This window comes from Lebetimonas sp. JS032 (assembly GCF_000523315.1).
GTDB lineage: Bacteria > Campylobacterota > Campylobacteria > Campylobacterales > Nautiliaceae > Lebetimonas.
Window position 1 is genome coordinate 1 of sequence record NZ_ATHS01000001.1, and the last position, 115343, is coordinate 115343.

Sequence of the window (115343 nt, forward strand, 5' to 3'; positions counted from 1 at the left end):
ATAAGAAACTCTTTAAAATTTGTCTCTTACAAAGACAGAAAAGAAATTGCAAAGGATTTAAAATCAGTATATCAAGCTGATACTGAGGATTTAGCCATTCAAAATCTTGAATATTTCAATGAAAAATGGGGCAAAAGATACCCTCATATTTATGATTTATGGAAAAGAAACTGGGATGAGCTTGCTACTTTTTTTAAGTATCCAAAAGAACTTAGAAAGCTTATTTATACAACAAATCCAATTGAATCTTTAAATTCTATCATAAAAATCAAAACAGAATTTAAAGGCTCATTCCCTTCAAAAGAAGCAGCTTTTAAAGTCCTTTTTACTTCAACACAGGAGGAAAATGGAAAAACAGTAGGATTAGAAACTGGTCGGAAATTTATCCTCAACTTGTGATATATTTCCAAGATATTTTAGTAAAATACCTTCAAAGTTTTAGTCTTTGGTTTTTATTTACACAGTTAATTTGGCTTAAAAACTCCGCTTTTAAATATACCTGCCCAATTCCATCAACCCTGCATGACACATGGCCCGGCACATCACACATTCTTATGTTTTTTACAACAGTTCCTCTTTTTATAGTTTTTCCAGCACCTTTAACATCCAAATCTTTTATAACCGTTACATTGTCACCGGCTTTTAATTCATTTCCGTTTGCATCTAATATTTTTTCTTCTTTTTTGTTTGCAATTGCCATTTCTTCATCTGTTAAATAAATCATATCAGTTAAATCGCTTCTGCCAAGTGCACTTAAAATTTTGTAGCTTAGTATTTTTACTGCAGGAACTTCACTCCACATGGCTGTATTTAAACAGTTCCAGTGGCTTTCATTAAACTTACCTGATTCAATTTGATTTTTACATGTTTCGCAAAGTAGGGCATATCCGTCATTATTATCACTTTTAAAGACTTCGTATATTGATAAATTATTATCACTTTCACATAATTCGCATTTATTGTTAGCTCTATTAAAGATTTCTTTTTCGTTCATTTATTTCCTTTTTTAAATGAAAGTATAGCAAATTAGAACTAAATTAAATTATTAAACATAATTAAATTTAAAATTATTGTTACTACTAAAGTAAATAGAGTAAAAACATTATTAAAAAGCGTATTTTTATATTCTCCCATTATTTTTTTATTATTAGAAAGCATTAAAATTATTATAAGTAAAATTGGCAATAAAACACCGTCTAAAACCTGTGAATAATAAAGGGCATCAACTACTGATAAAGGTGAAATAACAATAATATCTCCAAAAAGCATAGCACCTAAAAATACAATATAAAATCCTTTTGCGTCACTTACTTTGTAATCCATTCCTTCACGCCATCTGAAAGCATCTGCCACGGCATAAGCAGTAGAACCTGCTAAAACCGGAATGGCAAGAAGTCCTGAGACAATTATACCAATAGAAAATAGGGCAAAAGCATATTTCCCGGCTACCGGTTTTAAAGCTTCAGCTATACTTTGAATTGTATCTATATTGTTATGGCCAAAAAGCATTACTACTCCGCTAATTATCATTGCATACGATAAAAGATTAGAATATATCATTCCAATAATTGTATCTATTGTAGCACTTTTTGCTTGAACGACTGTTTTATGTTCTTCTTTTTCTTCTGCAGCTTGCCAAAATAATAAATAAGGGGAAATTGTAGTTCCTAAAAGCCCAAGTGCTGCTATAATCCAAGCTGTTTTCATTTCAATATGAGGAATAAAAGTATTTAAAAGAACTTCTTTAATGTTTGGATGGGCAATAATAGCATTTATAATATAAACCGATAATATTAAAGTAAAACCAATAAGAACTTTTTTAATAGTTTTATATGAATGATAGATTACAAGATATCCAATAAATGCTGTTATTGGAATAAGAAAATAAAGTTGATTTTTACCCGTGATAATACTCAAAATAGCAGCTAATGCTTCTAAATCTGCTCCTATTGTTAAAATATTAGCAACAGCTAATATCGAAATCATAAATATTGTAACTTTTTTATTATAAAACGCATTTGTAAGTTCAGGTAAACTTTTACCCGTTACAAGAGCAATTCTTACAATTGTATTTTGAACACCAATCATCATAGGAGTTGATAATAAAAGTAGCCATAGCTGAGAAAATCCGGTAGTAGCTCCTACCATCGTATAAGTTACAATTCCCGCAGGATCATCACCTGCGCCTCCTGTAATAATACCAGGGCCTAATTCTTTTATTTTTTCACGATTTTTTGTTATATCTGATTTAATTTTTTCTTTAAAATTTTCAAATTTAGACATATATGTATTTCCTAAATTTTAATTTTTATAAGAATATTAACATAGTTTTGTATATTTGTTTTGTATATTTTAAATTATAATAATAAAAAATTTAGAATAATTAAATATTTGTAGTTTTTATGTGCTTTTATAGAAATAAAAATTTAATTTATTATTTAGTTAACATAATGTATATTCTCTTAAAAATTATTTTACAGCTTAATAAACCTCTGTGCATCTTTAAATGCACTGTTATCATCAGTGTTATTAAAATAAACAAAAGATTCATCTAAAAGTTTTAATTTAATACTTTTTAAAATATCATCAGGATAAGAGCCTACATATTTTCCGCTAAATCCGTGAAATCTTACATAATTAAAATCAGCAGTATACTCAAAAATAAAATCCTGATTAAAATCGTGCCAAACCAAACAAATATTAGCGTTCTTCATAATTTCATATACTTCATCGTTATACCAGGTTTTATTTCTGCATTCTATTGCATATTTTAAATTTTTATCCAAAGCATTTACAAAATTTAACAAAAGTTCTTTTTTATATTTTAAGCTCGGAGGAAGCTGAAAGAGAATCACCCCTAATTTATTTTCCAAAACAGAAACAACATCTAAAAACCCTTTTAATTTATCCGTATTTTTTAATCTTGATGTATGGGTTATTGTTTTATTTGCTTTAATCGAAATTTTAAAATCATTTTTTATTTTATATTTCCAGTTTTTTATTGTTGTAGTTTTAGGAAACCTGTAAAAAGTTGAATTAAGTTCAAGTGAATTAAAAAACTGTTTATAATAATCAAACCATTTAGAAGTTGGAAGCTCAGGGGGATAAAAATCCCCCTGCCAGTTACGGTAAAAATAACCGCTTGTTCCTGTATATACCATTACTTAACCATTATATGTACCAAATGCGGATAAAAAATCAGTATCAAAAGGGCAATAACCTGAAAAATAATAAAAGGAATTACACCTATATATAAATCCTTTGTCTGAATTTTATCCCCGGCTGCCCCTTTCAAATAAAACAGGCTGAATCCGAAAGGCGGTGTTAAAAAGGATGTCTGTAAGTTGACAGCTATAAGCAGTGCAAACCAAAGAGGGTCTATTCCAAACTGTTGAACAATAGGAATTAAGATAGGAATAACAATAAATGTAATTTCAACAAAATCTACAAAAAATCCTAAAATAAAAATAACCAGCATTGTAATTGCGACAAATATATCCGGATTTGAAATGTCCTGGGTAAAAAACTGTGTAATTAAATCCCCTGCCCCGCTTTCGTTAAATACCAATGAAAATGCCCTTGCGCCGATTAATATCATAAATACCATAGCGGTGGTTTTTACTGTTTCAACGCTTGAATATCTCAAAAGTTGCCAATTAAATGTTTTATATACAATTGCCAAAATAATTGAACCAAGAGCACCTATTGCCGCTGATTCCGTAGGTGTTGCAAAACCTGCAAATATGCTTCCCAATACTAAAATAATCAAAATAGAAGGGGCGATTAATGATTTTAGAGCATTAATTATTACTTTTGAATATTTTTCGTCTGTCTCAATGGCCGGAGCAATTTCAGGTTTTATAAAAGCCAGAATTAAAACATATATAATATAAAGTCCGACTATAATTAATCCCGGAATTACGGCCGCTTTAAATAAATCACCCACACTTATCTGCATAACCGCCCCTAAAATAATTAAAACAATGCTTGGAGGAATAATCTGACCAAGAGTACCGCTTGCCGCAATTACACCGCTTGCAAGACGTGGAGAATATCCGTGTCTAATCATTAAAGGAAGTGATATAACCGTCATCATCACGACGCTTGCACCTACAATTCCCGTAGATGCGGCTAAAATTGCACCGACCACGACAATTGCTATTGCAAGCCCTCCCCTTACGGGTCCAAATAATTTTCCAATTGATTCAAGCATATTTTCGGCAATTTTGCTTTTTTCCAAAATAAATCCCATAAAAATAAACAAAGGAACGGCCATAAGTGTAAAATTCTGCATAACACCGTATATTCTATAAGGCAAAAGTCCAAAAACGTCAAGTCCTATGTTTGGATCGATAAATGCAACAAAAATCGCACTTGCGCCAAAAGCAAAAGCAACTGGAATACCGAGCATTAATAAAACAAATGCCGCTGCAAAAAGAATTATACCTGTCATTTTACACCTTTTAATTTATAATATGCTTTTCTAAGTTCGGCTACACATTGTATTATTACCACTAAAAAAGCCCATATTATCGCCGATTTAATAATCCATCTGCAGCAAAGCCCGCCCGGGTCACCTGATTGTTCATGCATAGAATAACTCATTTGAACAAAAGGAATAGCTTCAATCACTATTAAAGTAGATAGGGGGATTACAAAAAAAATAATTGTAATTATTTGAATTACCGCCTTAATTTTTATCGGAAACTTGTCATAAAATATATCTACCCTTACGTGCTTATCTCTAGCTAAAGTATAAGCTATGGAAAAAAGAAATGTTATATCAAACAGATGCCATTCAAGCTCCTGCATAGCAATGCTTCCGCCATGCCACAATTTCCTTGCAATTACATCATAACTTACGATTAGAGCCATCGCTATAAGAGCAATTATAGAAATAATCATAAAAAATTTGCTTAAATTTTCAGCCATTAAATCAATTTTGGGAACAAAAGAAAGAATAATTACAGCTGTTGCTACACCGATAATACTTAAATCGATGTGATTACTTAAATTTAATAAAAAATCCATTTTTTTCCTTTAACTTTTAACTTTTCATTTTTAACTTTTAACTTTTATAGGTATTCGGGCAAATCATTGCTAAAAAGAATTAAATCCCCCGTTTTTGTAACATCAGCCAATATTTTTTCAAGATTATTTTTATCTTTAAGAATTATTTTTTTTATTGTTAAATTTTCACAAAGCGTTTTTCTGTTAGCTTCTCCCGTAATAATTGCAATATCAAAAACCTGATTAATTTTTTTTGCAATTTTTTCATTCATCTCTTTTGTGCCCTCTATAATTCCGGGGGTCACAATAATTTTTCTGCCTTTAAATTCTTTTACCAAATCATATGAGCTCAACATTCCTTCGATATTACCGTTAAAACTGTCATCAATAATAATTTTTCCACTTACTTCTATTTTTTGAAGTCTGTGGGGTACGCTTTCTAATTTTAGCACTTTGTTTTTTATTTTTTCAATATTTTTTATAAAATCCAATGCACAAAAAACAGCAAGTGTTACATTTACGGCATTGAATTCACCTAAAATTTGTGATTTAAAATGATGAAGTTCTCCGTTTATTTCAATATCCCATTCTATTCCATTTAGAGAGGATTTCACATTTTTAATTTTATTTTTTATTACGATTACTTTTTTATTGTTTACTTCTTCGTACGAAAAACCTTTTTTTAATTTTGGGGATTCAAATATTTCAAGTTTTGTTTTTTTAATATTTTCCATTGTTTTAAAATATTCTATATGCTGAGGCCCTATTTTTCCAAGAATCGAATATTCATTTTCCAAAAATGTCACTATCTCTTTAATATCTCCTTTTTCCCTTGCCCCGGCTTCAGCTATATAAATTCCCGTATTTTCAGGCAGATCTCTGTTTATATCTAAAACAATACCTTTTATTGTATTTACACTTCTCGGAGTTTTATAAGTTTTATAATCATTTTTTAATAACTGATATAAAAAATTTTTTATTGAAGTTTTTCCGTAACTCGCAGTTATTGTAATAATTGCCGGATTTATTTTATTTAATTTTTCTTTTGCCTTTCTTTTGTATGCTAAAAAAAGAATATATTCAATCAATTCAGAAAACATTACACTTAATATTAAAACACACAAAACACCGATACCCGGATTTATTTTAAGTTTATATATAAAAAGCAGATTTATTGTTTCAAGCAGCCCTAAAATTAAAAAAAATCTTTTTGCCCTTTTTGTAACATTTAAACCTTTGGTTCTTCTGGTCCATAAAAATACTGCGGGAATTAAACCGAAAAAAAGATATATCCAAAAAAATTTATAAGCTGCAATATAAGTAACAACAGGAACAATAAAATATATCAAATGCCAAAGAGGTTTATGAAAATGAAATATAATTCTTTTAACTTTATAGTTATACCATTGAAGCGTGGTAATTAAATAAAATCCCAAAACATAAGCAGTTATAAAATTAACAATCAATTCAAACATAGATTTCCTTAATATCTGATTTCAAAATCACTAAATTTAATTTCAGGTATTTCCTGATATTCGATATTCTCTACAATAGAATAAGGAGAGCCTTCCTTTAATATTTCTAAAAATTCTTTTAAACTTTTCTCATTTTCAATATTTGCAACTGCTTCAACCATTCCGTCAGGAAGATTTTTCACATATCCTTTAAATCCTCTCTTTCTTGCCCTCTCACTTACAAATTTTCTATACCAGACACCCTGAACCCTGCCTGAAATTAAAAATTTATAAGTCATTTATTTTCCTTTTGCCATTTGTATTTTGTTAATATACTGATAATCAATTATTATTTTTTCTTCCAAAGTTACACTTTTTGCAAGCATTTCCAATTTGTTTTCAAAATTGTCAAACAGATAATTAGCCATACTTCCGGGAATTGGATTTATTTCATTTAAATATATAATTCCGTCTTTCTCAAAAAAGTCACATCTAATCAGTGCGTTTTTAAAGGTGCTGTTGTAAATTTTTGTAAATTTTTCTTTTATTTTTATTTCAAAGTTTTGTTCAATATTACTTAACATAATATTTTTTCTACTGAAATCTAAATATTTTTTTTCAAAATCAAGATATTCTTTTTTTTCAACTTTTTCTATTTTTGAGAATATAAATTCTTCATCTGACAAAAAACCGGCAAGATTATATTCATTAATCCCTTCTATAAACGGCTCTGCTATAATTAAATCATCAAATTCCCTTGCAACATCGAACGCATAATCAAGTTCATTCTGATTTTTTGCAACGCCGACCCCTATGCTGCTGCCAAGTCTTGCCGGTTTTACAATTACAGGAAAATTAAACTTTGTCTTTGGCGAATTTATTATTTCATATTCAATTACTTCGACACCTATTTCTTTAGCATAAGCTTTAGTTAAAACTTTGTTATAACTTATTGCACTTGCCTCAATATTCGGAGATATGGCTTTTATACCAAAGAATTCAAGCATTGCCGGTATTTTCCCGTCTTCACCGTCTCGCCCGTGTACAAGATTAATCACAATATCAAAACTCAATTTTTCTTCTTTTTTCAAAAATCCTTTTTTGTAAAAAAATCCGCCCTTTTTTATTTCCAATTTTTGTGATTTTTTATATTCACCGCTTGCAAAAAACTTACTTTTCATATTTTCTTTTTCTATTAAGTAAAAATCTCTTGTCTGATCTATAAAAACGAATTTTAGATTATTGTTTTTTATTTTCTCTTTCAGTGTTATTGCACTTACAATTGAAATTTCATGTTCAAAACTCTGCCCTCCGAATATAATAAGAAAAGTCATTTATTTTACTCCTTTGCTAAGTCTTTTAAGTCCTTCTTTAATCATTTCTTCCACGCTGCCGCCTTCTATCCCGTTAAGTGCTTTTAAAATATCTTTTTTATTAAAGCCCAAATTTTCAAGGGCTGTTAAAGCCTGATTAAAAACGGGATTTACATTTTCTATTTCAAATTCGCTCATTTCCATTAATATTCTTTTAGCACTCTTAGGGCCTATTCCAGGGACTTTTTTAAGTGCTTCGATATTTTTGGTTGAAATTATATCCATAAAAGTTTCGGGAGTGTAGGTTGAGCAGATTGCAAGAGCTACTTTTGGGCCGACTCCGTTTAATTTTATAAGCCGCTCAAAAAGTTTTTTTTCATTTTTATCTGAAAACCCATATAAGCTGTATTCGTTTTCTTTGATAATTTCAGTAATATAATATATTCCGTCTGATGCATTTGAAAAAGTCAGCATACTGACATTCAGTTCATAAATTACCCCGTTTACTTCCAAAAAAATTTTACCGCCCTCTTTTTCAAAAATCCTGCCCTTAAGAGCCGCTATCATTATTTTCCTTTATTTTTATTTTTACTATTTTTTTTATATTTCCAAAATCTTTAAGTTTAAATCCGCAAACTCCTTCGTTGCCTTTAGTGTCATATGTCAGTTTTATCGGGGGTTCTACAAAATCAAATTCTATTCTGTTATAAGGTGTCCACGGGCTTAAAGAAATAATTTTTGCATATATTATGGCATTTTGTAATTTATCGATTGTTTCTTCCATCTCTTTTATTTCCTGTTTTAATCCCTCGATTTTTTCTTTTAATTCAACCGTTTTTTGTTTAAAAGAATTAAATTCTTTTAATTTTTTTATTATAGCGGGTGAAGTTTTTATACCTTTTGTTTTATTTTGTAAGTATAATTTTTTCAGTTCATCAACAGAACTTTTATTTTCTTTCAAAACCCTTAATCTTTTATTATATACTTCTATATTTATTCTTAAATCCCTTTTTATTTCTTCCAGTTTTTTTTGTAATTTGTCTGTATCAATGTTTTCACCCAATACCTCGGCAGGAGAAATAATTAATTTATTTTCACTTCCTTTTAAAGTATGTATTTTAATCTCTTCCAATGCATAACATTTTAAATGGGAACCCAAAATTTCTATTTCTACTTTTTTAGCAAAAATTTCCCCTCCCACCACCTGGGAAATTACCGCCTTATTGGCTCTTACTATTCCGTTTTCAAGCCTTGTTATTTTTATTTCATCTGCTTCAACATATCCTTTATGAATATTTATTTCACCTTTTTGGGTATAAATTTTACTCTTTTGATGAGTCTGCCCCATTATTTTTAAATCTTTACATTTAATCAATGCGGAATTTCCGACGTTTCCCCTTACAATTAATGTTGTTGTTTCAACCGTGGTGTTGTCCCCTATGGCCTCTTTGAGCGCATCAGATTCTTTTACGTCAATTTTAATATCACTTTCTTTGGCACCTGTAACATCACCTGTTTTTATATTAATCTGTTTTATCTCCATTTCATCTTTTATTATGAACACTCCGGAATCATTATACAAATATCCGTTTTTTAATGCTATAAAAACTATTTTTTCATTATCTTCCTCTTTTTTTATTGTTTTTTGATCATATCCAATACTCGGAATTTCAAAATCTTTAACTTTTTCGGCCAAAATTATTTTTCCCCTGCAGTTTCTGCCGTTTTTACCAGGTTTGGGTTTTTTTATCTCTATTAAAACCTCTCCTTCTTTTACTGGATAAATAAGCTCTTTTTTTACAGCAGTTTCATTCTTTTTATAATGATAAACCACTTCTCCCTGAACAGTGGGAATTTCATCTATCCCTTTACATAACAATATTTCTTCTTCACTTTCCAAAGAACCTATTATCCTTAATTTTGCAACTATTTTTTCAACCGATTCATCCATTTTTTCATCAAACAAATCTATTAATAAAGAGTTTTTTATTTTTTTCTTGTTAAGTTCTTCTCTAAATTTTTCAAACAGAATGTCACTGTATACAATAAGTGATTTTGGCGAAAGAATAAATTTTGCTTCGGTAAATTTTTCATTTATTTCCATTTTCCCTGTTAATTCAAAGTCACTTACTTCATATTTTATTATTTTTATCTCATACACCTGCTTTATCTCGTTTTTTTCATTTCTCAAAAAGTTTTCGTTTTTAAGTAACATTTTTGAATTTTCATCAATTTCTATAAACTCATGGTCGTTTTCTGTTTTTATAAAAGTTTTAACTTCCATTACTTCAAAATCAAGATTTGAAAGAGGAATATTGTATTTGGAGGAAATTTTGGCAAGAGTGTCATTAACATTTTCAGTTCTTACAACCAGAGGCAGGGCTTGTATCTCTTTTTTTTCCACGTTTTCTTTTTTAAAAAAATCAAACAGACCCACATTAAACCTTTTTTGATATAATACCGCTTATGATTAAAGCAATAATTATAAATTTTTTAGGTATTTTCAATTCGAGAATTCTCGGATTTATCAGGGATTTGCTGAGTGCCTCTATACTCGGGGCAAATATGTATTCCGATATCTTTTTTGTCGCTTTCAAATTTCCCAACCTTTTTAGAAGAATTTTTGCCGAAGGAGCCTTCAGCCAAAGTTTTCTGCCGACATTTGCAAAAACTAAAAACAAAGCACGGTTTGCATATGTAATTTTTATCAAGTTTTTTATAATTATACTTATTTTAAGCCTGTTTGTAACTATTTTCAGAGATTTTGTCACCGATATTTTAGCATACGGTTTTAGCAATGAGGCAAAAAAAATAGCTTCCCCTCTTATTGCCGTTAATTTTTGGTATTTGGATTTTATATTTGTAGTAACTTTTCTTGCGAGTTTACTTCAATATAAAAATCATTTTGCGGTTAGTGCTTTTTCAACCGCTCTTCTTAATATTTCGTTGATAGCGGCTTTAATCATTTCAAAAAATCTGCCTAAAAAAGAGATTATCTGGTATTTAAGTTTCGGAGTTTTAATAGGAGGATTTGCCCAGTTAATAGCTCATTTGATAATGGCCAAAAAGAAAAAAATTTTAAGACTGCTTCTTATCGGATGTAAAAGAGAGGAAAAAATTGACATAAGTGAATTCAAAAGACATTTTTTACCTTCTGTATTTGGAAATTCCACCGCACATATTTCAGCATTTTTGGATACATGGCTTGCCACTTTTTTAGTATCCGGAAGTATAAGTTATTTATATTATGCAAACAGACTTTTTCAGCTTCCTTTTGCTCTGTTTGTTATTGCAACTTCAACTGTGTTTTTCCCAAAAATCACTAAACTTTTACATAGTAAAAAAGAGGATAAAGCAATTGCGATGATGAAAAAAATTTTTTGGATTTTACTTTATTTGTTGGTATTGGCAACTGTTGTGGGGATAATGGATTCAAAAGAAATAATAAAAGTCTTGTTTGAAAGAGGTGCATTTACCCATACTGACACTATAATGACGGCAAATGTTTTAATTATGTATTTAATTGGGCTTATTCCTTATGGTATTGGCAAACTGTTTTCAAGCTACATGTATGCAATACATAAACATTTAAAAGCAGCCAAAATATCAGCAGTTGCTTTAGGGGGAAATATAATTTTTTCAATTATTTCAATATTTTCCACTTAAAGTTTACGGCTTAGCTCTTGCAAGTTCATTATCCGGGTTTATTATGCTTTATTTATACATAAAAGAGTTTTCATTTAAACTTTTTTTTAAGTTTTTTGAAAAAAAGTATTTGCTTTATTTGATATTATGCATAATTGCAAGTATAATTACTGCTATAATTTTTAAATAAACTCTTTTGTTAATTTAAGGAGTAAAATGAAAATATTTGATTCGCATATAAAAGATAAAATAGAATTTAAACCGATTAAAGATAATGAAGTCAGAATTTATGTGTGCGGTCCTACCGTATATGATGACGCTCACCTTGGACATGCAAGAAGTTCCATCAGTTTTGACTTACTAAGAAGGACTCTTTTAGCACTTGGATACAAAGTAACTTTTGTAAAAAATTTTACTGATATTGACGATAAAATCATAAATAAAATGAAAGCCACTTCTAAGAGTTTAAAAGAATTAACCGAATATTACATAAATTCTTATTTGAGAGACATGGATGAGCTTAATATACTAAGAGCGGATATAGAGCCAAAAGCGACCGAAACACTTGAAGAAATGTTTGATTTGATTGAAAAGCTTGTAAAAAACGGATGTACCTATACACTTCCTAACGGGGATATATATTTTGATACATCCAAAGACCCCCAATACTGTTCTCTTTCGAACAAATGCCAGGACAGTGAAGAAAATATTCAAAGAATAAAAACCGAAGGCAAAAAAAACCCAAGAGATTTTGCCCTGTGGAAAGCATGCAAAGGAGAAGATGATGTCTGTTTTGATTCTCCTTTCGGTAAAGGAAGACCCGGATGGCATTTGGAATGCTCCGCTATGATTAAAAAACATATTGCTTATCCTGAGGGTGAATATCAGATTGATTTACACGGAGGGGGAGCGGATCTGTTTTTTCCCCATCATGAAAACGAAGAAGCGCAGAGCTGGTGCGCATACAATCAGCATTTGGCAAAATACTGGATGCACAACGGTTTTGTAACAATTAACGGTGAAAAAATGAGCAAATCTCTTGGAAACAGTTTCTTTGTAAAAGACGCCCTAAAGCATTATCCCGGGGAAGTTTTAAGATTTTATTTGATGAGTACTCACTACAGGGCACCTCTTAATTTCTCTGAAGAGGATTTAATTGCCAGCAAAAAAAGACTGGATAAATTATACAGACTTAAAAAAAGGGTTTACGCAATAGTTAAAAAACAAAAAGATGAAGAGTTTGAAAAAAATCTGCTTCTTGCAATGGAGGACGATTTAAATATTTCAAAAGCCCTGGCTGCTATAGACGAATTTGTTAAGCTCTCAAATGAAAAACTGGATAAAAATCCAAAAGATAAAACATTAAAACAAAAAATTATAAGCAATATTGATTTTATTGATAAACTCCTCGGTGTCGGCGGAAGCGATGCTTATAAATATTTTCAAAGTGGCATAGATGAAAATTTAAAAACAAAAATTGAAGAATTAATTCAAAAAAGGGAATCTGCCAGAAAAAACAGAGATTTTACCCTTGCCGATAAAATAAGAGATCAACTAAATAAATTGGATATTCAAATCCAGGATACTCCAAACGGAACTGTCTGGGAAAAAAATTAACAATGGAGAATGGATAATGGAAAATGGAAAATTATTTGATATGATAAAGCCTTTAATTTATAGAACCGACCCGGAATTTGCACATGATGCAGTTGAGGCAATTTTCAAAACTGCAAGACGCTGCCCTCTTTTTTTTAATCCTTTAACAAAAAGAAATTTTATTGATAACCCTGTATTAAATCAAAAAATATGGGATTTGGAATTTAAAAACCCCGTAGGTGTTGCGGCGGGATTTGACAAAAATGCAACTATGGTTTCAGCCTGGCCCGCACTTGGTTTCGGATGGGGAGAAATCGGAGCCGTAACACCTCTGTCGCAGCCTGGCAATGAAAAACCCCGTTCATGGAGGCATGTCGAACATGAGGCGGTTCAAAACGCTTTCGGATTTAACAACGAAGGAGTTGAAGTTATAAAAAAAAGACTCTCAAAGATATATCCTTTTATTTTACCGATAGCGGCAAATATAGGCAAAAATAAAACCACACCTGAAGATAAGGCGATAGAGGATTATAAAATTTTGGTAAAAGAACTTAAAGATGTAGTCGATTTTTTTGTAATCAATATTTCATCTCCAAACACACCAAATTTAAGAAACTTATTAAACGAAGAATTTATAAATAATATTTTTAATGAATTAAAACCGCTTACTAAAAAACCGATTCTTATTAAATTTTCTCCGGATATGGAAGATGCTGATATTGTAAATCTGGCAAACACAAGTGTAGAAGCCGGGGCTGATGGTATAATTGCCACAAACACCACAATAAATTACGATATTATAAATTCCCCTATAAAAAGAGGTGGAATTTCTGGAAAACCGCTGGCAAAAAGAAGTTTTGAGGTTTTAAGAATTATTGCAAACGAAGTTTTTGGAAAAGTACCTATTATCAGTGTGGGAGGCATAGACAGCGCCGAGGAGGCATATAAAAGAATAAGAATGGGGGCAAGTCTTCTTCAGATTTATACGGCAATAATTTACAAAGGCCCCGGAATTGTAAGGGAAATAAATAAAGGATTGATTGAACTTTTGAAAAAAGACGGGTTCAATCATATTTCTGAAGCAACAGGTATAGATATTCCAAAAAAAATTAAAGGATAAAAATGCTTCCAAAATTTTATTCTCATAAATTAAAAAACGATTTGGAAATTATAGCAATACCTTGCAACAAAGGAAGTAATGTAATTACAAGCAATATATTTTATAAAGTCGGAAGCAGAAACGAAGTTTTGGGAAAAACGGGAATAGCCCATATGTTGGAACATATGAATTTTAAATCAAGCAAAAATTTAAAAGAAGGCGAATTTGATAAAATTGTAAAATCCATAGGAGGTGTAGATAACGCTTCGACAGGTTTTGATTATACACATTATTATATTAAAACGTCTTCAAATTATCTTGACAAAACATTTTTCCTTTTCAGTGAAGTCATGCAAAATTTGAATTTAAATGATGATGAATTTCAAAGAGAAAGAAAAGTTGTTTATGAAGAAAGACTCTGGAGGGTCGATAATAATCCGGTGGGATATCTTTATTTCAGACTTTTTAACAATGCATTTGTTTATCATCCGTATCACTGGACACCTATCGGTTTTAAAGAAGATATATTAAGCTGGACAATAGACGATATAAGAGATTTTCATTCAACATATTACCAGCCTAAAAACGCTGTTTTACTTGTTGCGGGAGACATTACACCAAAAAGCGTATTTAAAGAAGCGCAAAAATATTTTTCAAAAATAGAAAATACAAAAGAAATTCCAAGTTTTCATTATAAAGAACCGGAACTTGACGGAGACAAATTTATTGAAATAAAAAGACAAACCGAAGTAAATATCGTAGCCCTTGCTTTTCATATACCTGAATTTAATCATAAAGACCAGATAATTTTAAGTGCATATTCAGAAATATTAAGCGGGGGGAAAAGTGCTGTTTTAAAAGAAAAACTTCAATATAAAAAAGAATTGGTCAGTGAAATATATGCATATAATATGGAGCTGATTGATAAAGGCATATTTTTAACCCTGGCTGTCTGTAACCCTGGGGTTAATCCTCAAAAGGTCGTTAAAGAAATTAAAAAAATTTTATTAAATACAAAACCGACTAAAAAACTCTTAAACAAAATAAAAAACGCCACAAAACTCGATTTTATAACATCTATGGAAAGCAGCGGCGGAATTAGTAATATATTTGGAGATTATTTTGCAAAAGGGGACATCAATCCTCTTCTTAATTATGAAGAAAATATATCCAAATTAAATATTAAAGATTTCGAAGAAATAAAAAAATATTTTGAAAAAGGGGTTAGTGTTATTTTACATTCTTAATTATCAATATATTTATCAACTATAACTCTATTTTTCCCACTCTTTTTTGCCATATACATTAATTTATCTGCTTTTTCTATTAAATTTTTTACAGGCACTCTATTTTTTAATTTTACAAAAAGGCCTCCAATGCTAATTGTTACGTTTATTGTAAAATTTTCAAAATTAATTTCTTTAGAAGCTACAGCTTCTCTAATTTCTTCCAATTTATTTTTTAAAGTATTGATATCTTTTATTGCGGAAAAAACAATAACAAATTCTTCTCCTCCATATCTGAATAAATAATCTGAAAGTCTTATTTTGTTTTTAACAGTATTTGCAACATTTTTTAATACTTCATCACCAGCTAAATGGCCATAAGTATCATTTACTTTTTTAAAATTATCAATATCAATAAAAGCTATTGCAAAGGGTTTTTGTGATACAATAGAGACATCTTCGATACCTAAAATTAAATTTTCCAAACTTGCTCTTGTTAACGTTTTTGTAAGAGGGTCTAATTTTAATTTTTTAATTTCCATTGCAGTTATATTTGTTATCAAAAAAGATAAAAACATTAAAGAATTTTTTATAAATTCGTTATATTTTTCAATTAATAACAAATAATTTTCTTCCTCTTTTAAAACAACTATTTGTTCAATTATTTCATTTAAATCATTTAAAAGTTTTAAAATTTTTTCTTTTTTATATTTTTTATCAATTGTTTCTATTCTGTTTTCAATATTTGCCAAAAAAACTTTTTCCTGGAATTTATTATCACTGTCAGTTAAATAGTTTAAAAAGTTTTCAGTCAAATTTAAAAAATAATTTACATATTTAAAAAGTTCCCTATCACTGTTTTTTAATGTATTTAAAATATAATCACTAAACAAAATTTTTTCTCTGTCAATATAATCTTGCAAATAACTAAGTGCCGAATAATTCCTAAGTAAATTAAAAAAATTGTTTGTTTGTATAAAAAGTTTTTCAATATCACAAAAATCAAATTTATCTCTATTTTTAAAAATATTTTTTAAAAAAGAAAGCTCCAAAAAATTTACATTTTCTAAATATGTATAATAATCTATTCCAAAACGGTCCAGTTTTTTTACGAATGTTTTTATTCTATCTTTTATTTCTTCATTTTTTTCATTTAAAAAAAACTCAAAATTTATTTCTAAATTATTTTTATATTCCTCTATCAAAAGCAAAAAATCTTTATTATTAAAAAATCTTTTAGTGTAATAGTCACTTTTTAATTTTTCAATTAAATTATCATAAGCTTTTTCTAATAATTGATTAAAATAAATTTTTAGATTGTTCTTATCCATATCAGTACTTATAAATAGCTGTTTAACAAAGCACTTCCAACTCTTATCATATTACTGCCCTCTTCTATTGCTATTTCAAAATCACTACTCATTCCCATTGAGCATATTTTTGCTCCGTATGGTTTTAACTGTTCAAATATATTATAAGTCAGTTTAAAACTTTTTCTAATCTCTTTTTTATCATCACTGTGTGCACCTATTGTCATAACACCTTTAAGGTCAATATTTTTTAAATTTTCTTTTATTTTTAAATATGTTTCAATTGCTTTTTCAGGTTCTAATCCGTGTTTTGTGGGTTCACCCGATGAATTAATTTCAAGCAGACACTTAACAGGTTTTTTAGTCCTTTTATCAATAGCCTCTGCCAGGTCATAAGAATTAACTGATTGAATCATAAAAGGGTCAAGTGAGAGTAGTTTGTTTATTTTGTTTTTCTGCAAATTACCTATAAAATGCCATTCAATCGGATAATTCTCAAGGGCTTTTACTTTTTTTTCCATATCCTGAACCCTGTTTTCGCCAAACGCCCTCTGACCTTCGTTATAAAGTTTGAGAAGAGGTTCTAAATTATCGGTATATTTTGTAACGGCAACAATCTGAACGATTAAATGCTCGCTTCTTTTAAGTCTCGCGGCTTCAACTTTTTGTATCAATTCATCCAATGTCATTTTTTTCTCCTTAATGAATTATTCTCATTATATCATTAAATATTCCAATTATCATAAGAGCGCCTAAAACAGCCCAGCCTCCTATTGTGAGTTTTATCATAATTTCTTCGCTTATTTCTTTTTTAAACAAGGCCTCATATAAATTGAACATAATATGACCACCGTCAAGTGCCGGAATAGGCAGCAAATTTAAAACTCCCAGATTCACACTCAAAAGCGCCGTTAAAAACAGAAGGGGAATTATTCCCATATTTGCAACTTTAGCCGTCACATCCACTATTCCTATCGGTCCGCTTATTGTATTTAACCCTATCGCACCGGTTATCAGTTTTTCAATACTTTTGAAAATAAGCCCTGCATCATTTAAAAATTTTTGCCATGCAACAACAGGGGCTTTTATTATAGAATAATGAATTTTTATAATTTTCCCGCTGGGGGAGATTCCTATAATTTTTCTTTTTACAGGTTCGTTAAAAATATTTTTAGTAAAAATTATTTTGGGCTGAATAGTTAACATAATAATTTTACTATTTCTTTTTACTTCCAAATTAACTTTATCACTGTTTTGTATCAACACCGGAATTTCATCCCACGATTTTATTTTTACCCCGTTTACTTCAATAATTTTATCACCTTTTTTCAATACATAAAAAGCCGGTGTGTCTTTCATTACATTTCCAACCACAGGTGCAAGTTTTGGCCATCCTGCAACTGCAACAGACAAATAAATCAAATAAGCAAGCAGAAAATTAAACCCAGGCCCGCCCAAAAGAATTAAAATTCTCTGCCATGGATTTTTAGAAGTGTATGAATCCGGATCATTTGATTTCAAAGCCGGATTTGAATCATCCTGACCTTTCATCTGAACATAACCGCCCAAAGGAACAGCACTTAAACACCAGTTGGTTTCCCCTATTTTTTTACAAATCAGTTTTTTCCCAAATCCTATGGAAAAAACTTCAACTTTTACACCTACTAATTTTGCCATTAAAAAATGACCAAATTCATGAAAAAATATTAAAAAAGATAATATAAGTAAAGCACTAATCATTTTGATTCTTTATATATGCTAAAACATAATCCATTCCGCTGTATAATGTTAATATGACGGCAATCCAAAGCAATAAATTCGCAAAAGGCCAGTTCATAATTAAAAAGCCTATTGCAATCATTTGAAAAACTGTTTTTATTTTTCCAGCAAAACTTGCTTTTACACTCATCCCTTCTTCAACCATAGCAATTCTAAGACCTGTAATAAAAAATTCTCTAAGAAGTATTAAATATATTGCCCAGGAATTTGCCCTGTGTAAAAACAACAAGCCTAAAAAAGCACCCAAAACAAGCATTTTATCGGCAAGAGGGTCTAATATTTCACCAAGTTTGCTGACCGCATTAAAATTTCTTGCAATAAAACCGTCAAAAAAATCGGTTATGGAAGCGACAACAAACAAAAGAGCTGCAAAATAATCAAACCAGCTTGAATCAATTTCACTGAATAAATTTCTGTTTACTAAAAAGAAATACATTAAAAGAGCTAAAAAAACTCTTGAAAAAGCCAGTAAATTCGGGATATGTTTAAATTTTTTTTCCCATCTCAGATTTTTTTGAAAATTTATATTATCTTCCGTAATCAACCTATTTTCCCTCCAAACGTTGTGCCTCCGTCAACAATAACGGTTTCTCCTGTTATCCAGCTTGCCTCATCACTGCATAAGAAATAGACAATTCCGGCCAAATCTTCGGGTGTTCCCATTCTGTTAAGAGGACTTCTTATTTCTACCGCTTTTTTTACCTCTTCATAATTCGGAAATGCCCTAAGAGCATCTGTATCAATCGGTCCGCCGCTAACGGCATTTACTCTTATGCCCCATTCTCCAAGCTCTGCGGCAGCGTATTTTACCATGGTTTCAACCGCCGCTTTGCTCGAACCGTGTCCTGCATAATTGGGGGTATAAACCAAATTTCCGGTTGAACTGAGAGTTATTATACTCCCCCCTCTTTCTTTCATTCTTTTTGCCGCTTCCTGGGCACCGACCACAAAAGCGTTAACAGTTGCAGTAAAAATATTACAAATTCCTTTTGGCTTTAATCTCATAAAAGGTCCGAAACCTCCGACAACCGCCCTTCCGCTGATAATCGCATTTGATACAAAGAAATCCACTCTATCAAAATCTTCATCAATTTCTTTAAATAAATCCTTATATGTCTCAGGTTCAAGTATATTTAATTTATATGCTTTAGCTTTAATTTTATATTTTTCACTCCACTCATTCGCTAAATTCTCTGCAATTTCTTTATTTGAATTGTATGTAAAAGCTATATTTATATTTTCTTTAGCAAACCTTTCGGCAATAGCTTTTCCTATACCCCTTGTTCCTCCACTAATTACTAAAGTTTTTTTATTCAAATCATCTCCTTAACATAATATTTTTACTATAAATACTTTTTAATTACTTCTTTAATTTTTGCCTGTGATTCTTTAGAAGGTGATGTTAAAGGCAGTCTGTATTCAAGAGATGGAATAAGCCCTGCTTCATACATTGCAAATTTTATAGGAATTGGATTACTTTCAATAAATAAAACCTTGTTAAGTTCGTAAAGTTCCTCATTTATTTCTCTGGATTTTTCATATTCATCTTTTAAGGCAAGATGGATAAGTTTTGAAATTTTATCAGGAAGCAAATTTGATGTTACAGATATGCATCCGCTTCCCCCTGTTGCCATAATGGGATAATTTATTGCATCTTCCCCGCTTATTACGCTTATACCTGATTTCGTTTTCAAGGCCACTACATTTTCAATTTTTCCAGTTGCCTCTTTAATTGCCACAATGTTTTCAACATCATTAAACAGTTTTACAGCCGTGTCAACTTCGATATTAGAGCAGGTTCTGCCCGGAACATTATATAAAATCACAGGAATAGAAATACTGTTTGCCAGTTCTTTATAATGCTCATAAAGACCTTTTTGGGTAGGCTTGTTATAATAAGGGGCTACACTCAAAATTGCATCAGCTCCTTTACTTTCAGCAAATTTAGCTAAATCTATCGCTTCATGAGTGGAATTGCTTCCCGCCCCTGCTATTACTTTTGCCCTACCTTTACACACTTCAACCGCTATTTCAATACATCTTTTGTGTTCATCATGTGTTAAAGTGGCACTCTCCCCTGTGGTACCCACAGGTACAACACAGTCTATTCCGTTAACTATCTGCCTTTCAATCAGTTTTGCATAAGTTTCTTCATCAACTTTTCCGTTTTTTAACGGAGTGATTAAAGCAGTCATTGCGCCTTGCATTTTATTCCTTTTTTTTGCAATTATATCAAACTTTATCAATGACTAAATGGTAAAATATATAAGAATAACTACAAAGCTAAAAATATAACAGCTTCAGAGCTTCATTTTGCTAATGCACCGCTCAAATTTTGCTAAAAATTGCAAACGCAAGCGCCCTGACGGGTTGAGTGCAATTTTTTAAACGCAAAATTTTGCTAAATTCCGCTACGCTGTCATATTTTTATTTTTTCGTTATTTAGTCAGTGCCCAAACTTTATTCATATCTTAATGTTTCAAGCACATCGGTTTTACTGGCCTTAAGCGCAGGATAAAATGATGCAAAAAGGACAATTACAAAAGCTCCAAAAATAATCAAATTAAAATCTGTAAAACTGAGATTAATCGGTAATTTACTGACCCCGTAAACATCTGCCGGAAGTTTGATTATATCAAATGTCTTCAAAACCCAAATACCAACTCCTCCTACCAAAGCCCCGCTTATTATACCTATAAGCCCTACAATAAGTCCAAGTCTTAAAAAAACAGCTTTAATCTCTTTTTTTCCGGCACCCAGACTCATCATTAAAGCAATTTCTTTTCTTTTACTCATAATCATCATAAGAAGTGAACTGATAATATTAAGTGAAGCCACAATAATTATAAGCATTAACACTAAAAACAAAGCTCTTTTTTCCATTTTTAAAGCTGCAAAAAAATTCCCATTTTGTTGCCACCAACCTATTATACCGATTCCGGGAGGCAAGATTTTTTTTATTTTCTCTATATCCTTAAAAGGGTTTGGAGAATAAATATGAATGCCACTGTAAAAATTCTGATGTAATATTCTTTTAAGACCTTCTATATTCATATAAGCAATTCCTTTGTCATATGCCACAAGGCCGCTGTTAAAATAAGATATTACTTTAACTTTTTTTATAATCGGAGATATTCCAAAACCCATAGGAGTTATTTTTGAAAAAATCATTATAATTTTTTCACCTTTACTTATACCAAGGTCAGAAAAAAGCCTTTTTCCAAGTACTACATCAAAAAGTCCTGTTTTATCAATTCCATTTATAGCATTTTTAAAAATATAATTAATATTTGCTTCTTTTTTAAAATCCACACCATAAAGAAGCACCCCGTTTAAATTGCTACCGTTTTGAACAACTGCCGATGTTTCGATATATGGGGAATATTTAAACTCAGGAAAGTGTTTTTTTAAAAGTTTTAATGTTGAATCATCAACATTCACTAATGATGAATAAACGGTTATGGGATAATTCATAACTTTCAGTTTTTTTTCAAACTCCCTGTCCATTCCGTTCATAATCCCCATAGCTATCATTAAAGTCGCAACACCTGTTAAAATCCCAAGAAAAGCTAAAATAAAACTTATATATATAAAAGGATGCTTTTTATCAAATCTTAAATATCTTTTAATTATAAAATTAACAAATTTTTTATTCACTTTCTCTCACCACTCACTACTCACCACTCACTACTCACTATTTAAAATCTCGGGCTTTTTCCACAGCAGTCTTTATATTTTTTACCGCTTCCGCAGGGGCAGGGGTCATTTCTTTTTACCTTTTTTTTAGCCTGTTTGGCCTCAAATTCAGCTTTAAGTTTTTTGGTCTCTTCATCTAATTCGTTTAATATTTCATCAACATCTTTTTCTTCCATATTTTCAGGTATTTCAGGTATTTTATTTAAAATATCTTCAACCTTTTTACCTTCCACTGCTTTTATAAATTCTGCGATATCAGGGTCAATTTCAGGCATTTGGTATTCAATTTGAAGATTGTGCAGTAATTTGGAACTTTCAACTTTTATTCTTTGAATTAATTCTTCAAACAAGGTAAAACTCTCTTTTTTATATTCAACAAGAGGATCTTTTTGATTATATCCTCTAAGCCCTATTCCTGTTTTTAATATATCCATCATATATAAATGGTCTCTCCAGCTTTCATCAAGTACCTGAAGTAATACCTGTCTTAAAATCCTTTGCCTGTCTTCTTTGCTTGCTTCTTTAAATTTTTCTTCGAATTTGTTTTGTAGTTTTTCTGTTATATAATTTTTTAATGAATCATAATCTTTATTTTTAAGCTCTTCCAAAGAAAAATCAATTCCCGTATATTCTTTCAAATGAGAAATCAAATTTTCATAATTGATGTCGTCTTCCTGCATTTCCGGAAAAACTTCACTCTCATTTAAAATATATTCTACAAAATCCTCTCTCATTTCTTTTATTTTATTTTCAATATCAAAATTTGTATCAAGTATCTGGTCTCTGAATTTATAAATAACTTTTCTCTGTTCATTTGCGACATCATCATATTTTAAAATGTGCTTTCTTGCTTCAAAATGCATACTTTCAACTTTTTTCTGAGCATTTTCTATGGCACGGGAGACTAATTTGCTGTCAATATGCTCACCTCTCTCAATACCGAGTCTTTCCATAATTCTTTTTATTCTGTCACTTCCGAAAATTCTAAGTAAATCATCTTCAAGTGAAAGATAAAACTGGCTTGCCCCCGGGTCTCCCTGACGTCCTGAACGGCCTCTGAGCTGATTGTCAATTCTTCTGCTTTCATGTCTTTCGGTGCCTATAATATATAATCCTCCGAGTTTTTTCACCTCATCGTCTATTTTGATATCAACTCCCCTACCTGCCATATTTGTAGCAACGGTAACGGCCCCCTTTCTACCTGCCTGTGCAATAATTTCAGCTTCTTTTTCATGATGTTTTGCATTAAGCACAGTATGAGGTATTTTTTCTTTTTTCAAGAGCCTGCTTAAATATTCGCTCTTTTCTACGCTTGTAGTTCCTACAAGTACGGGCTGACCTTTTGTATGAAGTTTTTTTATTGTTTTTACAACGGATTCAAATTTTTCTTCTGCCGTTTTATAAACCAAATCGTTTAAATCTTTTCTGATTACCGGCATATTAGTCGGTATTGAAATAACCTCAAGTCCGTAAATTTCTATAAACTCGGTGGCTTCTGTCTGGGCTGTTCCTGTCATGCCTGCCAGTTTTTCATAAAGCCTGAAATAATTTTGATATGTGGTTTCCGCAAATGTTTGTGATTCTTCCTGTATTTCCACACCCTCTTTTGCTTCAAGAGCCTGATGAAGCCCTTCGCTAAATCTTCTGCCTTCGGCAATTCTTCCTGTAAATTCGTCAACTATTAACACCTCGCCTTTTCTTACAATATAATCTTTTCCGTTTTGAAAAAGATAATTAGCCTTTAGGGCCTGGTCAAGATGATGGGCCAGAATGGCATTCTCAGGAGTATATAAATTTTCCACTCCGAAAAGTCTCTCAGCTTCCCTTATTCCCTCTTCCGTAAGTAATACAACCTTGTCTTTTTCATCAACTTTAAAATGCTTATCTTTTACCATTTTTTTGGCAACCTCGTCTGCTTTTAAATAATCTTCAACCCTTTTATTAGCCGGTCCTGAAATAATAAGAGGGGTTCTTGCCTCATCGATTAAAATGGAATCAACCTCATCCACTATGGCATAAAAATGTCCTCTTTGGACTTTATCGTTTATATCAAAAGCCATATTGTCTCTTAAATAATCAAATCCGAATTCCGAATTGGTGCCGTAAGTAACATCACATTCATAGGCCTTTTTTCTTTCACTTTCCTCCATTCCTGAAATTACAACACCTGTAGTTAATCCGAAAAATGAATAAAGCTCTCCCATCTGGGTGGCGTCCCTTTTTGCCAGATAATCATTTACGGTTACCACATGAACTCCCCTTCCAAGCATTGCATTAAGCACAACGGGAAGAGTGGCCACAAGGGTTTTACCCTCCCCTGTTTTCATTTCGGCAATTCTTCCTTCATGCAATACCATTCCCCCTACAAGCTGCACATCGAAATGTCTCATATTAAGTACTCTTTTACTTGCCTCCCGCACCATTGCAAATACATCATTTAAATATTTATCAAGCACAATATTTTTATCTTCTTTTTCCACCTCTTTTAACGCATTTTCTCTTATTTTATTAAATTCGTTTTTTATTTCTTCATCACTCATCTTTTGATATTTATCTTCTAATGCATTTATATCTTTTACTCTTTTAAAATATTTTTTTAGTTCCCTGTCGTTTTTTGTACCGAATATTTTCCTGAACACATGTTTTACCATTAAAAAAGCCTTTGCAAAGTTTTTTGTTATAATAACATATTCTTAAGTGAAAAGTTAAAAATGAAAAGTGAAAAATTAAAGGTGTTTTTATGAAATACATTTTTATCTCTTTTTTATTAATTTGTAATTTATTTTCCTTAAATTTACCAAAAGAATTTAAAGCCAAATTCACCCAGTATATATATTCTAAAGACAAAAAACTGACTTATAAAGGAATAGTTATACTTAAAAACAATGAAATTTACTGGAAATACACATATCCTAATATTAAAGAGATATGGATTAAAGATAAAGTTTATATTTATGAGCCTGATTTAATGCAGGTTACTATTTCAAAAAAAGCGAAATTAAATCTTTTTAAGATATTAAAAAATGCTAAAAAACTTGATAAAAATTTATATGTTGCAATTAATAACAAAAAAGAGATATATTTTATTTATGATAAAACTCTTAAAAAAGCATGGTATACGGATGATATCGGAAACAAGGTTGAAATTTATTTTAAAAAAACAAATAAAAACATTTCTATTCCACCGCTTAATTTTCCAAAAGATATTGATTTTATTTATCAGAATTAAGAAGCATTATATTCCTAAGCGATTTAATGTAACTTTTGGATAAATGCAGCATATTTATCATTATTGCGTTAATTTCGGCACTTACTTTTGAAGTTTTGGAAATCAGTTTGATTATATCGCTTGCCCTTTTATATGATTTGGCAATCTGGTCATATATATTTTCTATTTCCTCATACACATTTTCCCCGTTTAAATATTTTCTGAATAAAATTGTGGCTTTTAAAATCTGATATCTAATATTTTGTAAAAATTCTTCAAGCCCTTCTTCTTCATAAATTTTTTCAATATCTCCCAGCATATCTTTTATGGATTTTACAGCGGTAGCTAGATACATTGTTTTTTTAAACAGTTTTACAATATTTTCATCCTGATTCAGCTGTGATATAAATTTATAAATTTCCCCTTCTATTTCCCTGATTTCATTATACAGTTTATTAAAATCGACATCAATTAATTCGCTGTTTTCTTCTAAAATTTTATCTATAGACTTATCTGTTTTAGAAGGAGGGACAAATATCGCAAGAAGAGCGAAATTGCTGACTTTTTTGGCAAGCCTGTTTATTTCTTTGTTCAAAGCGTCGAGAGCTAAATTTAAAATATTAATGTCAACTGCATTTATATACTTAACAACACTTCTTTTTTTATCTTTTATTATTTTTTTAAGTAATTTTGAATAAAAATCAATAAAAGGAAACCATATAATTACGCCCAAAACATTAAATAACGTATGAAAAAATGCTATTTTTAAAACATTGTCCAGCCCGTTCGTAAAATAAAGGGTAATTTCAACCAGATATTTAATAAAAATAAAAGCAACCACCCCTACACTTATATTAAATAAAACATGAGCTAAAGCAAGCCTTTTTTTATCTGAATTTCCTTCAATAGAACCTATTACAGCGGTAACAGTAGTACCAATATTCGCACCTATTACAAAAGCGGCTGCCATTTTAAAATCAACCACACCGCTAAAAAGCGCACTCTGGATTATTGCAATAGAAGCAGAACTTGATTGAATAATTCCTGTTATTATAAAACCGACCAGTAAAAAAACAATTAAAGGATAATTCTTAAATTCGTTTATATCAATATTTTTAGAAAAACCCTCCATTGCATCTTTCATAATTTCAAGTCCGTAAAACAAAAGTCCTACAGCAAACACTAAAAGCAAAATTCTTTTTATTTTTTCATTTTCTATCAAAATACTAAATCCGCCAAGACCAATAAAAAAATAAAAAAGAGGTGTTAAATTAACTTCAAATCCAAAAACAGCAACTATCCATGCTGTAAATGTCGTCCCTATATTCGCCCCGAAAATCACTGCAACAGCATTTTCCAGATTAATTAACCCGACACCGATTAAAGAAAGAATTATTAAAGTTATAAAAGACGAGCTTTGAAAAAGAGCTGTAAAAAATATTGAAGAAAAAAACGCTTTTATTTTACCGCCTGTGAGTTTATTAATAATTTCTTTAAAGGATTTTGATGAAAGTTTTCTTAAAATATCTTCAAACAGATATATTCCGAATAAAAAAAGTCCAAGACCTGCCAGAGCCTGAAGCATCAGAAATACTTTAAAAATTTTATATGAATAATTCCATTACTTGCAATTATGCATTTATCTTCAAACATATTATATTCGCTTCCTTTTTCATTACTAACCTTGCCTCCGGCTTCACTTAAAATAATAATCCCTGCACTTACATCCCAGGGCTTCAGATTTGTTTCATAATATCCGTCAAATTTCCCTTCAGCCACATAACATAAATCTAAAGCCGCACTTCCAAATCGTCTAATATCCTGGCATTTTGGCAAAATTTTTGAGAGTTTTTCAATCACCCAGTTTAAATCATCCCTGTTTTCAGCACCCGAATATGGAAAACCTGTTGCAATCAATGCCCTCCCAAAATCACTGAATTTACTGACTTCTATTTTTTTACCGTTTTTATATGCGCCGCCTCCAGCCTCGGCATAAAAAAGTTCATCCAAAACAGGATTATAAACAATACCGAATCTTGGTTTTTTTTCTTCATAAACGCCCACACTTATTGCACAGTGAGGAATTTGATGAAAAAAATTGGTAGTTCCGTCAATCGGATCTATTATTATTGAATTGTTAAACTCTTCTTTTGTCGATTCTTCCGCAATAATGGAATAATTAAATTTTGAAAATTTTTCTTTTAAAAACTCTTCTATTTTTATATCGTAATTTGTAACTAAATCTTTTTTACCTTTTAGACTTACTTCTTTAGCCGAATAAAACCCTTTTTTAAATATCTCTCCCGCCTCTTTTATTATTTGAATAAATTTTTCCATAAGAAACCTTTTTAAGAAATTATACAGTTTTTACTATAAAACTTAAAAATATTACTTATTTTAATTTATTCATTACCAATTTAAAAACCATTGCCATTAAACTGACCCAAAAAAGCCCAAGTCCAATTCCTGCTATTACATCACTTAGATAATGAACATTTAAATAAACTCTTGTAAATGAAATTAACAGAGGATAAATTATACACAAAATAAGCAGTATTTTTTTATTCACTTTATCTTTAAAAATTAAATATAAACTAAAAGCAAGTGCTGTACTTAATGTGGCGTGACCTGATGGGAAAGAATAACCTCCTACTTCTATTAAATAATGCGGGGGCCTCGGTCTTTTTACTATATTTTTAATAATTTCAAATAATACCGCCGCACCTGAAACTGACGAAATAAAGAACAAAGCTTTATAATATAATTTTTTAAAAATTAAAAATAAAACTATTAAAATTATAATCATCGTAACTTCCAAAGGATTATCAAGAGATGTTATAAAAATCATTATTTTATTAAGTAAAGGATTGTAAATTTCATGAATATGTGAACTTATGTAAAAATCCCATTTTGTAATTAATTCCAAATCGGTTACATCTTCAAGCATTTTAAAAAAAAGATAAAGCCCGAAAATGTTTAAAATTAAAAGTTTTGTATCTTCTTTTTGAAAAAATTTTTGATAATGTTTGTAAAATTTATATATAAAATAAGCAATAATTGTGGCGGCTAAAACCCCAAGACCGAAATATTTTCCATAAATTTCAAATATATCGCCTAAGAAATATCCGCCCAAAATAAAAACAGACGCCCAGAAAACTCCTGTTAAAATATTTGCAAGAACAAATTTTTTAAAATTAGCCTTATTTGCACCGGCTAAAAATGGGACAATCCAGCGGGTTATACTGGTAGTCCTTCCTATAAAGAGGGCTTTAATTAAATTATCGTTTATTAAAAATTTTATTTTGTTATATTTTTGGGGTGTAATTTTTAATTTTTTAGCATGACTTTTTATATATTCTTCTCCTAATTTCCTGCCTAAATAAAACCCTATTATATCACCTATAAGCAAGCCTAAAAATGCAGTTAAAATAGCTATTTTTAAATCTACAATCCCTTTGTATGCGAAAATCCCTAAAATAACAGTATAAGTTTCCATTGGAAAAAACATTCCCAAAACCGGCAGGGATTCAATAATTGAACCGACAAATAAAACACTAAGCAGTATTAAATTAACTGTATCTTTTGGGAAAACAGACATGTAATTAAAAAATTGTTCAATAAGCTGATGCAGATTCATTTCTGATTTCCTTTAATTTATTTAAATTGAAATGTGTAAATAAAATTAATTGGATAATATAAACAAAAACACCAAAAAGGGGAATTAAAAATAAAGCAGCCAAAATAAATGATAAAACCAAAATAGAAAATTTATATCTTTTTTTAATAGTAAAATATTCTTTTTTATCAGCTATCATCGCTAGTGAATCATAAAAAAGGGGTTCTTTAATTAAAATTACCCATAAAATAAGATGTACCAACATATTTAATCCAGGTACAAACATTAAAGGCAGTGCAATAATAAACAATATAATAAATATAATATTATATTTTAATGAAACAACAACACTTCCTATAAATCTTCCAAAGCCGTTTGTTTTTAGATGATAATATTTTTCATTTATTCTCTCAACAATTTTATCTGCTATAATACCTGCAATCATAACAGATGTTATAATTAAAAGCTCATAATAAAGCAGTATTCCACCTATTGCTTCAACCAAATTGGCTATAAAATTATTAGTTCCTATAAAAGGAATATGAGAAATTATAAAAAGTATAAAATTATGTATTTGAGTGTGAAACACAAAAAACACAACTCCCCAAAAAAATGCCGCAATAATTATTGGAATAAGCGAAGTTAATAATATTTTTTTATCAAACAAATCTTTTATAGATTTTATAAATATTTCAATCATAAATCTCCTTTGTACCTTATTTTTAAAATATTAATAGTTTATACTGAAATGAAAATGAAATTTTTTTCATTATCATTTCATTGGCTCTATTTATAATAAACAAAAAAAAGGTAAAAAATGAAAAAAGCGCTTTTTGCAATAAGTTCACTTGGACTTGGACATGCAACAAGAACACTTCCTGTTATAAAACATTTTGCAAAAGAGTATAAAATTGATATTATAAGCTATGCAAATGCTTTGAATTTCTTAAAAGAGGAACTAAAAGAATATAATAATATTAATTTTATTGAAATTGAGGATTACCCTCCGCTTGAAAGAGGTGATGGAATTTGTTATTACCTTTATTTAATACAAGATTTGATAAAAACAAATTTAATAATAAAAAAAGAAAACAATTTTGTAAAAACCTCTTCGCAAAATTATGATTTTATTTTCAGTGACGGAAGATACGGAATTTATTCAAAAGAAATACCATCGTTTTTACTTTCTCATCAAATATCATTTGCAGTTGATAATTTTTTTAAATATTTTAAATTTTTAAGTGATATAGGTAATATTTTATATTTCAGGAATTTTAATACAGTTTTTATACCTGATTTTGAAGATATCAAATTTTCATTAGCCGGCAGACTTTCCCACAATTATCTAACCAAATTTTTTAATCATAAATACATAGGTATACTCTCTTCTTATAAAAAAATGGACTTGGAAAAAGACATAGACTATCTGTTTGTTATAAGCGGATATCTGTTAGAGAAAAAAGAACATTTTATATCAAAACTTATTGAAGAAGCTAAAAAACTTGAAGGTAAAAAGGTTTTTGTTTTAGGTGATCTTACAAAAAATGAAATTAGACAAATAAAAGAGCATAATATAACAATTTATCCAAATGTAACTAAAGAACTTAGACTTGAACTTTTCAACAGAGCTAAAAAAATAATTTCAAGAACAGGCTATACAACTATTATGGATTTGGTTGAAATTGAAAAAAAAGCAATTCTGTTTCCTACAAAAAACTCATCCGAACAGGAATATCTGGCCAGATATCATAAACATAAAGGATATTTTGTTATTGGAGATGAAGATAATTTTGATTTAACAGAACTTGACGCACAGACTCAAAACATAAAACCTTTTGATTTTCCATCAAAAACAAAAGAAGCCATTAATTTAATAGATAAAACCGTTAAATCGTATTTTAAAAAAAATTTTTTTTCAATTATTATCCCAGTGCATAATGAAGAAAAATATCTGCCAAAAGTTTTTGAAAAATTATCAGAAATTGAATATGAAAATTACGAAATTATTGCAGTTGAAAACGGCTCAACAGATAACAGCTATAAACTTTTAAAAGAATACGAACAAAAAAATAATAAATTTAAAGTTTATAAAAGCAAAAAAGGCATATCTATTGCAAAAAACGAAGGTTTGAAACATATTTCTCAAAACAGCGATTATGTTATTTTTTTAGACTGCGACACATATTTTGAAAAAGATTTTTTAAATGAGCTTAATAATTTTTTAAATAAAAACAGTAATAAACCTTATTATATAGGAACCACTTCAATAAAACCGTCTGATAGTAATTCAATTTATGATAAATTATGGTTTAAAATTTTTGACATTTTTCATAAATTTACTAAAACTTCATATTCTATTCAAATTGCAAAAAGCGATATTGCTAAAAAAATCGGGTTTGATGAAGAACTTAATTTTTCCGAAGATTTAAAATTTATAAAATATTTATTGATCTACGGTGATTTTTTCTTTGTAAATACAGATAAAGTTTATTCATCAACAAGACGTTTTATAAAAAACGGATATTTTAAAACTGTTTTTGAATGGATTTTACAGGCAGTTATGCCTAAAAGCAAAAAAAGAAATAAAGAATATACAATTTACAGATGAGCGAATTAATAAATCATTTTATAAAAATATTAATTGAATACAAAGAAATAGCGTATTTTATTTTATTTTTCGGTTCTATGCTTGAGACCGTTATAGGTTTTTCGTTTTTTATTTACGGAGAAATTGTTTTTTTAAGCGGCGCAATTTTGGCCGGAATGGGAATACTAAATATCTGGATTGTAACATTTGTTTTATATCTTGGAGGGATAGTTGGAGATAATATAAGCTATTTTTTAGGCAGAAAATATGGAATGCAGTTATACTTTTTAAATATTTTATAAACAAAAAAAATTATAAAAAAGGTCTCAAAATATTTAGGCGTTATGGAGCTTTCAGTGCATTTATAGGAAGGCTTTTAGGACCTCTTTCATGGGTGACGCCTTTTATTTTAGGTGTTTATAAACTTGATTATAAAAAATTTCTTCCTTTTGAAACAGCAGGAGTGATAATAGGTATAGGCCAGTTTATTATAATAGGCTATCTTTTCGGCAGACATTTTGAAAAAATTCTGAGCTTTGTTTCAGGATATTTTATATTTGTTGTTTTTATCTTATTGATTTGTCTGTTATTATTTTATTATTTAAAAAAAATAAAATTTTTTCATAATTTAAAAAAACATAAAAATATTTAATCAAATATTTAACAACACATTCTACAGTTTTTTTAATTATTTCCACAATAATTTATTTTTCTTTTCTCTTTTTTATATTTTTTATTAACCAGCCGCATAAAACACATTACAACCCCCATCCGTATAATACTAAATTACTTAAAAAAATAAAATCTTGCAAAAATCTCGGTACATATTACATTGATAATCCAAAACATATAATACAGCCTATAAATATTATTTTAATCTCTAAATTATCTTTAAGTGAAATTCTAAATCATGACTGGATAAAAAACGATATTTTCGGTCATAATCATATCTCTTTTAGAGAATATATTAATCTTTTAAAAGATAAAGTACCGCCAGTAAGTTCATTATATTTTTTAGGTGTGTCTCAAAATTTTGCTTATCAGTATAAAAGTAATTCACTTTCTAAAAGAGAGCATATAAGATTTTGGATTTTTAAAGATAAAAACAGTTCATTTAAAAAATATTATGCAACAATTTCATTTGATAACGGATATGATTTTACTTTTTATCATTATTTTTTCACTCCTATTCATAAAATATCTAAAAATATCGATAAAAGCAGGGATTTTTTCTATAAATATCTAAAATCAAGAAAAGATTTAAATGTTAGTTGTAAATATATTCAGACAAAATGCAAAATAAAAGAGATAAAAGGCGACAATGAAGCAAGTGAAGAGCAGATGTTTTATACAGACGGTAAAATTTTGGAGTGTAATATAAAATGAAACAGATATTTATCCACGCAGATGACTATGGCAATACAAAACATATATCAGAAGTTATATGTAAATGTATAGATGAGGGGGTATTAAATTCTGTAAGTATTATTGTAAACAGTGATGCATTAGATTATTCACTGCAATTAATTAAAAATAAAAACATCAGAAAAGTGCTTCATCTAAACATCACAGAAGGCAAACAGCTTTCAAAACAAAATTTTCATTATTTAACCGATAACAAAGGATGTTTTTTTAGAAGTTGGCAAAGACTTTTTTTTGAATACTATTTTTTATGGAATGAAGATAAAAGAAAAGCTATAAAAGAGGAGATAAAAGAAGAGTTTAAAAATCAGATAATATTGTATTGTCAAAAGCTAAATACAAAAGATATAAATATTGATTCTCATCAGCATTTTCACACAATCCCTTTTATTACAGATATTTTAATTGAATTAAAAAATGAAATGGATATAAAGATTTTAAATATAAGAGTTCCCAAAAGTGATTTCGTAATATCTATTAGTTCATTTGATGATTTGGTAAAATATTTGGGAATACCTGTTTTTGTATTTTTGTTATTAAATAAATTATCAAACAAAATGATTAAAAAATTTCAAAAAGAAAATATAAAACATAATGATAAATTCGTTAATACCCTGTTTTGTGGAGATATGAAACTGAAAACTATCAAAAAAGAGATAAATAATGCAAAAAATTCCAATAATATAGAAATATTACTTCATCCCGGATATATTTCAGAAGAAGAAGCGAAAGAATTTGAAGAGAATCAGTTCAAAAAATGGTATCTGCATAAAAACAGAAAAAAAGAGAAAAATTTATTGTTGTCTAAAGAGTTACAAATTTTTGTAAATAGCTTTAGATACAATTTATAATTTATTTACTTTTAGAAAATTTTTTACAATTTCTTCACAAATAATTACTCCTTTTTCATCTTTTTTAACGTTTTTTATTACAAAATTTATATTTAATTTATTTTGCAACTATAAAATTTTATAAAAAATTTTTGTTTAAATGATAGCAAAATGAATTTAATTAACAAAAATAATTCATTAAAATTTACCTTTATTAAAACGCTTTTTATACCGGCTTTTACGTTTAATAACTTGCATGCATTTAATTACTCACAAACAATGTCAAAACATTATAAAGTCAAAGATTATGTAGTAGAAAAATTTTTATCGCCTGTTTTAATGGATAAAAGTATTTTAAAAATAAGAACATATTATACAAAAAAAGCTCCTTATTTACATATTCACACTATTTTTGTAAAAGAAAACTTTCATAATTTAGGACTATATAATTGGAATAATAGATTTCATTCTTATATAAATATATTAGATAATAAACCATTAATTCTAAAACCCAAAACAATATACTTGATATCAAAAATTAATTTTACAAATAAAAATGATGACATTCCTGATTTAAGAAATTTTACAACCAAAAAATTAAAAAATTATTTGATTCATTCTAAATTTTTATATCATTCTATATCTTATAAAAATTTTCTTTTTTATAGAAATATAATTAGAAAATTAATCAATGATAGATTAATATACCTAAAAAACAAAGAGTTTATATTTTTGGTAGATAGAGGAATTCAAAAAGCCTTTATTTTTAATTATAACAAAAAATATAATAATATTAGCTATATAGGCTCTTCAAAAGTATCAACAGGAAATCCGAGATTAAACAGCAGAAATGACAGATATTTTCAAACACCCATTATGATTATCAATAGAAAAAAATATCTCAGAGGTGACTGGAAGACAGATAAAACAAATTTTCAAGAATATGGAGCAAAAAATAATAGAATTTTTTATTTGGGAAAACACAATATACCTATAGATGATAATTCGCATATTTTTAGAGAAGTGCATTTGGCAATACATTCTACAAATCCTATAGATACTAAATTATTGGGTCACAAAGCTTCAAGGGGATGTATTAGAATTAGTTCTAATTTGGACAAAATATTAAATAAAAGCGGTATTATTGATGGTAAAAAAGGTAAATATGTAATTGTGATAGATTCTTCATTGAAATTAAAAGATAATATCAAACTGATTAAAAAATTTAGATAATATTTATTTCGTTTCTCTTTGAGAATGATTTATTCATCAAAGAGAAACGATTTTTGAAAATGCTTTTAATGCAGTTATTTGATTTTGCGTCTGCGCCACCACAATATTATCATAACAAAAATAATAATAAAAGGAACACCTATAGCTACAGGTAATATTCTTGATGGGACAACTGTTTTTTTAGGTGCTACATAAAAATGCACAATACTACTTGTTAATGGTTTGTTGCTATCAGGCAAAACAGCTGTAACAAAAAGTCCGTAATGACCTGAATTAATCAAACGAATAGTCCAGTTAGTTTGATATACCCCTTTAATAGGTAAACTGGAGATATGAACAGCCTTTTGTGCAGCCCAATCTTCCAAATCTACAGGATGTTCTTTCCCTTTATCTAAATTTACCAATGATAAATAAAGAACCACACCTTTTAGCTCACTTTTTGAGTTATTTGTAATAGTGGAATAAAATGTTGGTTTATCCCCCATTTGTAATGTTTTAGACAATTTTTCCGCTTTAAAATCAATAGAAACACTTTGAGCATACAGGGAAAATGACATAATTAAAAGAAATAAAATAATTTTTTTCATAATAATCTCTCCTTTTTAGTGGTTTTAACGACAATAACAATAGATACAATTGCATATATTAGAATAATTCCCATTCGGATTGCCTGAACAGAAAATGGTTCACTATCAATAATTACAGAATCTAATATATTTATCGCATCACCAAACGGATTTACATAATCCATAATTTTACCAAGCCCTGCTTTTCTCATTACCGGGGAAATAAGTAACGGAGTAGATGAAATAAGCACTATAGCAAGCATAATCATCAAACTGTTTTTCATACTGTTTATAAATTGAGATATTAAAATAGCAACAGATGTATAAATAATACTAAGCATCCAACCAATAAAAAAAAGATATACAAGTCCAACCACAACATTTTGCCCGCTACTTCCAACAGCTACAAAATATGGTAATCCTATAAAAAACAGTAAAAAGTAAAGAAATGATGAAAAAGCAAGCTTAGAAAGAATAATCTGTTTAGCGTCAATAGGGGTTATTAGTAATGTTTCAAGTGTTCTGCGCTCTCTTTCACCTGCAATAGCATCACTGCCGTAAACGGAAGATATAAGCATCATTAAAGCCAGTACAATTCCGCTTATCATATATAATGCCTGTGCATTGTCTAAAAGACTCAATTCCGTATTGGTAACCAAAAGTATAGAAAAGAGAGACAGTATAACAGATACCGCTAAGAAATAAAAAAGACCCTTTACTGAAAAAAACAGTTCCCCAAACTCTTTTTTAATTAAAGTTTTTGAAAAAGACATCATTTTACACCCCCTGTTACTTTAAAATAAAGATACTCCAAAGAACCTTCCAAAGCAATTGCTTGATTGATTTTTATACCTTTACTTAATAAATTTTTTAAAGCGGTATCAGGAGTAATATTGTTAATTTCACATTCTATCCATGACTCTTTTTTATTTATAAAATGAATATTTTCACTTTCACACTCTTTGGGGTTAAAATCCGCATCCGATATTTCATAACGAAATCTATAGTGCTTCTGTTGTGTGCGCTCATGTAAAGCACCCTCATATTGTAAAACACCATTAGCCAAAATTCCTATACGATTACATAAACGCTCAACATCATCCAATATATGTGTTGAAAGTATAACAGTAGTCTTGTTGTTACAATTAATCTTTAAAAGCAGATTATGAATTTCTCTGCGGCCTTTTGGGTCAAGTCCATTGGTCGGTTCATCAAGAATAAGAAGTTTAGGATTGTTTACTAAAGCCCTGGCAAGCCCCAGCCTTTTACGCATTCCCTGAGAATATTCACCAACAATTTTATTATCTTCAGGATCAAGACCGACACTTTCGAGTAAGCTCTTTATTTTTTGAGTGCTTGTATCAACACCATATAAATCTGCAAAAAACTGAAGATACTCTACATTTTTCATCCAGTTATATGCTTCAAAAAACTCAGGTAATGCATTAATCTCCTTACTTAACTTATGTATATTTTTTTCTAATGTTTCTCCATAAAGAGACACCTCTCCTTTTTCATATGGAAGCAAGCCAAGAATTACTCGAATGAGTGTACTTTTACCTGCTCCGTTTGGTCCAAGAAGACCATAAATTTCACCCTGCTTGATACTCATATTTAAACCTTTTAGAACTTCACTGATTCCGTAAGATTTATGTAAGTTTCTAATATTGATTGCATCCATAATATTTCCTTTTATATTTTAATCCTCAGCCGGTATTACATCCACTTTGCTAACAGTTAAATAAGCAACTACTGCTATGATAATGCTTAAGAATATAGTATTTACAACTCCTGCACTAATACCAAAACCTCCATCTACCGGTGCTTGAATTAATAAATCACCTAATGATGCTCCAACTGGTCTTGTAACTATAAATGCAAGCCAAAATGCTGTAACACCGTCTAACATTTTCATATAAAATAAAATACCAGCCAATACAAAAATACCGCCAAATAACATTAAAGAATTTAAGTAACCAAAATTTAAATGTTCAGATACAGTATCGCCTACAGCAGTTCCAAGTGCAAAAGTTATAAGAACTATAAGCCAGTAAAAAATCTCTCTTCTGTCATTTGTGATTTTATGAATAGAAAGAGTTCCTTCTTCTTTGTACCACAAATAAAATCCTGCCAACATAGCAATAGTAAATACCACATCAAGCGTAATTAAACTAACGCCTAATCCATCAACAAGTAAATCTGAGATTAAAGTCCCTTCAATACTCATCATAACTATCAAAAACCAGTATGCAGGTGCATAATATTTTTTTAATTTCAAATCCCAAATAACAGAACCTATTGTAATAACACCCATTAAAATAGTCGTTCCTACCAGTCCAACACCTAAATCCACATTAACAAAATCAGCAACAGTCTCTCCAACTGTTGTAGATAGTATTTTAACTATCCAGAAAAATACCGTTAAACCGGCAACTCTGTTAATTGTTGTACTTGCATTATTCATTTATTCACTCCTTGATTAGATTATTTTCAATAAAAGTTTACAAGGGTAAAATAAATCAAAAATAAATAATAATTTTTTTCATAAAATTACTGTTACTATAGTGCCTTTATTGAGTTGTGAAACAATTTGAAGATTACCGTCAATTAAATTTAAGAAGTTTTTAACAATAGAAAGCCCGAGTCCATAACCTTCTATTTTTTTATTTCTGCTTTCATCAGTTCTGTAAAATCTTTCTGTTATTTTATCTATTTTATCACCAGGTATTCCAATCCCTTCATCCTTAACAATAAAATATACTTTTTTATTTTTTAAATATAATGAAATGTAAATATTTTTCCCACTTGGAGTATATTTAACAGCATTATCAATAATATTTTTAAAAATAGTTTTAATTAAAAAGCAATTTGTTTCTTTTTCAATTTTTTCAAACTTCAATAATTCAATATTTATATTTTTTCTTTGAGCTGTTGAAGCATATTTTTCTATTACATCAAGTAAAATACTGTTAAAATCGCATATTGAAAATGTTTTTTTTACACTATATTTGTCATATTTTGTTATTAACAATAATTCGTTAATTATCGTTTCAATTTTTTGTATTTCAGTTTGTAATGTTTTTAAAGTATTTTTATAATATTCAATGTTTCTTTCTTTTTTTAACGCTAATTCAATGCTCATATCAATTACAGTTAAAGGAGTTTTAAGCTCATGAGAAACATCGCTATTGAATTTTTCAATTCTTTCAATACCGTTTTTTAATCTTTCTATCATATTATTAAAATTATCAACAAGTTCATCTATTTCTTTACCGTTATTTGAAAAATTTATATAAGAATTCAAATTATTTATATTTATTTTTCTTACTGTTTTATTAATTTGTTTTATAGGATTTAAAATTTTATTTAAAATATTATTTGCTAAAAAAATAAAAAGAATTAATAATAACACTTCAAGAAAAATTAAAATAGAGATAAAGCTTTCCATATTATCATCAAAATTATTCTTAGCAATTAAAATATAACGGTTATCATCTTTTAAAGCATAAAACACATCTTCATGACCATTTGTATGCAGGGCAAAAAAATTTTTTTTATTTTTTATACGAGTTAACAAAATTTTATCTTTTATTTCAAACTTCCCAAATTTATAAATTACTTTATTGTTTTTTACAATTAAAAAAGGATATTTAAATTTTCTGTTTTGATAGTTTTCAGAGTTTTCAATTTTTGATGCTTGTGTATATAATTCATTTTTGATATTTGAAATATTTTTTTGTTTTAAAAGGATATAAAAAGAAATTGTAAATATTGTAAATAATATAAATGAAACTAATCCAAAATACAACAGTATTTTTATTTTTATACTTTTATGTTTCAATTTTATAACCTAAACCTTTTATACTTTTTATAAAATTTTTACCAAGTTTTTTTCTTAAATGGTAAATTATTACAGGTACTAAATTACTTTCATTAATTTTTTCATTATTCCATAAATATTCTTCTATCATCATTTTAGAAACATAAGAGTTTTTTCTTTTTACAAGTAACATTAAAAGTTCGTATTCCTGTGCCGTCAAATCAATAATTGAAGATTTTTTTTTAACAATTTTCTTATCTGTATCAATAACAATATCTTTTATGCTAATAATATTTTGTCCGTTTAAAACCATTCTTCTATAAATAGCTTCTATTCTTGCCTGCAATTCCTGAAGGCTAAAAGGTTTGGGCAAATAATCATCAGCACCTGTTTTCAATCCTTTTATTTTATCTTCAATATCACCTTTTGCCGTAAGCATTATAACGGGTGTTGTAATATTTTTTTCTCTTAATGTTTTTAAAACATCAATACCGCTCTTTTCAGGCAGCATCCAATCTAAAATAATAACATCATATTGATTTAGTATTGCCAAATATTCACCATCTGCTCCATTTTGCGCAATATCAATAATAAAGCCTTCCTCCTTTAAATGTTCTTTTAATAAAGAGAGGATGTTTAAATCATCCTCTACAATTAAAATTTTCATTATTGTTTCCTAATTGTCATTATTGTCATTTCCGTTATCATTTTCACTTTCGTCACTGTTGTTGATATTTTCTTTATTGTCCATTTGATCAGAATCATCAACTTTATCAGAAACAACACTTAGTATTTTACCATTACCTGAGTCCACATATATATCTGTAGTTTTATTATTACTAAAAACTTCTGCTTTATACACTAAGTTTCCATCTATATCCTCAAGCTTAATACCAGTTATTTTACCGTTATGAAAACTGTTTTTAATTTTTTTAGCTACATCTAAAGCACCTATTTTTGCATCTTTTTTTTCACTGATTTCTGAACCTGCAATTTGAATGGAACTTTTTATTACTACATCTTTTCCACCATCATCATTTGTTTCAATGTCTCCCGCCATTGCTACACTTCCAACTAAACCTAATATTACCATACTTTTAACAAAATATGAATTTTTTTTCATGTCAAATCCTTTAATGTTTTTTTTATTGCAGCCAAATTATATATCTTCTAAATAAATCAAAAATAAAAAAATAATTTTTATTTGAGTTTTTCTTATAAACAAGAATCATTTAGCACTAATTTAATAGAATCTTTAAATTTCGTTAAAAAAAACAGAATATGAAGGCTTATTCCATTCAAAGTAGTAGCTTTTAAAATATTTTCCTTCAGTAGAGGAGGTTATTCAAAAATTTAAAAGCCCCAGAGCAAGAAATTATTATAATGAATGCTATTAGTATGAAGTTGATTGTCTGCTTTTAATATCATAAAAACAGACAATCGGAAAGTTTTAGAAATTATAAGTCAAATATAATCTATAGTTTTTAACTGGATTTTTATCATATTCAACATCTTCAAAGTGGAATTTTACTCCAAGACCTTTTAGAACATTTTTAAATTTATATGAAGCAATTAAATCATAAGCATTTAGATCTTTTCCACCGTTTAATGTTCCGTTTGAACCTACCATGTAATCAGTATATCTTCCCAAAAGCATTATTTTTTTAGCAAATTTATATTTTAAATTTAAAGATAAAGCATTTACATCTTTTTGATAATTTTCAAGACCTATGATGTCACCTGCGTATGCCCAATTTGATGAAATACCTACACCTGAGACCATACCTTTGTCCTTATTGGCTATCGTATAGCCTAAACTTGTAATAAAACCATTGTATTTTGTCGCCAATTTAAATCCTAAAAGATCTCCACTTACACTGTTATCATTGTCAACATTACTTGAGCCGTATTGGATTCCTGCAAGCATACCAAGACCGGCTGCTTTAAATTTATATTCAGCTTGAGCAAGAGCTACGGAGATATCACCCATATTATCACCTGTTTTGGCTATGGTTGCATTTTTTATTTTTAAATATTGTCCTGTTAGTTTTAAACCTTTTATAGTTTGATTTTGTACTAATGCAGTCCATATACCATCACCCAAAGTATACTTATATTTTGCTCCGTACATAAAAATCTTTTTATCGAATTTACCTACACCTCCCCCATTTGCACCTTTAAAGTTTGTTCTTGTTAAATATTTATCAACGTAACCGACAAATATTTTAGTTTTCGGCAACTCTTTTGTAGTAGCAGTATAACCTTCAAAAGATTCGTGGATTATTCTTGAACCGTTACCTGCAAGAAGAGGAGTTTGAATAAATTGTCTTCCTATTTTAAGCGAACTTTTTTTATATTTATATTTCAAATAAGCCTCTTCCAAGACAGCTCCCGGACCATAAAGATCTGCCTTATAAAAGTTTTTTGCTTCTGAGCTAGCCCAAGGGGAATCACTGCTTTGAAATCTAAAGCCGGCACTAAATCCATAAAAATCACCAGTTACATAATTTAGCATAACACCAAGACTCAAAATACTTTCTTTACCTTTTGAGCCTTTATCTACATTATAATTTATAGCTTTTAACTGGCCTTTAATTTTTCCATTTTTAAACGCATCACTTAAAGAGTCTCCCGCATTTGCACTCATAGCCAATGTTGCCAAAACCACTAAGCTTAAACTTATATTTTTTAATTTCATTTTTATACTCCTTTTACTTTTTTTATTTTTACTGGAATCGCATGTCTTGCATTTGAACCGCATACAAAGTCGCTTGCAGTTTGCATACCAGCAGTCGGATCTAAAAGACCAATCTTGTTTATGTCTACACCGCTTTTTCTTCTTATTATAGCTTTTATCGTTTTGCCATTTATAACAATATTTTCAGCTCCGCTAGCATCTCTTCCAAGGCCATGTTCAACACCTATGCATCCAGGCATTACCCCATTTCTGTATCTCAGATATCCCTTTACTTTTCCATATTCTGATGCAACTTCTACCAAATCACCAAGATTCAGACCAAACTCTTTGGCAGTTTTTGGATTTAGATCTATATATGTTGTAAATCTTATTTCGGCCAGATTATTGCTGTTTGCATCAGGAGTTGCCAACACATTTGATTTAAAAGAAAAAGCTGTTAACGGATACTTGTCTTTAGGATATATTTCGTCATATGTTTTTCCCCCAACTTGTCTTTGCTTAAAAAATTTGATAGTTCCGCTATATCTTTCACCTGTTAGTGAATTTCTTGTAGTACCAACTGTTTCATTATATATTTGTACAGGTTTTTTATATTGATGAGCGAGAAATTCACCTTTATAACTGTCTTCTACATCTTCATATCTTCCCCCTCTAGCCATCACATATGCTGTTTTTCTCCAGTTTTTTCCACAGATTCTTTTAAGTGAAGGGACATAATCTTCTATACCACTGAGCTTTATATCCTCATCAGTTGCATCTGGTACTGGTGTACCATCCATTGCAATATTTTCAAACGCCCTTAAATATATATCCTCAGCTTTATTTAACGGATACCAGTTACCATCATTTCCTTTTATGGCTTTTTCTCCAAAACCGGGAAGTTTTAACTTTTTACCAAGAGCTATCATAAAGCTAATCATTTCTATTGGTTCCCCGTTTTTAAAAGTAGCTTGTTTTGGCTTTACAACAGGAAACCTCAACGTATTACATTTAGTTAAATAACCATTCCATACATGCACAATTCCCCAAGTCTCATAAAGGACAGAATCCGGCACGATATAATCAGCATATTTGGATGTGTCATTTATAAATGGGTCAACTGCAATAAAAAGAGGAATAGATTTTTTTGGATCAGCTAAAAGCTCTTTCATTTTACTTTCTGAACCACTTGTCCCATATAAAAAGTCAGAACTATTAGTTATTAATACATCCAACTTATAAGGATAACCTTCGGCACTATTATTTAATATATGATGTGAAAGCTGGCTTGTAAATGGAAACCAATTCCCTTTTGCAGGATATGGATTTTCACCTTTGGCTAATTTATTTTTATACTCATTTGTTTTTTCATATGACATTCTTGCTCTATCTATTCTTGTAGCTTTTATATTCGGTTTTCCTTTATATGCAAAAAGATTATATTTTTTACCTATAAAATCTTTATAAGCTCCTCCGCCTGCACTCATTCCGCCTTTATAGTTTAAGCTTCCCACCATTGCACCTAACAACATTACAGCATAAGCTGTATAAAAACCTGTAGTATGCATTGTGCCTCCATGACAGTCAACACTTGCTTTTCTGCCATGAGTAACAAGTTTTTTCGCTACTTCCTGCATAGTTTCTATACTAACTCCGCACTCTTTGGAATACTCTTGCAAACTTAATTCATTTACATTTTCTTTTAACTCATTAAAAGAAGTTCTTACACTGTATGTTTTTCCTTTGTATTCAACACTGCCTTTAAAATCAAGCACTGCCTGAATCACATCATTTGAAGATTTTAAAGTATTGTCAGTTGCATCTAAAACCAAAGGAATTTTGCCATCTTTTAGTATTTTTCCAAACCCATCTTTATCTTGAATTATTAAATGTGCAGCATTTGTCCAGGAAACATCATTCAATGCTTTCATAGCTTTTGCTGAAGGCATAGATAGATATTTTTTATTATACATTTTATTATTTATAATAATTTGTAAAACTCCCATTACAAATGCCAAATCAGTTCCGGGCTTTATAGGTATCCAATGACTTCTTGATCCGGCTGATATCATATCACTATTGCCTTGCATCGGAGATACTATAGTATAGTCTATATTGCCTTCACTTCTAGCACGAGCTAAAAGCTTACCTTGTCTTTTAAAAGGATTGCCTGCTTGCCCCGGAGGTGTTCCAATACTAAGCAGATACTCGGTATTTTCAAAATCAGGCTTTAAATGTGGATATTTTTTAAAATTACCAAGATATGCTGCTTCTCCGGCTCTCATGGATAAACCGCAAGTTGCACCATGACCCGCCCAATTACAGGTACCGAAAGATTTTAAAAATCTATTTACAACTACTTTAAATCTTCCTTCATGAGTAGTGCCAATAAAACATAACCCGTTTGATTTGGGTCCAAATACAGGCTCATCAGGATTGATAGGAGTTTTAATGTCTCTTACATCTTTCAATCCCTTCACATGTCCTTCTCCAAAAAGATTACCACCATTTACTATTTCATCTATAAGTTGCTCAATTTCAATCTCTTTCCATTTGTTTTCACCCCTTTTTCCAACTCTTTTTAAGGGTTTTAAAACTCTAAATTTATCATCTATTTTATCAAAGACTGCATTACCTCTGGCGCATACATTGGATCTATATTTTTCAAATTTACCATTTTGGGACAATATTTCATAACTTTCTTTTATACTTGTATTATACGGTAACCAAGGATCACTTGAGAGAAGATTATAAGGGTTGCCAAAAACTCTGAGTACTTTATCAGTTTTTTTATCTATTTTTACTCTAACACCGCACTGAGTTACACAACCTATACAAGTCGTGGGACAGATTTTAAAATCATCATTAGGCACGAACTGATCATTTACATAACTGTACTCTGGCTTGTAAGAATTTCCATAAATAGGATCTTTTGCTTTTTCACCATCCGTTGACATTGTCACAGCTTGTTTTAAAGTCTTTTTATAGCCCACAATAGAAGCAGAAGCTGCTACAGCAGATGTTCCAATTAAAAAATTTCTTCTTTTTTTATCCATTTTGCACTCCTTTATAACTATCTCTCATTTCTTCATCCCATGGAAAAATCACTGCAAATATTGAAATCGCTGCAATAACAAATGCAAAATTTGATGCAACTGACATTATGCTATCCGGTCCAAAAACTGGAGATATATACTCCATAAATCCGGGCACTGTTTTTGGTAGCTCTTGTCCTCCTATGACTAAAGTTTCCCTAAACATCCATCCTCCAACAGCTGAAGCAATTGCTGCTAATGAAACTAAAAATAGTGACTTTCTTAATAAAGTTAATCCTATAATTGCAGGTATAATATAACATATAATATATTCGCCAACTACCTTGCTTAAATGTAAATCAAAATATTTAAAAAGTATATATTTGTTTGATCCATTAAACGGCATTGCAAAACTTAACCAAAATACGTGTACAAGAAGTTCTATTAAAATAAACCAGGCTAAAAGGTTGGCAAGACTTTCGATCATCTTTCTGTCAACTTTCATTTTCTCTGAAAAGAATTTTTGAAAAATTATTAACAAAATAATCAAAACGCCTATACCTTCTACCAGCGCAGAAGTAAGAAATAAAACAGGCATCAATGGCGTATGCCATAATGGAACAGCATGAACAACTCCTATAATATAGCCGGTATAAATTTCCAAAGCCATAGCTAATGGAATACCCGCAGCAGCAAGAAAATATAAAATCTTATTATCCTTATTATCTATGTTTTGTGAAACTCTGCCCAAAGTTAAAATTTTATAAAACATTCTGCCTGCTGCACCAGAGTTTTCCATTCTTTTAAGAAAATATGGACGATAAAATGTCAGTATTGTTAAAATAATGAGTCCAGTATAAGACATAAGTATCAATACTCCCCATTTCATTGGTGATGTAGGAAAGTGTCCCCATCCATAAAGGAAAAAATTTATCAAACGGCCGGGTTGCTTTAAATCATCAATAAGATTCAATGGAGCCGCCACAATAAATGCAAATGCTATCAACAATGAAAATCCGGCAATGGGACGATACTTTTTTATACCAAATACAATAGCCAAGCTAAAAATAATAAAAGCAGCGGCTGAAGTACTCGTAAACCAAAAATAGTTAGGAATATCAAACCCCCAAGCTCTGTCAGGAGTAACTGAAGCTAATGTGGTTATTATTTGTGTTTCCATTTTACACTCCTTTTTCTGGATAAATAACCCATTCTTTTTCTAAAATTTTTAATTTAGAACGCACCCAATCATCAAGGACAGGCGTCGCATCCAAAACTTCTACAAGTCGATCATCCAAACCAATATAAAACACCTGGGGTTTATTGCCTTGTTCAGGTTTTAAAACATCGTGTGAATAAGTATTAAAAAGCTTTGAAACTTCTGAATTTTTATCATTCAAATCACCAAAAATTCTTGCTCCCCCCACACATGTTTCAACACATGCCGGTAATAGCCCTTTATCAACTCTTTGTGCACAAAAATTACATTTATCTACTACTTTTGTCTCTGTATTGATAAATCGTTTATCATAAGGACAAGCTTCTACACAGTATCCGCACCCCCAACAAACAGTATTATCAACGACAACAATTCCATCTTCTCGTTTAAATGTTGCTCCTGTTGGGCAAACACTTACACAAGAAGGCTCATCGCAATGATTACATAGTTGAGGCAAAAATCCTTTCCTAACATCTGGAAATTCTCCAATCTCCATCTCGGGAACATACGTTCTATGCTGTCCTTTAGGAACTTGATTTTCCACCATACATGCTGCTGTACAAGCTTGACAACCTATGCATTTTCTAAGATCTATAACCATTACAAAATGTTTACCTTTTTGACCAATATATTTTGGGTCATCTTTATCTCTACCAGGGATTTTTAAAGAAAAAGCATTTGCGTCAGATGCTGCTACCATAGCAACCGCTGTTGAAGCAATTCCTTTTTTAATAAAATCCCTTCTTGATTTTTCTTTAGGCATATTTACTCCTTTTTAAGAATTCAAACAATTATAAAACAAAAAAGGGGGAAAACAGGGGGAAAAATTAAATCATTATTAAAAAATTATAGTAAAAACTGCTCCCTTATCTTCATTTTTAACTTCAAGTTTTCCATTATTGTTTTTCTCAATAATAGTCTTTGTCATATATAATCCTATACCAATACCGCTTTTAGCGTGCTTTGTACTAAAGTATGGTTCAAAAATTTTATCTATAGGAATAACTTTTATTCCTCCTGCGTTATCCGAAATAAGAATTATTTTGTTTGAATTTTCTGTGAAAGTTTTTACATGTATTTTACCATTTCGTATACCTCTTTGAACAATTACATCTTTAGCATTAACAATGATATTTAAAACCGCTTGAGCCATTTCATTTGGATAACCGTTTAATGTAAAATCATCTTTTATTTCTATATCAAGCTTAATATTATTATTTTTCAGTGAAGCTATTATAAGTTTTTTTATTTTTTCTATAAGATTTGATACAAAAAAATTTCTAAAATCATCTATTGTTTTAGACATAAATGCAATTGCTTCATTTGCTTCTTGTATTTTTAACTTAAATTTTTCTTTTGTAAGATTGTTTCTTTCAGAATGAAGTTCCATACTTATTAGAATTAAAGACAGTTCAGTTAAAGGCTGCCTCCATTGGTGAGCTATATTTCCTATCATTTCACCCATACTGGCTAATTTACTTTGATGAAGTAATATTCTCTCTTTTTCATTTACTTCTCTCTCTTTTTTTAGCCTCTCTTTTATCTCCTTTTCCACTCTAATCTGTAAATTTTTATTTAACTTTTGCAACTCTTTTTGACTATTTACAAGTTTTGTATTTACTTCATCGAGTTGCCTTAAAATGATATCAAAACCATAATTTATAACTACAGCAGTAACTATAATAAATAATATTATTCCTATAACACCTTGTAAAATCGCTTTATTTAATATCATTCTCCAATTGGAAATATCCTGAAAAAAAATGATCTTAAAATCATTTTTTTTATTTATACCTCTTCCTTTAATGATATAAGTCAGATAATCTCTCTTTTTAAACTTAATCTCTTTAAAATTGGATAGTTTCTTATTTTTTATCAATTTTTTAACATAATCGTTTCCATGTAATGAAAAAATGAGGTTTTGCCCGTAACCGTCATAATATATATATGCATCCATATCTATAAGTTTTCTAATTTGAGATAGAAAATATCTGGGATCTATTACAAAAACAACATATCCTATTATATTGGAGTTTTTATCTCTTGCCTCAGACACGGTATGATAAAAAAACTTTCCCTCCCCATACCAAAAGCCGTCATATGGAAATTTTTTACCTTTGATATAAGGAAGTTTTAACTGTGCTTTTTGACCAAAATATGTCAAAAGTTTTCCATTATTATCATAAAAAGCAAAAGTTGTTAAGTATCTGTTCTCTTTTGTTATAATTTTCCATCTTGGAAGACTTAAATCATGCAACGCTTTTATATCTTTTTTTTCAAATGCTTTTTTTATCCCGTAAGAATTTATGTTGGCATATCCTCTTGTCGTATAAAACTTTCTTACTCTTTTTAATATTTCATTATAAACGTGCGTTACTTTTTTAAGCTCCATTTGCTGGTTGGCTTTGGCAAAATTCTTTATATCTATATATCGTATGGAAAAAAATATGACGGACAGGGTAATGATAACGAACAGGACAAGTATAATGGTTTTTGTTTTTACCGATACGGAGCTTGATAAATTTTTAAATTTCAAATATATATCCTATGCTGTATATATTTTTTATATTTTGGGAACCTATCTTTCTTCTAATCTCTTTAACAAGAGATTTGACAGCTTCTTTGCTTGGATATTCATATTCCCAAACATAATTGGAAATTTCATCAAAAGACACAACTTTATTTGCATTTTGAATCAAAAACTCCAAAAGTCTGCTTTCTTTTTTAGATAAGTTTATGTTTTTATTACCATAAGATACTGTTTTTTTTGCAGGATTATAAATACAGCCATTTTTTAATTTTATGTTCATATTGTAATCAACTAGTTCTAAAGCTACTTTTTCCAATGCTTTTAAGAAATTATTTTTATCGAAAGGTTTTATTAAAAATTTTGTAATTTTAAGTTCAATTGCTCTCCACAAATAATTTTGTTCAGTATGAGCAGATAATATAATGACAGGAATTTTTTTATTTTTTTTTCTTATTTTTTTAACAGCATCTAATCCATCCATATTTGGCATACAAATATCAAATATTAAAACATCATAATTTCCAAAACTCATTTCCTCGACAGCTTCTTTGCCATTACAAACAGCTACCACCCTTTCAAAAAATATCTCTAAAATATCAATAACTTTATTTCGTATTCCATCTTCATCTTCCGCATATAAAACTTTTTTATCAGACAATATATTTAATATGTCAATATTATTTATTTTCATCTTTTAGCCCTCTAATGTATAATTTTATTTTTGATATAATTATACATAAAATTTAATAAAGAACTTCTGTATTTCTTTACTAAAAAACATCTTCTTCTGTACAATAAATCATTAAGTAAAATTAATATTTTTTTATAAAACATTAAATAAAACTTAGATGTTTGTTAGCTTTATAATATTCTCAATAAAAATTCCTATACCCATAATAATTGTAAAAACTGCAAAAATAAAACGCAATCTATTCTGATTGATTTTTTTAGCAAAATATGCACCGATAAATCCGCCTAAAGCACCTCCTATTGCAAAAACTGCACTTATATTATAATCAATTTCTCTGCCTTGAATTAAATAACTTAATAATCCAAAAACTCCAAACAAAAATATAATAAACAATGAAGTTGCAATAGCTTCTTTTATTTTTAAATTAGCTCCCATATATAATGCCGGTACAAGTAAAAATCCTCCTCCTACACCAAAAAAACCACTGGCAAAACCGGTTATAAAACCAAGAATTAATATCTTTTTATAATCAATTCCTGTTGTTTTTTTATTTATCTTTTGATTTTTTGGTTTGGTCATTTTAAAACCTATAAAAATCATTAATATTGCAAAACTAATTAAAAGATCAGGTCCTTTTAGAACTTTATTTGCCAATGAACCAAGATATATACTGATAATTCCTGGTGTTGCCATTAAAAATGCTATTTTAAAATTTACAAGAAACTCTTTAATATAAGAAAAAGAAGCAATAAGAGAGGTTATACCTACAGCTATAAGCGAAGTAATAATGGCTAAATGAATATCTTCCCCTACTAAATATACAAGTAAAGGAACAGCAATTATAGACCCTCCTCCACCTGTTAAACCTAAAGCAACTCCTGAGATTAAACCTCCTATTAATGCTAAAATAATATCAGTCATAAAGATTTCTTGATTTTATGCCACTACAAAATAAGTATAACCGGCTTTTCTATAAGCATTAATGGCTTGTAGTCCGCCTTCACTTGCAATTGATGTCCCTTCAGGCAAATCTTTACTATCTAATCCGAGTAAATGCATACTGTTTATACAAAAATTAAAATCTACTCCCTTAGCTGCAAATTCTTCAATTTTTTCTTTTAAATGCCCGTGTGCAAATGCAGGTAACACTGCCCCGCCAACAACTACAACCTTAATATCAACTTCTTCCATATTTGCATGTAACATATTGAATAAATGCACATAATGACTCGGTTCCAATAATTGCATTACCCATTTTTCTTGTTTCATAGTATTATCCTTTTTATGTATATTTTTTTTTATTTTGTTCAAACTTTTTACACTCCTCTTCTTCTTTTGGCAATCCGGTTTCAGGAGATAAACAAGGAGCATGGAATAGATATCCGCTCCACATTCCTTTTATAGTTTTTACAAATATAATTAACCAAAACACCATTAACTGTACGCTTAAAAGCATTCCGAAATATTCAAATGCATTTATGCCTGTTTCTTTCCAAAGTTGAAAAGTTGACGCTGTAAAAACTCCTACCGGGAAAGTAAATCCCCACCATCCCATATTAAAAGGCAGTCCTTCTTTGAAAAACTTTAATGTTATAAACCAAGCCATAAAAAACCACCATAATGCATATCCCCATATTAACAATCCCATAATTAATCCAAAATCGTATAAAAATGAAGATATTCCTTCTAAGCCTGTACCAGCTAATGCACTTTTAGCACTGTTTCCAAGTAATAAAAGTCCAAGTGCACCTGTTCCTAATGGTCCCAACGTCAGCCAGCTGGTAACAGCCATTGCTTTATCAGGAAGTTTATGAGTTGCAAGCCTTAAAAATAAAATCACCAATATTGAAAATGCCAATGGTACAGAAAATGTCCATAAAATGTAACTTAATATAAGCATAGTCTCACCCATAGAATTTGGAAAATATGGAGCCAACATTCCACCTGCAGATGCGGTAACTTCAGAAGCTACAATTGGTAAAAGCCATACAGCTGTCATATTTTCCAATTTATGTTCTTTTTGAACTGTAAACATTAAATAAGGCACTAACCATCCTACACCTACTGCTAAAATAACATCAATCCACCATAAATATAATGCTATATCCAAAGCTTTATCACCCATTATTGGTGGACCAAATATAGCAAATCCTTCTAATATTGGGACTAATGCCATAGGTATAGCTCCTAAAAACATAGATTGAACGGGGTGCTTTAACATAAGAGCAATAGCTTCAGGATATAAAATTATCCTGGCAATCATTAAAAATGAAAACAGTAAAAAGAAAAGAATATCGACTATCCAAAATCCAATACCAATTTGTGTTTGGCCGTAAAATATATTTGTATTTATATTATGTAATGTCAAAAAAGCAATACCGGTACCCATATTAAGAGTAAACCAGTTTGGTGTGAAGTCTCTAATTACTTCTGATAAGCCTTTATTTTGTAAAGGTTTTAAATTCATTTTCATATCCTTTTTTTTGTAATAATATATAAAATTTAATAATTAGTAAAATTAATTAAATTAAATTAAATAATTATTTTTTTTAATAAATAAGATATTTTAATTTTATATTTTAAAAAACAACCTCTACTTTGGTGTCTTTATTTACTTCAGAGCTGATAATAATTTTTCCGTTATAAAATTCAACAATTTTTTTGACAATCGAAAGCCCGAGTCCAAAACCTTCTGTTTTTTTGTTTCTGCTTTTTTCAATTCTGTAAAATTCATCTGTTATTTTTGAAATTTCTTCTTTTTTTATGCCTATTCCTTCATCTTCAACAATAAAATGAATGTTTGAATCTTGGTATAAAGATACATAAATATTTTTATTTTCAGGTGTATATTTAATTGCATTTTCTATAAGGTTTGAAAAAACTACATATATTAAATTTTTATCACCCGTAAAAAGCACTTTTTCAAAATTTTCAATATGAAGTTTTAAATTTTTCTCTTTTAATTTACCCTCAAATCTTTCTAATACCTGCAATAACACATCATCAAGTTCTATTAACTTATTATTTTGATTATTTAAATTTTTTGTAAGTAAAAGTAACGAATTTATTATTTTTTGCAAATTTGAAATTTCATTATTTATTTTTTTTAATGCATTTTTATAATAATCAATATTTCTTTCTTTTCTTAAAGCTAAATCAATTTCACCTTTTATTATTGTCAAAGGAGTTTTAAGTTCATGTGAAACGTCGGAATTAAACCTTTCTATTTTTTTAGCTCCTTCATTTAATCTTTTTATCATTTCATTGAACGCAAGGGCTAAATTTTGAAGTTCTGTATAATTTTTAGGTATAGGCAGAGTTTCATTTAAATTTTGAATAGTGATTTTTTTTGCAAGTTCGGTTGTTTTTTCAACGGGCTCTAATATTTTATTAATCATTTTATTTGCAAAAAACAAAAGAATTATAATTAAAAGAGGGTCTAATACTAAAAGTGTATCTTCTAAATTTTCAACTTTATCAATAATATTCTTTTTTATTAAAATAATTTTATCCTCACCGTTTTTATAGACAAAAACAGCTCTTAATTTTTCTCCCTCATCTATAACTTGAAAAGTTTTATTAAAATCAATATTTTTATCAAAATTTTTGCTTTTAAAAATAATTTTGTTATTTTGATAAATTAAAACTTCAAGATTTGTAAGCTTTTCGTTATAAGAAAAATTTTTTAAGTGATTTTCAATATAAACTGCTTCTTTATAAAGCCTGTTTTTAATTGATTCTTTAATGGATTTATTAAAAAAATATACAGCCAAAAAGCTGAAAATAAAAATAATAATAATTAAAACTGCCCCAAACCATAACAGTATTTTTATTTTTAAAGAATTAAACTTCAAGCCTGTATCCTAAACCTCTGTAATTTTTGATAATATCCCCTACTTTTTTTCTAAGATGATACATTGTAACGGCAATTACATTATTATCAATATATTCTTTTTCTCTCCATAGTTCATCTTTTATTTTTTCATTTGATATATAAGCATTTTTGTTTTTTATCATAAATAAAAGAAGTTCATACTCTTTTGCGGTAAGCTTAATAATTTTATTGTCTTTTTTAACTTCCTTAGTATTTAAATCTATTTCCAAATCTTTAATTTTTAATATATTTTGATATGTTTTTAAATTTCTTCTGATAAGTGCTTCTATTCTGACTAATAATTCTTCAAATTCAAAAGGCTTTGTTAAATAATCATCTGCCCCGCTTTTAAAACCTTTTATTTTATCACTGAGTTCACCTTTAGCAGTAAGCATTAAAATCGGGGTATTTATTTTTTCTTTTCTCAAATGCTCAATTATTTCAATTCCTGACATTTTAGGCAACATCCAGTCTATAATAATCAAATCATAATTATTAATTTCTGCCAAATATTCCCCTTCTTCCCCGTCAAGGGCAAAATCTACTTTTTTACCTTCTTCTTCAAGCCCCCTTTTTAAAAAAGAAACAATTTTTTCATCATCTTCAACCAAAAGAATTTTCATTTTTAGCCTTTTGATATTTATAATAAATAAAAATAATTACTGCTAATATTACCAGTGTAATGGCAGTGATTTCTCTTAAATATTTATGAATAAGCTCCTGGTTTTGACCTATAAAATATCCAAGTCCCACTAAAACCAAAATCCAAATAAGACTTCCTAGTGCTGTAAAAAAACTAAAAATAATTCCGTTCATATTAGCAAGTCCTGCAGGAAAAGAAATATACTGCCTCACACCCGGTATCAGTCTTCCGGAAAAAGTGGAAATATGACCGTGTTTTTCAAAAAAATAATCAAGTTTATTTAGTTTTTCTTTGCTTATGAATTTTTCTAAAAATTTTCTGCCAAACTTACTTGCCAATAAATAATTAAACCACGCTCCGCTGAGCGAGCCTAAAACTCCTGAAATAATAACCAAAAACAGATTCATATCCCCCTTGTAAGCCAGATACCCGGCAGGTATCATAACAACTTCACTTGGAAAGGGAAAAAAAGAGCTCTCTAAAAACATTAATATAAAAATTCCAATATATCCCCAATTTCCGATGGTTGTAACTAAAAAATGAACTATTGCTTCCACATTTTCCTCCAAAAACTTTTAAATTTTTCTTTATAAGGTTTTATAAAAAAAGCAATTTTTTCTTTAAGCTGTTTGAATTTTTCTTTTAATTCTAAAAACAGAGGATTTTTTTCTATCTTTTCATACAGAAAATATCCAAACTGAATAATTTTATATTTCATAAGCCTGTCTTTATTTCTTTTAAAAATATCAACACTCGGAATATAAATAATTATTTTTAAAATATAAAACAGACTTCCTGTAATTACAAAGCCCTTGGCAGCTAAAAAAACACCTATTGTAGCCGAGGTTTCAGCAAGAATTACTATAAATACAAAAGAAAAAAGCAAAACCAAATCATTGCTGTTTTCAATAAATCGCATTATTCTTTCATAAAAATGAAAATTTTTTATAAATAAAAGAAGCTTTTTTGCCGAATTTACAACTACTTCTTCAAATAAAAACCATAAAAAGAAAAAAAGATATTCTAAAAATTTTTTTATTTTCTTAATTTTTAACTCCTAAAATTTTATTCCATATAAACATAGCAATATCATTTAATTTCTGCAGTTTGTCTTTTAATGAATAAATTATTACTGCAGAAATTAATCCTACAAAAAATCCCCCAATTATATCAAAAGGCCAGTGAACACCGACATATACCCTTGCAATTCCACAAAGAAAAGCCATTAAAAAAGCAAAAATTCCTATAATTCTTGTAGATTTGAACATTAAAAGCATAAATGCAATTGAAAAAGTTAGTGTTGCATGGTCTGATGGAAAAGAATTTTCAGGTTTATGATGTATAAGCATAGTACCTAAATGCACCATAAAAGGTCTTGGATGAAAATAAACAAGACTTATAAGCCAATTTATAAAAAGTCCAAGCATTCCTGCATAAAAACCAAACAAAGCTTCGTTTTTTCTTTTACTAAACCATAGATAAATTAAAATAAGTGCAAAAATAAATGGTGTGATTTTAGCACTTAAAATCATAATTTCATCTAACAGATGATTATGTCCCGCCAATGAATTAATATCTAAAAACCACTCTTTGTTAATACCCATTAAATTCCTTTTTTAAGGAATTTTAACGGGGGGAATGAAAAGAAAATGAAAATATATTTTAATTCATAACTAAAACTCTATAATAAAAATATTTTGTCCATTTTCATATCTGTAATCTAATTTCATATTATGAAACTTCAAAATTGAAAAAACTATATACAACCCTAACCCCATTCCGTGATTATGCGTTTTTATATCATTATGAAAGGGATTAAAATAACTTTTTAAAGGTTTTGGAAGTCTATTCCCTTTTGAAATAAACAATAGCCGGTTTTTAACCTGTTTAATAATTATTTTATGGTCTTTTGAATATTTTAAACCGTTATCAATAAGATTCTTTAAAGCCAAAGACAAAAGTTCTATATCTCCTTCTATTTTAGTATTCTCATCTATTGAAACTGTTATATTTTCAATCTCTTTTTTTTCAAGTAGATATACCGAAAAAGCTTTTTCTGATAACTCTTTTAATGTAAAATTAGTTTTATTTAAATGATAATTTTTTGAAATAACCTGTTCCGCTTTTGCAAAATCGTTAATTAAATAATTTAATTTGTCAAATATTTTAATTAAACGTTTTTTCTGTTTTTCATCATTTACCAACTCGCTTACTATTTTTCCTTTTGCAATAGGGGTTTTAAGCTCATGCATTATTGTTCTCAAAAACAGATTGCGCGAATTAAGCAATAACTCTTTTTCTCTTATATTTTTAATTATTAAAAAATATATAAAAATTAATATAATTAAAAACATAAAAAAAACCGCATATAAAAAATAACCCGTTTTTCGTATATTAGAAGGTTTTTGTACACAAATTTCAAAAAAAGGTGTTCTAATAAAAAGATAAATTTTATCTTTATAAAAAAAGAGATTAAAATTTCTTCTGTGAATTTTAAAATTATATTTTTTTAAAAATTTTCTACAATTTTTTACCTGTTTAAATCCAATACTGTTCAATAATTCCAGACTTTCTTTATAATTTAATCTATTCTTGTGTATATATTTTATTATGGGTGTATATCGCCTGATAGTTTTTATATAGTTTTTATGCTTTATCTCTTTTTGAATAAAAAAAAAGCCTGTTGATATAACAATTAAAATTATTATAAAAAAAATATGTAATTTATTTTCTAAAGAAAGATTAATTTTCATTCGCTAAGCCTGTATCCCATACCTCTTATTGAAAAGATATATTTGGGATTTTTTGCATTGTCATTTAATTTTTTTCTAAGTCTTCCTATAATAACATCCAAACTTTTACCGCAAGGGTCGTTTAAAGTTTCACAATTTTCAATGATATATTCTCTTGAGAGTGTGGTGTTTTTGTTTTTAATTAAAACGAGTAATATTTCATATTCCGCATATGTTAAATTCAGTATTTTATCTTTAAATTTTATAATCTGTTTTTTTTCATCGTAATCAAAGAGACTTTTTTTAATAATTTCTTTCTTTTCGCTTCTCCTTAAAAGACTCATGATAACGGCATACATTTCTTTTGGGTCGTACGGTTTTGGAAGATAATAATCAGCTCCTCTCTCCAGCCCCAAAACTTTATCGGCAACATCGCTTCTTGCACTTGAAATAATTATAGGAATATCACTTTTTTTCCTTATTTCTTTACAAACTTCCAAACCGTCCATTCCGGGAAGAGTCAAATCCAAAATCACTAAATCATAATTTGAAAAATTAGTAACAAGGCCCATATAAGGGTCTTGGTAATTTGTTATTTTAATATTGTATTTTTCTAAAAACTCCCCTAAAAATTCTGCAAATTCAGGGTCGTCTTCTATCATTAAAACATTTATCATTTTTATCTGCACTGTTTTAATTTTCTCATTTCAAGCATAAGTTTTAACTGCTCTTTTTGATTATCGTTTAACACGTTATAAATTTTTTCAATAAGTTCTGCATATTGTTTTATTCCATTTTGTTTTTTATTTTCCAAAATCTGAATAAATTTGCTTTTATTAAAAGATGTTTTTGTAAATGCATCACTTACATTTTCACTGTTGCATCTTGCATTTTTTATAATATCTCTTATTTTCGTTCTTTGCTCTTTTGATAAATCGAGTTTCATAACCATTGCTATAACAGAATTGCCTCTTTTATGTTTTTTACCGTCTTTTATATTATGTTTTGGAGGCATCGGTTGCATTTGATTTTGCATACTTTGAGGTCCAAATGCAAAAGCTGATGAGGTAATTAAAGCGGCTGCCAACACTGAAATTAGTTTTTTTGTTTTCATTGAAAACTCCTTTTTATTTTTTTTACAAAAAAATTATAACCCTTTAAAGTAAATAAAAAATAAATAGAAAGTAAATGAAAGTAAACAAGAGAAAAATTATACGTTATAACCGAGTTCCCTTGCCACCCTTTTTATATTCTCAAGCCTTTTCACAATCGGGGGATGAGAAGCAAAAAGTTCTCCTAAAAACCCAACAATTCCAAAAGCTTTCATTTCGGCAGGAAGCGCAACTTTTTCTTTTGGAATTTCACCGAGTTTTGCTAAGGCATAATAAATTCCCTCCGGCCCGTCTATTTTTACTGCCCCGGCATCGGCTTTATATTCCCTGTATCTGCTAAACCACATGGCAATCATTGTGGCAAATATGCTTAAAACCATCTCGAGTGCAAAAGAAATCACCATGTATGTAAAAGGATTTACATTCCCTTCCTCATCTTTAGGTGCAACAATATTTGCTATCAGGCGTGAAATGAAAAATACAATTGAGTTTAAAACACCCTGGACTATCGTCATAGTAACCATATCACCGTTTTTTATATGATTGATTTCGTGTGCTAATACACCTTCAATCTCTTTTGTATCCATCATATCAAATAGACTTGTAGAAACTGCTACTAAAGCATTACTTTTAGAGGGTCCCGTTGCAAATGCATTTGGAGGTCCATCAAATACACCAACTTCCGGCATCGGAATTCCTGCTTTATTTGCTAATTTTGCTACAGTGCTAATTAGCCACTGCTCTGCTTCATTTGAAGGAGATTCAATCACCCTAACACCAGCACTCATTTTAGCAAGCCATTTAGATAGCATTAGTGAAATTATACTACCGCTAAATCCAACAATTACCGCCAAAACTGCGAGTCCGCTCACAGTTCCCGGGTCTAACCTGATATGAAAAACAGCTTCTATGATAAATATTGTTAAATATATTGAAGCCATAACGGCAAGGTTCATAATAATAAGCATTAAAATTGCCATTTCTCCTCCTTAATTTTTTAAATTATACAAAAATTCAGTTAATTTTGAATGATTTTCTAATCATCAAATAATAGATAGTAACTGTAGGAATTGTAACATTTAAAACTGTTACTATTATCATTAAAATTCCAAGCTGCGAATAATCTTGCGGCACTATGACTTTACCGTTTTGAATTACTTCCCTGCTTACGACAAAAATTTGATTCAAATACTTCGTGAGTATTCCCCCAGCCGTTAAAGCTAAATTCATAAGACTTGCCATAAGCGCAAACCATGTTGCCCTTTTCCCTTCGGGTGCATGTATTGCAATCAGTGTCAAAAGGGGTATCATACTAAGCTGATCAAACGGAGATTCAACAGCGGTATCTATAATTGCAACAGTTTTTGGAGCCAATCCCATTGCCTGGGGAATTCCATAATAAAGTCCGATTATAGGTAAAAACAGTATGGTGGTTACAATTGTAAGCCACAAAAGCGTGTAATGGGCAGGTTTTTTAGCAATAAAATCGCTGAAAAGCCACATTCCCAATATTGAAAGTATTGCGCCTATTTGCGCAAGTGTACCAAAAAAAGCCTTATCAAAATGTAATACGTCAATTTCCCACCACTGAAGCCCCGGACCGACACTCGGCATTGCACGGTAAATAAAAATAACAATTGCCGTTTTTATAATAAATTTTCTTTTTATTTCATCTATGTCTTTTAAAACCAGACTCAGCATATAACTTATAACAGCCAAACTTACAATAAAAATAATATCCTGGGAATGTTTAAAAAGAAAAGCCAATACTTTATTATCCCATTTTTGATATTCGGCATATCCCATTAAAACAACAAACACCGCAAAAATAAGCCCCCCGCATAAAATTTTACAGTTAACCGGACTCGGTTTTGCAACATCAAGTTTGACCAATGTAACTCCTGTAACCGAAATTAAAGGTATTAAAAGAGCAATTTCAAACACTTTTTCATAAGGAAGAATCTCGGCAAGCCATCCGCTTAATCCCGCTACCAAAACTGCAGCCAAAGATATTGCAAGCCTTCCTAAAATCTGAACATATGCGAGCTCTTCCTCCACTTTTTCTTCAGGCTGGTTTCTGTCCACAACCTCGGTGCTCATTGTATCCGCCACAACATCCTGAAGGACAAATCCTATAACGCTTAAAAATGAAGCTATAATATACACATTGTCTTTAGAGCTAAATTGTGCCCAGCTGTGATTTCCCGCAAGGCCTATTAACAAAACAGTACCCATTGCAATAAAACCGGCGCCGATATACACATAAGCCCTTCTTTGTGAGCCGAAAATCGAAATACTGTCCACAAGCTGCCCGAAAACCATTTTTATAGTCCAGGGAATACTGAGCCAAACACCAAGGGAAATTAAGGAAGCGGCTGAAAGATGCAGCTGCTCTTTTACCCAGAAAGTTTCGGCAACCCCGCTTATTCCGCTAGCCCCGTATGCAAAATAAACCATAAGCAAAGGAAGATATTTAATTCTAAAATGTCTGATAGGATTTAAAAGGGATTTTTTTATTGCATTTTTAATATTTATCAATATCGGCCTTTTTAAATATAATTATAATAAAAAAGGTTGAAAATGGTTGAAATAATCCAAGGGGATATAATAAATTTCAAAGGTGATTATATAATTGTAATCAGATAATTTTAATCAGATAACCGTTTTTGCCTGTTTTTTTGACCTCGTACATAATTTTATCCGCAGTTTTAATAAAATTTTCAAGTTTTAAATTTTTTGCAGGTTTCCTTACATAAACGGCTCCTATACTTGCTCCTATTTTAAAATTATCTTTTATCTTAATATTGTTGATTTTTTCTAAAAGAATATTTAAAAATTTTTCAAAATATTCAAAATTAGACGGTATTGTAAAAATTAAAAATTCATCCCCTCCCAATCTGCAGTATGCATCGTTTGATCGTAAAAAGGTCTGTTTTACAATATCAGCAACTTTTTTTAATATTTCATCACCATATTTATGCCCAAAAGTGTCATTAATATTTTTAAAACCGTCTAAATCAAAAAAAATTAAAGCGAATGATAATTTTCCTCTTTTAGCAACGGAAAACAATTTTTCCACATCATACATAAATTTATATCTGTTAGGCAGCATGGTTAACATATCATAATGGGCAAGACCGGAAAGTTGCTTAGTGAATTTCAAGCCTATAAAATGATGAATTATAATAATAAACACAACAGACAATTGTATAAAAAAAGAAATTCTGTTATGTGTAAAAACAAAAGCGTTTATTAATAAAACAGTAATTAAAAAAAAGTGTTCGGCAATAATTCTATATTCAGATATTTTTATATTGAAATTCATTGAAAATTTGAGCCCCCTCTTTTTCATAAAATAAAAACAGTATTACCATATTAAAATTAAAATAATATTAAAAATTAAAGTTTATAAAAACAACATTAAAGACTTATTTTAACATAATAATATTACTCTAAATTTTTTATCCCTTCATAAGCGGTTTTTATTATTTTGTCTATTTCCTCTTTTTTTATAATATAAGGCGGCATAAAATATATTACATTTCCAAGAGGTCTGAGTAAAACTCCGTTTTTTAACCCGTATTCATATACTTTAAGGCCCATTCTCCTCTCCCATGGATAATCAATCATTTCTATTGCGCCAATCATCCCGGTCTGACGGATTTCTTTTACATTTTTTAATTTTTTAAATTCCTGCATTCTATCCCATATATATTTGCTTATCATTTCATTGTATTCTAAAATACTCAAATTTTCATTTTTCACTTTACACTTTTCACTTTTAACATCAAATTCCCATTTTTCATCATGGCAACTCTTCAAGTAGCCAGATGAGCAAAGCTCATTTTCCATTTTCCATTTTTCATTTTTCATTATAAGTTCCCATTCTCCATTACTTTCAATCCACTTTCCGTTCTCAAATATATCGAGTGTTGCATTGGCGGCCGCACACCCGAGGGCATTGGCAGTATACGAATGCGAATGTAAAAATGCTTTTAATTCCTGATAGTCACAATAAAAAGCCGAATATATTTTATCGGTAATAAGTACAACGCTTAAAGGCAGATAGCCACCTGTAAGCCCCTTGCTTAAGCACATAAAATCTGGCTTTATCCCGGCCTGCTCACAGGCAAACATGTTCCCGCTTCTTCCAAACCCGACTGCAATTTCATCGGCAATAAAATGAATATTAAATTCTTCACACAGTTTTTTAAGCCCTTTTACAAAAGAAGGAGAATGCATTTTCATATATCCGGCACACTGTATAAGAGGCTCTATAATTAAAGCACTTACTTTTTTATGATATTTTTCAAAAATTATTCTGGCTTTATCTAAAGCTTTTTTAGTTTCCTCTTCGCTTTTGTCTTTCGGAATCGGAACAGTCATGTTTTTTATTAAAATTTCTTTATATGTGTCTTTGTAAAGACCCACATCACCCACACTTAAAGCTCCTATTGTCTCACCGTGATAGGAATTCTCAAGAGAGAAAAAAAGAGGTCTGGTTTTACCTCTGTTTTTCCAGTAATGAAAGCTCATTTTTATGGCAACCTCCACGGCAGAGCTTCCGTTATCGGCATAAAAAACCTTATCAAACCCACTCAGTTTGCAAAGCCTTTCGCTGAGCCTTATGGCCTGGGGATGGGTAAATCCTGCAAAAATTACATGTTCAAGCGTTTCAAGCTGTTTTTGAATTTTTTTGTTAATATAATTATTGCTGTGGCCAAAAAGATTAACCCACCAGCTGCTTATGGCGTCAATATATCTGTTTCCTTCGAAATCCTCCAAATAAACACCCTCACCTTTTTTTATCGGTATTAACGGCAAAAATTCGTGATCTTTCATTTGAGTGCACGGATGCCAGTTGTATTTTAAGTCTTTTTTCATAATTTCTCTGTTTTTCATTAAAAATCCCTTTTTTCGGATGTTTTTTTTTATTATAATATCAAAAAACAAAAGGCAGTTAATGATTGAATGGATGCAGACACACAGAAAATGGCTGGTAATTACCATCTGGATAGCCACCATTGCTTTTATAGGGGCCGGATTTGTAGGATGGGGACAGTTTAATTTAAGTTCAAAATCTTCTACGGTTGCGGAAATAAACGGAAATACCAAAGTTAACATTCAGGATGTCCAGGAAATTTACAATAATCTTTTTATGGATTTAAATAAACAGCTTGGGGGAAAACTTGATGATGCAACAGCCGAAAAATTGGGTCTGAAACAGCAGGCTTTTAAAATGGCGCTTGAGCAGGGAATTCTGAGGGCGTATGCAAAAAATCTGGGACTTTATGTAACAGATGAAGAAGTGGCAAAAGCGATAATTGATACCTTCAAAAACACCAACACTTATAAAAAATATCTTCAAATTAACGGATTGAAAGCAAAAGAATTTGAAAATAATTTGAGAAAAAAACTTTTAATCCGAAAGCTTATGAGTGCATTACATTTAAAACCTTCAGATACAGAACTGCTGACACTCGCAAGCGCACTTTATAATGCAGACAATATTTCAATACAAATAATAAATAAAAATAATATAAAAGTGGATATAAGTGAAGATGAGTTAAGAGCTTTTTGGAAAAAAAACAAAGACAAATACAAAACACCCCCAATGTATAAAATTGCAATAGTCAAAACGCCTATCACCGGCGAAGTCAGCGAAAAAGAATTAAAAGATTATTATAAAAACAACAAAAATGATTTTAAAAACGAAAAAGGTGAAATATTGCCGTTTGAAAAAGCAAAAAGCCAGGTCAAACAGGCACTTTTGGCCCAAAAATCCAAAAGAGAAGCTATATTGGCTTATAAAAAACTTAAAGAAGGGGCAAACAATTATAAATTATACACATTGGGCATAAATAATAATTTAATTCCCCCGCAAAAAATGCAGGAACTTATTAAAACAGGATATTTAAAACCGTTTATAAAAAATAGTTTTTATATCAGCGCTTTATTAATAGAAGAAATAAAACCCTCCCCTATGCCGTATATAAAAGCAAGAGCTTATGTTTTAAAAGAATTATTGAACATAAAAACAAAAAAAGCACTTCTTCAAACAGCTAAAAACAGACTTAAAAACTTTAAAGGCAGGAATATAGGATATGTTACAAAATACGATGCCGTTAAAATAAAAGGTTTAAAACCGGATGAAGCTACAGAATTTTTATTTAATCTCTTTTTATCAAAAAAGCCTGAAGGATATTTTTTAATACCGTCCCAAAATCCTAAAAAAGCAGTTGTTTATAAAATTTTGGAACAAAAGTTGCTGGATAAAATTAAATTTGAAAAAAACAAAGCACAGGTTAAAATATTCGCGGATAATCTGATTAACACTCAGGCTATTCAGGATTTAATTAACGAATTAATGCAAAAATATCATATAAAAAGCTATGTAAAATAAAGGAATTAAATTGGCGATACTTGCTGTAGATGTGGGAAGTTCTAAAACAACGGCAATAATAGCTGAAAACAACGGTAATTTAACCGTCAGCGGTGTTGGAATATCTAAATCAAACGGTATAAAAAAAGGTATTATCACTAATATTGAAGAAGCCAGTAAAGCAATTAAAAATGCGGTAAACGATGCAAAAAGAGTTGCCGGCATAGAGCTTTCAAGTGCTGTAATATCTATATCCGGAGCATACACAAAAAGCATAAAAAGTTACGGCATAGTCAATGTTCCAAATAAAGAAGTAACATTAAAAGAAATTAACAGGGCAATCAACAGCGCAATGATAAATGCAGCTGTTCCGAGTGATTATGTTCCTATTCAGGCTATTCCGTATAATTTTAAATTGGACGATTCAAGTGAAATAGAAGATCCTATAGGAATGAGCGGAAGCAGGCTTGAAGTAACCCTTCATATTATAATAGCACAAAAAAGCGGACTTGATAATCTTAAAAAAACATTTAAATTGGCCGGTTTAAAAATTGATAAAATTGTTAATTCCGCTTATGCAAGCTCTCTTGCAGTTTTGAAAGAAGACGAAAAAGAACTGGGTGTGGGAGTTATAGATATAGGGGCTGCAACATGTGATATAGCCGTATTTGTAAATAAGGCGTTAAGTTACACCGATTATCTTCCGATAGGAAGCCATCATATAACCCACGATTTATCCATCGCACTTCATACAACACTAAAAGATGCGGAAAAAATTAAACTTGATTTTGAAGATTATGTAAATAATTCGGAGGATTTAATAGAAATATCTGTAATAGGAAACGAAAACGAAAAACAAAAAGCCTCTATTTCAACCATAACCCAGGTTATTTCCGCAAGGGTTGAAGAAACATTTCTTTTATTAAATAAAAAAATTGATGATTCGAAACTCAAGGACAAAATCGGTACAGGTATTGTTTTAACCGGGGGGTTTACAAATTTTTACAATGTAAAAGAAATTGCTTCAAACTTTTTTGACGGTTTGCCTGTAAGAATAGGATATCCCAAAGAAATAGAAGGTCTTGTAAAAAATTTAAAAACACCAGAATTTTCTACGGCAATCGGACTGCTGTTATATGCCAACGGGGGAAATAACAAATATGAAAAAGATTCAAATCAAAATTTCAACTCCCTGGATCTCGAAAAAACAAATAAAGTAGAAAGTGAAGAATTGTTTAACAAAAAAAATGAAAAAGATGAAAAACAAGAATTAGCCGATATTGTTAAAAAAGTAAACAAAAAAACAAATCCATTCAAAAAATTTATCAACTGGATAAATAATCTATTTTAAAGGGGAAAAAATGGAAAATGCGACTACCAATCTTTTCACAATAAAAGAAGAAATCGACGGACCAAAAATTAAAGTAATCGGTGTCGGCGGCGGTGGAAACAATATGATAAACTATATGGCGAACAGAGGGATAAAAGATGTTGAATTAATAGCTGCCAATACCGATATTCAGGCTTTAAAAACAAGCAAAGCCCATAAAAAAATACAGCTTGGTGTAAAACTTACAAACGGGCTGGGTGCTGGAATGAGGCCTGAAATAGGAGCAAAAGCTGCCGAAGAGAGTTTTGATGAAATAAAAGAAAGCCTTGAAGGGGCAGATTTAGTATTTATTTCAGCAGGAATGGGAGGCGGAACTGGTACAGGAGCGGCAAGTATCATTGCTAAAGCGGCAAAGGAATTAGGCGCCTTAACAGTAGGAGTTGTTACCAAACCTTTCAGATTTGAAGGCAACAGAAGAGGTAAATTGGCTGAAATCGGTACAAATGAGCTTAAAAAAGAGGCAAATTCAATAGTTGTAATACCCAATGACAAACTTTTAACAATAATAGACAGAAAAGTAGGAAGAAGAGAAGCATTCTCTCTTGTGGACGATGTATTGTTTAAAGCTGTTCATGGAATTTCAAATATGGTAATTTCATATGGTGAAAATGACATAAACGTTGACTTTAACGATTTAAAAACAGTAATGTCACATCAGGGATTGGCCCTTATGGGTGTGGGTGAGGACAAAGGTGAATCAGCCGCATTTAATTCCATAAAAAAAGCAATTGAATCTCCTTTACTTGATAACATTTCAATTGAAGGGGCTATGGGTGTGCTTGTTCATTTTACTATGCATGAGGATTATTCTCTTGATGAAATTTATGAGGGTATGAATATAATTGAAGAAAAAGCCCATGATGATGCCGATATAATTTTCGGTACTTCAACAGATAACTCATTGGCACCTGACGAAATAAAAGTGACTATTGTCGCAACAGGCTTTGAAAAAAATGATGCGGCAAATAAAGAAGATATCAAAAAAAATATTGAAACAATGTTGGTAGGAAAAGAAAAAGTAGTCGGCGGAATAGAACTTGATGTGGATGAGCTTGATATTCCGGCATATATGAGAAGAATGAAAGATTAAAAAATTAAATAAAAGGCTGATATCACATAATCAGCCGCAAATACCACAACAGAAGAAACAACAACAGCCCTTGTGGTACTGATCCCCACTCCTTTGGCACCCCCTCTTGTATGATAACCTATATATGTTGAAATTGCACTTATCAAATAGCCAAATACAATTCCCTTTGTAATACCTTCGTTAAAATCGCTTAATTCTCCAAACTGTCTTATTTTATCCAGATACGCATAACCGTTTACATCAAGAGAATATATGGAAATCAAATAAGACCCCACATTGGCCACCGCATCAAAAAACAAAATCAATAAAGGAAGTGAAATAATTGTAGCAATAATTCTTGGAACTATCAGGAAATGTCTGGAATCCACAGCCATTACATCAAGCGCGTCTATCTGCTCGGTTACTCTCATACTTCCAAGTTCCGCTGCATAAGCACTCATTCCCCTGCTTACCACCATTAATGCGGCAAATACAGGACCGAGTTCTTTAATTACAGATATAAATATTGTATAACCCATAAAATCATCTATCCCGAATTTATGAAACGCATCGTATAAATTTACAGCTTCAACAAGACCTGTAAAAAAACCGGTTAAAAAGATAACACCGATTGAGCCGTAACCGATAAATGTAATCTGATCCAACAAATTTTTAATTCTATACGGAGGTTTAAAAAAAAGAAAAAATATTTTTATTTGGAAAATAAAAAAATCGCCCAATATATTGATAAAATTTATTGTGTTTTTCCCGATATTATAAAAGAAGCGGTTTATCAATTAAGCCCTTTTTTGATAAAATTATAACAAAAAAGGAATAAAATGGCGGAAGAAAAAGAAAATCAGGAAATTGGGGAAGAAAAAAAAGAAAAAAGCGGAAGTAAATTATTATTAATTATTATTATTGCATTATTGCTGATATTATTGATTATAGGTGGATTGGTTGCATATTTTTTACTTACAAACACATCTGAGCAAAACACAAATCCGCAGACACAAGAAAAAACTCTAAAAAAGAAAGTCAGTGATATGGCTCAAATTGGTCCGATTTATCCGCTTGATCAGTTTATAGTAAATTTAGTAAGCAACAATGCAGACAGATATTTAAAATGCAAGGTTTCCCTGGAACTGGATTCACCGGATCTTCAAAACGAAATTGATAAAAAACTGCCCGCTGTAAGAGACACCATAATAAATATTCTTTCCAGTAAAACAGTAGAAGAAATTCAAACGGCAAAAGGAAAAGAAAAATTAAAAGAGGAAATTAAAAGAAAGCTGAATGAAATGCTTACAACAGGCGAAATCAGGCATGTTTATTTTACGGAGTTTGTTATTCAGTGATAGGCATAGATATTGTAGTAATTTCAAGAATTGAAAATATGATTGATAAATTCGGTAAAAAAGCAAAAGATAAATTTTTAAATGAAGAAGAACAGAAATTTTTTTTAACCCCCTCTTCCGTTGCGGGGGCATATGCGGCCAAAGAAGCATTTTCAAAGGCTATTGGAACGGGTATTGGAAAAGAGTGTAATTTCAAGGATATTATTATTCTAAAAAATTCAAAAAATAAGCCCTATTTTTCAGAAAAAACAATTAAAAAATTTAATTTAAAAAATGCCGACCTTTCAATTTCCCATGACGGAGGATTCGCCATCGCCGCTGTTATAATTTCCAGATAAATTTGATATAATTTCATTCCTGTCCCCGTAGCTCAGCCGGATAGAGCGCCACCCTGCGGAGGTGGAGGCCGTGCGTTCGAATCGCGCCGGGGACGCCAAGATTTTAGAATTTTACAAATAAATTATAATAATTAAATTTTTTTTCACAAAATACAAAATAATATTAAACTTTTATAATTTTCACAAAAATTTTTTAAAATATATCTCTCCTTCTTTTCCAATAAAATCATAATTTAAATTCATATAAAGTCTCCCGCTTAATGCTAAATGGGGTAATGGGATAAATTTTTTAGATTTTATAAATTTTTGATAAATTGGATCAGCAATTATATAATAAAATTCATCATTAAACTTTTTAAAACCCTCTTCAGTTTCTGTGAAACTGAAATTTTTATTTTCAAAAAAACAGCAGTTATTATTCAATAAATCATTTTTTATTGGGGAAGCGGCAAATGCTTCAATACCTAAATTTTTTTCAAAATATTCTTTTATACTCAAAGCTATAATTGGCTCGTGAATTATCAATACTTTTTTATTATTTACAGATTTTTTATTAATTAAATTTTTTATTGTTTCTCCCACAGGAAAACCTACAATATATGGGATATCAAAATTCTTATGCATATATTCAGCTAATTTTAATCCGCTTGAAGTAATTACAATATTCAGAGCTGCTTTTGAACTTTCAATTAAGTTTTCAAAATTTTTTTCCATTCCCCAGATACTGATGATTTTATAATTTAAATTTTTCAGTAAATTAATTAATGGATTTAAATGCGTATGATGCCCTATATCGAGATGTACAGCCCCGAGAATGTTTACAGTTTTTTCCTCTTTTTTTTGAGGTTTTAAAACAGTTTTAGCCAATTCTAAAAAAGCTCTTGAAGCGCCTTCACTATATGTTTCAGTTCCTTTTGTATTAATATAAAAAAGAGGGATATTTAATTCTTTTTGAATAGTTTCAGATAAACCGTTTAAATCAGTTCCTATAATTGCGGAAACAGGGGTGCCCATTAATACTAAAAATTTCGGTTTTAAGTTTTTTGCAACATTTATAATTCTATCGATAAATTTAGCATCATTTCCGAATACTGCATCCATTTCTAAAAGTCCCGCACCTACTAATTTTGTTTTATTTCTATACCATCTGTATTCATCTCCGATATTTATATGCCATGCACCTCCTGCCGGACCGTATGTAATCATCAATCCTCCAAGTTCATATAGTGCTGAAGCAACCCCAAAATATCCTGAAGCAAGAGGTAAAAGATTATCTATTAATTTCATATTTACTCCTATATAAGATAGTTATATTTATATATCCAATCATAATTGCTGATTGGATTTTTAATATTTTCTTGTATTGAATCTAATAAATTTTTTAAATTTTCATATCCGTAAAAAGAGTGTTGATATCTTGAAAGAGGGATATTGACAGCATTTTGGCAAAATATACCGGCATCAACCCCAAACGCTAATTCTATATCGTTAAAAAAATTTATATTTTCATTTAAATATGGATGTGAAACGTTATAAATATAGGTTTCAGGGGATATTTTAGACAATTCATTAATGTATTCTTTTTCATGAAGTTTTGGAGAATTTCTCAAAAAAACTGCTTTAACATTTCCTCCTAATTTTGTTAAAGCCAGTGCCAATTCCAAAGGATTGCCGTAAACACTGCTTCCAACAGCAATATTTTTATTTTTTATAAATTTGTTTTTACTTATTAAATTTTCATTATTTTTCTCTTTTATATTAATTTTTTTATTTGTTATTTCTTCAATTTTAGAATATTGTTTTTTTATTTCCAAAATATCGTAACTTACCGGTGCGAATATATAAGGAATATCTAACTCATTATACATTTTTTTTGCTAAAAGTAAGCCTAAAGGATGAATCACGATATTTAATGAAGCAGAAGATAATTTATACAAATCATGGACATTTTTAAGTGTAGGAATTTGATAGATATTTTCATAACCCAACTTTTTAAGAAAAACCAATAATTCTGAATCTTCTTTCAATGGTATAAAAGTTCCTAAAATATTAACACTGTTTTTATTTATTTCTGTTTTTTTATCTTTTAAAATATCAATTAAAGATTGATATGCCAATTCAAAAGGGGAAGGTTTTAATCCTATCGTTAAAGGTGCCATTACTGTATATATTATTTCAATATTTAATTTTTTTTTCATATTTTCAACTACATCTGTATAATCGCTTTCTAATAAATAATCGCAACATGTTCCCGCCAATATAAGTATTTCTGGCTTTTCTTTTTTTGAAATTTTTAAAATAGCTTCTTCCACTTTTGAAAAATGTTTTCCCATTATAATATCTATTTCGTCAATATTCAGCATATAAAAACGCCCGTAAAAGTTTCTTGCATGGGACATAAAAGAGGAGTGTCTAAGACAGGCCAAAGGTCCCACCATCAGGCAAATACTGTTAGGCAAAAGTAAAGTGGTTTCAACCACTCCCCATCCTGCAAGATTCGGACCCATGGACTCCAGGGGTGCAAAAGGAAAATTTTTTTCATTTAATTCAGAAATTTTAACTCTTGTCTGTTCAATAAGCATCTAAAATCCTTTTTGCAATTGAATAAAAATTTTTACTTATTTGAGCATTTTTGTCATATTCTATTACAGTTTTTCCTAAAAGTTCCGCCTTATTAATAGATTCATCCCTTGGTAAAACTCCCAATATATCAACATTCATTTCTTTTGCAAAATTTTGTACTTTTTCCAATTCATTAGGTATATTTCTTAAATTGACAATAATTCCCAATAAAGATGCATATCCTTTGTTTTTAAAATTTCTAACAGCTTTTATAATATTTTCTGCCGCAAAAAGAGACAGTTTTTCTCCGGATGTCACTACAATTACTTTTTCGGCATATCCTTTTCTCATTGGAACCGCAAAACCGCCGCATACAACGTCTCCCAAAACATCATAAAAAACAACTTCGGGTTTATATATTTCATAAGCATTCAATTCTTTTAAAAGTTCGAGTGCCGTTACAATACCTCTGCCCGCGCATCCTTGGCCGGGTGTTGGACCGCCAACTTCAAAAGTCACAGTATTTGCAAAACCTGTTTTTACTATTTCTTCGATTGATTTTGGCATACCATTTTCTTCAATATAACTAAGTATTGTTTTAGGAGGCACTCCTCCTAAAAGATTTATTGTAGAATCTGCTTTTGGATCGCAGCCTATTTGTATGACCCTTTTCCCCATTGTTGCAATAGCAGCGGATAAATTGGATGTAATTGTTGATTTTCCAATACCGCCTTTACCATATATTGCTATTTTTTTCATTGGTATTCCTTTATTTTTAATGAATTCCCTTTAGTTCTTGAAATTTTAATACCCGCTTTTGTAATTACATTTGTAGCTTCATTTATATCTACATAACGTTTTTTAGGTGCACATTGAAATTCAAATTCAATTTTTTTATTTTTACTTTCGAAAGAAGGGTTGCAATTTGGCATCAAAACGTTACATCCACCTTTAGTAAAACATAAAAATTGCCCATTTTCAGGATTAAGTGTTGCAACTGTATTTGCGGCTGCAATATGCGTGTTTTTAGTTACAATTCTTGTTAATGCAAAAACTCTCAACATAAGATTAAAATTTCCGGAAGAAAACTTTTTTAAAGGTGTTTGCGGATGCGGAATAAAAGGACCTATATTTATCATATCGGGTTGAAAATCCTGAAAAAACAGGATATCGTCTGCCAAATCATTGAAAGTTTGTTTTGGTAAACCCACAATATTGCCAGCTCCTACCTGGAAACCTGTTTTTCTTAAAAATTCTAACGCTTTTATTCTGTCTTTTAATTTTCTGCCGGGTCTCATTTTTTCATATAATTTTTCATTCATTGTTTCATGTTTCATTAAATACCTATCGGCTCCGGCATCTTTGAATGCTTTATAATCATCAAAAGACAACTCTCCCAAGCTCAATGTAATGGCTACATCATATTTTTTTTTGATTTGTCGGATAATGCTGCAGATTTTTTCTCTTGTAAAAAAAGGGTCTTCCCCTGATTGTAAAACTATGGTTTTTATCCCTTTTTGGGCAATTTCACCGGCTATTTTAATTATAGTTTCTTCATCCATCCTAAAACGTTTCATTTCTTTATTACTTTTTCTTAAACCGCAATATAAACAATCACTGATACAATAATTGGAAAAATGTATAACTCCCCTTATATGAGCTTCATTACCACAGTGTTTATTTCTGATTTCTGTTGCTCTTTCAAAAATTTTATTATCGTTTTTTATTAACGATAGAATAATTTCAGTTTTATTTAACATCATTTTTCAACTTTTTTCTTTCATTTTCAAACATCATTAAAGCAGCGGGGAAAGGGCTCAAAGTTCTCTTAATAACTCCCTGTAAAAAAGAAATCGCCATACCATAATTTGTAATAGGAACGTTAACTTCTTTTGCCATTTGTATGCGTGAAAGCATTCCTCTTCTATTTAATACACATCCGCCGCAATGGATAATAAGTTTATAATCCGATACATTATCAGGGTAATCTTTTCCGGCATAAACATCAATTTGCAAATCCCCCCCTACATACTGTTTAAGCCATCTTGGAATTTTAACCCTTCCTATGTCATCCTCCAAAGCATGATGAGTGCATGCTTCAGCTATTAAAACTTTATCTCCCGGCTTAAGAGCATCTATATGTGCGGTGCCCCTGGCTTGTTCCAGTAAATCTCCTTTATAACGGGAGAAAAGTATCGAAAAGGTTGTCGCTTTTATATCTTTTGGAATATCCGCAACCATTTTTAATACCCCCTGTGAGTCACATACTACAATATCGGGTTTTTGATTTAAAATAGACATTGCATATGAAAGTTCTCTTTCTTTAACAATCAGTGCCATGGAATCGTTATCCAAAGTGTCTCTTATAGTTTGAACCTGGGGAAGTATCAATCTGCCTTTAGGAGCTTCTAAATCAATAGGAACAACCAAAACAGCCAATCCCCCTGAGGGGATTAAATCACCTATTAACGCCGGCGGTTGTAAAAAATCAGATGGGCAAATATCAATAATGTGTTTTTTTAAAGCATTAATATATTTTTCTTTATTATCACTGTCTAAACTTGAAACTTTAATAATGTTTTTTCCAAAAATTGATTCAAGTTTATTTATAAATTCATCCGAAGGCTTTTGTAAATCGATTTTATTAATAACAGCAATTAAAGGAATTTTTTTTTCTTTTATTATCTGAATTATATTTTCTTCATAATCAGTCCATTTATCAGGCTCTAAAATTAATAAACAAATATCAGTTTTTTTAAGAACATTTAAAGTTTTTTCTATTCTTAAGTTTCCCAAAACTGAATTATCATCAAATCCAGCTGTATCTAAAAAAACAACCGGTCCTATTGGCAATAATTCCATTGTTTTTTCGACAATATCTGTTGTAGTTCCGGCAACAGGGGAAACAATCGAAATATTTTGTCCTGTAATCATATTTAAAAAAGACGATTTTCCGACATTTGTTCTTCCAAAAACACCGATATGTAATCTTAAACCTTTAGGTGTTGATATCATTAAACAGCTCCTTTAATTTATTCTTATCATATCCAAGAGAATTAAGATTTTCAGGAAAAAATAATTCAAGAATTTTTTCGCCAAATCTATTTTTTAAAAATTCTTTTATATTCGTTATGTTTTTATTTTGTATTTCTTTTACAATTTTTAATGTTTTCTCATAACCTATCAAAGGGAGTAAAACGGTTAAAATTGAAAAGCTTTCTTCAAAATATTTATTACATATTTTTTCATTTGCTTTAATTTCTTTAATATGTTCTTTCAAGTTTACAGTTATATTCAAAAGCAGTTTTAAAGATTCTATAAAACTAAATGCTATTAAAGGCATAAATTCAACAATTTGAAAAGATGACAAAGAAACACAGTCTCTTATTACATTAAAATCGGATTTAACTTTTATTGCTGTTTGTATTGCAGATTCAAGTATTACGGGATTTATTTTGCCAGGCATTATAGAAGAACCGGCTTGAACTGGCTTTAATTTTATTTCTTTTAAAAAATTCATAAGACGGATATCATTAGAAATTTTAAATAAATTTGAAGAATAAGCATCAAGAATACCTACAACTTCCACAATATCATCTGCAAAAGCGGTTACACTTACAGGATTTTCAGCACGGGAAATATTTAATCCAGTTAAATCTCTTAAAATTTCAATAACCAAAAAAATATATTCCCTAGGGGCGGTTAAACCCGTTCCTATTGCAGTAGAACCAATATTTAAGACCCTTATTCTCTCTTTGCATTTCCATATTCTCCATCTGTCTCTGGATATAGCTTCGGCAAAAGCCGAAAATTCCCTGCCGAGAGTAAAAGGGACTGCTTCTTGAAGTTCTGTCCTCCCGATTTTTAAAATGGAAGCAAATTCTTTTTCTTTTTTTTGTAGAATATTTTGAAAATCTGCTATAACTTCGCTTAATTTTTCCAATAAAAAAAGCGCCGCTATTTTTAATGCGCTTGGATATGTGTCATTGGTTGATTGATGAAGATTTACATGTTCAAGCGGATGTATCGGATAATGTTTACCTTTTGGATATCCTAATATTTCATTTGCCCTGTTAGCTATCACTTCATTTATATTCATATTTGTTGATGTGCCAGCGCCACCTTGCAATGCGTCCACTATAAAATCTTCCTGAAATTTTCCATCGATTATTTCGTCACAGGCATTACATATTGCATTAGCATATTCTTTGCTGAGATAATTTAATTTAGCATTTGTTGTTGCACAGGCTTTTTTAACCAATGCATATGCTTTAATCAACTCATTTGGCACTTTATATCCGGATATTTGAAAATTATTATAGGCTCTTGCGGTATTTATACCGTAATATCTATCAGATGGAATCTTTACTACACCTAAACTGTCTTTTTCTTCTCTAAACAACTAAGTAACCTCCGTGATTTTACTTGAAATAAAAAGAGCTGAACAGCTCTTTTTATTGTTTTATAGAGTTGATTTGAACTAAATCGTCTTCAACCCATTTAGGGGAATGATGTTCGGCGGCATCAAAAGGCATATAACCGCTGTCCAGTCTCCACATTGCTTTAAAATCTTCCATATTTATTATTGAAAGAGGCAAATGAACAAACGTTACAAGGGCTGTAGTTATTATAGAACCCCAAACATGGAAATAAAAGAAATAAAGCATAAGTTCTTTGCCAAGCCCTTGTTTTGCAAAATAAAGCGCCCATCCTGTTACTATCAATCCGAAAATCATAAATATAAAAATTAAATAAGCGACTTTTTGTCCAGCATTATATTTTCCTTGTGGAGCAGTTTTTTCAGGACCGAAAGGAATACCGAACATTCTGGGATATCCGCCTAAATTTTTAAACCATGCAAATGTGTCTTTATCCCATTGTAATAAATTTTTCATTATAATATAAAACCTGTCCGGTGCTATTAAAATAAAAGAAATAAAATTCAAAGTAAAAACAATTGCCGTCCAGATGTGAACTTCCATTAAAAACTTAGCACTTTCACCTGATGCCCATTTAAAATATACAGCCATTCCGGTAAAGGCCAATATATACCATGTAATTGCATTGATGTTATGAAACATTTTTTCATAAACAGGAAATCTCAATACCCTTTCATTTTCAGCAAGCATGTTTTCCTCCTTTTAAATTTAAGTTGGTTCTAACAACATATCCTTTTGTATGTAAAAGTTCTTCTGATATTTCACTCATCGGATGGTTCGCAAATTTTTTATAAAATTCCTGAACAGTAGGATTTTCGTGAGAAGCTGCCAATCCTTTTTGCTGTAATCTTATATCATCTTTATATAAACCTGTTTGCCTCATTTTTATATATTTATTCCTTTTTTTGAAAAGATCTGTAATTACATAACCTCCAACAGCGATAACCGATACTATAACCCCTGTAACTTTAAGAAAAGTTCTTCTGTCTATTAAAGTGGTGGCAGGTTTTTCTTCATATTGATAAGATAATTTTTCATTCATTTTATTCTCCTTTTTTATTTTAAGCATTTAATCTTAAAGGTAATAACGGGTCTATCCATGAAGTACCCATTGGATTAACAGGCTGTCCTCCTCCGTCAATACAACCTCCGGGACAATTCATTACTTCAATTATATGGTAAGGTGAAGTGCCTTTTATTACATCTTTAACAATTTTATCAAGATGATTTTTTATCCCGTTAACTACAGCGGCTTTTACCACAATTGTTTTTCCGGATTTAAGAGTAATAGGAATTTCTGCTTCTCTTAATCCGTCAGTATGTCCCCTTACTTCATAAAAATCCCATTTGGGCGGTTCTTTTCCAGAGAGAATATAATAAACTGTTCTAAGAGCAGCTTCCGTAACGCCTCCGCTGTTACCAAATATTGTGGCAGCTCCCGTGTAAATTTCCGTTTCCGTTTCATTTTCTTTTTCCGGTAACTCAAGAGGATTGATTCCTTTCATTTTAAGTAATGTGGCTAAATCCCTTGTTGTAAGCACTGCATCTGTATCAGGGAATGGAGGGGTGTCTTCTGGAATATAACCTTTTTCTTTTAAAAATTTCCAAGAAGAGTTGAATTCCGGTCTGCTTGCTTCAAATATTTTAGCGGTACACGGCATTATTCCGACAGTGTAAACGTTTCTCGGATCCACTTTCCAAATGTCTAAAGCAGCCCAAGTTTTTGCAGAAGGACCTGCCATTTGCATAGGGGATTTTGCACCGGATATGTGAGGGATTAGTTCTGGATAATATATTTCTGCATATCTAACCCAACCCGAACAGCAAGATGTAAAATGTGGTAAAGGATGATTTGCCATTTCATTTAATTTTTCGCTTCTTTCTCCTAACAGCCAGTATTTTACTTTTGCTATAAATTCGCTTCCTTCTTCCATAATTGTTTGATCGGCCGCTAAATTGTTTTCATAAATTTTAAAACCAGCTTTTTTTAATGCATTATGAAGTTTTCCAACTGTTAAAGTACCGGGAGGTGCTCCAAATTCTTCGGCTATTGCCACACGGACCGAAGGGGCTATTACCGCCACAACAGTTTTTTCTTTATTTTCCAGATTTTTCATTACCTCTTCTACAAAACTTAATTGTTCTATTGCACCGAATGGGCAGTTAATTAAACATTGACCACAAGCAATGCATTTCATTTCATCAATTGAGTGGGCAACACCAATAGCACCGTTTATCGCATCTGCTGGACATACATGTCTGCAGGTGTCGCAGCCTACACAGCTTTGAGAATTTATTTTAATAATACCTTTTAATTCTCCCGCTCTGTATGTACCGGTTGCTATATTTACATAATTTTTCTCTGTAGGAGAAAAAATTTTAACCTTGGCTGTTTTTTTCATTAAAAACTCCTTTCATAAAAATTTTTAAGATTAATTTTCGTTAAATTATAATATTAATTCTTAAAAATAACTTAAAATTTAATTTTTCTTATATAAATTTAGGACTAAATTAAATTTTAATAGATAAATTCATATATAAAATGTGATTACAGAATAAATTAATGACTTTTAATTAAGGATTTTTTATATTTTTTCATATGTAGAAAATTGTTTTTTATTTAAGAAGTTATAATATAAGATTATATTTAAAATATTAATAATTTTTATTATAAAAAAAATTAACAAATAAAATCAAAGCTAAAATAATCAATCTAAAAAATTTAGATTATTCTCAAAATTATGATTTATAAGTGTCTGTCACTTATTATACTAAAATTATTATTAATTGTAAATACTTTTTTCATTTATTCATTCTACATTATACATTTTAAATTTTTCATTATTTTGCCCGAGAGGGCGTTCACGTAGTGACTTTGGGCTCCGCCAAGTCACAGTGTGGGGATGGGAGCATCGGTTTAGGGGCGAGTCCATCTCGCCGCACACCCCGAAGCTACCGTCTCCCCTAAAAAAAAGGTTGTAGGGCCCCAAAATGTACGGGTAGCGCTCCTCCCAGGCATTAAAATTATAACAAAAACTTGAGCTTTTGTCAATCAAGATTTTTAAAGAGCACTTTATAAGCAATAAAGAAGTTATATTACAATTTTATCTTAATTTTACATTTTTTGCAAGCAGGACGCATTCTTTAATATAAGGATTTTGCGGAGTTAAAATAGAATTTTTGGTAAATTCCAAAAGAGCATTTTTCGTTTTATTTCCTATTGCAATCGGTAAAATATTTTCAAAATCATTGATTTTTGAAAAACATTTAACAGTGGAAGGCGAAGTAAAAATTACAATAGCCGGTTTTTTAATAAATTTATCAAGTTTAGCGCAAACAGTTTCATACACTATAATTTCTTTTAAAGAATTATCAGATTTATCAAAAATTTCTTTTATATTTGATATTATTTCTTTTGCCCTTAAAAAAAGAAATTTTTTATTTTTATATTTTTTATTTATTTCTTTTGCAAATTCATCCCCATAGGCATTAGATGAAACAAATTCAACAATTCCTCCTAATTTTTCTATTTCTTTTGCAGTTGCTTTTCCTATTGCCAGACTTGGAAAATTTTTCCATTTATCAGTTAATTTATTTATCGCCCTAACCCCGTTTTTAGAAGTAAAAATCAGATAATCAATTCCATCAAAAGAAATAGAAGAGGATAGAAAATTTATTTTTATAACAGGATAATTTATTACCCCTTCATATTTATCGTTATTTAATAAATAAATAGGTAACCTTAAATTTTTCACTTTTAACTTTTCATTTTTAATTTTTGATTTTACTCCCACTCAATTGTTGCAGGAGGTTTGCTTGAAATGTCATAAACCACTCTGTTGATACCGTCGACTTCATTGATAATTCTTGTTGAAACCTTTTCTAAAAATTCATGCGGCAAATGGGAAAAAGTTGCCGTCATACCGTCAGTTGAGCTGACACATCTTATTGCAACCGCATTGTCATATGTCCTGTTATCTCCCATTACCCCAACGCTTTTTACATTAAGAAGTACCGCAAAGGCCTGCCAAACTTCATTATAAAGCCCCCACGCTTTAAGCTCTTGAATTAAAATGTAATCAGCTTCTCTTAAAATATCTAAATCTTTTTCATTAACTTCACCCATTATTCTAATAGCAAGTCCCGGTCCTGGAAACGGATGACGGTATACCAAGTCTTTAGGCAGCCCAAGCTCTAACCCTAATTTTCTGACTTCATCTTTAAAAAGCTCTCTTAAGGGTTCAATAAGTTCAAATTTCATCCACTCGGGAAGTCCTCCTACATTATGATGTGATTTTATTGTTTTTGACGGCCCTTTTACAGAAACAGATTCAATTACATCAGGATACAGAGTCCCCTGCGCTAAAAATTTTGCGTCTTTATGTTTTTTGGCCGCTTCCTCAAAAACCTCAATAAAAGTATGCCCTATAATTTTTCTTTTTTCTTCCGGGTCAGTTACACCTTTTAACCTTCCTAAAAACTTTTCCCTTGCATCAACAGTAATTAAAGGCACGTGTAATACATTTTTAAAAGCATGTTCAACTTCTTCTCTCTCATTTTTTCTAAGCAGACCTGTGTCCACAAAAATAGGAATTAATTTATCTTTAATGGCTTCATGTAAAAGTGCCGCTGTAACCGAACTGTCAACTCCACCGCTTAATGCACATATTACTTTGTTTTCCCCTACCTGTTCTTTAATTTTTTTGATTTGTTCTTTTGCAAAATGAGCCATATCCCATTTACTTGTTACAGAGCAGACTTCTTTTGCAAAATTTTTTAAAATTTTACTTCCTTCATCTGAATGGGCTACTTCCGGGTGAAACTGAATTGCATAAATTTCTTTTTCTTCATTTACAATTGCAGCATATGGAGCATTTGAGGTATGAGCTATTCTTTTAAATCCGTTAGGCAGTTTTTCAACCCTGTCTGAATGGCTCATCCAGACAACTGTGGGATTGCTGACATCTTTAAAAAGTTTATGAGGTTCATCTATAAACAGCTCTGCTTTACCATATTCGTGATGGTGAGCTCTTACTACCTCACCACCGAAATCAACGGTAATTAGCTGCATTCCATAACAAATTCCAAGAATCGGCAAACCTAAATCATATATTTCTTTATCTACTCTGTAAGCGTCTTTATCATAAACACTTGCGGGCCCGCCACTGAAAATTATTCCTTTTGGCTTTTTTTCTTTTGCTACTTTTAATCCGTCAAAATAAGGCACTATTTCGCTGTATATTCCGACTTCCCTTAATCTTCTGGCTATTAACTGGGTATATTGACTTCCAAAATCAAGTATTAGTATTTCTACTTGCATTTATATCCTTTTTAATGAAATTGTAACAAAAAGAAAGGGAAAATTAATACCAGTGAAGAATTTCGAACTGAACATACCAGATGGCACAGCTTAGGAGATATCCGATTAATACGGCCCAACCATATTTTATATGTGTATTAAATGTATAAATCCCTCTCATTCTACCCATAACTCCAACACCGGCGGCACTTCCAAAACTGATTAAGCTTCCACCGATCCCGGCTGTCATTGTAACAAGCATCCACTGGGCTGCATCCATTGGAGGGTCGGCTTTTAAGATAGCCGCCATTACAGGAACGTTATCTATAATAGAACTTATAAATCCAACACCGATATTTCCCCATGTTGGGCCTATTATTTCATAAAGTTTGGTAACATAAAAAAGCCATCCAAGAAAATACAGCGCGCCTACCGCCGAAAGAATACCGAAAAAGAAAAGCAGTGTATCATGTTCTATTTTGGTCATATTAACAAACACATCTATTTTTTCTTTATATTTCCTTTTATGATAAAAACTGTAAATTTCCAATAATGCCAAACCGAACATCATTCCCCACATTGCCGGAAAATGCATCACTATGTGGCCAAATACCGCAATGGCAATGGTAAGAGCGCCTAAAAATATAATAACTTTTCCACCGTTTTTTATTTCAGCTTTAGGGGTGGTCAAAGCATCAAAATGAGGCTTGCCTTTTGGTACAAAAAGACTTAAAAGCCAAGCACTTAAAAGCCATCCTATAAATACAGCCGGAAACAGTGCTAAAAAATCTATTATTTCGCCTTTTCCTGCAGTCCAAGCCATAAGTGTCGTAATATCCCCGAAAGGAGACCATGCACCCCCGGCATTTGCAGCCACCACTATATTTATGGCACCTGGAACCAAAAAATTGATATTATGTTTATCTATAGTAATCAGTACTGTTGAAAGAATAAGCGCTGTAGTTAAATTATCGGCAAAAGGGCTTATCCAAAATGAAAGTGTTCCCGTTATCCAAAATATTTTTTTATAAGTATAGCCTCTTGAAATCAAACGGTATTTCAAAGCGTCAAACACACCTCTTTCTATCAGGCTTTCTATATATGTCATGGCAACCATTAAGAAAAAGAAAATCTCCGCTATTTCTTCAATCAGATGTTTAAGCTCTTCGTGCAGCGGTGAAGGGTCAAGATGGTTTAACCAAAAATATGTACCTATAAGCAAAAAAGAAAAAGTACCTATAAAAAGTGCCGGTTTTGATTTATTTATTTCAAATTTTTCTTCTGTTGCAATAAAATAATATCCAACAACAAAAATAGCCAAAACAGCTATTCCTACCCATGTATGAGTGTAATTTACAATTTCTTCATGCATTTTAATCCTTTCTGTAATGAGCCCCGAGAGACTCTTTTCTTTTAATAGCCGCTTTTATTATTTCCCTTGCCGTTAGAAATCTCAACTTTGTAAGCCGCCCGAGCTTATCAATATGTTTTTCAACGAAATCCAACGCCTCACTTAAACCGTTTTTTGTTCTAATTATACCAACATTTTTCCACATTATTTCCCTTAACATATTTTTATATTTTTTATCATTTTCTTTAAATAATATTTCATCATTTATATCGAATATTCTTTCATCAGTTTTAAATCTGTTTTTTAATATATCCCTTGCGGCTTTTCTGCCGAATACAAAACATTCAAGCGTAGAATTGCTTGCAAGCCTGTTAGCACCGTGAACTCCCGTATTTGCCACTTCCCCGGCAGCATAAAGGTTTTTAAAATTTTTTATTTTAGCATTCACATCAACCACAATTCCACCCATAAAATAATGAAATGCAGGAGAAATAGGAATTTTTTCAAAAGGCACCTTTATATCATAATCCCTCAGTTTGTTAAAAATTGTAGGAAAACGGTTTTTAAAATATTCCTCCTCAAACATACTTACGTCCAAAAACACTTTATGGCCTTTTTGCTGATGCATAAAAATAGCTCTGCTTACAATATCTCTGCTTGCAAGCTCCCCTCTTTCATCATATTCAAATAAAAATCTCTCTCCTTTTTCATCAACAACATAAGCACCTTCTCCTCTTAAAGCTTCGGTTAAAAGAAGTTTTTGAGAAAATTTACTTTCTATGAAAACAGTAGGATGAAACTGTGTAAATTCCATATCGTTTATTTCCATTCCCTTTTCTATTGCAATTCCCTGAATATCCCCCGAAATAGTTCTTGCGTTTGTGTCATATTTATATAAAGCGCCTATTCCCCCGCTTGCAAGTATTATATTATTTGCATAAACATTATATTTTTTATTGTTTTTAAGCAGACTCACACCGTAACAGACACCACCTTCTATTAATAAATCAAAAACTACTGCATTATCTAATAAATAACTTTTGTCTTTTTTTATTAAAAACCTGTGAAGTTCCCTTCCTGTAGCGTCTCCTCCGGCATGATAAACCCTCGGGACTGAATGTGCCGCTTCTCTTGTAACACCTTCGAATTTAAAGCCGTAATTTTTTAAATCCTCTTTTAATTTAAGAGACGAACGCGATAAAATTTCAACCATTTCTTTATTGTTGTGAAAACTCCCCGCCCTAATAGTATCTTCTATATGAGCAGGCACATCCTCTTTATCAAGAGCCATTGTAACTCCGCCTTGTGCATAGAAACTGTTTGCATCCCACACTTCTTTTTTTGTAATTATTAAAGTTGACAAATCAGAATAGTCATTTATATATTTTGCTGCCCAAAGTCCGGCGATTCCGCTTCCTATTATAACTACGTCAAATTTCATTTTATCTCCATAGTATTGTTTATTTCTATAATTTTAAGTTCACTTGAATTAATTTCTTTGGTTATATTTTGTTCTTTACCTGGCCAAACAGGGTCTGCCTTATAGCCACATCCTAAAAAAACAGATATAATTATAATATGAAAAAAGCAAAAGATATACTTAAACATTTATTTAATCCCTTTAATGATAAATTACAAGAAAAACGTTGTTTAAAAAAAATTATAGCACTAATGCCCCGTAAATACAATAAATATATAACTTCTTATTCTTTAAAAGGAGAGATTTTGTATATAAAAGTATCACATCCCGCTTTAAGGCAGGAGATTTTTTATAATAAAAATATAATTTTTTCTATTATAAAAACACTCCACAAGGCAAATCAGTGCAACAGTATAAATCCAAAAAAAATAGTTACATTTTATAAATACCAAAAACCTTTAACACCTCCAAAAGAAATAAAATTTTATATTAAAGAGGCGGGAAAATTTAAAATAAAAGCAAAAAAAGAAAATTTAAGAAAAAAATTTGAAGAAATAAAAAATTTAATAAACTCTAAACCCGGTTAAAACTTTTTTCGCTTTGTTTATATCCGAAACTTTAAATGCAAAAGAACCTTTTCTATCCGAATTAACTGTATAACAATAATTTATATCAATACCGTTTTCATTTAATGTTGAAACAATTTTGTTTAGAGCCCCTATTTCATCATCAACTTCAACTATTAACACATCGCTAAGAGTTAGAGAAAAACCGCTTTTTTCTATTGCTTCGGTAGCTTTTACAACATCTTTTGTCAAAATTCTGAGTATTCCAAAATCACTTGCTTCAACCAGTGTAATAGCCTTAATACTGACATTCTCTTTTGCCAAAGCCTCGGTAATTTCTTTAAGCCTTCCTGTTTTCCTTTCCAAAAACACTGAAATCTGTTTCATTTTATTTCCTTTTATCTACTATTCTTTTTGCTTTACCCATACTTCTTTCTATGCTTTTTGGCTCAACCAGATGAACAATGGCATTAATGTATAAATTATTCAAAAGTGCCTGTTGGAGTTCTTTTTTAATTTTTTCAAGTTTTGCAACATCATCAAACATAATACGCTCATCAACTTCAACCATCAATTCCAACTTATCCAAATAACCTTTTTTATCCACAACTATCTGATAATTTAAACTGACCCCTTCAGTATTTGCTATTACATGCTCAACCTGGGAAGGAAACACATTTACGCCGTTTACTATCAGCATATCGTCTGCCCTTCCCCTTACACTCTCCATCCTTACAAACGTTCTGCCGCATGCACAAGGAGTTCTATCAAGTCTTGTAATATCGCCTGTTCTGTATCTTATTATCGGAAGTGCATGTTTGGTAAGAGTGGTTAAAACAAGTTCGCCCTCTTCACCCTCAGGTAAGACTTCCCCTGTTTTCGGGTCTATTATTTCAGGATAAAAATGGTCTTCGTTTATATGAAGCCCTTCTCCCATGTTACAGCTGCAGCTGACCCCGGGCCCGATTATTTCACTGAGTCCGTAAACCTCGTAATAATCTATCCGCCACGCTTTTGCAACTTCTTCCCTAAGTCCTTTGCTTGTCGGTTCCGCTCCGAAAAAACCGGCTCTAAGCTTATAATTTTTCCTAAATTCAGGCCCCTCTTTTTTGGCCTCTTCTGCCAAATGCAAAGCAAAACTAGGAGTTGCGCAAAGAATTGTAGCCCCAAAATCACGCATTAACATTAACTGTCTTTGGGTAAATCCACCGCTTGCAGGCACTATTGCAGCCCCGATTTTTTGAGCCGCTTCGTGAAATCCGAGTCCGCCTGTAAAAAGCCCGTATCCGTAAGCGTTATGAACTATATCTTTACTTGCGACATCCGCCATATAATAACATCTTATCATCACTTCGTTCCATACATCCATATCATGAGCTGTATATCCCACAACAGTAGGTTTTCCGGTAGTTCCGGAAGATGAATGAATTCTCACAACCTCACTCATCGGCACAGTAAAAAGTCCGAACGGATAATTGTCCCTTAAATCCTGTTTTTTAGTAAATGGAAGTTTTTGTATATCTTCAAGTGATTTTATATCATCAGGAGTTATGTTTAATTCATCAAATTTTTTCTTATAAAAAGGGCTTAAATGATAAACCCTGCTTACCACTTCTTTTAATCTTTTAAGCTGAACTTTTTCGATCTCTTCCCTGCCTGCACTTTCTATTTTATTATAAATCATTTTATCTCCTTTAAATCTTTTTTTGTTTTATAAACAGTTCCTTTAAAAAAAGCAATAATTTTATCTTTATTAGTTATTTTAACTTCATATGTGCCCAAACGGTTACTCTCGGCAATAAGTTTTGCCTCGGCAATTAATTCATCACCTTCTTTTGCAGCATTTATAAAAGATATGCTCGTATCGATTGCCAGGGCAATTTTCCCAAAAGAGTTGCTTGCCACGGCAAACGCAAAATCAGCCAGTGTAAAAATAGCACCTCCGTGACAAACACCTGCCAGATTCAAATGAAATGTGGATACTTTCATTTTTGCCTTTGCATATCCGTATTTTACATCTATTAGTCCAATGCCTATATTTTTGCCAAATTCGGCATTTTCATTAAAATATAATTTAATTTTCTCCATAATTCATCGCTTTATCCAATATTTCAAAATTAGCTTTGGCAAATTTTGGATTAATATCTTTTATGGCTTCTTTTACCTCATCAGCGCTGAAAGGAAAATTTTTAACATTTTTTAATGCAACTCCCAGCATAAACACATTAAGCCCTTTAGCATCAAACAGACCAACTTCCACCAGTCTGTTTGCATCAACTATATATTCATTTGCTTCTATTTCAGGAAAATCAGGCGCATTTACAACCAAGTCCCCGCCTTTTTTTAAATATGTAAGATTTATAAGTGCTTCATCCCGATCAAGCCCGATTAATAAATCAGCCTGTCCGTAATCAATCAACGGGTTATAAAATTCGCCTATTTTAATATGAGAACTCACACTTCCGCCTCTCTGACTCATTCCGTGATTTTCCGTCCCTAAAAATTTATACCCTTTTTTAGCGGCACAAATACTGAGTACCTTTACTAAAAATACAACGCCCTGCCCGCCAAATCCTGCTAAAAGTATCTGATATTTCATTTATCTCTCCTTATGAAGGCATCCGTAGGACAAACCCCGCTGATACACACACCGCATCCAACACATAAAAGCGGGTCTATTTCTATTTTTCCCCTTTCATTATATGCCATTGGAGGACATACAAACTGGGTGGTGCATACATCACAAGCAACACATTTATCTTCATCCACTGTAGCAAAAATGCCTTTTAAGTTTTCTTTTGCTTTTTCTTTATCCAACACACAGAATTGTCTGCTAATTACAACCAAAGGGACTTCAACATTTTCAAATTTTTTCTTTACATCTTTAAAAAAGTTTATGGTTTTATTAATATCAGGCTCGTAAAAATACTCCATTACCTCAGCACCGCACCCCTCAGCAACTTTTTTCAAATCAACTTTCCCGGGGGCAGCCCTCTCGGGTGTAGCCTGTCTTCCCGTCATTGCAACGGTTGAATTATCCAAAATCACAAGTATAAATTTAGCTTTTTGATAAACTGCATTAATAAGAGGTGCAACACCTGAGTGAAAAAACGTTGAATCACCTATTGTTGCAATTACCGTTTTTTCTTTATCGGCAATACTGAAGCCGTGCGCCATTGATACACTGGCCCCCATACATAAAACCGTATCGATTGCTTTTTGATTGATTCCAAGCGTATAACACCCTATGTCTGAAGGATATATCGATTTTTTAGGCCGAAAGACTTTTTTTATTGCAAAAAAGATATCTCTGTGAGGACATCCGGGACACAAATTCGGTTTTCTATGCTTCACTTCAAAATTCTGGGTAAATACAGGTTTATAAATATTTTCCCCATTATATAAACCTACATTTTTTAAAGCCTTTAAAACTCTCTCTTTTGTCATCTCGTCAATTGAATGCACATCATTTGTCATTTTTCCGTAAACATTATGGCTTCTAATTTCTTCTTCAATTACCGGATAGGTCTCTTCAATTACCAATACTTTTTCATATTTTTTAATTAAATCTTTAAGCTGATTTAGCGGCAGAGGATAAGGCATTTCAATTTTTAATATATCGATATCTAAATTTAATTCATCAATTACCTCTTTTACATATCCAAAAGCCGCTCCGCTAGAGATGATTAAATTTTTTGTACCTTTGAGCTTATTGATTTTTGGTTTTATAAATACCTCATAATTATATTTTTTAATTTTTTCTAATTTTTCTTCCCTCTCATATGCCTGAGCCAGTCTTCCAGCCCTTGGGACTGCAGCCCATCTCGGTATATCCCTTTGGAAATTTCCTTCCTTCGCTTCAAATTTATGCTCTTTCAGTTCCACTATTTCCCTTGAATGTGAAACCCTCATTACGCTTCTTAGCATCACAGGTATTTGAAATTTTTTTGATAATTCACCTGCCTTTATGGTAAATTCATATGCTTCGGCAGGGGTTGCCGGATCGATAACGGGAATTCTTGCAAACCTAGCAAATTCACGGCTGTCCTGTTCTGTCTGGGATGAATGAAAGCCGGGGTCGTCCGCAACAATTAAAACAAACCCGCCAATATTGCCTATAAAACTTGCGCTCATTAAGGCATCACTTGCCACATTAAGCCCTACCTGTTTCATTGTGGCAGCACTGTTCAGTCCTGCTATTGCACCGGAAAAAGCCACTTCAAATCCCACTTTTTCATTAGTCGCCCACTTTGCATAAACAGGCAGATTTTTAGAAATTTTTTCAAAAGTCGTTAATATTTCACTCGAGGGGGTACCGGGATACCCGCTTAGAATTTGAGTATTGCTGTGCATTAGTCCATATGCAATTGCCTCATTACCCATTAATGTCTGTTTCATTTTTTCCCTTTTATTTATCAATTTTTATAATAATATCAAAAAAGTTTAAATATCAATTAATTTTATATTAAAATTTAAAAAAAAAGGAAAAAAATGAGCCATTTTGATATAGGCGTCTGCTCAGCTTTTTGGCTGACAATACTAAGTGCCCTGCTTTGTGTGATTTACGGTTTGATTAATTGGAACAAAGGTGATGAGGAAAGCAATGAAATGCTTCTAAAAAAATGGGCCGATGAAGAAAAAGAGCTTAACGAGGAGTTACTATGAGCTTTTGGGAAATTGCACTAATTATTCTTTATCTGTTCGCTTTGACATATCTTGGATGGATGGGATATTCAAAAACAAAAAATTCAACAGATTATCTTTTAGCGGGCCGTGAGGCACATCCGTTTGTAATGTCTCTTAGTTACGGTGCCACATTTATCTCAACTGCTGCAATTGTCGGATTCGGCGGAGTGGCGGCATGGCTTGGAAATTCGCTTTTGTGGCTTACTTTTTTAAATATTTTTGTCGGAATTTTTATTGCTTTTGTATTTATAGGAAACCCCACAAGAAAAATGGGCTTAAGGCTCGACGCCCACACTTTTCCTGAGTTTTTGGGCAAAAGATATGATTCAAAATTTATTCAGATTTTTGCCGCACTTATAATTTTATTTTTTATGCCGTTATATGCCACGGCTGTTCTAATCGGAGGTGTTCAGTTTATCAGTATCTATTTTCATGTGGATTATCACATAGCATTATTAATATTTTCACTGATAATCACTGCTTATGTTTTAGCCGGCGGGCTTAAAGGGGTTATGTATACCGATGCCCTTCAGGGTTCAATAATGTTTTTAGCTATGATTGTTTTAATAGTAATGGTGTTTTATTCACTGGGGGGAATAAACGAAGCATTCGCAAAACTTGATAACGTTTGGCAAATTACGGTAATAGACAAGCTTTCAAATACCGGTTTAAAAGATTTAGTTCCGGGAAGCGGCGATTTTATGATGAAATTATCTCAGATATGGGGATTTCAGGGCTGGAATAAAATGCCGTCATTTTTATCTCCTGGTTGGCTTTTTGTAATAACCACGATTACTCTTGGTGTCGGGATCGGAGTACTTGCCCAGCCACAGCTTATAGTGAGATTTATGACCGTAAAAAGCAAAAAAGAACTAAACAGGGCTGTATTAATAGGAGGGATTTTCATTTTGGCAATGACAGGTGTTATTTTTGTTGTGGGAAGTTTAAGCAATGCATGGTATTTTGAAAATTACGGAGGTAAAAACGCCCTTGAAGCGGCGGGGGCAATTGGAAAAGTAATCCCCCATTTTATAAATACGGCGATGCCGCACTGGTTTGGATTTATTTTCCTTTTTGCTCTTATCTCAGCAGCAATGTCCACTTTATCAAGTCAGTTTCACACAATGGGGACGGCTGTCGGCAGGGACATTTTTGAAACACTCGGGGCTGATAAAAACAAAACCACTTTATGGACAAAAATCGGAATTGTCATTGTTATTCTGTTTTCAGTATTTTTAGCTTTTAAATTTCAAAAGGCCCCGGCAATTATTGCGAGAAGTACGGCTATTTTCTTTGCGCTTTGTGCATCTGTATTTTTACCTTCTTTTATTTTTGGACTTTTTTCAAAAAGAATCACTAAAACAGCGGCAATTTCAAGTATGTTTGCCGGATTTTTTGTATCTTTATTCTGGCTGTTGTTTTGCCATTTCAAAGAAGCAAAAGCTTTGGGCATTGCCAAGGCGCTTTTTGGTGTAAATTCTATTTTGGGCCACAGCAAATGGGCTTTTGTAGATGCCATGGTTATCGCCCTTCCTCTTTCAACAATAACTTTGATAATAGTTACAATGATTACAAAACCTGACACAAAAACGATAAAAAAAGCTTTTGGCGTTAGAGGATAAAATCTTCCAGCTCTTCCTCTGTAATTTCACTCGGCATTCTTTTCATTAAAACAGAGGCGGCCAAAGATGTTGAAATTATAATTAATAACAGAGAAACATAAGTATTTACATCAATAATTTTAAATTCGAGTCCGAAAACACTCGCCACTATTCCAAATGTAAGTCTCATATTAAAAAAAAGCCCGGCAATTTTATAAACACTTTTTTTAAAAAACGGTTTTGTCGCAATTACGGTCGCCAGATATTTTGTGCCAAACGCTATAATTCCAAGTATTATACTCAAAAATAAAATCTTAAAATTAATAACGTCAAGTTTAATTGAATAACCCGCTTTAAAAAAGAAAAAAGGAGCCACGAATCCAAATATTATAGCCCTTAATTTTTTTTCTATCATTTCATGTTCTTTTAAAAATTCAGAAAAAAATATTCCCAGGGCAAACGCTAAAACAGCTTCGTTAATATGTATCTCTTTTGAGAGAAAACCGATTGAAATTAAAATTGCAATAATAAACCTTATAGGAAATTCTATATGATTGCCTGTGTATCTGGCAAATAATTTTTCACCGAATTTAGGCAAAACAAACATTACTATTAACAGTACGCCTAAAAAAATAATATTCTGATAATTTATTCCTTCAAACAAAAAGCTCAGTGAAAACATACTGATTATATCCACAATCATAGCCCCGGCCAGAAGCGTCTGACCGGAATTAAGATGAAGCATATTTTTATCTTTCAAAAGCGGATACACGAGTGCCAGAGAGGTGGTGGAAAGCGCTATGCTTATTAGCAAAGACGCTTTAAGGGAATAAAGTAAAATAAATTTGCTAATCAGAAATATTGAAACAAACGGCAATAAAAAAGAAGACACCCCTATAAAAACGGCTTTTATAAAATTTTTCTTAAGAAGTTTTAAATCGCTCTCAAGCCCCGCAAAAAACATAAGCCCCAAAAGTCCCACGTTTGCCAGAAATTCCGCCCATTTTAAATCGCTCATATGGAAAAAATTAGCGGCTATACTTCCCGCTATAATTTCAAAAATAGCGGGGGAAAAACTAATCTCAAGTGCAATAATTCCGGCAATTATTATTAATGCCACTACCACCAGACTCTCTATTTCAAGCTTCATTTTAACCTTTTTTAGTATAATTTTATCAAAAAGGAGAATATTGCAAAAAAAAATAAAAAATTTACCGCCTAAACCGGGAGTTTATCAGTATTTTGATAAAAACGGCAAACTGTTATATGTGGGAAAAGCAAAAAACCTGAAAAAAAGAGTAAAAAGCTATTTTAGATTTAATCCTTTCAGAGCGGCGGATAATTTAGCCCCGAGAATATATAAAATGATAAATGAGGCAAAAGAGCTTAATTATATAGTCGTGGAAAGTGAAAGTGACGCACTTATACTTGAAAATTCTTTAATTAAACAGTTAAAACCCAAATATAATATTCTTTTAAGGGATGATAAAACATATCCTTATATTTATGTGGATATGGATGAGCTTTTCCCGAGACTTGAAATAACAAGAAAAATAATAAAAGGCAAAAATATAAAATATTTCGGACCGTTCAGCAGCGGTGCGGGTGCGATTTTAAAAACAATATATGAAGAAATTCCCCTTGTTCAGTCAAAAAGCTGTTTGAAAAATAAAAAAGCATGCCTTTATCATCAGATAGGAAAATGTCTGGCGCCATGCGTTGGTAAGATTAACCCGGAAGAATATAAAAAATATATAAATAAAGCAATTGAACTAATCCATGACAAAGAAAAAATTCTAAATATTCTTTATAAAAAAATGGAAAAATTTGCAAAAAAATTACAGTTTGAAGAAGCGGCTGAAATCAGAGACAGAATAAAATCTATAGAAAATGCCGAAATTTATTCTAATGTAGATTTGGCAAAACTTGAAGATTTGGACATTTTTGTTGTAGAAACATTTAATAATAAGGCTGTAATAATCAGAATATTTGTAAGGGAGGGAAAAGTAGTCTCCGGCACTCACAATATAATAAATGCTCAAACTGAAATAGATAAAAATGAAACCTATAAAAGAGCTATTTTAGAATTTTATAACAGAGAAACTCCTTTTACATCCTCAAAAATTTTAGTGGGTGAAGATTTTGAGGAAAGAACTGCTTTAAGCAAATTTTTAAGTGAAAAATTCAAAAAAAAAATTTCAATAGTTACACCGACCACAAAAGAGAGAAAAAATTTAATAAATTTGGCTAAAATTAATGCAAATGAAATTATGAAAAACCAAAAAGAAAACAATATTCTATTTGAAATAAAAAAGCTGTTTAATTTACAAAACATACCATATAAAATAGAAGTATTCGACACTTCCCATATGCATGGAGAGGCAACAGTCGGGGCAATGGTGGTTTGGGAAAATGAAAAATTCAAAAAGTCTGAATACAGACACTATCATTTAGAAGGAAAAGACGAATATTCCCAAATGAGAGAGCTTTTAACAAGAAGGGCAAAAAGTTTTGATAAAACACCCCCGCCGGAGCTTTGGCTCATTGACGGGGGGCCTGCCCAGATAAATATAACAAAGGAAATAATTGACTCAACTGGTGCAAACATTGATATTTTAGGAATTGCAAAAGAAAAAATTGACGCTAAAGCTCACAGAGCCAAAGGCAAGGCAAAGGATACACTCTATTTTCAATGGAAAATGGAAAACGGAAAATGGAAAATTGATAAAATTAATTTAAACGAAAATGACAAAAGGCTTATGTTTTTGCAGAATTTAAGGGATGAAGCGCACAGATTCGCAATAGAATTTCACAGAATTACCAAAAGAAAAAATGACACACAGATTGAACTTTTAAACATCAAAGGCATAGGAAAAGCAAAAATGACAAAACTGATAAACTATTTTGGAACATTTGAAAATATTAAAAACGCATCTTTAAAAGATTTGGAAAAGGTTTTAAATAAAAAAGATGCATTGATTATATATAATTTTTATAAAGAAAAAAAATGAAAACAGTGGCAATTGGAGGTTTTGACGGAATGCACATCGCACATCAGAAAATTTTAAAAAAAGTGGATTTTTTTATTGTTATAGAAAAAGGAAGCTCAATCACACCGGGGTTTGACAGATGCGAATATACTAATTTAGGGTGTGAATTTATGTTTTTGGAAAAAATAAAACATTTAAAACCTGTTGAATTTATAAAAATATTAAAAAAAATGAATGTAAAAAAAATTGTGGTTGGTGATGATTTTAAATTCGGCAAAAACAGAAGTGGAGATATTAATTTATTAAAAAAATATTTTGAAGTTGAGGTAATAAAAGAGATTAAAATAGAAGAAATCGGGGTGCATGCCCATATCATCAGAAACTTTATAAAAAACGATATAAAAAAAGCAAATAAATTTTTAGGAAGAAGTTATAAAATCAAAGGAACACCAATAAAAGGTCAGGGGCTTGGAAAAAAAGAGTTGGTCCCAACAATTAATATAGAACTCTTTAAGCCGTATGTAATTCCTAAAGAAGGGGTTTACATAACCAAAACAAATAATTTTCAATCGCTTACTTTTATTGGAAAGCGCTCAACCGATGGAAATTTTTCAATTGAGACGCACATAATAAGTGACAATGTAAAAATGGTGAGTAGTGAAAATGGATTTATAGAAATTGAATTTATTGATTTTTTAAGGGAAAACAAAAAATTTGATACTTTATCTGATTTAAAAAGACAGATTTTAGAAGATATTGAAAATTTAAACGGCAGCTATTGCCAATGAAGTAGCAATAAGCAAAAATGTTGCTATTAACACCAAAATATCTACTTTCATTTTCACCTCCTTTGTTATTTTGCAATAAAAGGATAACAAGGTAAAATTACAAAAAGATAACAAAGGGCAAAATTGGCACTAATAGATTTATTAAATATAAGCAAAAAATTTGAAGCTCAAAAAATATTATGCAATATAGAATTTCATCTTGACGAGGGCGAAAGAGTAGCGCTTATAGGTAAAAACGGAAGCGGTAAATCTACTCTTATGAAAATAATTGACGCCACTGTAGAAGCCGATGAGGGAGAAATAATTACAAAAAACGGCATAAAAATAAAAAGATTAAAACAAACCCCAACATTTCCCACAGGTCTTAGTGTGAGAGAGGCCATCGAAAATGAACTTACCGAATTCAAAGAAGCTTATCAAAAATACATGCATTTTGCGCAAGCATTTGCAAAAAACCCGGATAACCCTCAAATTCAAATGGAAATGGACAAAATTTCAAAATTCCTTGATTTCCACAATGCATGGAATTTGGATGACAGGATTGAGCGAATTTTACAGGAATTTGATTTAAAAAAATATGAATTTAAAGATATATCACTTCTCAGCGGGGGCGAACAGAGGAGAGTGGCGCTTGCAAGTCTTTTGCTTCAAAAACCGGATGTTTTGCTTTTGGATGAACCGACCAACCATCTTGATGTGTATATGACTGAATTTTTGGAAGAAATGCTTCTTAAAGAAAAATATACCTTTTTAGTGGTAAGCCACGACAGATATTTTATAGACAGAGTCGCCACAAGGGTAATAGAACTTGAAAACTGCCGCCTCAGAAGTTTCAAAGGCGGATATGCAAGTTATTTAAAACAAAAAGAGGAACTTCTAAAAGCAAAAGAAAAAGAATTTGAAAACGAAATAAGACTTCTTAAAAGAGAAGAGGAATGGCTGAGCAGAGGCGTTAAAGCCAGACTTAAAAGAAACGAAGGGAGAAAAAAAAGGGTATTGGAACTTAAAGAGAAAGTAAAATATGACAAAATGGAAATAAGACAGATTGAAATGCAGCTAAAGCGGGAACTTTTGGCAAAAGAAGAAGACAAAATCAATAAAAAAAAGGTTATGTTCGAAATTGAAAATTTAAGCAAAAGCCTTGGAAATAAATTATTAATAAAAGATTTTGGCACAAGAATTTTACAAAAAGACAAAATTGCAATAGTCGGTAAAAACGGGAGCGGAAAATCTACGTTTTTAAAGCTTCTAACAAAAGAGGAAACACCCGATGAGGGAATAATAAAAATCGGGGAAAATATAAAAATAGGTTATCTGGACCAGAGAAAATCAATGCTTAACGACAGCAAAGATTTAATAGAAACTTTTTGCCCGAAAGGAGGAGACAGGGTAAATGTCAGAGGCAGAAATATGCATGTTTACGGATATTTAAGAGAATTTTTATTCCCGCCCGAATATCTAACAAAAAAAATAGGTGTTCTAAGCGGGGGTGAAAAAACAAGAGTTGCACTTGCACTTCTTTTTACCAAAGATTTTAATGTATTGATTTTAGACGAACCGACAAACGATTTGGATATTCCGACTATTAATATTTTGGAAGAATATCTGATGGATTATGAAGGAAGTGTAATTTTTGTAAGCCATGACAGATATTTTGTGGATAAAATTGCAAAAAAGCTGTTTATTTTCAAAGGAAACGGTATTGTGGAAGAGAGTTTCATACCTTATACGGATTTTCTCGAAATTGAAAAAGAGCTAAAATTAATCGAAAACGAAAAATTAAAAATAGAAAATGAAAAAAAAGAAAAGCCAAAAAGAAAACAGACAAAACTTTCTTACAAAGAACAGCGTGAGCTTGAAGAACTGCCTGTACTTTTAGAAGAGCTTGAAGCAAGCATTGCGGAAATTGAAGAATGTTTAAGCAATCCTGATTGTTATAATGAAAAAGGTCTTGTTAACCTAACCGGGGAATTGGAAGAGATTAAAAAACTTTATGATGAAAAAGTGGAAAGATATCTTGAACTCGAAGAAAAAAAAGAATCCCTTATACAAGGATAAAAAATGGATACAAAAAAAACTATCAAAAATTCTTATATTTTTCTTAAACATTTAAAAGAAGATATTTTGGATGAAATTACACTATATGCCGCAGCTATGAGTTTTTATACAATTTTTTCTCTTGTCCCTATTCTTCTTATCATTCTTTCTTTTATAGCAGGCTCTCCATTTTTTTCGGATATATATGATAAATTGGAAGGTTTTATATCTTCAAACCTGCTTCCTACAAATAAAGAAATAATCTCATCTTATCTTCAAAATTTTTTAACAAATTCATCCAAAATGGGAATAATCGGAGGTATTTATATAGTGGTAACATCCATTCTGTTTTTTAACAACTTCGAGGAAATAGTCTCAAAAATTTTTAAACAGAACAAAAAGAATATCTGGGAGAGAATAAAACTTTACTGGACAATGATTACGCTTTTTCCGATTCTTTTCGGAGTTGCTATGTATCTGTCTATAAAATTTCAGTTTTTTCTTGACAAATCCACTTTAACCTCATGGATAAAATTAGGGAAAATTCTTCCTTTTTTACTTATATGGATAACATTTTTTTTATCATATAAAATAGTTTTAATAAACGAAAAAACAACATCAACGCTAATTTCCTCATTTATTGTAACAATCGCCTTTTTTACAGCTAAAAACACATTTATTTATTATGTGTTAATCAATAAAACATATACATCTATTTACGGCTCCATTGCCACTTTAATGTTTGTGTTTTTATGGATTTATATTAACTGGATAATCTATATAGGCGGAATTTACTTAATTAAATATTTAGATATAATTACAGAAAAAAAGGAGAAATTATGGATATTTCAAAAATTAAACCAACCGAAGATGAAGCAGTAAATGCTGTTATAGAAATTCCACAAAGAAGCAATATAAAATATGAAATAGATAAAGTTAGCGGTGCCGTATGTTTAGACAGAATTCTTTACGGAAGCCAGTTTTATCCTGCAAATTACGGATTTATTCCCAATACTCTTGCAGATGACGGTGACCCGATTGATATATTGGTTCTCTCAACCGAAAGCGTTGTTCCGGGATGCGTTATTAAATCAAAGGTAATCGGTGTTTTAATAATGGAAGACGAAAACGGGCAGGATGAAAAAATAGTAGCCGTTCCTGTTACTAAACTGGACCCTCAAATGGCAAAAATTAATTCTTTGGAAGATTTGCCTGAAATTAAACTAAATCAAATCAAACATTTTTTTGAAACATATAAAGACCTTGAGCCTGGCAAATGGGTTAAAGTTACAGGCTTTGAAGGAAAAGAAAAAGCGATGGAGCTTATAAATAAAGCTATCCAAAACTATAACAAATAAACTCTTTTTCTCTTTTTTTGTTACCAATCTTCACAATATTTAATTGACTTGTCTATTCTTTTTTTTATTTTAACATCATTGATTTATATTTGCATTACAATAAATAAAAAAAGGAGTTTCAATGACAAGTGAAATTTATTATCCTCATAAAGAATTATTCAAAAACCCTGTTTTTAAAAGTATGGATGATTATAGAGAAATGGTGGAAAAATTTGAAAAAGATTTCGAAGGGACATGGGCAAAACTTGCAAAAGAAAAAATTACATGGTTTAAAGAGTTTGAACAGGTTCTGGATGAAAGCAACGCACCTTTTTACAAATGGTTTGTCGGAGGAAAATTAAATGTTACTTTTCAGTGCATAGACAGACACCTTGAAGATAAAAAAAACAAAGCCGCTATTATCTGGGAAGGCGACAACGGAGAAAATAAAACAATCACATATCTTCAGCTTTATAAAGAAGTTAATAAATTTGCTAATCTGTTAAAAAATTTCGGTGTTCAAAAAGGGGACAGGGTCGTAATTTATATGCCTATGATTCCGGAAGCCGCATATGCAATGCTTGCGTGTGCAAGAATAGGAGCAATTCACAGCGTAGTGTTCGGAGGATTTTCCGCAGAGGCATTGAAAGACAGAATCATAGATGCAAATGCCAAAATAGTGATAACAGCCGACGGGGCATTTAGAAAAGGGGCTCCTTATATGTTAAAACCTACCGTTGACAAAGCTCTTGAAGGAATAGATTTTGTAGAAAAAGTAATTGTAGTGGAAAGAAACAATGAAGATATAGATTGGATAGAGGGAAGAGATGTAAGCTATAATGAACTTATTCAAAATCAATCAAGCAAATGCGATCCGGAAGTGATGGACAGCGAAGATCCGTTGTTTTTACTTTATACATCAGGCTCAACTGGTAAACCGAAAGGTGTACAACACTCCCAGGCCGGATATATCCTCCACTCACAGCTTACAATGGAATGGGTATTTGACATCAAAGATAACGACACTTTCTGGTGTACAGCCGATATAGGATGGATTACAGGTCATACATACATAGTTTACGGACCTCTTGCGGCCGGGGCAACAACGGTTATGTTTGAGGGGGTTGCCACTTATCCGGATGCGGGAAGAGCCTGGAAAATGGTAGAAAATTATAAAATCAACCAATTTTACACAGCCCCTACGGCAATAAGACTTCTCCACAAAATCGGTGCGGATGAACCAAAAAAATACGATTTAAGCTCTCTTAGAATATTAGGAACCGTGGGAGAACCGATAGACCCTGCTGCATGGAAATGGTATTATGAAGTAGTAGGAAATAATAGATGTTCAATTGTTGATACATGGTGGCAGACGGAAACAGGAGGTCATATGATTTCCCCTCTTCCTGCGGCAACACCTATTAAACCGGGAAGTGCAACATTTCCTCTTCCTGGAATTTTTGCCGAAATTATAGATGAAAACGGTAATAAAATGCCTGAAAACGAAAAAGGTCTTTTATGTATAACCAAACCGTGGCCAAGTATGATAAGAACTATCTGGGGCGATCCTGAGAGATTTGTAAAAAGTTATTTCTCCACTGCCAAAAAGAACGGAAAAGCTGTATATTTCTCCGGAGACGGTGCAATTTATGATAAAGACGGTTATATCTGGATTACAGGAAGGGTGGACGATGTTATCAATGTCTCAGGACACAGACTCGGAACCGCAGAAATAGAAGATGCCGTTAAATTCCATCCTGAAGTTGCCGAAGTTGCGGTTGTAGGAAAACCCGACGAAATAAAAGGTGAAAGTGTATTCGCATATATTGTACTTAAAAATCCTGAAAATATTGCAGAAGAGCTTGAATTCATTAAAGAAGTAAATGAAATTATCAAAAGAGAAATCGGAGCAATTGCAACAGTTGACAATTTTGCATTTGTTCCGGGACTTCCAAAAACAAGAAGCGGTAAAGTTATGAGAAGAATACTCAGAGCCATTGCAAAAGGCGAAGAAATTACGCAGGATACTTCAACTCTTGAAAATCCTCAGGTTGTTGAAGAAATTATCGCAATAGTTAACACCTGCGAACTTTAATTAGCAGGTTTTCCTGCTTTCTCAGCAATAATCATGGCAACCTGTGAAAAATTAAACAATTTAACTTTTTCAACCTCAAAACCTGCTTTTTTTAATAAATCACTCAGTTCATTTACCGTATAAAAATTTTCAATGGATTTAGGCAGGTATTCATACGCCTCTTTGTTTTTAGTAATAATTCCCCCTATTTTAGGTAAAAATTTATTTGTATAAAAATCTATACATTTTCTAAATTTTTTTTCTTTATCCGATTTTACAAATTCCAAAATTAAAAGTTTGCCGTTTTCTTTTAAAATTCTGTTAAATTCTCTCAGGGCTTTTTCAATTTCAAGCACATTTCTTATACCAAAAGAAATGGAAATAACGTCAACGGAACTGTTTTCACAGGGAACATCGGTTGCATATGAGTTATAAAAATTAATTTCCGGAAACCTTTTTTTCGCTACTTCAAGCATTCCTTTGCTTGGGTCCAAACCGCATATTTTCAGTTTTTTATTTTTAATCGTATTTTTCCATATATCAATCATATCGCCCGTACCGCAGGCAACATCCAGTATTTTTAAATTTTTTTTGTCAATTTTACTAACAGCTTCCTTTACCGCTTCTTTTCTCCATTTTTTATCAATCCCCAAACTTAATATTCTGTTTGCAACATCATATTTGGGAGCGATGGAATCAAACATTTCAACTATTTTTTTCTGCACAATTTCTCCTTAACAAATTCTCGGCAGCAGTTCACCTTTTGGAAGTTCAATATATCTGCTTGAACCCCATGGTGATTTTAATACAACTTTATTTCCCTGTGTTACTTTTCCTATAACAGAAGCGTTCGGATTAAATTTTTTTAATATTTCCTCGGCTTTTTCGGCATCTTTTTCACTTACGGCTACAATAAAGGTTCCTTCATTTGCCAAATCCATAGGTTCAAATCCAAAAATTTCACAAAGACCCGCAACATCATTACTGACAGGGATTTTTTCCTCATTTATTTCAATACCAATGTTACTTGCATTTGCCCATTCGTTCAAAACAGCGCTTAATCCGCCTCTTGTTGCATCACGCAAAGCTTTTATATCTATACCTTCATTTATAAGAGATTCTATTTCATTCCATAATATTTTACAGTCGGTTTTTGCTTCGGTATCCACACCGTATCTGTGGGCCATAATGATACTGCCGTGTTTTCCAATATCTCTGCTAACCAATACAATATCTCCGGGTGTAAGATTATGGGCTGAAATATTTTCTTTTTGTATATGCCCCACTCCGCTGGTGTTTATAAAAATTTTATCAACACTTCCGGCAGGAACGACTTTTGTATCACCGCAGACTATTTTCGCCCCTATTTTGTTCAACTCTTCACTCATTGTTTTAACAATTTTTTCGAGTGTTTCAAAATCTAAACCTTCTTCTATCATAAAACCGCAGCTTAAATATTCAGGTTTCGCACCCATCATAGCCAAGTCGTTACAGGTTCCGGCAACTGCAAGTTTTCCTATATTTCCTCCGTTAAAAAAAAGAGGGCTGACGGTAAAAGAATCTGTCGTAAAAGCTATTTTTCCGTCTGCATTTAAAACAGCGGCGTCTTCGGCGCTTGTCAGAATATCGTTATTGAAATATTTATAAAAAAGTTCATTTATGAGTTTATTGGTTTCTTCTCCTCCTCCGCCGTATGCAAGAGTTATTTTATTCATTTTTATCTCCTTTATACTAATATTACAACTCACTGCTCACCACTCACCACTCACTACTCACCATTCACTATTTTCACCATTTTTAATTATCTTGCATATCTGTAATAAGCATTGCATGCGCCCTCATCACTTACCATACAGCTTCCGTAAGGGGTTGAAGGAGTACAGGCCTTGCCGAAAAGTTTACAGTCGGTCGGTTTTGCAAGACCTCTTAAAATTTTTCCACAGATACATAATTTATGGTCGTCAATAGGTTCATTTGGCAATACATTCGCATATATTTTTTCAGCATCAAACTCGGCATATTCATCTTTTAATTTAAGGGCGGAAAAAGGTATGTCTCCAAGCCCCCTCCATCTAAAAGTTTCCCTCACTTCCATAAACTCATCAATCATTTTTTGAGCCAGCACATTTCCATCCCAGGTAGTCGCTCTTTTATACTGATTTTCAACACGGGGTTTTTTTTCAAGTTTTTGTTTTAACAGCATTAAAATACTTTCCATTACATCAACCGGTTCAAACCCGGCAACAACAACAGGTGTATTATATTCATCCACTAAAAACTGATAACTTTTAGTCCCTATTATAACACTTACGTGACTGGGACCGATAAAAGCGTTAATTCTTGCTTCCCCGCTGTCCATAATGACCCTCATCGGAGGCGGAACCAAAACATGATTTATATGATAATAAATATTTTTAACTCCCTCATCAAAAGCTCTTTTCATAAGTGCGGCGGTCATAGGTGTTGTTGTCTCAAATCCTATTGCAAAAAAAACAACCTTTTTATCAGGATTTTCTTTTGCAATATTTAAAACATCAAAAGTGGAATGGAGTGCTCTTATATCATAACCCTCCGCCCTTGTTTTTGCAAGACTTGATTTGCTTCCCGGAACCCTTATCATATCCCCGAGAGTTGCAAGTATAACGTCCGGCTGTTTTGCCAAGGTGATTGCATGGTCTATTCTTTCTTTTGGCATTACACATACGGGGCATCCGGGACCGTGGATAAATTCTATATTTTCAGGCAAAAGCTGTTTTATTCCGTATTTCATGATGGTATGAGTATGTCCTCCGCAAATTTCCATAACCCTCATAGGCTCGTCAAGATCTTTGGCAAGCCTGTGGATTTCTTTACTTAAAGCTTTTATGGTGTTTGGGTCTCTGAATTTAAAATATAAATCTTTTAAACTGAGTTCACTCATTCTCAGCCTCCTCCGGTTTATATAAAAGCGGGCCTTCTTCTTTTACCAAATCTTCAGGTGCAATCGGATTTTCATCCCCCATCGAAGCTTCAGCCAGCTGTTTATACACTTCAATACTTTCAAGTGCAAATTTTTCATCAATTTTACTCATAGCATATCCGACATGAATTAATACATAGTCGCCCGGTTTTACCTCTTCCTGGATTAAATCAAGGCTTACTTTTCTTTTAACCCCCAATGTATCAACCTCAGCCATATTTTTTTCATCAACTTTTAAAACTTTACTCGGTATTGCCAAACACATATTTACTCCTCATTTTATATTTTTCTCATATTCAACATTCATAATTTAACATTCATAATTTACTTAAGTGCTCTTTTCTCTTTTCACTGATCCAGTTTATTATTTCATCAAGACCTTCACCTGTTTTATTGTTTAGCAGAACTACAGGCACTCCCGGTTTTAGTTTATCGGCGGCAACTTTTGCCTTCTCAATATCAAAATCAAAAAAATCAAGCATATCGCATTTTGTAATTACTACAATATCGGCCCTTCTGAACATAACAGGGTATTTTTCAATTTTATCGTCACCTTCCGGAACGCTGACAAACACCATATTATAATGTGCTCCCACATCATAACTCGCCGGACAGACCAAATTCCCCACATTTTCAATAAAAGCGATTTCTGTATCTTCATATGGAAAATGGGGCATAGCGTTTTTTACCATACCCGCGTCCAAATGGCAGGCTCTTCCTGTTTGTAATTGGAACGACCAGATACCTTTGTTTCTTATTCTGTCGGCATCCCTGCTTGTTTCCAAATCCCCTTCAATTACGGCAAATTTAAAAGGAAGTTTATCGGAAAGATTTTCAAGTGTCGTTGTTTTACCGCTTCCCGGGGAACTCATCATATTAAAACATGTAATTTTATGTTCATTGAATTTTTCCCTGATTTCATCAGCCATTGCATTATTTTTACTTAAAATTTTTTCTATAACTTTAACTTTATGATTCAACTGAGGATTGTTTTTAATATCTTCATTTATTAATTCCTCTTTATGATCATGCCTGTGTTCATGATGATGTTCATGCTCATGATTATGTTCATGCTCATGTGTTCCGCATCCGCATTCTGTACACATATTTACTCCTTTATAAATGATAATTCATTTTATTTTGTTGTATTATATCTTATATTTATTAAAAAAAAGTAAAAATAAACTTTTCTTATACAAAAAAAAGACTAAAAATGTAAATGATAATGAGAATGTGCAAAATTTTTGTGTTTATGTTTATGTTTGTGAATAAGATTGGCTTTTAATAAAACATCCAAATCTTTCATAAGTTCTTCCATATCTCCGTCATAAATAATTTTATGTTCCTCATTCATAACCACGGCCCTCTCGGTTGTTTCATAAGCCACACTCAAATCATGAGTAGCCAAAACAACGGTTTTATCAATTTCAAGCAAAAAATCTATAAACCAGCCTGTTGTTTTTGGATCCATGGCTGTTGTCGGCTCGTCCAAAAGTAAAATTTCAGGTTCGTAAGCTAAAATAGAAGCCAACATTACTTTTTGTTTTTCACCTCCGCTTAAATTAATCGGGGGTTTTTTAAGATATTTTTCTATTCCAAATTCTTTTGAAATATTAAACACCCTCTCTTCAATATCTTCAAATCCAAATTCTTTGAGTGAAAATGAAATTTCGTCAAATACAGTAGGGTTAAAAATCATCGAATCCGGATTTTGAAAAAGTATACCTATTTTTTTTCTTAATTGTTTGGATAATTTTTTATTTACTTTCTTACCTTCAAAAAAATAGTTTCCTTTTTTGGGGAAATAAAGAGCAGCCAAAATTCTAAGAAGTGTGGATTTGCCGCTTCCGTTGCATCCAAGTAAAGAAATTTTTTCATTTTTTTTAATTTTTAAATTTATATTATCAAGTACTTTTTCATCATAAAAAAATTCCACATTTTCAAGTTCAATAATATTTTCCATTTTACATTCTCCGTTATCCATTATCAAAAAATCCCCTTGCTTTCATAGCCAGCGTCCTTTCATTTGCATCATGTAATGCTTTATTTAAAAAAAATTCAAATGTTCTTGTTATAAATTTCGGATCTTTGTCTGTGAGTTTTAAAACCCTGCTTTTAAATGCCAATTTAAAATCTTCGAATGTTTTTTTATAAGAAAAAATCTGAGAGAGTGTAATTGTCGTTAAATATCCCAAATCTTTTGAAAAAGCCATAAACTGTACGGGAGAAATTATAGCAAAAAACCAGAAGACAAAATATGTAAGGGAATAAACTTTAAGATTGATATACAAAATATAGTGCCATGGAGAAAGATGTTTAATAAAAGCCATTATAATATAACCCAAACTGACACCTAAATTAAAAACAATAATTGATTTTATCACTCTTATATTAAGTTTTAAAATTTTTTTGAAAGAAACAATCCATAAGAACAGTATACCAACTGATATAAATTCAATATGCTTTAAACTAAGTAAAAGAAAAAAAGTCAGAATAAAAAATATTCTAACTATGAGTATTTTTTTTGGCAAAAAATTTTCCTATCAAATATAAGATTATAAAAACTACTGCGCTTCCAACTACCGCACTGACATAATATCCCAAAACATCATTTGTCCCCGGAAGAGAATAATCCGGAAGCAGAGGATGGGCCAACTGTGGAAAATTAGCCAGTCCTTTTGGAATAAATCCTAATACTTTTTGATAATAATCATTGTCCCATTCTCCAAAAGCGGGTGCACTTGTTAATAAGCCAACTGGAACAGCCGCAATCATAATAACCATTATAATCAAAGCAGTTTTAACTTTCTTATTCATGCCGCAACCTCCTGAGAATTTTTTTCTCTTCTTTTAAGAAAACTGTATACTATTTGAGTAAATACACCGTCAACTACACCGAAAACTCCCAAATGCGCAGCCATCATTGCAGGAATTGAAACACTAAGTCCAAATGGGAAATATAATGGATGTCCATTAGCAGTATGCCAGAAAATTGGCTGAATCCCAAGTATTATTGAATCTGACAAAGCAGCAACGTTAATTGATATATATCCAGCTAAAAACGGAGCAAATCTAGTTTTATCTTTTAACCATTGAAAAACATAATAACCAACAAATGCGGCAATAAAAGCCATATCAAACGAATTTACGGCCCAGGTGCTTATTCCCCCGTCCCCAAACACTACCGCCTGAGTCAACAAAACAAACGATACAGAAATAAAGGCAATCCACGGGTCAAACATAATGGCAATCAGGGCCGTTCCTATTGCGTGGCCGCTTGTTCCCCCCGGCACAGGAACATTAAACATCATAATTAAAAAGCTTAAAGCGCTTAATGTTCCAAGCAGAGGAAGAGTTTTTTCATCCAGTCTTTCTTTTAATTTTTTAAATCCGTATGCCCACAAAGGCACCATTACCGCATAACTCACAGCAACAGTTGTTGGTGAAAGATAACCATCAGGTATATGCATTTTAATCTCCTTTTAATTTTTTACAGTGAATTATAACTCATTATCTTAAAAAAAACTTAAATTATATTGGTTCTTGTATTGTTTCAGAACTAAAATTTATAAGCAATTTGTGCTTTTATGGCATTTGAATCTTCATCATTATTATCTGAGTTATATTTATCCAGACAAATTTCTGTGCTCATTGCTTTTGAAACATCATAATCTATATATAAATCAATTTCATTTGCTTTTTTATTTTGAAAATCAATATGGCCATAATTTGCTGATAAAGATAATTTGTCATTAACAGGGACTGAAATATTGGAATAAATTGTTTTTGCATCCTTATCAAAAATATGATTTCCCTCTTCTAATGGATTCATATTGTCATATACGTTTCTGTCTATTTTCATAGAGCCAAGTCCGCCTTTTTTATCAGTTTTTATAAACCCTATATTTAAAGCAGCAACTTCAAAATCAACCCCGCCTTCAATATTAAAATAACTTCCGTTTGGTTTGTTTGTCATTTCGTTACTTTTGGAAAATACTAATTTGCCACTGTAAATATCTTTATTGGCATTTAAAGTAACGCCATACCAGTTAGCCAATGTAGGAGCATTGTAAAAATAAACATTTGTATTTAAAAAATCCTGTTTACATTCTACATCCAATAAATTCAACCCTTTTCCGTTATTTAAAGTGCTAAATGCTTTCAGTTCCTCATGATTGTTTGCCCTGCCGTGTCTGAATTCATGCAATATTGTATACTGAAAATTATCAATATTTCCGCTTAGTTTCAATTCTTCCTGAAACCCGTGTATCCATTGGTAAGTTTCTTTGTTTCTACCTGCTATAAATTTAAAATTTTTACCGTAATATGTAATATTTGCGGTATGAAGAATAGCTTTTGTAGAATTGTCAAAATCTCCGTCATGCAATTCGTTTATTTTGTCATTTGCCCTGAAACCTAAATTAATATTAAAATTATCAAATTTTGCGCTTCTATACATAAAACCAACTGAATACATACTGTAACCGCTGTCTTGCGCATTTTTATTATGATATCTTTCAAAATGCAAAGCAAAATCACCTTTAAACTTCCCGTTTTTAAGCGCATTATCAAATTCATTAGCGCATAATAATGTAGATAAAATCAGTGAACATGTTAAAATTTTTTTCACTAATACTCCTTTCATATTTGTAATATAAATACAAAATGAATTATAACTCACGTACTTAAGAGAAACTTAAATCACAATCATTCTTGTATATTTTTAAGACTGAATTTAATAAATAATCACAGGATAATCTTTATAAAAACAGATATCAATATTAATTTCATAAATATCTTTTAAAATATTTTTATTAATTTCATTCTTTTTACACTGATATTTAATTATTCCGTTTTTCATAAATATCAGCTTATCCGAATATTTCAAAGAAAGATTTATATCATGTATAATAATTATAGTTATTAATTCTTTTTCTTTTGTAATTTTTTTTATAAAATTAAGAATTTCCAACTGATTTTTTAAATCAAGATTATTTGTGGGCTCGTCAAGCAATAATATTTTGCTCTCCTGTACAATAGCTCTCGCTATTGCAATTTTTTGAAATTCCCCTCCGCTTATTTCATTTATCTGTTTATTTTTTAATTCATTTAAATTCAGTTTTTCTATTATTTCATTTACTTTATCAATATCTTCTTTTTTGGGAAAGAACTTAAAATAAGGCTTTCTTCCAAGCATTAAATAATCATATGTATTCAAATCGGTAATATCGTTTTTTTGTGATACATAACCGATTGTTTTGGCAAACTCGTTTATTTTTAATTTGTTTAAGTTTTTCTCATTTAAATAAACAGTGCCTTTTAAAGGTTTTAATATTTTTGCTATATTTTTAAGCAATGTGGATTTCCCTGCTCCGTTCTTTCCTGAAATAGAAACAATTTCCCCTTTTTTAGCCTCAAAAGTAATATCTTGTAATATTTTTGAACTTTTATAAGAAAATTCAAGATTATTTATTTTTAATTTCATTTTAACCCCTGTGAAGTTTAAAGAGCAAATATAAAAACATAGGGGCACCTATAAAAGAAGTAAAAATTCCCACCGGAATAATCACAGGAGAAAGAACTGTTCTTGAAACATCATCCGCAATAAGCAATAAAACAGCACCTATAACGGCACTCAAAGGAAAAATATATTTAAAATTCGAATTATTTAATATTATTTTTGAAATATGGGGAGCTATTAAACCTATAAAACCTATAATTCCAAAATATGCCACACATATTGAAGTCAAGATTGTTACCAAAATTAAAGAAACAAACAATATTTTATTTTTATTAACCCCTATATTTTCTGATTCTTTTATATTAAGAGCATTAAAATCCCACGATTTTAAATAAAAAAATATAAAAAAAATTAAAAACACAGTTCCTAAAACAATTAATTCTTGAAAATTAGCTCTTCCCAAATCCCCGAAACTCCAGTTAATTATTGCAGAAAGCTGGGTTTCATCGGAAAAATACTGCAAAAACATACTACCTGAAGAAAAAAGGGCACTAAAGGCAACACCGGCCAAAATAAGCGATTCGGCTGCAAAATTTTTCATTATTCCAAAAAGCAGTATAAAAACCATAACACTCAGTGCGCCCAAAAAAGCACTTTCAATTAAAAACATATTATTAAAGAAAACAACCGCTATACTAACCCCAAACAGCGCCCCGTGGGAAATACCCAAAGTAAACGGAGACGCCAAAGGGTTTTTTAAAACTGTTTGCATAACAGTACCGGCAATTCCCAAACTTGCACCGCAAAGCAAGGCACTTAAAATTCTCGGAAGTCTTATATTAAAAAGGATAAAATGATTTTGATTATTTAAGAATAAATCTTTTAAAGATATACTGAAATCTCCTATTTTCAGGGATATAAAAGCTATCCCCAATAAAAGGAGAAAAAAGAAAAAAATTTTACTTTTCATTCATCTCCAATTTTTTAAATCCGCCAAAAAATTTAGCCATTTGTTTGTAGCACGCTTTTCCAAGTAAAAATTTATATAATTCGTCTGCTTTTTTTACAGGATTTACATCTTTAAATTTATCCGGAAATACGACTTTTCCTATATAATAAGTATCTGCATATGCAGTTGCTATGTTTGTCATATATAAATTATACGGAAGTATGCCATAAACCTCGTTATTTTTTACAGCCTTTAAATTTTTAAAATTACTCATTTCTTTTTTTACAATTTTAAAACCTGATTCGTCTAAGAATATAATATCCGGATTTGCTTTATATAAAGCCTCTTTAGAAATAAAAACCTGAGATTTTGCATTGGATTTAATTACATTATTTATTCCGATTAACTCAAAAGGAGGAAATTTTGGCATTGTAGAGGTTATACCGTGAATTCCTTTAAATGCAACAGCTCCGATATAAATTTTTTTATCTGTTTTTGACGCCCTTTTTCTCAAATCTTTGTCTGTTTCAGTTAAAAATTCTTTTAACTTCTCGGCTCTTTTTTCATTATGAATAATTTTTCCGATAAGATTTAAAGAATAAAACAGTTTATCATTTGCGAATGTTCCTATTTTTCCGTAACTTAATACAACTACCGGAATATTTGTTTTGTTTTGAATGTTATCAGCCTGAGAAGCGTTAATATATCCTGCAAAAATAACATCGGGTTTTAAAGCAATAATTTTTTCCAAATCAGGATTAGGATTTGGCCCGCCCATTCCGATTACCGGAAGTTTTAAAAGATTAGGATGTGTTAACATATAAGGTTTTTTAGAATAAAAAGGAGATTTTTCTTTTTTTTCAATACCAACAACTTTATCTCCGCCCTGCATATAAACAACCAGTCTCAAAGCACCGGGGCCTATGGCAATAACCCTTTTCACATTATCTGAAACGTTTACAACCCTACCCAGTGAATCTTTAACACTCAAAGCAAAAACTGATACAAAACAAACAGCAATTAATAAAATTTTTTTTAACATAACAAATCCTTTAAATAAATTGAACCAAAAAAAAGGAGGAATTTTCTAAGATGGTCAAAGAAATTATATAATACAAACTTAAAAATTACTTAAAAAAACTTTTTTCTTGTATAATTATAGAACAGATTTTTAAAAAGAAGAAAAAGAAGGAACTTTCTAAAAGGTTCAAGTGAATTATAATTCATTTTTATTAAATAAGAGTTAAAAGGTCTAAAAAATGAGCTGCATCTATTGTAATCATTATATTTTATACAAATTAAAAAACGGATATTACAAATGCGCAAAATGCAAAAGAAAATTTTCACCGAAAAAAATTGAGCGGAAAGCAAAAATATTAAAAGGATTTTTAGATGAATTAAATCCCACGGAAATTGCTGAAAAATATAATATTTCATACGCAACGGTGGTAAAAGAAATACAAAACATAAGAAAAATAGTTGTAAATATTTGTGAAGAGGAATTTTTAAAAAAGCAGGATTTAAAAGAGTTTAATGAATATTTATATATACCCAAAACAAACAGAAAAAATAAAAATTCCATTTATAAAGCGCAAAATTTTTTAACTATCGATTATGGAGGGAAAATATACAATATACTGCTAAGCGATATGCAAAAATACAAAAATTTAAGTTATGAGGAAATTAAATCTCTTCTAAGGCAATCGCAGTTGATTAAAATACAAAAACAGATTTTAATATATCAGTTTTGGGAATATTTTGAAACATTTATTACCAAATATAAAGGTATCAAGGAAAAAAATTTTATATATTATTTAAAAGAAGCCGAATTCAGATTTAACAATTTTAAACTAAGCGTAAGTGAACTCGTAAATTATGAGATTCATCTATAAATTCCAAACTCCGTATGCTGCCTGCCCAACGCTGATACCCCCGTCGTTAACGGGAATTTTCTGATTAAAATAAAAACCATCTACTAAAGATAACATGGTTTTATTTTGAAAAACACCGCCTGTCAATAATACAGGCAGATTATAATTTTTTGAAATCTTTTTTATTAAATTGGCAAGGGAGTTTAAAAAAACAGAAGAGATTAATTCAAAATTTCCCCTGTTTTTTGCCACAAATTCAATTAAAGGATAAAAATTTATTTTTTTATTGATTTTTAAATCAATATATTCTTTTATTAAAGGATTGTAATATTTTTCAATCAGCATTCCGGAAAACCCCTCATATTCATTTCTTTCTATCATTCCGCCTAAAAATGCGACCATATCAAATATTCTTCCTACAGATGAAGTTAGAGGAAAATTTCCGTTTTTTAAGGAAGAGGCCAATTTATAATTTGAATATTTTTTTCCAATTTCATCATTTAAAAGACTGACCGCCATATTAGCAGGATATTTAACAGCTTTTTCTCCCCCTATTAATTTAAAATATTTAAAATGATGTACTCTTTCAAAATTTTTTCTGTTTGCTATAAAAACTTCACCTCCCCAAATAGCCCCGTCGTCTCCGTATCCGGTCCCGTCCCATGCAAACACCAAAGCTTCATTTAAATCAAATTCAAAAAGCCCGCTTAATGCATGTGCGAAGTGATGTTGAATTTGAATAATTTCTTTTTTTTGATTTTTTGCCCATTTTGTAGATTCATAATACGGATGTTTATCACAGATTATAATATCTTCTTTAAAATCATAAAGTCTTCTAAAAGTCTCAATTGTCCTTTCAAAATACTCAATACTGTCAATTGTGCCTAAATCCCCAATATGAGGCGATAGTATCATTTTATTATTAAAGGCAAGGGTTATAGTATTTTTCTGATTAGCTCCAACTGCAAGTATATTTGGTTTTATATTTTGTTTAATACTAAATGATTTTGGAGCATATCCACGTGAGAGTCTCATAGTGATAAACTTATTTTTAACACTTTGTACAACCGAATCATCGCATGCGTTTACAATATCCCTGTTATAATCAAGTATATAATCTACAACATTTCCAAGTTTTTTAATTAACTCATCACTATCTCTTATAATTGGATCGTTGCTTATATTTGCACTTGTTGCCACAATTGGAAAATCAATAAAATCAAAAAGTAAAAAATGCACGGGGGTATAAGGCAAAAACACACCGTATTTACCGATATCCGGGGCAATACCGGTTAGCTCTTTTTTCTTTTTTACAATTACTATAGGTTTTTCTTTTGAAATAATTAATTTTTCATCATTTTCATTTATTTCACAGTATTTTTTTATACATTCAATATTCTTAAACATAATGGCAAAAGGTTTGGAAGGTCTTCTTTTTCTTTCTCTCAATTCCAAAACCGCTTTTTCGTTTGTCGCATCACATACTAAATGAAAACCTCCAAGTCCTTTTATTGCAACAATTTTCCCTTCTTTTATTTTTTTAGCAATAAACTCGATTTTTTCTATTTCTTTATTAAACTCAATTTCTCTATATTTTTCATTTTTAACTTTACACTTTACACTTAATTTTGGTCCGCAGTCATAACAGCTTATCGGCTGGGCATGATATCTTCTGTCCATCGGATTTGTATATTCCCTGTAACATTTTTCACACATTTTAAATTTTTTCATGGAAGTGTTTTTTCTGTCATAAGGAATATTTTCTATAATCGTATATCTAGGACCGCAGTTTGTGCAGTTAATAAACGGATACAAAAACCTTCTGTTGTTTTTATCATACATTTCTTTCAAACACTCGTCACATACACAGATGTCCGGAGATATGGATGTGGTTTTTGTTGTTTCTTTTGATTCTTTTATTATAAAATTTTTATATCCTTGAATGGGTAAAATTTCTTTTTGAATAGAATCAATTCTTGCAAGAGGAGGTAGATTTTTTTGCAGGGTATCTATAAATTTATCTTTGTTATTACCCTCTATTTCAATAACAACACCGTCAGAACTGTTTAAAACATATCCTCTGAGATTTAATTTTTTAGCAATTTTATATACTGTGGGTCTAAACCCTACACCCTGTACTATTCCGTTTATTTTATATCTTATTCTCATAAAATACCTTATTTAAAGAAGAAAAAAGGAGAAAAAATGAAAAAAGCGACTTACAAATAAAATTATACAAAAATGTTATTAAACTATCGTTAAGATTTTGAATTAATAACTGCATTTCCGTATGCTTCTATTGCACCGCTCATAGGAAGCGCTTTTGGCACAAAAACAGGATAGTTTTTAGAAATATAAGTATAAATTTTATTTAAAAATTCACCTTCAAACATGTCACCCGCCAAAACAGCTCCGCTTAGTACCATTTCTTTATTTAGAGTTTCATAAATATTATTCAAAAATTCCGCAAAACTCTCAACCACACCATAACTTAACAAGTAATCGTCAACACCGGCAAGCCTGAAGCTCATAGCGGTTCTGATTGCCCAGAGAGGATTTAAATTCCTCTCATCCATTTTATAATCAATTCTTGGACCTTTTTTAGTCATAGCAGAACTTGAAAATTCCATTATTTTTTCGGCAGCTTCGTCAATATTATCACTAAATCCCAAAACTATACCTATAAGGCCCCACAAATAATAAACCCCTTTTTTATCGGTGTTTAAATTTGCTTTCATTGCATTTAAAAACAAATCATTTCTTTTTTCCGAAAAATTCTTTACAAGTTTTTTGCCTGTATCGTTCATTGCGGCAATTGATGCAAAAATTTCTTCAAAAGAATTAAATTTAAACTCAAACGAAATATATTCAACAAGTCCGAATTTTGGAGAATTTAATAAAATTTTACTTTCATCGCTTTTATACAAAATATATCCAAGCGTAATTTTATCTTCTAAATTCCACATATCTACAACACCGTAAAAACCGGCAAGATATTTAGGATTTTCTTTTGCCTTAATTTCCGGAAAATTTACTTTTAAATCTAAAACAGTTTTTTCTTCTGTGGAATAAGCGGCATATTTATCATTAATTCCTGCAGAATTACCAAGTGATTTTTCAAATTTGGGAATCAACCCCCTGTCCCCTCTTACAGGGATAATTACATGCTCTTTTGTATCTGTTACAACAGCCAATATTTCTTCATCTTTTTTAACATCAAAATTAAAAAATTCAGCTTCCTTCACAGCTTTTAATCCTATAAGTTTAATATCGTTTTTAATTTCTTCGCATAAAAGTTCAAGTATCATATCATCAGGCAGTTTTACATAATATGCAGGAGTTGAAAGTCCAAACGTTTTTTTAAAATCTATATTGGTTTTTAATTTAATAAAAGGCTTTTCAATACTTGCCAAAGCCTTCGCATCTCCATCAAAGCTCATAAAATAATTTGCAACAGCACTTAAATCAACCGCCAATATTGCATCAACATTTTCTAAATTTGTTGTTAATTTATATTTACCGTTAAACGTACCAACAGAAACTTCACCGTCTTTTTTCAGTTTCTCGGCAATTTCTTCAAAATATTTTTTTCTTTCGTTTTTATCATTTAATTTTTCATTATCAATTTTCAATTCTTCATTTAACTGATATCCGCATATTTCACAATGATGCATTGGATTATAATAATTTTTATTATTTACATCTTTTACCTCACTTAAACATCTCGGGCACGGAGGCAGGTTTCTTTTGGGAAATTCATTTGGTAAAAATTCACTAAATTCTTCTGTAACTTCCGCATTTAAAGAATTTAAAAAAATAGACATAGGAAGTTCATGGGCTAATTTTGAGGAATATTGCTCAATTTCTTTTTCACTACCTTTTACATATACATATAAATATTCATTTTCTTTTTTAATACCGATTGATAAATTTATCTCTTTTGCAACTCTTATAAAAAATCTCTCCAGCAAATCTCCACTCTGTTTTAAAATAAATTTTATAATCATATTTCATATCCTTTTAAAGCTTCCTCTGGCACTCCCTTTTTAAAAGATTCTTTTGCAATTTCTGTAAGTTTAATATTAGGATTTTTAATTTTTGCCTCAATTCCTAATTTATTGAGTTCAGTAATTAAAATCTTTTCCATTAATTTTGCGGCTTCCTGAACCTCGGGGGTTATACTAAAAGTGGTATCTTCACCGATTACATAAGGCACAACACCTATTATCTTTGTTTCAGGCAAATCACCCATTATATCAATCATTTGAAGGGTTTGAAGCATTTCAACCTCATGTGCGCTTCCCTGCCAGCTTACACATTCAGGAACAGCTCTGAAATCAAAGAAATAAACATCTCCTATTTTTGCCTCGTCAACATCCACACAGTCAAATACAAAAACCCTGTCATATTCAACAATTATAGGAATAAGCCTTTGTGCCAACGTTCCTCCGTCAATTATATCAATTTCATGAGGACCAATAAAATCATATTTT

Annotated in this window: 113 protein-coding genes and 1 tRNA gene (1 of these 114 running past the window's edge); 27 read left to right on the top strand and 87 right to left on the bottom strand. The window is 30.8% G+C overall.

Annotated elements, in window-relative coordinates:
* A partial coding sequence (locus DZ65_RS0100005; protein WP_024791087.1) for an IS256 family transposase occupies positions 1 to 399 on the top strand: 399 nt, incomplete at its 5' end.
* Between the two features lie 31 nt (positions 400 to 430).
* Here the strand turns inward: DZ65_RS0100005 and DZ65_RS0100010 are convergent.
* The 10 genes from DZ65_RS0100010 to DZ65_RS0100055 form a co-directional block, all read right to left on the bottom strand.
* Complete coding sequence (locus DZ65_RS0100010) at positions 431 to 994, bottom strand: alkylphosphonate utilization protein (protein WP_024791088.1); 564 nt, start codon at positions 992 to 994, stop codon at positions 431 to 433.
* A gap of 38 nt (positions 995 to 1032) precedes the next feature.
* Complete coding sequence (locus DZ65_RS0100015; RefSeq protein WP_024791089.1) at positions 1033 to 2283, bottom strand: Nramp family divalent metal transporter; 1251 nt, start codon at positions 2281 to 2283, stop codon at positions 1033 to 1035.
* A gap of 191 nt (positions 2284 to 2474) precedes the next feature.
* Positions 2475 to 3161 (bottom strand): DUF72 domain-containing protein, encoded by a 687-nt coding sequence (locus DZ65_RS09605; protein WP_035906968.1) that lies wholly within the window; start codon positions 3159 to 3161, stop codon positions 2475 to 2477.
* Positions 3161 to 4453, bottom strand: coding sequence for a TRAP transporter large permease subunit (locus DZ65_RS0100025; protein ID WP_024786670.1), 1293 nt, complete (start codon positions 4451 to 4453; stop codon positions 3161 to 3163). Before DZ65_RS0100025 ends, DZ65_RS09605 begins: the two co-directional genes overlap by 1 nt.
* A complete protein-coding gene (locus tag DZ65_RS0100030) occupies positions 4450 to 5031 on the bottom strand; it encodes a TRAP transporter small permease subunit (RefSeq protein WP_024786671.1) in 582 nt (193 codons plus the stop codon). Before DZ65_RS0100030 ends, DZ65_RS0100025 begins: the two co-directional genes overlap by 4 nt.
* Before the next feature lie 44 nt (positions 5032 to 5075).
* Positions 5076 to 6485, bottom strand: a complete 1410-nt coding sequence (locus tag DZ65_RS0100035; protein WP_024790453.1) for a UDP-N-acetylmuramoyl-tripeptide--D-alanyl-D-alanine ligase — start codon at positions 6483 to 6485, stop codon at positions 5076 to 5078.
* 8 nt (positions 6486 to 6493) lie between these two features.
* Positions 6494 to 6763, bottom strand: a complete 270-nt coding sequence (locus DZ65_RS0100040) for an acylphosphatase (protein WP_024786672.1) — start codon at positions 6761 to 6763, stop codon at positions 6494 to 6496.
* Entirely contained in the window at positions 6764 to 7798 is a 1035-nt protein-coding gene (locus DZ65_RS0100045) for a D-alanine--D-alanine ligase (RefSeq protein WP_024790454.1), read from the bottom strand.
* Complete coding sequence (gene ruvA / locus DZ65_RS0100050) at positions 7799 to 8344, bottom strand: Holliday junction branch migration protein RuvA (RefSeq protein ID WP_024786674.1); 546 nt, start codon at positions 8342 to 8344, stop codon at positions 7799 to 7801.
* Positions 8328 to 10214 (bottom strand): flagellar assembly protein A, encoded by a 1887-nt coding sequence (locus DZ65_RS0100055; RefSeq protein WP_024791090.1) that lies wholly within the window; start codon positions 10212 to 10214, stop codon positions 8328 to 8330. The genes ruvA and DZ65_RS0100055 overlap by 17 nt, the downstream gene beginning before the upstream one ends.
* 29 nt (positions 10215 to 10243) lie before the next feature.
* Between DZ65_RS0100055 and murJ the strand changes: the two genes are divergently transcribed.
* The 4 genes from murJ to DZ65_RS0100075 all read left to right on the top strand — a co-directional run bounded on the left by murJ (position 10244) and on the right by DZ65_RS0100075 (position 15364).
* The gene (murJ, locus tag DZ65_RS09610) at positions 10244 to 11443 is read left to right on the top strand and encodes a murein biosynthesis integral membrane protein MurJ (protein WP_236617323.1); all 1200 of its coding nucleotides are present in this window, start codon (positions 10244 to 10246) and stop codon (positions 11441 to 11443) included.
* 195 nt (positions 11444 to 11638) lie between these two features.
* On the top strand, positions 11639 to 13039 hold the full coding sequence (gene cysS / locus DZ65_RS0100065) for a cysteine--tRNA ligase (protein WP_024791091.1): 1401 nt from the start codon (positions 11639 to 11641) through the stop codon (positions 13037 to 13039).
* A gap of 16 nt (positions 13040 to 13055) precedes the next feature.
* On the top strand, positions 13056 to 14138 hold the full coding sequence (locus tag DZ65_RS0100070) for a quinone-dependent dihydroorotate dehydrogenase (RefSeq protein WP_024791092.1): 1083 nt from the start codon (positions 13056 to 13058) through the stop codon (positions 14136 to 14138).
* Positions 14139 to 14140: 2 nt separating this feature from the next.
* Positions 14141 to 15364 (top strand): pitrilysin family protein, encoded by a 1224-nt coding sequence (locus DZ65_RS0100075; protein WP_024790457.1) that lies wholly within the window; start codon positions 14141 to 14143, stop codon positions 15362 to 15364.
* Here the strand turns inward: DZ65_RS0100075 and DZ65_RS0100080 are convergent.
* The 8 genes from DZ65_RS0100080 to secA form a co-directional block, all read right to left on the bottom strand.
* Entirely contained in the window at positions 15361 to 16674 is a 1314-nt protein-coding gene (locus tag DZ65_RS0100080; protein ID WP_024786680.1) for a GGDEF domain-containing protein, read from the bottom strand. The genes DZ65_RS0100075 and DZ65_RS0100080 overlap by 4 nt on opposite strands.
* A gap of 8 nt (positions 16675 to 16682) precedes the next feature.
* Positions 16683 to 17342: a YggS family pyridoxal phosphate-dependent enzyme gene (locus DZ65_RS0100085; protein ID WP_035907970.1), complete on the bottom strand. Its 660-nt coding sequence runs from the start codon at positions 17340 to 17342 to the stop codon at positions 16683 to 16685.
* 10 nt (positions 17343 to 17352) lie between these two features.
* Complete coding sequence (gene rseP, locus DZ65_RS0100090) at positions 17353 to 18393, bottom strand: RIP metalloprotease RseP (protein ID WP_035907972.1); 1041 nt, start codon at positions 18391 to 18393, stop codon at positions 17353 to 17355.
* Complete coding sequence (pgsA, locus tag DZ65_RS0100095; RefSeq protein WP_024786683.1) at positions 18386 to 18976, bottom strand: CDP-diacylglycerol--glycerol-3-phosphate 3-phosphatidyltransferase; 591 nt, start codon at positions 18974 to 18976, stop codon at positions 18386 to 18388. Before pgsA ends, rseP begins: the two co-directional genes overlap by 8 nt.
* Positions 18973 to 19749, bottom strand: a complete 777-nt coding sequence (locus DZ65_RS0100100; protein ID WP_024786684.1) for an enoyl-ACP reductase — start codon at positions 19747 to 19749, stop codon at positions 18973 to 18975. Before DZ65_RS0100100 ends, pgsA begins: the two co-directional genes overlap by 4 nt.
* 26 nt (positions 19750 to 19775) lie before the next feature.
* On the bottom strand, positions 19776 to 20639 hold the full coding sequence (gene dapA / locus DZ65_RS0100105) for a 4-hydroxy-tetrahydrodipicolinate synthase (protein WP_024786685.1): 864 nt from the start codon (positions 20637 to 20639) through the stop codon (positions 19776 to 19778).
* 253 nt (positions 20640 to 20892) lie between these two features.
* Entirely contained in the window at positions 20893 to 22089 is a 1197-nt protein-coding gene (locus DZ65_RS0100110; protein ID WP_024786686.1) for an ABC transporter permease, read from the bottom strand.
* A gap of 41 nt (positions 22090 to 22130) precedes the next feature.
* Positions 22131 to 24779 carry a preprotein translocase subunit SecA gene (secA, locus tag DZ65_RS0100115; RefSeq protein WP_024790459.1) on the bottom strand — a complete coding sequence of 883 codons (2649 nt, stop codon included), beginning with the start codon at positions 24777 to 24779 and terminating at the stop codon, positions 22131 to 22133.
* Positions 24780 to 24868: 89 nt separating this feature from the next.
* Here secA and lolA point away from each other — a divergent pair, with 89 nt between their 5' ends.
* A complete protein-coding gene (gene lolA, locus DZ65_RS0100120; protein WP_024786687.1) occupies positions 24869 to 25357 on the top strand; it encodes a LolA-like outer membrane lipoprotein chaperone in 489 nt (162 codons plus the stop codon).
* Here the strand turns inward: lolA and DZ65_RS0100125 are convergent.
* Genes DZ65_RS0100125 through DZ65_RS0100140 form a run of 4 tightly spaced genes read right to left on the bottom strand, consistent with a single transcriptional unit; the run spans position 25341 to position 29652 of the window.
* Positions 25341 to 26921 (bottom strand): Na/Pi cotransporter family protein, encoded by a 1581-nt coding sequence (locus tag DZ65_RS0100125; protein WP_024786688.1) that lies wholly within the window; start codon positions 26919 to 26921, stop codon positions 25341 to 25343. The two genes, lolA and DZ65_RS0100125, sit on opposite strands and share 17 nt — an antisense overlap.
* A complete protein-coding gene (locus DZ65_RS0100130; RefSeq protein ID WP_024788967.1) occupies positions 26921 to 27673 on the bottom strand; it encodes an inositol monophosphatase family protein in 753 nt (250 codons plus the stop codon). Before DZ65_RS0100130 ends, DZ65_RS0100125 begins: the two co-directional genes overlap by 1 nt.
* 55 nt (positions 27674 to 27728) lie before the next feature.
* The gene (locus DZ65_RS0100135; RefSeq protein WP_024786689.1) at positions 27729 to 28973 is read right to left on the bottom strand and encodes a bifunctional DedA family/phosphatase PAP2 family protein; all 1245 of its coding nucleotides are present in this window, start codon (positions 28971 to 28973) and stop codon (positions 27729 to 27731) included.
* The gene (locus DZ65_RS0100140) at positions 28951 to 29652 is read right to left on the bottom strand and encodes an EI24 domain-containing protein (RefSeq protein ID WP_024786690.1); all 702 of its coding nucleotides are present in this window, start codon (positions 29650 to 29652) and stop codon (positions 28951 to 28953) included. The genes DZ65_RS0100135 and DZ65_RS0100140 overlap by 23 nt, the downstream gene beginning before the upstream one ends.
* 117 nt (positions 29653 to 29769) lie before the next feature.
* On the opposite strand from DZ65_RS0100140, the gene DZ65_RS10260 reads away from it, so the two are divergent.
* The 5 genes from DZ65_RS10260 (at position 29770) to DZ65_RS0100175 (ending at position 35024) form a co-directional block, all read left to right on the top strand.
* The gene (locus DZ65_RS10260; RefSeq protein ID WP_024786691.1) at positions 29770 to 31560 is read left to right on the top strand and encodes a glycosyltransferase; all 1791 of its coding nucleotides are present in this window, start codon (positions 29770 to 29772) and stop codon (positions 31558 to 31560) included.
* On the top strand, positions 31557 to 31841 hold the full coding sequence (locus DZ65_RS0100150) for a DedA family protein (RefSeq protein ID WP_024786692.1): 285 nt from the start codon (positions 31557 to 31559) through the stop codon (positions 31839 to 31841). Before DZ65_RS10260 ends, DZ65_RS0100150 begins: the two co-directional genes overlap by 4 nt.
* Before the next feature lie 529 nt (positions 31842 to 32370).
* Positions 32371 to 32925: an LssY C-terminal domain-containing protein gene (locus tag DZ65_RS10510; protein ID WP_255327390.1), complete on the top strand. Its 555-nt coding sequence runs from the start codon at positions 32371 to 32373 to the stop codon at positions 32923 to 32925.
* Positions 32922 to 33812, top strand: a complete 891-nt coding sequence (locus DZ65_RS0100165; protein WP_024786695.1) for a ChbG/HpnK family deacetylase — start codon at positions 32922 to 32924, stop codon at positions 33810 to 33812. Before DZ65_RS10510 ends, DZ65_RS0100165 begins: the two co-directional genes overlap by 4 nt.
* A gap of 150 nt (positions 33813 to 33962) precedes the next feature.
* Positions 33963 to 35024 carry a L,D-transpeptidase gene (locus DZ65_RS0100175; protein ID WP_024786696.1) on the top strand — a complete coding sequence of 354 codons (1062 nt, stop codon included), beginning with the start codon at positions 33963 to 33965 and terminating at the stop codon, positions 35022 to 35024.
* A gap of 74 nt (positions 35025 to 35098) precedes the next feature.
* Here DZ65_RS0100175 and DZ65_RS0100180 read toward each other — a convergent pair whose 3' ends face one another.
* The 28 genes from DZ65_RS0100180 to bioA form a co-directional block, all read right to left on the bottom strand.
* Positions 35099 to 35611, bottom strand: a complete 513-nt coding sequence (locus tag DZ65_RS0100180; RefSeq protein ID WP_024788970.1) for a hypothetical protein — start codon at positions 35609 to 35611, stop codon at positions 35099 to 35101.
* Positions 35608 to 36366 (bottom strand): ABC transporter permease, encoded by a 759-nt coding sequence (locus DZ65_RS0100185; protein ID WP_024786698.1) that lies wholly within the window; start codon positions 36364 to 36366, stop codon positions 35608 to 35610. Before DZ65_RS0100185 ends, DZ65_RS0100180 begins: the two co-directional genes overlap by 4 nt.
* The gene (locus DZ65_RS0100190; RefSeq protein ID WP_024790464.1) at positions 36363 to 37271 is read right to left on the bottom strand and encodes an ABC transporter ATP-binding protein; all 909 of its coding nucleotides are present in this window, start codon (positions 37269 to 37271) and stop codon (positions 36363 to 36365) included. Before DZ65_RS0100190 ends, DZ65_RS0100185 begins: the two co-directional genes overlap by 4 nt.
* A gap of 18 nt (positions 37272 to 37289) precedes the next feature.
* A complete protein-coding gene (locus tag DZ65_RS0100195) occupies positions 37290 to 38054 on the bottom strand; it encodes a membrane protein (RefSeq protein WP_024788971.1) in 765 nt (254 codons plus the stop codon).
* Between the two features lie 78 nt (positions 38055 to 38132).
* Positions 38133 to 39431 (bottom strand): cell wall metabolism sensor histidine kinase WalK, encoded by a 1299-nt coding sequence (locus DZ65_RS0100200; protein WP_024786701.1) that lies wholly within the window; start codon positions 39429 to 39431, stop codon positions 38133 to 38135.
* Complete coding sequence (locus tag DZ65_RS0100205) at positions 39421 to 40077, bottom strand: response regulator transcription factor (protein ID WP_024786702.1); 657 nt, start codon at positions 40075 to 40077, stop codon at positions 39421 to 39423. The genes DZ65_RS0100200 and DZ65_RS0100205 overlap by 11 nt, the downstream gene beginning before the upstream one ends.
* Before the next feature lie 9 nt (positions 40078 to 40086).
* Positions 40087 to 40533 (bottom strand): PepSY domain-containing protein, encoded by a 447-nt coding sequence (locus DZ65_RS0100210; protein ID WP_024786703.1) that lies wholly within the window; start codon positions 40531 to 40533, stop codon positions 40087 to 40089.
* Positions 40534 to 40860: 327 nt separating this feature from the next.
* Positions 40861 to 42108 (bottom strand): OprD family outer membrane porin, encoded by a 1248-nt coding sequence (locus DZ65_RS10270; RefSeq protein WP_024786704.1) that lies wholly within the window; start codon positions 42106 to 42108, stop codon positions 40861 to 40863.
* A 2-nt stretch (positions 42109 to 42110) separates the two neighbouring features.
* Positions 42111 to 45143: a molybdopterin dinucleotide binding domain-containing protein gene (locus DZ65_RS0100220; protein ID WP_024791096.1), complete on the bottom strand. Its 3033-nt coding sequence runs from the start codon at positions 45141 to 45143 to the stop codon at positions 42111 to 42113.
* Positions 45136 to 46302, bottom strand: coding sequence for an NrfD/PsrC family molybdoenzyme membrane anchor subunit (gene nrfD, locus DZ65_RS0100225; RefSeq protein WP_024786706.1), 1167 nt, complete (start codon positions 46300 to 46302; stop codon positions 45136 to 45138). Before nrfD ends, DZ65_RS0100220 begins: the two co-directional genes overlap by 8 nt.
* Position 46303: 1 nt before the next feature.
* Positions 46304 to 47104 (bottom strand): sulfate reduction electron transfer complex DsrMKJOP subunit DsrO, encoded by an 801-nt coding sequence (gene dsrO, locus DZ65_RS0100230; protein ID WP_024786707.1) that lies wholly within the window; start codon positions 47102 to 47104, stop codon positions 46304 to 46306.
* Positions 47105 to 47179: 75 nt separating this feature from the next.
* Positions 47180 to 48733: an ATP-binding protein gene (locus DZ65_RS10275; RefSeq protein ID WP_024786708.1), complete on the bottom strand. Its 1554-nt coding sequence runs from the start codon at positions 48731 to 48733 to the stop codon at positions 47180 to 47182.
* A gap of 133 nt (positions 48734 to 48866) precedes the next feature.
* Positions 48867 to 49562: a response regulator transcription factor gene (locus tag DZ65_RS0100240; RefSeq protein ID WP_051428137.1), complete on the bottom strand. Its 696-nt coding sequence runs from the start codon at positions 49560 to 49562 to the stop codon at positions 48867 to 48869.
* Positions 49563 to 49715: 153 nt separating this feature from the next.
* A complete protein-coding gene (locus tag DZ65_RS0100245; RefSeq protein ID WP_024788972.1) occupies positions 49716 to 50483 on the bottom strand; it encodes a sulfite exporter TauE/SafE family protein in 768 nt (255 codons plus the stop codon).
* 15 nt (positions 50484 to 50498) lie between these two features.
* Positions 50499 to 50831 (bottom strand): DsrE family protein, encoded by a 333-nt coding sequence (locus tag DZ65_RS0100250; protein WP_162147141.1) that lies wholly within the window; start codon positions 50829 to 50831, stop codon positions 50499 to 50501.
* A gap of 13 nt (positions 50832 to 50844) precedes the next feature.
* Positions 50845 to 52029: a TDT family transporter gene (locus DZ65_RS0100255; protein WP_201767402.1), complete on the bottom strand. Its 1185-nt coding sequence runs from the start codon at positions 52027 to 52029 to the stop codon at positions 50845 to 50847.
* Between the two features lie 112 nt (positions 52030 to 52141).
* Complete coding sequence (locus DZ65_RS0100260) at positions 52142 to 53416, bottom strand: HAMP domain-containing sensor histidine kinase (protein ID WP_024788973.1); 1275 nt, start codon at positions 53414 to 53416, stop codon at positions 52142 to 52144.
* Positions 53406 to 54059, bottom strand: coding sequence for a response regulator transcription factor (locus tag DZ65_RS0100265; RefSeq protein WP_024786713.1), 654 nt, complete (start codon positions 54057 to 54059; stop codon positions 53406 to 53408). Before DZ65_RS0100265 ends, DZ65_RS0100260 begins: the two co-directional genes overlap by 11 nt.
* Positions 54040 to 54636, bottom strand: coding sequence for a DedA family protein (locus DZ65_RS0100270; protein ID WP_024786714.1), 597 nt, complete (start codon positions 54634 to 54636; stop codon positions 54040 to 54042). The genes DZ65_RS0100265 and DZ65_RS0100270 overlap by 20 nt, the downstream gene beginning before the upstream one ends.
* A complete protein-coding gene (locus DZ65_RS0100275; protein ID WP_024786715.1) occupies positions 54624 to 54998 on the bottom strand; it encodes a hypothetical protein in 375 nt (124 codons plus the stop codon). Before DZ65_RS0100275 ends, DZ65_RS0100270 begins: the two co-directional genes overlap by 13 nt.
* A 124-nt stretch (positions 54999 to 55122) precedes the next feature.
* Positions 55123 to 55683, bottom strand: a complete 561-nt coding sequence (locus DZ65_RS0100280) for an undecaprenyl-diphosphatase (protein WP_024786716.1) — start codon at positions 55681 to 55683, stop codon at positions 55123 to 55125.
* Positions 55684 to 55752: 69 nt separating this feature from the next.
* Entirely contained in the window at positions 55753 to 56832 is a 1080-nt protein-coding gene (locus tag DZ65_RS10790) for an ArsS family sensor histidine kinase (RefSeq protein WP_024791097.1), read from the bottom strand.
* A complete protein-coding gene (locus DZ65_RS0100290) occupies positions 56829 to 57488 on the bottom strand; it encodes a response regulator transcription factor (RefSeq protein ID WP_024790475.1) in 660 nt (219 codons plus the stop codon). Before DZ65_RS0100290 ends, DZ65_RS10790 begins: the two co-directional genes overlap by 4 nt.
* A 2-nt stretch (positions 57489 to 57490) precedes the next feature.
* On the bottom strand, positions 57491 to 57925 hold the full coding sequence (locus DZ65_RS0100295) for a Spy/CpxP family protein refolding chaperone (RefSeq protein ID WP_024786719.1): 435 nt from the start codon (positions 57923 to 57925) through the stop codon (positions 57491 to 57493).
* Between the two features lie 96 nt (positions 57926 to 58021).
* Positions 58022 to 58903 (bottom strand): protease HtpX, encoded by an 882-nt coding sequence (gene htpX, locus DZ65_RS0100300; protein ID WP_024786720.1) that lies wholly within the window; start codon positions 58901 to 58903, stop codon positions 58022 to 58024.
* A gap of 34 nt (positions 58904 to 58937) precedes the next feature.
* Positions 58938 to 60461 (bottom strand): hypothetical protein, encoded by a 1524-nt coding sequence (locus tag DZ65_RS0100305; RefSeq protein WP_024786721.1) that lies wholly within the window; start codon positions 60459 to 60461, stop codon positions 58938 to 58940.
* 100 nt (positions 60462 to 60561) lie between these two features.
* Positions 60562 to 61248 carry a GGDEF domain-containing protein gene (locus DZ65_RS09635; RefSeq protein ID WP_024786722.1) on the bottom strand — a complete coding sequence of 229 codons (687 nt, stop codon included), beginning with the start codon at positions 61246 to 61248 and terminating at the stop codon, positions 60562 to 60564.
* Positions 61249 to 61370: 122 nt separating this feature from the next.
* On the bottom strand, positions 61371 to 62825 hold the full coding sequence (bioA, locus tag DZ65_RS0100315) for an adenosylmethionine--8-amino-7-oxononanoate transaminase (RefSeq protein ID WP_024786723.1): 1455 nt from the start codon (positions 62823 to 62825) through the stop codon (positions 61371 to 61373).
* Positions 62826 to 62886: 61 nt separating this feature from the next.
* On the opposite strand from bioA, the gene DZ65_RS0100320 reads away from it, so the two are divergent.
* Genes DZ65_RS0100320 through ftsZ form a run of 3 tightly spaced genes read left to right on the top strand, consistent with a single transcriptional unit; the run spans position 62887 to position 66785 of the window.
* Positions 62887 to 64326, top strand: coding sequence for a peptidylprolyl isomerase (locus DZ65_RS0100320; protein WP_024786724.1), 1440 nt, complete (start codon positions 62887 to 62889; stop codon positions 64324 to 64326).
* A gap of 10 nt (positions 64327 to 64336) precedes the next feature.
* Positions 64337 to 65656 (top strand): cell division protein FtsA, encoded by a 1320-nt coding sequence (gene ftsA, locus DZ65_RS0100325; protein WP_024786725.1) that lies wholly within the window; start codon positions 64337 to 64339, stop codon positions 65654 to 65656.
* A gap of 10 nt (positions 65657 to 65666) precedes the next feature.
* Positions 65667 to 66785, top strand: a complete 1119-nt coding sequence (gene ftsZ / locus DZ65_RS0100330) for a cell division protein FtsZ (protein ID WP_024790477.1) — start codon at positions 65667 to 65669, stop codon at positions 66783 to 66785.
* On the opposite strand, the gene DZ65_RS0100335 is transcribed toward ftsZ, so the two are convergent.
* Positions 66782 to 67561: an ABC transporter permease gene (locus DZ65_RS0100335; protein ID WP_035002980.1), complete on the bottom strand. Its 780-nt coding sequence runs from the start codon at positions 67559 to 67561 to the stop codon at positions 66782 to 66784. The two genes, ftsZ and DZ65_RS0100335, sit on opposite strands and share 4 nt — an antisense overlap.
* 42 nt (positions 67562 to 67603) lie before the next feature.
* Between DZ65_RS0100335 and fliL the strand changes: the two genes are divergently transcribed.
* The 3 genes from fliL (at position 67604) to DZ65_RS0100350 (ending at position 68558) form a co-directional block, all read left to right on the top strand.
* The gene (fliL, locus tag DZ65_RS0100340; RefSeq protein WP_024786727.1) at positions 67604 to 68122 is read left to right on the top strand and encodes a flagellar basal body-associated protein FliL; all 519 of its coding nucleotides are present in this window, start codon (positions 67604 to 67606) and stop codon (positions 68120 to 68122) included.
* Complete coding sequence (gene acpS / locus DZ65_RS0100345; RefSeq protein ID WP_024788986.1) at positions 68119 to 68460, top strand: holo-ACP synthase; 342 nt, start codon at positions 68119 to 68121, stop codon at positions 68458 to 68460. Before fliL ends, acpS begins: the two co-directional genes overlap by 4 nt.
* 21 nt (positions 68461 to 68481) lie before the next feature.
* A tRNA-Arg gene (locus tag DZ65_RS0100350) sits at positions 68482 to 68558 on the top strand.
* Positions 68559 to 68640: 82 nt separating this feature from the next.
* Here DZ65_RS0100350 and DZ65_RS0100355 read toward each other — a convergent pair.
* The 14 genes from DZ65_RS0100355 to DZ65_RS10795 all read right to left on the bottom strand — a co-directional run bounded on the left by DZ65_RS0100355 (position 68641) and on the right by DZ65_RS10795 (position 83719).
* A complete protein-coding gene (locus DZ65_RS0100355) occupies positions 68641 to 69747 on the bottom strand; it encodes a nitrogenase component 1 (RefSeq protein WP_024786729.1) in 1107 nt (368 codons plus the stop codon).
* Positions 69748 to 69755: 8 nt separating this feature from the next.
* A complete protein-coding gene (locus DZ65_RS0100360) occupies positions 69756 to 71042 on the bottom strand; it encodes a nitrogenase component 1 (protein WP_024786730.1) in 1287 nt (428 codons plus the stop codon).
* Positions 71032 to 71781 carry an AAA family ATPase gene (locus tag DZ65_RS0100365; protein WP_024786731.1) on the bottom strand — a complete coding sequence of 250 codons (750 nt, stop codon included), beginning with the start codon at positions 71779 to 71781 and terminating at the stop codon, positions 71032 to 71034. The genes DZ65_RS0100360 and DZ65_RS0100365 overlap by 11 nt, the downstream gene beginning before the upstream one ends.
* A complete protein-coding gene (gene hydE / locus DZ65_RS0100370; protein ID WP_024786732.1) occupies positions 71778 to 72785 on the bottom strand; it encodes a [FeFe] hydrogenase H-cluster radical SAM maturase HydE in 1008 nt (335 codons plus the stop codon). The genes DZ65_RS0100365 and hydE overlap by 4 nt, the downstream gene beginning before the upstream one ends.
* Entirely contained in the window at positions 72772 to 74037 is a 1266-nt protein-coding gene (hydF, locus tag DZ65_RS0100375; protein ID WP_024786733.1) for a [FeFe] hydrogenase H-cluster maturation GTPase HydF, read from the bottom strand. Before hydF ends, hydE begins: the two co-directional genes overlap by 14 nt.
* Entirely contained in the window at positions 74021 to 75424 is a 1404-nt protein-coding gene (locus DZ65_RS0100380; protein WP_024786734.1) for an aspartate ammonia-lyase, read from the bottom strand. The genes hydF and DZ65_RS0100380 overlap by 17 nt, the downstream gene beginning before the upstream one ends.
* 52 nt (positions 75425 to 75476) lie before the next feature.
* Positions 75477 to 76151, bottom strand: coding sequence for a cytochrome b/b6 domain-containing protein (locus DZ65_RS0100385; protein ID WP_024786735.1), 675 nt, complete (start codon positions 76149 to 76151; stop codon positions 75477 to 75479).
* The gene (locus DZ65_RS0100390; RefSeq protein ID WP_024786736.1) at positions 76141 to 76503 is read right to left on the bottom strand and encodes an iron hydrogenase small subunit; all 363 of its coding nucleotides are present in this window, start codon (positions 76501 to 76503) and stop codon (positions 76141 to 76143) included. Before DZ65_RS0100390 ends, DZ65_RS0100385 begins: the two co-directional genes overlap by 11 nt.
* Positions 76504 to 76522: 19 nt before the next feature.
* Positions 76523 to 77863, bottom strand: coding sequence for a [Fe-Fe] hydrogenase large subunit C-terminal domain-containing protein (locus tag DZ65_RS0100395; protein WP_024786737.1), 1341 nt, complete (start codon positions 77861 to 77863; stop codon positions 76523 to 76525).
* A gap of 702 nt (positions 77864 to 78565) precedes the next feature.
* On the bottom strand, positions 78566 to 79216 hold the full coding sequence (locus DZ65_RS0100400) for a uroporphyrinogen-III synthase (RefSeq protein ID WP_024790478.1): 651 nt from the start codon (positions 79214 to 79216) through the stop codon (positions 78566 to 78568).
* 29 nt (positions 79217 to 79245) lie between these two features.
* Complete coding sequence (gene guaA / locus DZ65_RS0100405) at positions 79246 to 80781, bottom strand: glutamine-hydrolyzing GMP synthase (RefSeq protein ID WP_024786739.1); 1536 nt, start codon at positions 80779 to 80781, stop codon at positions 79246 to 79248.
* A 43-nt stretch (positions 80782 to 80824) separates the two neighbouring features.
* Positions 80825 to 82132, bottom strand: a complete 1308-nt coding sequence (gene nhaD / locus DZ65_RS0100410; RefSeq protein WP_024786740.1) for a sodium:proton antiporter NhaD — start codon at positions 82130 to 82132, stop codon at positions 80825 to 80827.
* Position 82133: 1 nt separating this feature from the next.
* Positions 82134 to 83552, bottom strand: a complete 1419-nt coding sequence (gene nadB / locus DZ65_RS0100415) for an L-aspartate oxidase (RefSeq protein WP_024786741.1) — start codon at positions 83550 to 83552, stop codon at positions 82134 to 82136.
* A complete protein-coding gene (locus tag DZ65_RS10795; protein WP_162147140.1) occupies positions 83549 to 83719 on the bottom strand; it encodes a hypothetical protein in 171 nt (56 codons plus the stop codon). The genes nadB and DZ65_RS10795 overlap by 4 nt, the downstream gene beginning before the upstream one ends.
* On the opposite strand from DZ65_RS10795, the gene DZ65_RS0100425 reads away from it, so the two are divergent.
* Complete coding sequence (locus tag DZ65_RS0100425) at positions 83690 to 84118, top strand: DciA family protein (protein ID WP_024786742.1); 429 nt, start codon at positions 83690 to 83692, stop codon at positions 84116 to 84118. The two genes, DZ65_RS10795 and DZ65_RS0100425, sit on opposite strands and share 30 nt — an antisense overlap.
* Here the strand turns inward: DZ65_RS0100425 and DZ65_RS0100430 are convergent.
* From DZ65_RS0100430 to DZ65_RS0100450, 5 genes are read right to left on the bottom strand one after another with little or no spacing between them, the layout of a single operon-like run.
* Positions 84095 to 84484 carry a hypothetical protein gene (locus DZ65_RS0100430; RefSeq protein WP_024786743.1) on the bottom strand — a complete coding sequence of 130 codons (390 nt, stop codon included), beginning with the start codon at positions 84482 to 84484 and terminating at the stop codon, positions 84095 to 84097. The two genes, DZ65_RS0100425 and DZ65_RS0100430, sit on opposite strands and share 24 nt — an antisense overlap.
* A gap of 1 nt (position 84485) precedes the next feature.
* Positions 84486 to 85781 (bottom strand): phenylacetate--CoA ligase family protein, encoded by a 1296-nt coding sequence (locus DZ65_RS0100435; RefSeq protein WP_024790479.1) that lies wholly within the window; start codon positions 85779 to 85781, stop codon positions 84486 to 84488.
* Positions 85778 to 86185, bottom strand: coding sequence for a PaaI family thioesterase (locus DZ65_RS0100440; protein WP_024786745.1), 408 nt, complete (start codon positions 86183 to 86185; stop codon positions 85778 to 85780). Before DZ65_RS0100440 ends, DZ65_RS0100435 begins: the two co-directional genes overlap by 4 nt.
* The gene (locus DZ65_RS0100445) at positions 86172 to 86696 is read right to left on the bottom strand and encodes a 2-oxoacid:acceptor oxidoreductase family protein (protein WP_024786746.1); all 525 of its coding nucleotides are present in this window, start codon (positions 86694 to 86696) and stop codon (positions 86172 to 86174) included. Before DZ65_RS0100445 ends, DZ65_RS0100440 begins: the two co-directional genes overlap by 14 nt.
* Positions 86693 to 88495, bottom strand: coding sequence for a thiamine pyrophosphate-dependent enzyme (locus tag DZ65_RS0100450; protein WP_024786747.1), 1803 nt, complete (start codon positions 88493 to 88495; stop codon positions 86693 to 86695). Before DZ65_RS0100450 ends, DZ65_RS0100445 begins: the two co-directional genes overlap by 4 nt.
* Positions 88496 to 88588: 93 nt before the next feature.
* On the opposite strand from DZ65_RS0100450, the gene DZ65_RS10805 reads away from it, so the two are divergent.
* Together DZ65_RS10805 and DZ65_RS0100460 are read left to right on the top strand one after the other, a co-directional pair.
* A complete protein-coding gene (locus DZ65_RS10805) occupies positions 88589 to 88762 on the top strand; it encodes a symporter small accessory protein (RefSeq protein WP_173391317.1) in 174 nt (57 codons plus the stop codon).
* Positions 88759 to 90405 (top strand): sodium:solute symporter, encoded by a 1647-nt coding sequence (locus tag DZ65_RS0100460; protein ID WP_024790480.1) that lies wholly within the window; start codon positions 88759 to 88761, stop codon positions 90403 to 90405. The genes DZ65_RS10805 and DZ65_RS0100460 overlap by 4 nt, the downstream gene beginning before the upstream one ends.
* Here DZ65_RS0100460 and DZ65_RS09640 read toward each other — a convergent pair.
* Positions 90395 to 91534 carry a cation:proton antiporter gene (locus tag DZ65_RS09640; RefSeq protein WP_024786749.1) on the bottom strand — a complete coding sequence of 380 codons (1140 nt, stop codon included), beginning with the start codon at positions 91532 to 91534 and terminating at the stop codon, positions 90395 to 90397. The genes DZ65_RS0100460 and DZ65_RS09640 overlap by 11 nt on opposite strands.
* A gap of 40 nt (positions 91535 to 91574) precedes the next feature.
* Between DZ65_RS09640 and uvrC the strand changes: the two genes are divergently transcribed.
* The 6 genes from uvrC (at position 91575) to acs (ending at position 99631) form a co-directional block, all read left to right on the top strand.
* On the top strand, positions 91575 to 93395 hold the full coding sequence (gene uvrC, locus DZ65_RS0100470) for an excinuclease ABC subunit UvrC (RefSeq protein WP_024791098.1): 1821 nt from the start codon (positions 91575 to 91577) through the stop codon (positions 93393 to 93395).
* Positions 93392 to 94162 (top strand): bifunctional riboflavin kinase/FAD synthetase, encoded by a 771-nt coding sequence (locus tag DZ65_RS0100475; protein ID WP_024789002.1) that lies wholly within the window; start codon positions 93392 to 93394, stop codon positions 94160 to 94162. Before uvrC ends, DZ65_RS0100475 begins: the two co-directional genes overlap by 4 nt.
* A 123-nt stretch (positions 94163 to 94285) precedes the next feature.
* Positions 94286 to 96220 carry a ribosomal protection-like ABC-F family protein gene (abc-f, locus tag DZ65_RS0100480; protein WP_024790482.1) on the top strand — a complete coding sequence of 645 codons (1935 nt, stop codon included), beginning with the start codon at positions 94286 to 94288 and terminating at the stop codon, positions 96218 to 96220.
* Positions 96221 to 96223: 3 nt separating this feature from the next.
* Positions 96224 to 97081 carry a YihY family inner membrane protein gene (locus DZ65_RS0100485; RefSeq protein ID WP_024786753.1) on the top strand — a complete coding sequence of 286 codons (858 nt, stop codon included), beginning with the start codon at positions 96224 to 96226 and terminating at the stop codon, positions 97079 to 97081.
* Positions 97039 to 97557 carry an inorganic diphosphatase gene (gene ppa, locus DZ65_RS0100490; protein WP_024786754.1) on the top strand — a complete coding sequence of 173 codons (519 nt, stop codon included), beginning with the start codon at positions 97039 to 97041 and terminating at the stop codon, positions 97555 to 97557. The genes DZ65_RS0100485 and ppa overlap by 43 nt, the downstream gene beginning before the upstream one ends.
* Positions 97558 to 97678: 121 nt before the next feature.
* Positions 97679 to 99631 (top strand): acetate--CoA ligase, encoded by a 1953-nt coding sequence (acs, locus tag DZ65_RS0100495; RefSeq protein ID WP_024786755.1) that lies wholly within the window; start codon positions 97679 to 97681, stop codon positions 99629 to 99631.
* Here the strand turns inward: acs and ubiE are convergent.
* The 13 genes from ubiE to DZ65_RS0100560 all read right to left on the bottom strand — a co-directional run bounded on the left by ubiE (position 99628) and on the right by DZ65_RS0100560 (position 110021).
* Positions 99628 to 100338, bottom strand: a complete 711-nt coding sequence (gene ubiE, locus DZ65_RS0100500; protein WP_369792203.1) for a bifunctional demethylmenaquinone methyltransferase/2-methoxy-6-polyprenyl-1,4-benzoquinol methylase UbiE — start codon at positions 100336 to 100338, stop codon at positions 99628 to 99630. The genes acs and ubiE overlap by 4 nt on opposite strands.
* A gap of 6 nt (positions 100339 to 100344) precedes the next feature.
* Positions 100345 to 101325: a hydrogenase expression/formation protein HypE gene (gene hypE / locus DZ65_RS0100505; RefSeq protein WP_024786757.1), complete on the bottom strand. Its 981-nt coding sequence runs from the start codon at positions 101323 to 101325 to the stop codon at positions 100345 to 100347.
* An 86-nt stretch (positions 101326 to 101411) separates the two neighbouring features.
* Positions 101412 to 102530: a hydrogenase formation protein HypD gene (hypD, locus tag DZ65_RS0100510; protein ID WP_024786758.1), complete on the bottom strand. Its 1119-nt coding sequence runs from the start codon at positions 102528 to 102530 to the stop codon at positions 101412 to 101414.
* A complete protein-coding gene (locus DZ65_RS0100515) occupies positions 102523 to 102834 on the bottom strand; it encodes a HypC/HybG/HupF family hydrogenase formation chaperone (protein ID WP_024786759.1) in 312 nt (103 codons plus the stop codon). Before DZ65_RS0100515 ends, hypD begins: the two co-directional genes overlap by 8 nt.
* Positions 102835 to 102886: 52 nt before the next feature.
* Positions 102887 to 103675: a hydrogenase nickel incorporation protein HypB gene (hypB, locus tag DZ65_RS0100520; RefSeq protein WP_024786760.1), complete on the bottom strand. Its 789-nt coding sequence runs from the start codon at positions 103673 to 103675 to the stop codon at positions 102887 to 102889.
* A 101-nt stretch (positions 103676 to 103776) separates the two neighbouring features.
* Positions 103777 to 104553 (bottom strand): energy-coupling factor ABC transporter ATP-binding protein, encoded by a 777-nt coding sequence (locus DZ65_RS0100525; RefSeq protein ID WP_236617324.1) that lies wholly within the window; start codon positions 104551 to 104553, stop codon positions 103777 to 103779.
* Positions 104546 to 104914 (bottom strand): energy-coupling factor transporter transmembrane protein EcfT, encoded by a 369-nt coding sequence (locus DZ65_RS0100530; protein ID WP_236617325.1) that lies wholly within the window; start codon positions 104912 to 104914, stop codon positions 104546 to 104548. Before DZ65_RS0100530 ends, DZ65_RS0100525 begins: the two co-directional genes overlap by 8 nt.
* 160 nt (positions 104915 to 105074) lie before the next feature.
* Entirely contained in the window at positions 105075 to 105386 is a 312-nt protein-coding gene (locus DZ65_RS0100535; RefSeq protein WP_024786763.1) for a PDGLE domain-containing protein, read from the bottom strand.
* Complete coding sequence (gene cbiM / locus DZ65_RS0100540) at positions 105383 to 106039, bottom strand: cobalt transporter CbiM (protein ID WP_024786764.1); 657 nt, start codon at positions 106037 to 106039, stop codon at positions 105383 to 105385. The genes DZ65_RS0100535 and cbiM overlap by 4 nt, the downstream gene beginning before the upstream one ends.
* Positions 106040 to 106128: 89 nt before the next feature.
* Positions 106129 to 107199 (bottom strand): Opr family porin, encoded by a 1071-nt coding sequence (locus tag DZ65_RS0100545; protein ID WP_024791099.1) that lies wholly within the window; start codon positions 107197 to 107199, stop codon positions 106129 to 106131.
* Between the two features lie 105 nt (positions 107200 to 107304).
* Entirely contained in the window at positions 107305 to 108054 is a 750-nt protein-coding gene (locus DZ65_RS0100550; protein WP_024790484.1) for an ABC transporter ATP-binding protein, read from the bottom strand.
* Between the two features lies 1 nt (position 108055).
* A complete protein-coding gene (locus tag DZ65_RS09645; protein WP_035002992.1) occupies positions 108056 to 109000 on the bottom strand; it encodes an iron ABC transporter permease in 945 nt (314 codons plus the stop codon).
* A complete protein-coding gene (locus DZ65_RS0100560; protein WP_024786767.1) occupies positions 108990 to 110021 on the bottom strand; it encodes an iron ABC transporter substrate-binding protein in 1032 nt (343 codons plus the stop codon). Before DZ65_RS0100560 ends, DZ65_RS09645 begins: the two co-directional genes overlap by 11 nt.
* 217 nt (positions 110022 to 110238) lie before the next feature.
* Here DZ65_RS0100560 and DZ65_RS0100565 point away from each other — a divergent pair, with 217 nt between their 5' ends.
* Positions 110239 to 110871 (top strand): helix-turn-helix domain-containing protein, encoded by a 633-nt coding sequence (locus DZ65_RS0100565; protein ID WP_024789017.1) that lies wholly within the window; start codon positions 110239 to 110241, stop codon positions 110869 to 110871.
* Here DZ65_RS0100565 and hypF read toward each other — a convergent pair.
* The 3 genes from hypF to DZ65_RS0100580 form a co-directional block, all read right to left on the bottom strand.
* Positions 110866 to 113019 (bottom strand): carbamoyltransferase HypF, encoded by a 2154-nt coding sequence (hypF, locus tag DZ65_RS0100570; RefSeq protein ID WP_024786768.1) that lies wholly within the window; start codon positions 113017 to 113019, stop codon positions 110866 to 110868. The two genes, DZ65_RS0100565 and hypF, sit on opposite strands and share 6 nt — an antisense overlap.
* An 89-nt stretch (positions 113020 to 113108) precedes the next feature.
* Entirely contained in the window at positions 113109 to 114857 is a 1749-nt protein-coding gene (locus DZ65_RS0100575; protein ID WP_024790485.1) for a hypothetical protein, read from the bottom strand.
* Positions 114854 to 115343 carry the 3' portion of a HyaD/HybD family hydrogenase maturation endopeptidase gene (locus DZ65_RS0100580; RefSeq protein WP_024786769.1) on the bottom strand. The gene runs 83 nt beyond the window's last position, so 490 of the gene's 573 nt are visible here — the last part of the coding sequence; the start codon falls outside the window, past its right edge; the stop codon is at positions 114854 to 114856. Before DZ65_RS0100580 ends, DZ65_RS0100575 begins: the two co-directional genes overlap by 4 nt.

What these genes read in the sequence shown, in the direction of transcription:
- htpX (WP_024786720.1), bottom strand. Translation starts at nt 58,903, where the DNA reads ATGGCAATTTTAATGCTTATTATTATGAACCTTGCCGTTATGGCTTCA.
- DZ65_RS0100025 (WP_024786670.1), bottom strand. Translation starts at nt 4,453, where the DNA reads ATGACAGGTATAATTCTTTTTGCAGCGGCATTTGTTTTATTAATGCTC.
- nhaD (WP_024786740.1), bottom strand. Translation starts at nt 82,132, where the DNA reads ATGCATGAAGAAATTGTAAATTACACTCATACATGGGTAGGAATAGCT.
- DZ65_RS0100075 (WP_024790457.1), top strand. Translation starts at nt 14,141, where the DNA reads ATGCTTCCAAAATTTTATTCTCATAAATTAAAAAACGATTTGGAAATT.
- DZ65_RS0100035 (WP_024790453.1), bottom strand. Translation starts at nt 6,485, where the DNA reads ATGTTTGAATTGATTGTTAATTTTATAACTGCTTATGTTTTGGGATTT.
- DZ65_RS0100080 (WP_024786680.1), bottom strand. Translation starts at nt 16,674, where the DNA reads ATGGATAAGAACAATCTAAAAATTTATTTTAATCAATTATTAGAAAAA.
- DZ65_RS0100525 (WP_236617324.1), bottom strand. Translation starts at nt 104,553, where the DNA reads ATGGATAACGGAGAATGTAAAATGGAAAATATTATTGAACTTGAAAAT.
- DZ65_RS0100535 (WP_024786763.1), bottom strand. Translation starts at nt 105,386, where the DNA reads ATGAATAAGAAAGTTAAAACTGCTTTGATTATAATGGTTATTATGATT.
- DZ65_RS0100565 (WP_024789017.1), top strand. Translation starts at nt 110,239, where the DNA reads ATGAGCTGCATCTATTGTAATCATTATATTTTATACAAATTAAAAAAC.
- DZ65_RS0100195 (WP_024788971.1), bottom strand. Translation starts at nt 38,054, where the DNA reads ATGAATAATGCAAGTACAACAATTAACAGAGTTGCCGGTTTAACGGTA.
- hypF (WP_024786768.1), bottom strand. Translation starts at nt 113,019, where the DNA reads ATGAGAATAAGATATAAAATAAACGGAATAGTACAGGGTGTAGGGTTT.
- DZ65_RS0100575 (WP_024790485.1), bottom strand. Translation starts at nt 114,857, where the DNA reads ATGATTATAAAATTTATTTTAAAACAGAGTGGAGATTTGCTGGAGAGA.
- DZ65_RS0100245 (WP_024788972.1), bottom strand. Translation starts at nt 50,483, where the DNA reads ATGACTGATATTATTTTAGCATTAATAGGAGGTTTAATCTCAGGAGTT.
- bioA (WP_024786723.1), bottom strand. Translation starts at nt 62,825, where the DNA reads ATGAAAAACAGAGAAATTATGAAAAAAGACTTAAAATACAACTGGCAT.
- hypE (WP_024786757.1), bottom strand. Translation starts at nt 101,325, where the DNA reads ATGAATAAAATAACTCTTGCATACGGCGGAGGAGGAGAAGAAACCAAT.
- DZ65_RS0100125 (WP_024786688.1), bottom strand. Translation starts at nt 26,921, where the DNA reads ATGCTTCAGGCTCTGGCAGGTCTTGGACTTTTTTTATTCGGAATATAT.
- DZ65_RS0100190 (WP_024790464.1), bottom strand. Translation starts at nt 37,271, where the DNA reads ATGGATGCAATCAATATTAGAAACTTACATAAATCTTACGGAATCAGT.
- DZ65_RS0100255 (WP_201767402.1), bottom strand. Translation starts at nt 52,029, where the DNA reads ATGAATTTAAAACCTTTACAAAATAAAGGCTTATCAGAAGTAATTAGA.
- DZ65_RS10270 (WP_024786704.1), bottom strand. Translation starts at nt 42,108, where the DNA reads ATGAAATTAAAAAATATAAGTTTAAGCTTAGTGGTTTTGGCAACATTG.
- DZ65_RS0100460 (WP_024790480.1), top strand. Translation starts at nt 88,759, where the DNA reads ATGAGCTTTTGGGAAATTGCACTAATTATTCTTTATCTGTTCGCTTTG.
- hypD (WP_024786758.1), bottom strand. Translation starts at nt 102,530, where the DNA reads ATGAGTGAACTCAGTTTAAAAGATTTATATTTTAAATTCAGAGACCCA.
- DZ65_RS0100450 (WP_024786747.1), bottom strand. Translation starts at nt 88,495, where the DNA reads ATGAAACAGACATTAATGGGTAATGAGGCAATTGCATATGGACTAATG.
- rseP (WP_035907972.1), bottom strand. Translation starts at nt 18,393, where the DNA reads ATGATTAGTGCTTTACTTATATTATCTTTTTTAATATTTTTTCATGAA.
- ftsZ (WP_024790477.1), top strand. Translation starts at nt 65,667, where the DNA reads ATGGAAAATGCGACTACCAATCTTTTCACAATAAAAGAAGAAATCGAC.
- DZ65_RS0100435 (WP_024790479.1), bottom strand. Translation starts at nt 85,781, where the DNA reads ATGATTTATAATAAAATAGAAAGTGCAGGCAGGGAAGAGATCGAAAAA.
- DZ65_RS0100010 (WP_024791088.1), bottom strand. Translation starts at nt 994, where the DNA reads ATGAACGAAAAAGAAATCTTTAATAGAGCTAACAATAAATGCGAATTA.
- hydF (WP_024786733.1), bottom strand. Translation starts at nt 74,037, where the DNA reads ATGATATCAACACCTAAAGGTTTAAGATTACATATCGGTGTTTTTGGA.
- DZ65_RS0100240 (WP_051428137.1), bottom strand. Translation starts at nt 49,562, where the DNA reads ATGAAAATAAATAATATTGACATATTAAATATATTGTCTGATAAAAAA.
- DZ65_RS0100265 (WP_024786713.1), bottom strand. Translation starts at nt 54,059, where the DNA reads ATGAAAATTCTTTTGGTTGAAGATGATGAAAAAATTGTTTCTTTTTTA.
- DZ65_RS0100210 (WP_024786703.1), bottom strand. Translation starts at nt 40,533, where the DNA reads ATGAAAAAAAATTCATATTTTGTTAAAAGTATGGTAATATTAGGTTTA.
- DZ65_RS0100175 (WP_024786696.1), top strand. Translation starts at nt 33,963, where the DNA reads ATGAATTTAATTAACAAAAATAATTCATTAAAATTTACCTTTATTAAA.
- hydE (WP_024786732.1), bottom strand. Translation starts at nt 72,785, where the DNA reads ATGATGTTAAATAAAACTGAAATTATTCTATCGTTAATAAAAAACGAT.
- DZ65_RS0100205 (WP_024786702.1), bottom strand. Translation starts at nt 40,077, where the DNA reads ATGAAAATTTTAATTGTAGAGGATGATTTAAACATCCTCTCTTTATTA.
- fliL (WP_024786727.1), top strand. Translation starts at nt 67,604, where the DNA reads ATGGCGGAAGAAAAAGAAAATCAGGAAATTGGGGAAGAAAAAAAAGAA.
- DZ65_RS0100395 (WP_024786737.1), bottom strand. Translation starts at nt 77,863, where the DNA reads ATGAAAAAAACAGCCAAGGTTAAAATTTTTTCTCCTACAGAGAAAAAT.
- DZ65_RS0100360 (WP_024786730.1), bottom strand. Translation starts at nt 71,042, where the DNA reads ATGCTTATTGAACAGACAAGAGTTAAAATTTCTGAATTAAATGAAAAA.
- DZ65_RS0100440 (WP_024786745.1), bottom strand. Translation starts at nt 86,185, where the DNA reads ATGGAGAAAATTAAATTATATTTTAATGAAAATGCCGAATTTGGCAAA.
- DZ65_RS0100385 (WP_024786735.1), bottom strand. Translation starts at nt 76,151, where the DNA reads ATGCTTGCTGAAAATGAAAGGGTATTGAGATTTCCTGTTTATGAAAAA.
- DZ65_RS0100290 (WP_024790475.1), bottom strand. Translation starts at nt 57,488, where the DNA reads ATGATAAATGTTTTAATGATAGAAGACGACCCTGAATTTGCAGAATTT.
- guaA (WP_024786739.1), bottom strand. Translation starts at nt 80,781, where the DNA reads ATGCAAGTAGAAATACTAATACTTGATTTTGGAAGTCAATATACCCAG.
- hypB (WP_024786760.1), bottom strand. Translation starts at nt 103,675, where the DNA reads ATGTGTACAGAATGCGGATGCGGAACACATGAGCATGAACATAATCAT.
- DZ65_RS0100515 (WP_024786759.1), bottom strand. Translation starts at nt 102,834, where the DNA reads ATGTGTTTGGCAATACCGAGTAAAGTTTTAAAAGTTGATGAAAAAAAT.
- DZ65_RS0100130 (WP_024788967.1), bottom strand. Translation starts at nt 27,673, where the DNA reads ATGGAAAAATTTATTCAAATAATAAAAGAGGCGGGAGAGATATTTAAA.
- DZ65_RS0100180 (WP_024788970.1), bottom strand. Translation starts at nt 35,611, where the DNA reads ATGAAAAAAATTATTTTATTTCTTTTAATTATGTCATTTTCCCTGTAT.
- cbiM (WP_024786764.1), bottom strand. Translation starts at nt 106,039, where the DNA reads ATGCATATACCTGATGGTTATCTTTCACCAACAACTGTTGCTGTGAGT.
- nadB (WP_024786741.1), bottom strand. Translation starts at nt 83,552, where the DNA reads ATGAAATTTGACGTAGTTATAATAGGAAGCGGAATCGCCGGACTTTGG.
- DZ65_RS10795 (WP_162147140.1), bottom strand. Translation starts at nt 83,719, where the DNA reads ATGTTTAAGTATATCTTTTGCTTTTTTCATATTATAATTATATCTGTT.
- DZ65_RS0100550 (WP_024790484.1), bottom strand. Translation starts at nt 108,054, where the DNA reads ATGAAATTAAAAATAAATAATCTTGAATTTTCTTATAAAAGTTCAAAA.
- DZ65_RS0100030 (WP_024786671.1), bottom strand. Translation starts at nt 5,031, where the DNA reads ATGGATTTTTTATTAAATTTAAGTAATCACATCGATTTAAGTATTATC.
- dapA (WP_024786685.1), bottom strand. Translation starts at nt 20,639, where the DNA reads ATGCAAGGCGCAATGACTGCTTTAATCACTCCGTTAAAAAACGGAAAA.
- DZ65_RS0100040 (WP_024786672.1), bottom strand. Translation starts at nt 6,763, where the DNA reads ATGACTTATAAATTTTTAATTTCAGGCAGGGTTCAGGGTGTCTGGTAT.
- lolA (WP_024786687.1), top strand. Translation starts at nt 24,869, where the DNA reads ATGAAATACATTTTTATCTCTTTTTTATTAATTTGTAATTTATTTTCC.
- DZ65_RS0100445 (WP_024786746.1), bottom strand. Translation starts at nt 86,696, where the DNA reads ATGAAATATCAGATACTTTTAGCAGGATTTGGCGGGCAGGGCGTTGTA.
- DZ65_RS09605 (WP_035906968.1), bottom strand. Translation starts at nt 3,161, where the DNA reads ATGGTATATACAGGAACAAGCGGTTATTTTTACCGTAACTGGCAGGGG.
- DZ65_RS0100015 (WP_024791089.1), bottom strand. Translation starts at nt 2,283, where the DNA reads ATGTCTAAATTTGAAAATTTTAAAGAAAAAATTAAATCAGATATAACA.
- DZ65_RS0100140 (WP_024786690.1), bottom strand. Translation starts at nt 29,652, where the DNA reads ATGATTGAAATATTTATAAAATCTATAAAAGATTTGTTTGATAAAAAA.
- DZ65_RS0100150 (WP_024786692.1), top strand. Translation starts at nt 31,557, where the DNA reads ATGAGCGAATTAATAAATCATTTTATAAAAATATTAATTGAATACAAA.
- DZ65_RS0100425 (WP_024786742.1), top strand. Translation starts at nt 83,690, where the DNA reads ATGAAAAAAGCAAAAGATATACTTAAACATTTATTTAATCCCTTTAAT.
- ppa (WP_024786754.1), top strand. Translation starts at nt 97,039, where the DNA reads ATGGATATTTCAAAAATTAAACCAACCGAAGATGAAGCAGTAAATGCT.
- cysS (WP_024791091.1), top strand. Translation starts at nt 11,639, where the DNA reads ATGAAAATATTTGATTCGCATATAAAAGATAAAATAGAATTTAAACCG.
- DZ65_RS0100220 (WP_024791096.1), bottom strand. Translation starts at nt 45,143, where the DNA reads ATGGATAAAAAAAGAAGAAATTTTTTAATTGGAACATCTGCTGTAGCA.
- DZ65_RS09645 (WP_035002992.1), bottom strand. Translation starts at nt 109,000, where the DNA reads ATGAAAAGTAAAATTTTTTTCTTTTTTCTCCTTTTATTGGGGATAGCT.
- DZ65_RS0100560 (WP_024786767.1), bottom strand. Translation starts at nt 110,021, where the DNA reads ATGTTAAAAAAAATTTTATTAATTGCTGTTTGTTTTGTATCAGTTTTT.
- nrfD (WP_024786706.1), bottom strand. Translation starts at nt 46,302, where the DNA reads ATGGAAACACAAATAATAACCACATTAGCTTCAGTTACTCCTGACAGA.
- DZ65_RS0100135 (WP_024786689.1), bottom strand. Translation starts at nt 28,973, where the DNA reads ATGAATCTGCATCAGCTTATTGAACAATTTTTTAATTACATGTCTGTT.
- DZ65_RS0100185 (WP_024786698.1), bottom strand. Translation starts at nt 36,366, where the DNA reads ATGATGTCTTTTTCAAAAACTTTAATTAAAAAAGAGTTTGGGGAACTG.
- DZ65_RS0100430 (WP_024786743.1), bottom strand. Translation starts at nt 84,484, where the DNA reads ATGAAACAGATTTCAGTGTTTTTGGAAAGGAAAACAGGAAGGCTTAAA.
- DZ65_RS10260 (WP_024786691.1), top strand. Translation starts at nt 29,770, where the DNA reads ATGAAAAAAGCGCTTTTTGCAATAAGTTCACTTGGACTTGGACATGCA.
- DZ65_RS0100045 (WP_024790454.1), bottom strand. Translation starts at nt 7,798, where the DNA reads ATGACTTTTCTTATTATATTCGGAGGGCAGAGTTTTGAACATGAAATT.
- DZ65_RS0100275 (WP_024786715.1), bottom strand. Translation starts at nt 54,998, where the DNA reads ATGCGATTTATTGAAAACAGCAATGATTTGGTTTTGCTTTTTTCTTTT.
- DZ65_RS09640 (WP_024786749.1), bottom strand. Translation starts at nt 91,534, where the DNA reads ATGAAGCTTGAAATAGAGAGTCTGGTGGTAGTGGCATTAATAATAATT.
- DZ65_RS0100280 (WP_024786716.1), bottom strand. Translation starts at nt 55,683, where the DNA reads ATGGGTATTAACAAAGAGTGGTTTTTAGATATTAATTCATTGGCGGGA.
- DZ65_RS0100165 (WP_024786695.1), top strand. Translation starts at nt 32,922, where the DNA reads ATGAAACAGATATTTATCCACGCAGATGACTATGGCAATACAAAACAT.
- dsrO (WP_024786707.1), bottom strand. Translation starts at nt 47,104, where the DNA reads ATGCCTAAAGAAAAATCAAGAAGGGATTTTATTAAAAAAGGAATTGCT.
- murJ (WP_236617323.1), top strand. Translation starts at nt 10,244, where the DNA reads ATGATTAAAGCAATAATTATAAATTTTTTAGGTATTTTCAATTCGAGA.
- DZ65_RS10275 (WP_024786708.1), bottom strand. Translation starts at nt 48,733, where the DNA reads ATGGAGCTTAAAAAAGTAACGCACGTTTATAATGAAATATTAAAAAGA.
- secA (WP_024790459.1), bottom strand. Translation starts at nt 24,779, where the DNA reads ATGGTAAAACATGTGTTCAGGAAAATATTCGGTACAAAAAACGACAGG.
- DZ65_RS0100365 (WP_024786731.1), bottom strand. Translation starts at nt 71,781, where the DNA reads ATGAAAAAAATAGCAATATATGGTAAAGGCGGTATTGGAAAATCAACA.
- acs (WP_024786755.1), top strand. Translation starts at nt 97,679, where the DNA reads ATGACAAGTGAAATTTATTATCCTCATAAAGAATTATTCAAAAACCCT.
- DZ65_RS0100250 (WP_162147141.1), bottom strand. Translation starts at nt 50,831, where the DNA reads ATGAAACAAGAAAAATGGGTAATGCAATTATTGGAACCGAGTCATTAT.
- DZ65_RS0100390 (WP_024786736.1), bottom strand. Translation starts at nt 76,503, where the DNA reads ATGAATGAAAAATTATCTTATCAATATGAAGAAAAACCTGCCACCACT.
- DZ65_RS09635 (WP_024786722.1), bottom strand. Translation starts at nt 61,248, where the DNA reads ATGAATTTCAATATAAAAATATCTGAATATAGAATTATTGCCGAACAC.
- DZ65_RS10790 (WP_024791097.1), bottom strand. Translation starts at nt 56,832, where the DNA reads ATGAAAATTAATCTTTCTTTAGAAAATAAATTACATATTTTTTTTATA.
- DZ65_RS10805 (WP_173391317.1), top strand. Translation starts at nt 88,589, where the DNA reads ATGAGCCATTTTGATATAGGCGTCTGCTCAGCTTTTTGGCTGACAATA.
- DZ65_RS0100085 (WP_035907970.1), bottom strand. Translation starts at nt 17,342, where the DNA reads ATGACATTGGATGAATTGATACAAAAAGTTGAAGCCGCGAGACTTAAA.
- DZ65_RS0100355 (WP_024786729.1), bottom strand. Translation starts at nt 69,747, where the DNA reads ATGAAATTAATAGATAATCTTTTACCTCTTGCTTCAGGATATTTTGGG.
- ruvA (WP_024786674.1), bottom strand. Translation starts at nt 8,344, where the DNA reads ATGATAGCGGCTCTTAAGGGCAGGATTTTTGAAAAAGAGGGCGGTAAA.
- DZ65_RS0100295 (WP_024786719.1), bottom strand. Translation starts at nt 57,925, where the DNA reads ATGAAAACAAAAAAACTAATTTCAGTGTTGGCAGCCGCTTTAATTACC.
- DZ65_RS0100485 (WP_024786753.1), top strand. Translation starts at nt 96,224, where the DNA reads ATGGATACAAAAAAAACTATCAAAAATTCTTATATTTTTCTTAAACAT.
- DZ65_RS0100070 (WP_024791092.1), top strand. Translation starts at nt 13,056, where the DNA reads ATGGAAAATGGAAAATTATTTGATATGATAAAGCCTTTAATTTATAGA.
- DZ65_RS0100475 (WP_024789002.1), top strand. Translation starts at nt 93,392, where the DNA reads ATGAAAACAGTGGCAATTGGAGGTTTTGACGGAATGCACATCGCACAT.
- DZ65_RS0100320 (WP_024786724.1), top strand. Translation starts at nt 62,887, where the DNA reads ATGATTGAATGGATGCAGACACACAGAAAATGGCTGGTAATTACCATC.